Genomic DNA, 115,343 nt, shown 5'->3' on the forward strand with positions numbered 1-115,343 from the left:
ACAATAGATCCTGCACTTTTTAATACTACTGGTTATGCGCCTATGATACCAACAGCAAAAAATCTTTCTGCTAAACAGAATGGGACTAGTTACACAATTACGTTTTCTGCCAATAGTAATCTTATATATGATGGATGGGTTAATTTCTATGATAAAGATAAAGAGTATGTAGGTATGTATTACTATTTTAGAGATGATAATAACAATATAAGTAAAGAACTAAACAATGGTTCTCAATTCTATACAGATGGGCAGATAAATCAACTAATCATTAATAATGAAAACATTACCTATTTGGATAATACTTATTCCTTTAGTGATATTGAATACTTTGTTGTTTTTCTCATAGATGGTGCTCAATACAATAATAATTACTATGATGCCCAGTCAAATTCTGCTAGAACAAAAGTCACTCATTAATCTATTGGCATTCATCAATCTTTTGCTTATTGGGAACTTTTTTCAATAAGCAAAAGCAGAATCAATTAGAACGCTTAAAATCCTATTGTATCAAGACATTATAACAGAATATTGGAGGAACCAGAATTAAAGGTTATAATTGGTACTATGAGATATTTACTGTTAAGCCTAAGCATCCCCCTATTCTTATTATCTTGTCAAAGTACAAACACAGACAGTATACAGCCTCCAGAAGCCTCTGATTTGATAATAAAAGAGGTAGGTTGGGTTCTAGAAAGCTATGAAGCTGACTTCTTTGATCCCCCCCTAGACTCAGACACAATTTATATTAAGTGGAGCTTTCTCACCTCAGGATCCTACGAAGATTTGGAATCGGTTGAAGTAAGCGATGGGGTATCCCAATGGACAATGACAAAGGATGATATCATTTGGACAACAAAGAAAGACGGTTTTATTTTTAATAAACGTTTCATGTCAAAGAAAGAGGGAAATAAGCAAGGAGATACCCTAAGGGTAGGAGACTATATTCTCACCTTTTATTTTTCTAACGGCAGCTTCTATAGAAAAATATTCCACATGCCCATACCTGGTTCAACATCATCTAATCATTATCAATTTGTTACCACAGAGAAACAATTACTCAATAACCCAGATTATGCTCCCATGCTAGCTATGCCGGAAGAGGTTACGGTTAAAAAGGATACACAAGAACAGACTTTCAACCTAAGGTTCACCATAAACAGCCCTCTGGTGAGAAACGGATTTGTTATCATCTATGACAAGGATAAAAAAGAATTAGCCAGTATTGGACTTAAGGCTCCCTTCAACATAGAAGGAAAATTGAACTATTTTAAGTATCCCTATGCGCCGATCCTTGATAGGGCAGCTTACATAACCATAAATCTGGTAGATGGCTATCAATATGAACAACCTAATCACTATGATGCTAAAGCAACAAGCAGATATTATACGATACAAACATCACATTAATAACAATGATTACGATTTTATCACCATAGATCAGGATCAAAGGGATCCTGGTTATGCACCAATGATACCCCTGGCAGAAAATATTGATGCTGAGTATATAACGAACACGGGAGACCTTATAGTAAGTTTCTCCTGCGATAGTCCAATCATCAATAATGGATACATATGGGTCTATGATGAGAATAAAAAATACTTAGGAATATCGGATCATTTCAAAGATGATGAAGGAAATATTCCCTTTTCATTGAATGAGGGAACAGAGTTTTATACAGAAGGGACAAGCAATACCTTTGTTATAAAGGAAGGAGATCTCTCTAAAAATACTAAGAACTCTCAGGTAAAATTCATCTGTGTAGCCTTAACAGATGGTAAGCAGTATTTCGAGGACTCTTTTGACGCCAGATCTGAGTCAGCTCGTACTCCTGTAATAGGTATTGAATTAGTAACAAACTACTGACTCATTTAACCATTTTGCTTATTGGAAACATTTGATTTTCAATAAGCAGATGGTCTGTTTGCTCATTGAAAACCATTGGAAATCAATAAGCAAAAAAAGAAAACCTAGTAAGCCCTTTGATTTGATGAATCAATAAAAAGTGATATACTCTTGTGAAGTTTAATTTAAGGAAGGTTAATCAAATGAATAAAATCATAACATCAGTCACCACTGTACTACTATTAATGATTTTAAATAGCTGTGCTTCTACGGATACAGCCCAAATGAAAGCGCCTCTTGCATTAAAATATGTTGAACCAGCCCCTCTGGATAATCCCTTTACAGTAGAAAAAGTTGGTTGGGTCCTTAACCATTACGATAAAGATTTTTGGATAGATCCTGAGGAGTATAATTCCCTCGAAGTAATATGGAGTTTTGCCTATACAGGGGACTTTGAATCCCTAGCCAATATGGTAATCATAACAGGAGAGGACCGATGGGGACCTTTTTCCAAGGACATAATGCATACTGATGCTGGTGGAACTGTTCTATATTTGGATACTAAACTCATTAATAATTTTTTAGGGATGGGCACAGGAGACACACTTCGAACCAAGAATTATCAGTTTGTCTTTTCCAGAAATGATGGAAGCCTATCTATGATAAGCTTTAATATTCCCGCACCAGGTGAACATAATGCTGGGGACTACGAGTATATTACAATTGCCCCATCATTAGCGGCAGAACCCAGCTATGCCCCTATGCTTTCTACAGCAGAGAATATAAAAGCCCGTAGAGAAGAGGACAAAATTCTAATAGATTTTACTATTGATAGTGAAATAGTTTATAATGGATATGTAATCTGTTATGATGATATGAGAAATTATGTTGGCATAAGCTATGATTTTCGTAATAAGAACCAATCAATGTCCGAAGACTTAAACTCAAGTCAGGACTTCAGGAAAGACGGTTCTCTTAACAATCTGGAATTACATTCAGATGATATAATCCTTGAATCCGGGTATACCATGGATAATATTGAAAAAGTAGTCATCGTTCTTACCGATGGTAATCAGTATCAGAATTCCAGTAGTGATTGTAAATCCTTTTCAGCCGCTATAGCAGTAGAATAAAAGAATGAAGAAGATATTAGTATTCGCAACAATTCTATTAATACTTATCTTAACTAATTGTGCTAGTAATGAGCCCCCCCTTCAGGATGACCAATTCACTCCTACACAGGTAGGTTGGGTTCTTCATCATTATGATAAAAACTTTTGGAATGAACCTGATGACCATAATTCACTGAAGATAGAATGGGCTTTCACTTATACTGGGGATTATTATTCTACCCTATCAACTCTCGAAATAAGCGATGGGGAACGGGCTTGGAACTATACAAGGGATGATTTGGAATATAGTTCAACTCACATCATAGATTTGACAACAAAAGTAAGTAATACCTACTATGGTAAAGGAACGAAAGACACATTCAGAACCAAAACTTATCGTTTTACTTTCACAAGAAATAATGGAACTACCGCAACGATTGATTTTGATTTACCCGCTCCAGGATCATTAGAAACAGGGGGATATGATTTCATCACTATTGATCCTCAGTTAGCAGAGTTACCTAATTTTGCTCCCATGTTACAAACAGCATCGAAGATTACAGCCCATCAATCAGAGAAGGGAATACATGTAGATTTTACTATTGATAGTAATATAGCCTATAACGGTTATGTTGCTTTCTATAATAAGAAAGGAGAATATATCGGTTCATCTTATGATTTTAGAACAAATGACCAATTAGTTCGGGAAACACTCAACAGGGGCCGCACTTTTAATACAGATGGGACAGCGAACTCAGTAAGTCTCAGAAAAAAAGATATTGATTTCACCCCTGGTAAATCTTTTGAAGATATAGCCGAAGTAGTTGTTATTCTTATGGATGGAAAACAATATAGAGATTCCAGGTATGATTGCAAATCCTATTCCGCTACGGTACAAGTAGAATAATAGAAAATGATGGATAAGTGTATCCTGATGAAGCTAACTATGATACTGGTTCAGAAACATCCTTCATCCCTGTAATAAGGAAATAAAAATGAAAATATCTACTGTTTTAATAAACTCAGTCCTGCTAATAACAATACTTATTGGGTGCAAGACGGCCCAGCCTGATCAATTAGATAAGTCATTCACGGTTACAGATGTGGGATGGGTTATTAAACACTATGATAAGAACTTTTGGGATACTCCTAGAGAATATAATAGCCTTCAAGTTAATTGGTCATTTGGCTTCACTGGGGATTATGAATCCCTGGACTATTTAGATATTAGTGATGGAGACAGTCTCTGGGAGTTGTTCACTAAGGAAGATATGCACATCAGTGATAACGGGCTAGTGCTCATATTGGACCGGAACATGTCAAACTCCTTTTATGGAAAAAGGACTGGTGACACGATTCGAACAAAGACTTATCAGTTCACTTTCACAAGAAAAGATGGAAGTACTTCAAGTATTGACTTCGCTATTCCTGCACCTGGTTCAAAGAATGTAGGAGAATATAACTACATTACCATTGACTCGGAATTAGGAAAGTCTCCTCAATATGCGACCATGTTACCAACAGCATCCTCTATAGAAGCCTATAAAACAGATAATGATATTTCAGTAAGTTTTACGATTAACAGCAAAATAGCTCATGATGGATATTTAGTCTTCTATTCAGAAGAAGAAGACTATGTAGGATTAACTTTAGACTTTAGGAATGCTAATCAATTAATATTTGGCAAACTCAACTACGGACAGGATTTCTACACCGATGGAAGACTTAATCAAGTACTCTTAATGGAAAAGGATATCAAATTCGCTCAAGGATATTCCCTTGACGACATCAGTTCAGTCATCGTAGTCATCATGGACGGAGCTCAATATGGGAATGGTAAGTTTGACGTTACTTCCTATTCCGCCTCTAAACGAGTAGAATAGCTCCCTATATGCGCCTATTATTCATCAATCAGCATACAGGAAGTCGTACCTTCCCCCTAGCCTCGGCCTCTCTGGCCTCCACCATTGAACAGGAACTACCTGAAGTTCTTCTTGATATCGAGGAAATAGGTCCTGACTTTGGGCTAGAGGATTATCCTTCCCTCTTTGCCCAAGCCATTCCTGATGTCATTTGTCTGACCATTTATATCTGGAGTGTTCCCGGATTGAGCCAGTTAGGAGAATGGATCAAAGCCCAGTATCCTCAGGTCCTGATCTTGGCGGGAGGCCCAGAGATCACCGCCGATCCGATAGGATATGCTCAGAAGTCTTATATAGACCTCGCCCTACCTGGGGAGGGGGAAGCGATCATTGCCCAAGTCATCAAAGACTTGGACAATTCAGATGATAAGGCTCAAGTATTAAGTAAATACGCAGAACACAAGGGATCCTATCTGGTGGAAAATCTGGATACACTGCCTTCTCCCTTTACCCTATCAGCCTTATCAGAACATCCTTATGAAGATATGGTTTGGGAGTTGACCAGAGGCTGTCCCTTTAAATGCCATTTTTGTTTTGAATCTAAAGGGAATGGGAAGCTGCGAGGGAAGTCCCTGGATAAGATAAGAGAAGAATTAAGACAACTCCAAGAGAGGAATACTAGAGAACTATTTATCCTGGATCCTACCTTTAATTATAAACCACAAAGAGCAAAGGATATTCTGAAGCTCTTTATCGAAGAAGCTCCTGACATCCATTACAACATCGAAGTACGCTCTGAGTTCCTTGATGAGGAGCAAGCTTGGTTATTCAGCCAATTCAACTGTAGCCTTCAAATCGGGCTCCAGAGTGCCAATCCTAGCATCACAAAAAACATAGGGCGTCCCTTTGATCCAGATCAGTATCAGAATCAGCTGAGCTTACTCAATGAGGCTGGTGTTGTTTATGGAATCGACCTGATCTATGGCCTTCCGGGAGACACTCTGGAAGGATTCTGGAATAGTGTGGAATTTGTTCTGGATTGTAAACCGAATCACATAGATGTTTTTCCTCTCATGGTTCTCCCTGGGACCACTTTGTCTGATACAGCTAGTAAATTAGGCTTACGTTATCTTCAGGAAGCCCCCTATCTGATTCTGGACCGGGACGGATTTGACAAGGAAGATTTAACCAAGGCCGAGAGCATTATGCATAATGTGAATCAGCTCTATAATCAGGGCAAGGCCGTTATGTGGCTGGACTTTATCCTGGATGAATTTGATTTAGGCTATAGGGATGTTTTCTTCGATTATTCTCTCATCCCTGATGGTAGACCTCTTCAGGAAATCTTTCACTTACTGGACTATCTGGGAGAGAGGGCCCAACGTCAAGAGATACTCCCTATCATTAAAGACATGGTCAATGTTCTATATCATCTGGATGAGGAAGACCAAAGCCTACTCGAGGGATGTACCTATAATCCTCAAATTCTCTGGGAACAGATGGAACAGGGGATTGGGGATCCTGAGGAATTGATGTTCTTTGTTCCATTAAAATAGTTAAGTCTTGAGCTTTGAAAGTCTTTCTGCTAGCTTACATAGATGAAAGCGAATAGATATCCTACAATCGGAATAATCGGGGGAGGACAACTGGGTCGAATGACCATTCTTGAAGCAAGAAGAATGGATATTCCTGTTGTTGTCCTAACACCAGAACATCCTTCACCAGCCAGTGACATTGCCAATGACTATATTGTGGGAAGTCTCTATGATAAGACTAAAATCAAGGAACTAGCCCAAGCTTGTGATGTTATCACCTTCGAGATTGAGCACGTAGATGCGGATACTCTGGCGGAACTGGAAAAAGATGGAAAAAAGGTCATCCCCAGCTCGGGAGTTCTTCAAATCATTCAGGATAAATCCATACAGAAGAAAGTATTACGTGATCATGGGCTACCTGTATCCTCCTGGGATATGCTGGATGGGAATAATCGTGAAGAATTATTAAAGCACTATGGCTACCCTGTTGTTCAAAAGTCCTGTAGAGGGGGTTATGACGGAAAAGGGGTTATGGTTATCACATCACCGGAAGATATTCCTCAAATGTTGGAAGGAGAAAGTTTTCTCGAAGAATGGGTAGACTTCCAGAAAGAAATAGCCGTCATGGTAGCCCGTAATGAAAAAGGGGAAATCAAGGCTTATCCATTAGTCGAGATGGAATTCAATCCTGAAACAAATATCTGTGATACAACCATCGTCCCCTCAAAGCTGGATGAACAGCTCCAGAGGGAAGCCCGGGAACTTGCTATCCAATCAGTGGAAGCCTTAAATGGTGTCGGAATCTTCGGTGTGGAAATGTTCCTCACCAGGGACAACAAGATTCTTATCAACGAAATAGCGCCCCGCCCTCATAACTCAGGTCATTATACGATAGAAGGCTGTATTACCAGCCAGTATGAACAATATATCAGAACCTTACTAAACTTACCCTTAGGTTCTACAGAACTTATTCAGCCTAATGTGATGATTAATCTATTAGGAGCTGAAGGTTATGAAGGCCCTACAGCAATATCAGGATATGAGAAAGCCCTTGAGATTCCCGGTGTCTTCCTTCATATCTATGGAAAAAAACTAACCAAACCTCATCGGAAAATGGGACATTTGACAGCCTTGGGCAAAACGAGGGAAGAAGCTATGAATAAGGCTCAAACAGCAAAGCAATTAATCACCATCTTATCGGACAAAGGAGAATAACATGGTCCAAGTAGGAATTATTATGGGAAGTGACTCTGATCTTCCTGTGATGAAAGAAGCGGCTCTCATTCTGGAGTATTTTGGAATTGAATATGAATTAACCATCGTATCTGCCCATCGAACAGCTAAACGCATGTTTGACTACGCCCAGCAAGCGGCTTCCCGCGGGATTGACGTTCTTATTGCCGGAGCTGGGGGGGCAGCCCATCTACCAGGGATGGTAGCAGCCCTATCCTCACTGCCTGTTATCGGGGTTCCTGTGAAGAGCTCTAAATTATCAGGTCTGGATTCTCTGCTGTCTATAGTACAGATGCCCGGTGGTATTCCAGTGGCAACTGTAGCCATTGATGGAGCGAAAAATGCAGGCATTTTGGCAGCTTCCATATTAGGAATCAAAGATCATTCTCTCAGGGATAAGCTCCAGGCTTATAAAGATAGTCTGGAAGAAGAAGTGGAAACAAAAGCCCGCAAAGTGGAAGACCTGGGATTCAGGGAATATCTGGAAGGAATGAATAAATGATCTATGAAGCAACAGAGGCCAATATCAATAAGGCAGCGAATATCCTTAAGGAAGGAGGTCTGGTTGCCCTACCCACAGAGACTGTGTATGGACTAGGAGGTAATGCTTTAGATCCTCAGGCTGCCGCCAGAATATTCGAAGCCAAAAAACGTCCGCATTTTGATCCTCTCATTACCCATATTGCAGATATGGATATGCTTGATGAGATCTGTGTTGTCCCTGATAAATATAGAGATATCTTAAGCCGCATATGGCCAGCTTCTTTAACAGTTATCGTTCCTCGCAAGCAGATCATTCCCGATCTCATTACTTCGGGACTGGATACTATGGCAGTCAGGATGCCCGATCATCCTATTGCTCTGGAAGTGATTAGACGTTCTACAGGAGCGATTGCAGCCCCTAGTGCCAATCCCTTCGGCTACCTAAGTCCAACAACAGCAGAACATGTAGAATCCCAATTAGGCATGGCTATTGATATGATACTCCAGGGAGGTCCCTGCCGTGTAGGTGTTGAGTCTACAGTCCTTGATTTAACCCAGGAAACACCTGTGATTCTCAGACCTGGTGGATTCTCTATTGAGGAGTTATCTAAGCTTTTTGAAGGTGTTAAGCTCTTTGATAGGCAGGTTGTGACACCAAGTTCTCCAGGACAATTAAAGATGCATTATTCTCCTCGCACCCCCCTTTATATTGTTGATGGACCAGAAGATGTACCTCCTGAACTGGCTTCTGAATCAGCCTATCTGGGCTTTAGGAAAGATGAACTTAACTCTGTCATTAACTTCTGTCACACAAACTATTTATCTGATTCAGGAGACTTCATTCAAGCCGCTTCCCGTTTGTTCATACTCCTCCATGAATTAGATGAAAAGCAGATCAAAGCCATCTATGCCCAAAAGGTTCCAGAAGAAGGTCTAGGTCGAGCTGTTATGGACCGGCTTTACAAAGCTAGTGTGAAATAGCTTGACCAAATAAAGCTAAGATGTTTATCCTTTAATCGATATTTAAAGGACAATTGATTTTTCGGGGCAAGGTGAGCTGTTAAGCAACAGCAATTCCTGAATGGCGGTATAGCCCGCGACTCGAACCTGCAAAGGCAGGTAAGACTGAACTGGTGAGAATCCAGTGCCAACGGTACAGTCCGGATGGAAGAAAAATCCAACACACACATAGAATACCTGGGTCCATAGGGGTGGTCTCATCTCTATGATCCTGTATATGCCCACCGAAAACTCCTGTCCAAAGGAGTTCACTAAAATGTCACAGATATTTATGGAGAAGGCTCTGGCCTTAGCCCGTAAAGGTTATCCTGCGCCCAATCCCTATGTAGGAGCTGTCCTCGTCAAAAAGGGACAGATCATTGGTGAAGGGTATCATTCGCAAAGGGGCAAAGCCCATGCGGAAGTAGAAGCCTTAAACCATACCACTCAGGATCCTGGAGGAAGTAATCTCTATGTCACCCTTGAGCCCTGTAGTTATGAGGATGATAGCAAACTCACCCCTTCCTGTACAAAGCTGATTATCCAAAAAGGAATTCAAAAAGTGATCATTGCCTCCCTTGATCCGAATCCCAGGGTGGCAGGTCAGGGAGTGAAATCTCTTCGGGAACAGGGGATCGAAGTCGAAGTAGGGCTCATGTCAAAGGAAGAGTCTTTGCTGAATAGGGCCTATCATTATTATCGTCACAGGCAAACCCCTTGGGTCCATATTAAACAAGCGGTGACCTTGGAAGGCTACATTGCCACAAGTCCACCAGCCAGGACAGCCTTAAGCGGTGATCAGGCTTTAAGGAGGATACACAAACTCCGGGCCTCTCACCAGGCTATTCTTGTCGGAGGGAACACGGTCATTCTGGATAATCCCTGTCTCGATAATCGTTCAGGAGACGGGCCGTCTCCCTTAAAGATCATCCTGGAAGGGCACAAAGATCTCCCTCTTACCCTTAAAGTATTCCAAGAAGTCAGGCCCCACTCTCTACTGCTTATAGCCAGAGAACCAAGAGCTTATCATTCCCCTCTTGAGAAGCTCGGTATTGATATCCTTTATCACCAATCTGAAGATCTCTCTGGATTACTTAATGTCCTGGGAAAGAGAGGTATCATTAGTCTACTCGTGGAAGCGGGTACTAAGCTCGCTTCCAGCTTATGGAGGGAATCTTTAGTGAATGAACTGACCCTTATTCAATCACCTTTCACTTTAGGACAGGGGACTCCCTTTCTCAAAGAGGATGTTCCCCTAGATCTGCGATCCTCCTGGATGGTGAACCCTCCCGAGCTTTGGGGACAGGACTGTCTTATGAACTGGATACACAAGGATTCCCTATGTTTACAGGCATAATACAGGACTTGGGACGTGTTGAGGAGATACAGAGGAAAGGTAAATCCTTTAGCTACTGCATCCATACAAATCTGGAAGAGGATCTACCAGTAGGAAGTTCTCTGGCGGTTAACGGAGTATGCCAGACGGTCGTAAAAATGGTCAACCATAGTATCCATGTGGAGGTTTTAGCTTCAACCTTGGAGAAAACAAACCTGGGATGTTTAAAAACAGGTTCTCCTGTGAACTTGGAAAGAGCCTTGAAGATGTCTGATTATCTGGATGGACATCTGGTTCAGGGACATGTAGAGACAACAGTCGTACTCCAGGCCCTAACCTCTTCAGGACTCGGACATATCCTACGATTTACCAAACCACAGAAACTCTTTGGTCTGATACCAGAAGGGTCTATCTGCCTGGATGGAGTAAGTCTCACGATCAGTGCCTTAGGTTATGACTATCTGGAAGTACAGATCATCCCTGAGACATGGAAGAGGACCCTCTTCCATACCAGAAGGCCTGGTGATCATATCAATATAGAAACAGATATACTCCTTCGCCGGGAATCAAAAGAACACAGTGGTGTTACAAAAGAAAAATTACAGTTATGGGGGTATTAATCCTATGAAAATAACAACAGAGCAAGCTATAGACCTATTGAAGGATGGTCAAATGATCATTCTAACTGATGACAAGAACCGAGAAAATGAAGGAGATATTCTCTTTCTGGCTCATAAAGCACAGAAAGAACATGTGGATTTCTTAACACGGGAGGCCAGGGGCTTAATCTGTGTAGCCTTAAGTCCTGAAAGGGCAGATCAATTCCAACTTCTTCCCATGGTGACCCATAACGAAAGTGTACATAAGACAGCTTTCACCCTATCAGTTGATGCCAATAATGGAGGAACAGGAATAAGCGTTCATGACAGATGGGAAGCCATTAAGGCTTTAGGAGCCGACCAGCCTGACAGGAAAAGCCTTGTGTCACCGGGACATGTCTTTCCTCTAAGGGCTCAAAAGGGAGGATTATGGGTACGACAGGGACACACAGAAGGGGCTGTGGCCCTGGCGGAATTAGCACAGGAACAACCGGCAATGGTCATCTGTGAGATTCTGGGAAAGGGAGAAGACATGGCTAGAGGTCAGGAACTCATAGACTTCGCCAAGACTCATCACCTGGGAATCCTTTCGATGAATGAGCTCCAGGACTATCTCGTCAAAGGAACAGCCCGCACCTTGCTCCAGACAGAATGGGGAGAATTGGTGATGGAAACCTACCCTCCAGAACATCCTGAACAGGAACCACCTTTTCTCCTGTACTCTCCCCATATTGATTGGGAAGAAAGCTTTGACCTACGCATTCATTCAGAATGCTTAACGGGAGAAGTATTAGGCTCACGCCACTGTGACTGTAGAGAACAACTCCAACAATCAATAAAGCACATCAGCAGAACAAAGGGAGCGCTCCTGTATCTGCGACAGGAAGGTCGGGGAATCGGACTAGCAGAAAAGATAAAAGCTTATGCCCTCCAACAGGAGGGACAAGATACTTATGAGGCCAATGAAAGTCTCGGACATGCTCCGGATAGTCGTGACTATCATTATGCCGCACGCATACTAAGAAGCAAAAAGGTATCAACCTTTAAACTTTTGACAAATAATCCAGACAAAGTAGAGAACATGCGCGCTCAGGGATTTCAAATTGAAAGACTATCCTGGGAGATAGAAGCGAACGATATTAATCGTTCTTACCTAAAAACAAAGAAAATCAAATTCCATCATCACCTGCAAGGAGTATAAAGATGACAGAGATAATAGGACAATTAAACATAACAGAAGCAAAGGTTGCCATTGTCATTGGCAGATTCAATTCCCTTATCACAGAACAGCTATTAGAAGGAGCTATTGACGGCCTGACACGACATGGATTAGCTAAAGAAGATATTACCCTTGTCAGAGTACCAGGAGCTTTTGAGATTCCCCTTATGGCTCAAAAACTGGCCCGAACCTCCTCTTTTGATGCCATTCTTTGCTTAGGTGCAGTAATTAGAGGGAACACACCTCACTTTGATTATGTATCTGCAGAAGTATCCAAAGGAATTAGTCAGGTCAGTTTAAAGGAAAATCTACCAATCATATTTGGTGTTCTTACTACAGACAATATGGAACAGGCTTTGGAGAGGGCAGGAGTCAAATCAGGGAACAAAGGCTTCGATGCGGCCTTAACAACTATTGAAATGATTAATCTCGGAAGAAGTTTGTAATATCCCTGAAGAAATGTTCTTGTTGCATTGGAACCTTGCAGATTCCTTTGCAACAAGATTTTACCCCCTTCTATAGAAGAAGCTGTATTACCATTATCACTGCAAAAAGAATAATAGCCAGAGAAGGAACTAATTCAGCAAAGAAGAGAAGTCCACTGTATTTGCTATGAATATTTTCTACTAAAAAGTGTCTACCTTTTATGACTAACAAAGCCAGCAGGGACATGGTCAGGAATCCACCTAAAGAGACACCCAGCACCATAAGACTCATAAAGGGAATGATCTGATTTGCCAAACCATAGACTAAAAGAGCACTGCTTACAGGACAGGGAATCAAGCCCACAGCCAGAGCTAGTTTAAAGGGGGATTTAAATCGACGATGATCCACATGCTGACAATGGTCGTGGTCGTGGTCGTGGTCGTGGTCGTGGTCGTGGTCCGCATGATTGTGATGAGGTTTCAGGTGACTTAGCAAGTGGCCTATCCCTAATATCATGATTAATCCATAGGCAATCAATTGAAGATAATAAGAAGTATCCACCCCATTCGATCGCCCCACAAAGGCTTTAATCACTCCATAACTAAGAATAACAACAACAAAAGCAGACACACTATCAACAATATTAACAAAGAGGCTGTACCACAAACCTGTGGAAACCTTCGAATCTTCTGAAGAGAAATAAGCTATTGTGAATACTTTGCCATGACCAGGGCCAATAATGTGAACCATTCCAAAAAGGATGGCTAGACCAAAGGCTAACCAAAAGGACGCCCAGTTATGTTGATCTATCACTTGTCTGGATAAATGGGCTATCTCATTTTGAAGATAATAAGCAGCATTTCTAATAAAATCAGGAACACGGCTACCATATACTTCAGGGACAGGTTTAGAACTTCCTGTGAAAGGATTAGCAAAAAGTGCCCCTCCTAGTAAAAGCATAAAGATTGTAAAACCTGAGGCTTTTTTGTTCATTAGTTCTCCTTTAAAAAGACTCCCGGAACTTCAATAGTTCCCCAGCCTAATGTATCTCGTTTTAGTTTTTCTTGAATGACTGTCACATTAGTGCCAGGAATAGAATCAGGACAGGAAGTTAGTCGCATATCGGCAAAATAAGTTTTATCCCAGGGAATGATTTCCATGTCATTCCAGCTCTGTTTGAGGGGAACGTCAAAATCATAGATTAGTTTATGGTTTTTGATGGAGGCCTTGAAATTACTGGCAAGGGGAATATCAACTTTTTTACCATCTCTGACTATATCAAGAAAGTAGTCATAATTGATCATATTCCGGAAAACAATGCGGTTGATCTCATCTTGTTCATTCTGTTCTAGAATATCATTACGATTTACATCATAATTTAAAATCATATCGGAACTAAAATACTCATCAAAGGTCCAATGAACATGGAGTAAGCCTGATGAGGTGAAATTCAGATCAACATCTATCCACAGATGAGGATGGGCCCATAATGAGGGAGAAAGGAAAAGTAATAAGATATAAAAAAAATTCTTCATGATATAAACCTGATTTGCAAAGTAATTGCGTTTTATAAATAAAATACCATCTATCGGTGAAGGTTACAATAAAGGATGAATGATGAATCAACACGTACTATATTGGATGCAAGCCAGTCCCAGAACTAAGGACAATCAAGCTCTCATTCAAGCAATTGATATGGCTAATCAGAATAAAGTCTCTGTCAAAGTCCTTTTTGTCCTTACTCCTTTTCCAGAAGGAAACCTAAGGCATTATCAATTTATGCTGGAAGGGTTGAGAGATGTTAGTAAAAGTCTTCAGTCAATGGGAATTGGCTTTGAGATACTCAAAGGGGATCCCATCCATATCATATTAGAAGAATCCCGGAAAGCCCTATACCTGATTATGGATAAGGGATATTTACGGATTCAAAGGCATTGGAGACAACAAATTTATGGACAGTTGAAGATCCCCTATTGTGAAATCGAAGATAATGTCCTCTACCCTGTCGAGGAAATCAGTAACAAAAGAGAATGGAGTGCCTATACTCTTCGAAGGAAAATACAAAAGACAACAATCCCTCAAAGAAGTATGGACATTCCCTGTCTTCTTAATGAATACACTCAGGGCTCCTATTCTGTTATGACTGATGAAGAACTAGAACAATGGCTAAATCAAGAAGGAATGGATACCAGCCTTCGTCCTGTCAAATTTTATAAGGGCGGTGAACAGGAAGCTCTTAGAAGACTGGACCGCTTCCTTCAGTATAAGCTCGATAAATATGGGGAAGAGAGAAATCATCCAGAATGGGAAGGCCAAAGTGATTTAGCGCCTTATCTCCACTTTGGTCAGATAAGTCCTTACTATATTGTGAGCTGCCTTCCTCAACCTTACTCACAAGGAGCAGAAGATTTTTTTGAGGAATTGGTAGTTCGACGAGAACTGGCCATTAACTTTGTCTATTACACAGAAGCCTATGATAAATATGATTGTTTACCAGACTGGGCCCAAAAGACCCTTGAAAAGCACAAAGGAGATCCCAGACCCACTTTGTATACCCTTGAAGAATTAGATAAAGGCTCAACACACGATGTTTACTGGAATGCGGCTCAAAATGAGATGGTCATCACAGGTAAGATGCATGGCTATATGAGAATGTACTGGGGTAAAAAAGTACTAGAATGGGCGCCCACGCCAGAAGAAGCTTTTGAATGGCTCATCTATTTGAATAACAGATATAGTCTGGATGGTCGGGATCCCAATACCTATGCTGGTATAGGATGGTGTTTTGGCAACCATGACCGTCCCTGGACGGAAAGATCAGTCTTTGGCACCATTAGATATATGGCCGCATCTGGTCTAAAAAGGAAATTTGATATTGATACTTATGTCTTTAAAATTGGAAATCTTTCTGAAGAATAAGAATCTCAGGTCTATATTCGAAGTGCATGGAATCATAGAAAAACCATTTCCCCCCCCATATAAAACCTTCAGCTTCAAAAGCTTGTATAAAAGATTGGGGAGGGTTGAATCGTTTGTTATAAGGAAGATTATACCAATCCTTGCGAGCATAACCGACCCATTGCCAGTAGGAATTTTGGAAAACCTGTCCACTGGCAATTAAATCAAGGGCTAAACCATAAGCATGAAGGCTCCGACTGGTTGTACTTGCAATGTTGCGCCAATTATAGGCATCAACTCGATAAAAGGTCTTGAGGAAAGATCTTAATTCCCTATCCTTCTTTGCAGATTCATGAATGCGCTCTTCCACTCGCGAGAGATCCTCTAGAAGTTCTCGATGCAATGTTGTTTTATGGCCAAGAAAGTAAATGGTTTTTTGCTTTTCCCAGGCACTTTCTTGATCCTTAATCCCCCAGAGAGCTTCATAAAAAGATTCATTTCGATTGGGAGGGTTTAAGCGATTCTCATTTAATTGCCTTTCAATATCTTTCTTATGTTCTTCACTTAAAGCTTGGATAGGAGGAAGGACCTTCGGATAGGGATAAAAGGAATAAGGAGCAAAATCTTCCCAGTTATTTGTATCTGCTTGGGTTAATAAGCGCCCATGAGCCCAGTAGAATCGCTTGTCCTTTACAACAAAACTAAGGTCTCCATCAAAGTATTCCACCTCGGATATATCTTCATAGGCCATAGACAAGGATTGCATCTGAGGCCAACCATCAAACTGAGAAAGATCTTCGGCTCTTTGATTTATTTCTTTTTTGACTTCCACTGATTCATAGTTGTTCTCATGAGACGTACTTTGGCACCCTATGAGAACAACTAAGATTAATGAGGTAAGGAGTCTATAGAATACCATGCGAACCAGCTGGATATTCTTAGATCTTTTGACCAGTAATTTGTCAATTCCACATCTGATTTGTGATCACTGCCGAGAAGTGGTTCCGTTTCAACAATAAGTCTGTCAATTTTACGGCGCTTGTTCAAAGCAGGTAAATCATCTAAATAGTGTTTACCTGTGACTTTATCCAGTATACCTAAATACGTTCCGTTCATAACGACACTGGCATCAAAGACAACTTTGGGGCTGAATTGTTCAACTTCACCTGTAAGAGTTTTTCTAAAATCACCTAGTTGCTGTTCTAACATTAGTTGCTGTTGTTCGTGCAACTCAGGATAGTCCTGATATATCTGCTTTTGAATAATAATATCCATAGGCTGACTTACAACTTGATTAACCAGACTAAAAACCCATGATCTGACAATCTCATCCTGCTCTAAAGCTTCTGCTATCACGGGATTATATTGTCCCTCTCCCTGAATCTGCAAACGGGCATTATTGAGATGGGATCCCATGGAGACAGGTAACTTTCGCTCCTCAAAGGGAACCAATTCCATTCGTAATATTTGGAGAGCCTTACTGGCTAAGATATGGGATTGTTCGACACCGCATTTAGGACCAAAAGTTACAATAGGGGGAGCTTCTTTTTCTAAGGCATATTGGAGACCAACTTGATCACCAAGTTTTGAATCTAATACGAAATGGATATCTTTACCTATGGTCTCTTCCACCATGGCAATTGCCTTTTGAGCATCTGGTAATAATTCTTCGATTTTCATTGAGGGAAATTATCCTTTGATTTTAGCATTGTATTGCTACGGGCAGGATGATATAGGAAAATGAATAAAATATCAATTTATTCACATTTAATTATTAGTAATCCCTGGAAATTATAAAAAAGCCTCCTCCTAAGAGGAAGCCAGGGATAAGGGATAATAAAACAAATCGGCAACATGGACATTGCCGATATGCCAACAAACATTAACAATACTAAATGCTTGAATGATGAGTGTTTTATTAGATATTCATTAATCATTATAAAAAGAAAGGAGATTCTTCTCATGAAGAATCTCCCTGTGGATCATTATTTGGTAAATAGTTTTAGTAAATCTTCCACTAAATATTTTGGCATCACAAAAGAATCGGTAACATCCGAAGAAGAGGCTACATAACCTTCATCTGTCTCATTGTAAACAGTCAGTGACTTAGTACCATCACCTTCAAACTGTACTTCCAATGTTGGAGTTCCACTATTGGTGTCATCAAGGTAACTAGTGCAATTTAGTTGACCAAGCGTTCCTAATGAAGTCTCTAGTTTATCGGATTCCGCAAACTCTGTACCATCAGTATACCACTTGTCATCATTCTTATTAAGCATAATCCCCTCCTCACCCCTCATTAAGGATATAGAGCTAATCTTTGACTTGTCAAAGGTCAATACTCTTTTATCTCGTAAATCGGACGGATCTTTTGGAAATAGACTTTCGAAGTCTCCACTTACTGAGAATACACCTTTTTGGTTAGGAAATCTAACATAAGTACCTCCACCATTGGGTGTTCCCTTACCAAAAATTAATTCCTGCGATTTATCACCGGCAGTTACTTTGACAATTGTACCCTGTTCCTCATCAAGTTGGAACCTCTTATAGTTATCAGTATCTGATAATTTGTCTAAGATTTTCAGTGCGGTGACACTTTCGATGATTCGATTCATCTTTGTTGTTGTAATCTTCTTTTGTGTTGGTAATATCCAACTATCTCCATTTGTCGTTAGGACTGTTAAGCTGTCCTTTGGTCCGTAGGAGATTTCTGATACATCATCTTTTGAGTATTTGTCCCAATCAGGCATATCATAGGAAATACGACCTGAAGGTCTTAATACTAAGTATAAAACAGCAGCTAAAGCTATAACAGCAATAATGATTATTTCTTTTAACTTCATTTCTTCACAACTCCCATGAATTGTTGCTGTATCTTTTTCTTTCTTTTCATCCAATAAACCCAAACGATTAAGCCGGCTAGAATAACAAGTGCTGGTAGAATGGCAATGTTAAAGGTTTGAATGAATGTTTTTATCCCGCTGGACAAATCTCCTTTTTGGGGATTGAAAGCCATTCCTTTGGAACGCATGATGGCTAAATCTTCATTGCCAGCCATATAATCAACCACATTTTGAATAAATAAAGAATTAGGTGTTTGACCTTGAGCATCAAGAATATTGTCACCCAATACCTTAGAGCTACCTATAACGAATATTTTACCATCACCTTCTGTTACAGGATCTAGAACAGCGCTAGTATCCTTTAATACAATATCATCAGCACCTTCTTCTGCTTCTGCTTTAGGAGGTTCTGGGAGATCGTGACCACGAAAATAAGAATCAAAATGTCCATCAACAATAGCACTTAGGGGATATTGTTTTAGTTTATCTTCAGAGGGGGGGTAGATTGTTTGAGGGACTAAACTGATATTATCTGACATCTCCCAAGCTTCAGGACTCGACTGAAATAATATATGAGAATCAAGACCATCCTTATCCTGAATGTCTAAAGGTGCTATATCTAACATGACAAGCTTCTTTACAGTCCTCATGATACTAAATCCAGTATCAATATTGGCTTGATCTATTAAAGGAGCAAAGGGAAGTTCTATCTCTTCATAACCACCATTCCGGTTTTGACTTCGTTGGACATAACCTTCTTTGTCCATTAAATAGGACTGTTTGACATTGATGCCATGGAAAGCTAAGAGTTTTTCCAATCCTGTATCAATGGGTGTATAAGTTGGTTGTCCTCCAAAATAAGCCATTTGACCTTGAGGAGCCTCTTCCTTGAAAGGATCAAGGAAAATAAGCAGGGATCCTCCGTGTAAGAGAAATTGATCTAATTGATATAATTCCCAATCACTGAATTCCTCACTGACTCCAGCAATGATCAAGGTATCTAATCCTTTAGGAAGCTCATTCAGAGTTACTGGCTTGACGTCATAACCTTGAGATAGTAATTGATAGAAATTACCCAAAGCACCTGATTGCTGTTGTTGAGGTACATAAGGATTATTATAGAGAGCAGGAGCTCCATGGTCACTTAAGTATCCAATTGTTTTCTGGACTCCTAATAACTGGTCTGCTACGGATTTGATAGAATCAGGTAAAGTATCGGTCCCAATAATTCGATCCCCCAATATAGTTCTTTGAATAAGATCTATTGTGGAATAATTATCATCCTTTTCAACGATCAGAGCAGCATAAACTTTTTGTGTAGTTCCATCACGTTGACCAACATTGTAGGTTGTCAAATCATACTTTTGGATTTCACTATTACCGGATGTTGTGGGATCAATATACTCATAACTTAGGCGATCAAAATATTCAATATTGAGATCATCAACCACACTCTTTACTTGATCAGAATAATCACTGTAATCAGAACTTAATTGTGTTAACAATGAAGAAAATACCAACTTAACATTGATATTATTATCCATTGCAATAAGTGCATTTGTCTTAGCAGCCAGGTCATTGATAGTAGATGTAATCTGGTACTCCAAATTACTCTGAAAACCAAGGGTATTAATCGTTTGGGATAGATCTCCCTGCATTACTACAAGGCCCATATAGACACTGACTAAACTTACCTCATTATCGTCATAGCTTTGAATCTGAACAGGCTCGATGCCGTATTTTTGAGCTAATGTTGTTAACAGAGTCCCATTTTTGTCAGTCTTCTTACCATCTTTGTCTAATTCATATAGTTCATAGTTAAAATTACGATTAGACTCTAGAGAATACTCATCCATGAGATCTCGCATCTCCTGGGAGAGGTTATTATAAGGCTGGGGTAGACTCTCTGATAGAAAAACTCTAATGGTTAAGGGTTCTTCCAGAGAAGAAACGGAATCCTTAGACATCTTTGATAAGGAATATACTTGATTCTGAGTCAAATCCATTCTGAAGAAGAGAGTACTAGCTACCAGGTTGATTAACACAACAACGGCCACATAAGCCGCAAAACGTATCCATTCTTTATTTTTTATCTTCATAATCACTACCTCTTTTCCCTTTGAACCAGATAGGTTAGATGAAGGGCTACATAGGTTACACTCACAAAATAAATGAGATCTCGTGAATCAATAACCCCCTTAGCTATACTCTGGAAATGATAATCCGCTCCCAGATATTGAAGAAACCCTGTAAGAAAACCAGGAAGAAGGATTAACATCTTATCAACAAGAACCAAGAAGAAGTTGACCGCAACAGCTATGATGAACGCCACAATTTGATTGTGAGTCAACGAGGAAGCATATATACCGATGGCACAAAAAGCAGAGGCCAGAAAAACAGCGCCCACATACCCACCAATAACAGGCCCCCAGTCAAGGTCTCCAGTGACACCAACAAAAAAAGGATATATTAAGGTTGGTGCTATCATGATTAGTATCATAACTAGTGAAGATAAATATTTTCCGATTACTATCTCTAATCGTGTGATAGGTAAAGTAACAAGTATTTCATAGCTGCCACTACGGTATTCTTCAGAGAAAGATCTCATGGTCATGGCTGGGATGACAAAAGTTAATATCATAGGTAATAAGCTAAAATAATCACGTAAATCAACTCTTGCTGCAATAAAGAAGGTCGAAAAGAAAAACCATCCTGTTGTTACAAGAAATAATGTCATGATGATATAAGCAATGGGGCTGAAGAAGAGAGAGTGTAATTCTCTACGAAAGACTTTACTTGCTGAATTAAACTTCATCAGGAATGCCTCCTTGGGTCAATTCTTTAAAGACATTTTCAAGAGACTGTTGTTCCTGATTAAGTGTTAACAAAATCCAATCGGTTTTTTTTACACTTAGGTATATATCAGATCTCACATCTCTACTGGCAGTTAGTGATACAGAAAGAGAGTCTCGTTCCTCTTCTATTTCAACATTCTGTACACCTGTAATGGCTGACAGAACCTTTCTAACATCATCAGACTGAGCTTTCTGGAGAAGAAGCTGGACTTTACCAACCCCAGAGCCCTTTTCCCGAAGTTCAGCCATGGTACCATCGGCGGCAATTCGCCCTTTATTGATAATCACAACCCTATCACAGGTAGCTTCTGCTTCACTGAGAATATGAGTTGAGAATATGACAGTTTTTTCCTTACCAATCTCCTTGATAATGGAACGGATCTCCCTTATTTGGTTAGGGTCCAATCCACTTGTCGGTTCATCAAGAACCAGGATTTTGGGGTCACTCATCATAGCAAGTGCTAATCCGACTCTCTGTCTGTATCCTTTGGACAAGCTAGAGATTTCTTTATGCATTACATCTGTTATGCCACAAAGTTTGGATAGCTTTTTGACTCGTTCATTTTTGGCCTCTTTATCTAAACCTCTCATCCCTGCTATGTAATTAAGATAGTCAAAAACCAACATATCAGAATAAAGGGGTGAAGATTCAGGCAGATAGCCGATAACGGATTTAGCTTGCTCTGTTGCTGTGCGGACATCATGACCATCAACTAAAATAGTCCCGTCTGTAGGTTGAAGAAATCCTGTAAGAATTCGAAGAGTGGTTGATTTACCAGCACCATTTGGTCCTAATAAACCCATAATTTGTCCTTCGGGGATTTCTAAAGAGAGCTTGTCCACGGCCAGCACTTGGTCATAACTTTTCGAGAGATTCTCGATGCTGATCATAGATCCTCCTTTCTAGAATTGGAAAAATATTTTTGATAACTGTAGGTGTTTACCCACATTTTTGGCAACAATATACATGAGAGTTGGTTACAGTTTTTATTCTTTTTAACAGTTTTTAATAAAAAAGCCATCCTTATACTATAAGAATGGCGTTATATAATAGTTCTTAACCGACTCTTCGCTTCTGTCTGTCAAGTTCTTCTTGAACCTCAATGGTATACAATGCATAAGGAATAGCTTCTAACCGTTCCCTGGGAATAGGCTTTCCACTCTTCAAACAATATCCATATTGGTCATTTGCAATCCTAGCCAACGCTGCTTCAATGAGCCTTAGCCGTTTGACTTCTTGAGCTCCTAGGGCTTCCAAAGTTTTCATGTCGATGTCGTCACTGGCAACATCTACAAGATCTTTAGGGCCGTCGTTGTCAACAAGCTCTTGAAAATCTTCATCTTCATGAAGAAGCATTTCAAGGATACTTAATTTCATTTGCTCAAGCCTAGTTTTCATTTGGTCAATAAAGTCTTTATCAAAAGCCATGGCTTACTCCCCTTTCTTAAGCTACATTGAATTAATTTTTTTATAGCTCAAAATTGTGGTAAGTATCTATACTAACTTACCTAATTTGTCAATGTTTTCGTCTTGAGTTTACATAAAAAATCGTGAATACTACGAATTTAATCTGTATTTACCCAAAAAGCCCAATTTGGAGTCAAAAATGAACTCACTTCGATATACAAAATGGTCATCTTTGGTCAACACTATACCGTACAAATACTCTACTACTGTTGATCTCGAATATCTAGATAATTTGGCCATCAATTTACATCTGACCGAACAAGATCTTCGAAATCTCTTGGTAGTAGCAAGGGATCTACATCAATGGAATGAAGTCCCTCTATCCCAGGTACCTCTTAAGGAACCAGATACAGGTATTATCGGAAAAGCTAGAAAGAGCTTTATCCTCAAACAAATTTATAAACATTATAATCAACTTAGGGAAAAGGGCCAGAAGTATCTTCATTTTATACCCGAAAGAGATTTTAAAGCAGAACAGGTACATGTCATTACAGAAGATACAACCAACAGAAAACTATTGGGTAATTGTCCTGTAGCTTCCACAAAAACCAGATGTTGCAACCTGCATACTTTAGATGTTGTCCAAAGATGTGGCTTTGACTGTACCTACTGTTCAATACAATCCTTCTATACAAATGGAGAAGTTATTTTTGATTCAAAATTAGGGGAAAGGCTTAAAAAGCTTAATCTGGAACCAGAAAAAAAATATCACATAGGAACAGGTCAGTCTTCTGATTCTCTAATGTGGGGGAATAAAAATGGAATCCTAGATGACCTCCTAGAGTTTGCAGAACAACATGAAAATGTCATTTTGGAGATGAAAACAAAATCAGATCGTATGGCTCATCTCCTTACTAGGCCAGTACAAAAAAATGTCCTGTTAACATGGAGTTTGAATCCTCAATCCATTATAGATGGTGAAGAACATTTCACAGCTTCTCTCAAGGATCGAATAGAAGCCGCGAGAAAAGCAGCAGATCATGGGTATAAAGTGGGTTTTCATTTCCATCCTATGATACCTATAGAAGATTGGAAGGAAGAATATGGCCAGGTGATGGAACAGCTTCAGCACCTTTTTTCACCAGAAGAGGTTGTCACTATCAGTTTTGGGACTCTGACTTTTATTAAGCCCGTTTTAAAAATGATCAGATCCCGCAATATTACAACGAAGATTCTTCAAATGCCTTTAGAGGAAGCAGCTGGAAAATATTCTTATTCCTTGGATGTAAAGGAAGAATTATTCTCCTTCGCTTTTAATCAGTTCAGCAGATGGCATAGCCAGGTATTTTTCTATCTATGTATGGAGGATCCCGATTTATGGCAAAAATGTCTTAAGAGAGCCTATGCAGATAATGATGCATTTGAGAAAGATATGATCGATTCATACTTTACCAAAATGTACAGAAAAAAATGACGGACACTTTAAGCAATTGAGGCTATTCTTATAGGGAGGAGTTATTCATGCTAAGGAAATCTTTGCTTTTGGCCTTCTTAGTAATACCTTTGTTCTGGTTATTAGCAGAAGGGCAACAAGAAGCAAACATAGAAGCCAAAACATATACTCTCTATAGTGACTTATCACCAGAAGCTAACATTGTTCTACAAAATGTGATTGATAACTTTCATACTCATCGGCAAGACATCATTATAACAATTATAGATTCTTCAGAGGCTGATATATTGATCACCTCTTTTGAAAAAGGAAAAGATCTCTTTGATCAGGGTATTCTAACAACAGTGGAGGGATATGGTATAGATCAGAATTCCTACTTAGCCAATGCCTGGAAGGCTTTAAGTAAGGGAGATAAAGTCTTTGGACTGCCTTTATTTGTTGATTTTAACACTCTATATTATAGAGGACCTAATGATCTTCCCAAGCTGAATACGATTGATGATTTTATCCACTATAACCCCCAAGGACAAAAACTATTGCTCAATAAGAATTTTGACTATATCCAATGGAGTATGGGAATCTTTGGAGCCTCTGTGATTGATAAGAACAGAGACAAGCTGGAATCCTGGTTCACATGGCTAAAGGACATGAATCAAAGCTCAAACATTGAAATCCATTCAACTCAAGCAAATGTGGTCAATAAAGTTGTTCAAGGACAAAGGGTATACTTTGTAGATAGAACAGAGCATTTTATAGATTATAATCAGAGATTCAAAGTTAAAGTTACGTCCTTACCAAGTGGAACAGAGAATGCAGCCAAGCCTTTACTGTATGGGCAAGGATTATACATTAATAATAAGACTATAGAAGATACAAAGAACATTCTTATATTTGGGCAATACCTTAGTGCTCCCGAACAGGAAGCTTTGTTCATACCAGCCAGTAAAATACCTGCCAATGCGTTGGCAGACACTACGAAAGATTATCCACAAGTTCGGATACTACAACTTCAGACTGATAGTACCCTTCCCATTACAGAAGTAAAGAACGCTTCCAATGAAATGAAAGGTATGAACGATTTGGTTGATAGAATCTTGTCAGACGATATTACAATTAAAGAAGCTTTACAGTTGATTAGATAAAGAAAAAAACCCGAAGCCAAAAGGTTCGGGTTTTCATCTACATAAGCATTCGAGGCTTACGTGCGGTATTCTTTGTTTTTGAACATTCAGCAAAATGGCGAATTTTACCATTTTCGAATACTGATCTCATTATTATTTTACCGCCCCAGCGACTCATTAGTTCTTGAGCCCCTTCACGACGTGCGTTCTTTGATACAGGACCTGCCATAAGAATCAACTCCTTCCATTAGATACTGGCGTACATAATAGAGACTAGTATATTTTTGGTCAAGAATTCAAAGGAAGAATTTAGAGATATAAATTTTTATCTACCTTTTAAACACTTCCCAATCCCTATAAAGCAACATCAACAGAAGATTTATCCATCGTTCACGGAACAAAAGTACCAAAAGCTAGAGTGATATCTAAACTTCCTTACTGGGAACTCCTTTGACTATGTGAGAAAATTAAATCGATACATCTAGGGAATATCAAAATAAGATGGAGTGAAAATAATACACTAGATACTTTTAGAGAAGAGGAATCTTGCTATTTAGAAGACCTTGTTGATTACTAAGAAATATCTGCAGTATCTAACGACCTGGTAATTAGTGATCCTCAACAATAATGGAGAAAAGTATCACATAACTTTATGTAAACTTCGAATCACCAACTGCTTGTAAAGCTACATACACAGAAGATTTATCCTTAGTCCCAGGAGCAGAAGTACCAAAATCTGGAATGAGATCCAAACTTCCTTCATAGCTTACGTTTATAGATCCTGTAAAATGTCCTTCAAATAGGGGCTGAAACTTAGCGTATACTACCTGTCCCGTTTTGGGTATGGATAGAGTTAGCTCTTTTCCATACTCACCATTTTTCTCTAAGCTAATTTGAAAGAAGTCTGATAAACATTTAAGATGAATCACCCCATCTGTAATATTGAACTGAGTAATACGTATATTTATGATGCTTGAATCCCCTACTTTTGTAGGTTCAAATTCTCTCATTCCCCCATCTATCATTAGTCGTGAATCAGGTATCATAATGTACTCTTCTAAAATATTAGCTTCCACTAAACCTTTGATGGCCATTTCCGCTTGCCTTAGAGAACCTAATGTTCTCGTATGGGTACTGTCGTAGCTGTATATATTAAGAAGGCCCTCTTCTCCTTCTTCTTTATACACAGAACTTACATAATCCCGGCTCATACTTGTGATATCAATAACAGGAACATTGTGTTTACAAGCAATATCCTTCATGGCTTGAGGATAATTGCCTCTTGCTTTAGATTCTCCATTTTCAGGCGTAGTAAGATTGTGTTGCCCTTTCTGCAACAATTCCCCCTTTTCGAAATACTTTCTTACAAAGGGAGTAAAGAACACAGGAATAGCACCAAGTTCTCGAATTTCTAATATGTAACGTTCCAAATAATCTGTGTAAGTTCCTGCACGTGATCCATTTTGATTTGTCTTGGCAAAGCTTAGGTATTTTCTGCCATCACCAGCTGGAAGCTTTTGATCATTATGACCAAATTGCATAAAAACCATAGTACGAATATTAGTTTTTTTATTAGCAGCTAGAAGTTCTCTTACAACAGGCCACCGAACTGATTCCGTATAGAAGCTACGCGAACTCCTTCCTCCCATAGGGATATTGTTATTGACAATAATGCGATAATCAAAGAATAAAGACAGCAATTGTCCCCAACCACATTGATCATATCCATAAGAAGTATCATAGGTTCGCATCATAGAATCACCACACATGATTATTTCAATAGTATCATCATTAATGTGTTGGGGTTTCTTATAATCCGTGCTTGATGGTCTATTTACATCCGGAAGATCTACCAAACAAGAATCACAGATATCGGGCTGATTTTCAACATAAGCATAGATAGTTGCTCTTCCACCGGCCACAGAAGTTACAAGTCCTGTGGCACTTACTTGAGCCACATAAGGATCAGAACTTACCCATTTAATGGACTTAAAATGATGACTAGTTTTTATGTCTAATTGTAGTTCTTCATCAGGTAATTCAAAACTATGCTGGTGTTTAATGAGTGACAAGCTTTGGGGCATACAAAATCTCCTACCTTATAGAATCAAGTAAAGCTACTTTTATTCCAGCTATTGAACAAGGGACAATTATTCAACAGGAAGGCACATTTATGACTCTCTTTTCAATTACATATTTGTCGGCTATATTGGGATACATACATGAAGAGAGTCATATTATTAACATTACTAAGTATTTTATTATTTTCTTGTTCACCTCATATCGTTCTTGAAGGATCAGAGAGCAATCTTAATTTGCTCAACCTCCAGGAAGAGGAAGAATATCAACTAAATGATAAACAATATCAAAGTTTTATCCCTCTAGATGAACCAAATGATAAAAAGCTTCCCAATTTGATTATCACTGTTGAACAAAAAGGCTGGAACAATGAAACAAAGGAATTTGAAAATACACTATTCGATAAGGAAAATTATCGTTTAGTAGAATCTGTGCTCATTAAGCAATCTTGGTATAGTCCTGTTGCTAATCTATGGGAGTCAGACCCTTTTCAACCATTCCTAACAGCTCCTAAGGATATTAAAAAGGGAGAACTTAGTTCTGAGATAAACAAACAATATCCAACTATAATTAATGTGAAAGATATTAAAGCACCCTTAAAAGGAATCAGCTTATGGGGTAGTCACTTAGGTGATAAACATTATCCACTTGTACAGAATATTTATCTTAACCTTTATGAAGCAATTGCACATCCTTTAAAAGATAAAGACTTACAGGAATACATAAAAGTCCTTTCCTCCTATAAGACAAATCCACAGTCCTTTGATGTCTATTGGCTAGGCGCTAATGGCGATATGATATTTCAAAGGGGGGTTGATACCTTATTCAGGAGAAGCAACGGTTCAACAAAGCTCTTTAATGACACTTTGAAAATTATACCTCAAGTGGATTTAATGATAGGCAATCTGGAAGGGTCAGTTACTTTAAGGTCAAATAGGACAACAAAATCATATAATTTTAAATTTCCACCTTTTATTCTGGGTAAATTAAAGTCCCTTGGCTATGATTTTTTAAGCGTTAATAATAATCACAGCTATGATTATGGAGAGTTGGGGTTTAAGGATACTTTAAAATATTTTAAAGAGGCAAAGATGCCTACAGCAGGTGTCGGATTAACACCGGAAGAAGCCAGTAAACCTTGGACTTTTACAAAGAATGGTCAGAAAATAAATGTTATAACCTTGGGAGCCTTTCCTCAAGAAAGAAATGGTTTTAATGGGGAAAAACAGGCATCAGTCACAACATCAAGGGCTGGTATTCTTTGGAACAATGCCCTCGGGATAGAAGCTGTAAAAACGGCTTTTAGTGATCCAAAAGACATAAATATCCTTTATTTTCATGGTGGTAGAGAATACCAAGAGACTCCTTACAAAGAACAAATCAAGCTATACCAACAAATGATTGATTATAATGCAGACGTAGTATTGGGTAGCCATCCTCATGTTATTCAAGGCTTACAACAGTATAAAAATGGTCTCATAGCTTATTCACTGGGTAATTTTATCTTTCCGGGAATGGAAGAAATGAAGCATGGTGAAGAATCTATGATTCTCGTGGTAGGTTTTCTAAATGGATATCCTTTTTATATTGAACCATTAGGGGTCCAAATATCTGGAATACCAATAAAATTGGATAAAACTGGTTCTATTGTAAAAAGGTTAAATCAGCTAACCAAAGCTTTAAAATAAAATGTTTTAAGCTAAATAAGGTGTTATTCTTAAGAGAAAATAAAGGAGAAAATTTTGAAACGTTTTTATTTAATGACCATTGTGTTGGCTTTAAGTCTTATGGCTTGTCAACAACAGGCAAAAGTGTTGATTCCTGCCGATTCTAATGTCGTTCAAGCTCATACCTCTGGACTAATTGATAGACATAGTAGTGTCAAAGTACTTTTTGTGGATCCTGTTGTTGAGGATGACCTTATAGGTCAAGATATTGCAAGTCCCTTTGAATTTTCTCACAATATAAAAGGGGAAGCAAAATGGACCAATAATAATCTATTAGAGTTCATACCGAAAACAGAATTGCCTATAGATGAAACAATACAGGTTAAAGTAAGTTTAAATGATTTGCTACCTAATAAAAATATAGAAGATTTTTCCTTTAATTTTCATACTATCCTACCTACAGTTGAATTACTATCTAACAGACTTGAAACGGCGGAAGATAGTGATGATATTATGAATTATTATGGTGAGTATCAGTTCTCTGAAGCTCAAGATATAAACCTTTTAAAGAGGGTTACCTCATTATCCAATGGAATTAAAGATGAACAAATAATTTGGACAGAGGAAGGAAATAACAAATATCGACTCATGGTAAGTCAGCTTCCTAAAATAGAGTCAGATCAAAAAGTAAAATTGAAATTAGAGTTAAAGACCCTCGATATTAAAGAAAACTTACAATCTGAATTTACCATTCCTGCCCTTGGTAGTTTTCATGTAGCACAGGTATCACCAATCAGACAGGATAGTGAATATATACAGGTTGAATTTACTGATAGTCTTAATCTGGAGCAAAACCTGGAAGGGTTGATTAAAACAGGGAATGAGACTGACAATTTACGTTTTGAAATAGATAAGAATATTGTAAAGGTATATTCCACAACAAAGTTCAAAGGTAAAGTTGATTTATACCTAGATAAATCCATCAAAAATGTAAGCGACAATAAGTTAGGACACCCCCAAACACGAAAAGTATTCTTTCCCCGGGAAATTCCAGAAGTTAGATTTTTAGGTAAAGGAAACATTCTACCTACAACTCAAGGGGCAACATTGCCTATTGAAACAAGAAATCTTAATGGGGTAATGATAGAAGTTACTCATATCCCGGATCATAACATCCTTCAATTTCTCCAAATCAATGATTATAACGGTGACAAGGAGTTATATAGAGTTGGTAAAGTCGTTTGGCGAGACACAATACCTCTTGAGTGGGATTCCTCTAAAACTGATATATGGGTACGTCATGGTTTAAACCTAGAGCCTTTATTAAGAAAATACCCTGCTGGAATGTTTAGATTCAGACTTACATTTACCCATGATCAAGTAGAATACCACGATGGTAGTTATACAGAAAATCCTGACAGACAAGAAAATAATAATGTATTTGAGTCAGATTCAGGAGAAGCAGCTGAAACAAGTTACTGGGACAATTGGCAACCAAGTTATGGAAGCTGGCGATATAGAAAATATAGAAAAGATCCCTCCCACTTCGCTTATTACATGAAATGGGGTGATCACGATATCACACAGAGTAAGAATATACTAATATCTGATATAGGGGTGATGGCAAAACAGGATTTTAGCGGCCAATATTATATAAGTGCGACAGATGTTAAAACAGCTGGGCCATTACCTAATACTCAGCTATCATTTTATGACTTTCAGAAAAATCTATTAGATCAAGGGACAACAGATGGAAATGGATTTTACCTATACAAAAAAGATACATTACCAAGATTTCTAGTAGCTCAAAACAAGAATCAAAAAACTTACATGAAGCTGGATCAGAATAATAAACTATCCATTAGCCACTTCCCTGTTGAAGGGGTTAAAAACTTAGAAGGCTTCGATGGTTTTATATTTGGAGAAAGGGGAGTTTGGAGACCTGGAGACACTATCCATTTAAATTTTATTCTGGTGGATTACCAAAAGACCCTTCCTTCCAGTCATCCCGTATCCTTAATGGTATATAATGCCCAGGGGAAACTGGCATACAGAGAGACTCAGAACAAATCTACTGATGGATTTTACTATTTCCCTTTTGTTACAGAGTCTAATGCACCTACAGGTAACTGGACAGCTAAGATAAAAGTGGGAAATAGATCTTTTGAAAAAATACTCAAAGTAGAAACAGTTAAACCTAATCGTCTTAAAATAGACCTGAACCTGGAAGATTCTGAAAAAGGACTATCGGGAAATACCATTCGAGGACAGTTACACTCAGAATGGTTACATGGGGCTTCAGCTCCTAATTTTGAGGCAGAAGTTAAAGTTAGTTTTGTACCGACTGCTACCCGATTTACAGAATATCCAGAATACACCTTTGAAGACGCTTCCAGATCCTTCAAAGTGGAAGAACAAGAATTTTTTGAAGGGAATCTGGACAAGGAAGGAAACGCTGATATTTACAAGAGAATATATTTAAACGGTACAGCACCTGGTAAGTTAAAAGCATCCTTTCAGACTCAAGTTTTTGAGCCTTCAGGAGACTTTAGTACTTCATACACAAGTTATGATTACTGGCCTTATGATGAATATGTTGGAATAAAAACTCCAAAAGGTGACAAAGCTAGAGGAATGCTTTTGACTGATAAAGAACACCCTTTAGATATTGTGATGGTGGATAGCCAAGGAAAACCCATAAATCAGGGGCAAGTAAAAGCAGAATTATACAAGATAAACTGGCGATGGTGGTGGGAAACAGGTTCAGAAGATCTTGCCAATTATGTCAGTCGAAATAACCTCAAACCTATTAGCTCTGGATATGTGAAAATTAATAACGGAAAAGGGTCTTGGAACTTTGAAGTAAAATACCCGTCTTGGGGTCGTTATATGTTACGAGTTACTGATACAAAGGGAAATCATTCAGCTAGTAAAATTGTTTATATAGATTGGCCAGGATGGGCCGGTCGTGCACAAAAAGACGGGGGAAGTGGAGCTTCCATGTTGATGATGACAACAGACCAAGACAAGTATAATGTTGGTGATACTATTAACTTAAACATTCCAACATCTCACCAAGGTCGAGTATTGGTTACATTAGAAAGCAAAGGGGCCATCATATCCCAAGAGTGGATTAGACCTAAGAAAGAAAACACTATCTATAGCTTTAAAGCAAAATCGGAGATGGCACCTAATATTTATGCCCATGTAACCTATCTACAACCTCACCTTCAGACAGCTAATGATCTTCCTTTGCGGCTTTATGGAGTGGTGCCTATCTATGTAGATAACCCGGCCTCTCATCTCTATCCGGAAATCCTATCAACTGAAGTATTTAAACCGGAATCAGACGTGTCTATTACAATCAAAGAAAGAACTGGAAAAGGAATGACCTACTCCTTAGCTGTAGTTGATGAAGGATTATTAGGTTTGACAGCCTATAAAGCACCTAATCCTTGGGGACATTTTTATCAAAAGCAGTCTTCTAATTTGTCTACCTGGGACATATACGATTACATCTTGAATGCTTATTCAGGGAAATTAAATACATTACTCGCTATCGGTGGTTCAGATGGAATTAAGAAAGGTGGTGGATCAGAAGTCAATAGATTCAAACCTGTCGTCAAAGTCTTTGCTCCTGTAACCTTAGGTCCAGGAGAACAAAAAACTCAAACATTTAAAATGCCTCAATATGTAGGAGCTGTTCGAATAATGGTTATTGCAGCCAAAGAGCAATCTTTCGGTGTAGCTGAGAAATCTGTAAAGGTTAAAGACGACTTAATGGTGTTGGGGACCTTACCAAGAACGGTTGGTCCAGAAGAAGAGGTAGAGGTCCCAGTTACAGTGTTCAGAATGAATGATAACATTAAGGACGTTAGTGTGGCACTTCGCGTTCAAGGTCCTGCAGAAATCATTGGAGAGAATAGAAAATCCATTTCTTTTGATCATGAAAATGATAAATCTACTAGTTTTAAGATCAGAATACTTAATGAGTCAGGTCATATAACAACAACCCTATTAGCCTCTTCTGGAAGCAATACAGCTATCAATAAAACTGACGTTCCTATCAGAATACCCGCAGTTACTACAACTAGAACAGATACACAACTATTACAACCTAATGAAACATGGAGACGTGAAGTTAATTTCTTCGGGTACAAAGGGACTAACGGAATTAAACTTGAACTGTCACAAATGCCACCCATAGATATTGAAAGACGATTGGATTATCTCATTCGCTACCCCCACGGTTGTATAGAACAAACAACAAGTTCTGTATTCCCCCAAGTATATTTAGATAAATTTGTGGATTTAACTCCTGAGAAAATAAATCAAATACAAGACAACATAAAAGCAGGAATTGAGAGACTGGGAAGCTTTCAAACTCTTGAGGGAGGCTTTTCCTACTGGCCTGGCCAAAGTCATGTTAATAATTGGGGTAGCAATTATGCAGGCCATTTCTTGCTGGAGGCAAAAAGTCGTGGTTATGCTATCCCAACAGGATTGTTACAAGGATGGCAGGCCTACCAGAAAAAAACAGCTAATACATGGCAAGGTACTAGCAAAGGTTCCATAGCTGATCAAGCTTATAGACTTTACACATTGGCTCTAGCAGGGGAAGGTCAGATAGGTGCTATGAATCGCTTGAAAGAACAGGACAACTTACAAGGTGCTGCACTTTGGAGATTAGCATCAGCCTATGCGTTGATAGGACAAAAAAGGATTGCTAGTTCCATGATTAGTAATGCCGGAATATCAATTGATGATTACGTAGAGACTTCTGGTACTTTTGGATCAAAAACCAGAGATGAGGCGATGATACTCGAATCTGCCTTGTTGCTGGATAGAAACAAGGAATCCTTTAACTTGGCTAAAACATTGGCCAATAGCCTTAGTAGTCAAGACTATATGAGTACCCAAACAACATCCTATGCACTTATTGCTATGGCAAAGTATTCCCTTTCTCAATCGGAAAATAGTCCGATCAATGCATTTTATAGCTATAATAACCAATCAGATCAGATCACTACAGATAAGAATATTGTGATGAGAGACTTCTCAGTTAATGAGGATAGTAAGGTAGTAGAGATCAAGAACACTGGTAAAAACCCTCTTTATCTCAGACTATTCACAACAGGAATACCCCTCAAAAAAGAAGAAACTCCTATTAGTAAAGGTCTAACTATGGATGTTCGTTATCAGGATCTTAATGGAAGAAGTGTTAATCCTGGCGTGAGTTTTAAAGGCCAAGATATCAAAATAAAAGTGACCTTAAGAAATCGGACAAGAAACAAAGTAGAACATTTAGCCTTAACACAACTGATTCCCACTAGTTGGGAAATCTACAATGAACGAATGAGTCTTGGAGATGGTGTTAAAAATAGTGGATATGAGTATAGAGACATTAGAGACGATAGAGTATTAACATACTTTTCTTTAAATGCAAATGAATCAAAAACTTTTGAAGTACTAGTCAATAATGCCTACTCTGGAACCTATTACCTTCCTATGATCAAAGCAGAAGCTATGTATGATAATTCTATTGAAGCAGTGGTCCCAGGATACTGGCTAGGTCGTAAATAAATGATTGATTTTCGCAAAATAAAAGACCGGATAGTTCGCTATCCGGTTTTTTGGTTTCTATCATTTTCACTCCTGGTATTTTATTTTATTCTGCCTCGTCCTCTTTTTAAGGATGATTACTCGACAGTTCTCTTAGATAAGAATGATCAATTACTATCTGCTCAGCTGGCGAAGGATGGGCAATGGCGTTTTCCCCCAGTAAAAAAACTACCCTACAAATACAAAACGGCCTTATTAAATTTTGAAGATCATCATTTTTATTACCATCCTGGAATAGATCCAATGGCTGTGGTAAGAGCTACTATCCAGAACATACAAGAAGGTTCAGTCGTATCCGGAGCTAGTACGATAACCATGCAAGTAGCCCGTCTGAGCTACGGTAATCAAAAAAGAACTATTCTGCAAAAAATTAAAGAGATGTTCATTGCTCTTCGCATCGAATGTTCCTATTCAAAAGATGAAATACTCATACTTTTTGCCTCTCATGCTCCCTATGGTGGTAATATTGTAGGTCTTGATACAGCAGCCTGGCGTTATTTTAACAGATCAGCAGATAATTTAAGTTGGGCAGAAAGTGCCCTATTAGCTGTTCTACCCAATAGCCCATCCTTACTTCATCTTGGGAAAAATAGAAGTTTTCTAAAGGACAAAAGAGATCGGCTATTACAAAACTTATACAAAAACAGGTACATCAACGAAGAGACTTTAAACTTAAGTATCATTGAGCCCTTACCACAAAAACCCCATGAAATAGCCCAAGAGGGATATCATCTGATGATGACCCATAATAAACATCATCAAAACAGTAAAAGCCTAATTTCAACAACAATTGATCTTAACCTCCAAAGAAAAATCGGTGATGTTCTCATTAGGCATTACAACAAATGGGAAGGTAATGGTATTCACAACATGGCAGCATTGATAATCGATGTCCCTACAGGAAAAGTATTAGCTTATGAAGGAAACTTACCTATCAATTTTAATGGGGGCAGTGCTAAACATGTAGATATTATCCAAGCAAGACGAAGCACGGGAAGTCTGCTCAAGCCGTTCCTTTACGCAAGTATGTTAGATGATGGGATGATCTTACCTGATTCTCTTATAGCGGATATACCGACTTTCATGGGTGGGTATAGACCTGAAAACTACAACCAAGATTACATGGGTGCTGTTAAAGCAAGTGTAGCCCTCGCCAGCTCTCTTAATGTACCTACTGCAAGAATGCTTCGTGACTATGGGATTGATCGCTTTTATAACCAATTAAAACGCTTTGGGATGACAACTCTAGATCGTCCTGTTGATAGCTATGGCATTACTCTCATATTGGGAGGAGCAGAATCCACTCTATGGAACTTAACAAGTCTTTATGCTTCTCTGGGACGAAGTGTCCTCAGAGAGAATAGGGATACAGAATATACTTTTTTTTCACCACATTATATTAAGGGAGAACAGTCAACTAATGTTCATAAAGCACCTGTCTCCAAAGGTGTTATCAGTTTAACTCTCGATACCTTACTTTCTGTGAATAGACCGAATGAAGAAGGAGCCTGGCAGGAGTTTTCTTCAGGAAGAGCCGTATCATGGAAAACAGGAACAAGCTATGGTTATAGAGATGCATGGGCTATTGGAATCACACCTCAATATGCAGTAGGTGTATGGGTAGGGAATGCAAATGGAGAAGGTCGACCTAAATTAACAGGAAGTTTAGCGGCAGCTCCCTTATTATTCGATATTTTCTCTTATTTACCTGTAACAAACTCTTTCGAACCCAACCACACAGGTTTAGTTCAATCGGAAGTATGTGTTCAAAGTGGCTACCTTCCAGGTCCTTACTGTGATGATACAATAATGAGATGGATACCCGAAAAAGGATTAAGTTCTCAAGTATGTCCTTTTCACAAAGAGTTGCATTTAGACAGTAATGAAGAATATCAAGTGACAACAGAGATTATGGATGTAGATGACATTGTTACAAAACATTGGTTTGTTCTACCTCCCACTATGGCCTGGTATTACCAAAAAAGGAATTTTGACTATATTCCACCGCCCCCTTTCAAAGAAGGCATATCCCAAAATCAATCCTTGTCCATTTTGAGTCCCAGTACTAATTCCCAAATATATCTGCCTATTGATTTCAATGGACAGAGTCAAAGTATGATTATGGAAGCTCATACGGCTATTCCCCATAGCACTTTATATTGGCATCTAGATGATCAACTTATTGGTATAACAACTGATTCTCATAAATTAGAATACAAACCTAATACAGGGCAGCATAAGCTAACTGTCCTAGACAAATGGGGAAATGAAAACTCAATCAGGTTTGAAGTTCTATCAAAATAATGTTGGTATAATAACTTTTAGTCTGATAAAATACTGTCAAAGTTATCAGGAGTAAAATAATGAAAAGAATAGGATTAGTCCTTTTATTACCATTGATTTTTCTAAGTTGTAATAAAAGTGAACAGCAAAGTGGAGAGACAGGAACTACAGTTACCGTGGCCGATACAAATCAAGGTAGTTCTTGGGAATCATATAATAGCATTTGGAACTTAAAAACTTACAAGTTAACAGACAAAGCGACAAATACCTTCAAAAAATCCAGTGTCAGTTTAGGGTATGGTGAAGCTATTACTGTTTACTCAGAAATAATCAGTAATGCAAGTATAGCTGGAGGAACATCCAATGATATGGAATTTCAGAGGATAGATACAACTACTGATACAGATATTTGGGTTCCAACAAATAACATATTTCCACAGGCAAAATTAGGTATGATTTCAAGTGACGATACTGTTTTATATACAAAACCTGCAATGAGTGAACCATCTTCTAGAATTATTCCCTTTGGAACCTTAGTATCTATAGATAGTTCTACTGCCCCCATCAAAGATGGAACGAAGACTTTCATCAAAGTATTAGGTTGGGATGAAGTCTCTGCAACAAAAGGCTTCTTCAGTGGTTATCTTGATGAAAAGACAGTATCAACTGAAAAAAATGATATTGAAAGTTTGAAGATGTTATTCAAGGCCAACCATACTACCAATGAAACTGTTAAAACAGAATTGCTAGAAGGAGCTTTGACATTCAATTCCTCAGTGCTAAAAGGACAAATCCAAACAGCTCTGAACGAATTGAAAAACAAAACTGATGATACCGCACCAGTTTCTGGAAATGATAGATCTTCAGAACCTTTTGCAGCATTTGGATCGATAAATGATGATAATGTTAATGTAAGATCTACTCCAGACGAAACATTGGATAACGTTATCTCTGTAACATCCAATGGAACAAGTATCACTATTACTGAAAGAACAAAGAGCCAATTCACCATTGGTGGTGATACAGACTATTGGTATAAAGCCGATGAATTAAACGGTTGGGTCTTTGGTACGTTTGTAACGATCGAATAGAATTCTCTTTTTTTAATAGTAAGGGCTGTTGCAAATTTTATTTTGTGATAGCTCTTTTTTTTATCCCTTTTATTACTTCTCTTTTTGAAGCTTGCATAAAGACAGGATATTAGGTAATTTTTTATTGAAAACTATACAAAAGGAAATAAATCATGGTTGAACCTTTAGGTAAGAAGAGTCAAGTCAAAACTCGAAAAGGACCTGTTGTCCTTGTTATCATGGATGGAGTTGGCTACGGTAAAGTCCCCGAAGGTGACGCTGTTGCTAGAGCCTATACACCCAATTTAGATCGCTACACTGCTGAACATCCCCATACGAAGTTAAAAGCACATGGGACAGCAGTTGGTTTACCTTCAGATGGAGATATGGGCAATAGTGAAGTTGGTCACAATGCAATCGGATGTGGAAGGGTCTTTGCTCAAGGAGCGAAACTAGTCTCAAGTAGTATTGAGACAGGTGCCATGTTCGAAGGGGCAACTTGGAACAAGTTGATGAACAATGCCAAAACAACAAAAGGGGCTGTTCATTTTATTGGATTATTCTCAGATGGTAATGTACATAGTCACATAGACCATCTCAAAGCAATGATTACAAAAGCAAAAGAAGCAGGCGTTAGCCAGGTTCGTGTTCATGCCCTATTAGACGGACGTGATGTAGGGGAAACAACAGCTCTTGAATATGTCCTACCCTTTGAGGAGTTTTTAGCGTCCCTCACTGATTCTACCTTTGATGCTCAGATAGCTTCTGGTGGTGGACGAATGAACATCACTATGGACAGATATAATGCCAATTGGCCTATGGTGGAGAAAGGATGGGAGACCCATGTCTTAGGTGAGGGAAGAACTTTTGCTACTACCAAGGAAGCAATAGAGACTTTGCGTAAAGAAACAGAAGCTATTGATCAAGACTTACCACCTTTTGTTATTGCAAAAGACGGAAAACCAGTCGGAACCATCGAAGATGGAGATTCTGTTATCTATTTTAATTTCCGAGGGGATAGAGCCCTGGAAATCACTGCAGCTTTTGAAGAAGATGAGTTCTCTCATTTTGATCGAAAAAGACGTCCTAAAGTGGAATATGCGGGAATGATGGAATACGATGGAGATTTACATATACCTGCACAATATCTGGTATCCCCCCCAAGTATAGATAGAACTATGGGTGAATATTTGGCCTCCACTGGGGTTAAGCAATTTGCTATCAGCGAAACGCAGAAATATGGTCATGTGACTTATTTCTTTAACGGAAACCGTTCTGGAAAATTCAAGGAAGATATTGAGACTTATGAAGAGATTCCTTCCGATATTATTCCTTTTGAACAAAGACCCTGGATGAAGGCTGCAGAAATCACAGATCGATTGATTGACGTTGTCGATGAAGGTAAATATGATTTTATCAGAGTGAATTTTCCTAACGGAGATATGGTTGGTCACACAGGAAGTATGGCAGCAGTTATCTGTAGTATGGAAGCTTTGGACATTAGCCTTGGAAGACTAGAGAAAGCGGTTAAAAAAGCTGGGGGAGTTATGATATTAACAGCAGATCATGGAAATGCTGATGATATGTATGAAGTCAATAAAAAGACAAAAGCCGTTACCATAAAGGAAGATGGAAATCCCAAAGCCAAAACCAGCCATTCTCTCAATCCAGTACCTTGCCTTATTGTTGATCATGGTTACCAAGGTGATTATAAGAAGGAACTCAAATCTGACTTGGGTATCGCTAGTTTGGCAGCTACTTGTATTGAACTTCTAGGTTATGAAGCACCAGCTGATTATGAACCTAGTGTATTGGTATGGTAATTAATTACAAAATGAAATAAATCCAAAAGCTATTGTTTTACTCAATTAAGAGTAATCAATAGCTTTCTCTTTACTAAAGAGTCCTTCCCCATACAGTAAGACTAGCATTTTTAACTTGCTCTTTCATTCTTTGGAGGAGGATGTCTTTCTCCCTTTTCTTGAGAAAGGTTGCCTTAAGATTGTTTTCAATCAAAATAGCGATGTCTTTTACACTCAAGTTAAGATGTTTATACAAATTGTAGTATTCATCATTCAATTGGACATCAAACAACAAGGGATCATCTGTATTTATTGTCACCATCAACTCTGATCGAAAGAACTTTTTAATAGGATGAGAGCCCATTTCTTTCACATATTTGCCAGTGATAACATTACTTGTTGGGCAGATCTCTAAGGGAATTTGTTTCTTTTTGAGATACTCCATTAATTTCTCATCTTTAATGGCACTGGTACCATGACCAATTCTTTCTGATTTTAGATCTTTAATAGCTTCCCAAATAGATTCAGACTCTACTTCTTCACCTGCATGTGACACAACATGTAAACCGGCTCTTCGTGCCTTCTGAAATACTTTCTTATAGTCCCGCGCGGGGTTTCCTTCTTCAGCGCCACCTAAGCCAATTCCAATACAACGATGACAAGAAGATATCTTCTTGTTATATCCAATGAGAAGCTCCAGGTTATTATTGGCATTTTCAGGACCAAAGGAACGACTCACATCAAGAAGCATCAGTATCCGAACACCCGCTTCTTGTTCAATTATTTCAAATTCAGTTTCCAAGGCTTGCATCATCTGATTAAAGTCTATGCCATTTTGCAAAGCCTTAGAGGGACTGACAAAAACTTCCATATAGAATATTTGATTACTCTTGGCATAATGAAGGACATCCCTAGCCATAAGTTTAAAATCTTCTGGTTCTTTAAAAAAAGTCTGAAGATGAAAGAAGTGTTGAATCATCTCAGAAAGACTTGATATCTTTAAGTATTGCGCAAAGTCATCCACCGTATTCATAGCAGATTCCAATTGGTATTTCTTATTCAACTCAAGATATGTTTCGGGACGAACTGTCATCTCTGCGTGAATATGGATTTCTGTCTTGGATACACGAGATAGGAAGTCCATTAGTCTTTCTTTATCCCGTTCTTCAACCCTATTATCTATCATACTATTTAAGCCTTTTGAGTGTAAGTAATAGGCTCGGTAAAGCACCAAGCCCTTCTTCTATTATATCGTTATCGGCCTTATCTAACAAAAAAAATTGCATATTTTATAACTTATATCGGTAAAGAAGCTATTGTCCATGTCTTTTGATCGTTAAGCCCATCTTTTGCTATGATTTCACTACCACTGATAACACAACTATAGCTCTTTTCCATCGCTAATAAAAGGTGTTTTGCGGTTTCAATTAATGAGTGTCGATTCAAACTGAGGATTTGATCACGTTTCTCCTGCCGAAGACTGTTTTTTATTTTAAGAAGTCTTCTCCGGTAACCAATGGACAACTTATCATTTGGACTTAGAGGATGCTCTTCCCTTCCTACAACACCTATTATAGCCAATTCCAGATCTTTTTCAGAGAATTCACCATTAGCTATACTCTCTAATCCATTCTTAAACGTTTCCAGAGAACCTGTTATTCTAGGATCACGATAGGTTGCAAAAGCAAATATTCCTTCCAAGGCAGAAGCATTAGCAGAAGCACCGTAGGCTCCCCCTCTCATTCTGATATTTTCCCATAAATAACCAGTCCGTAAAAGATGAGATATGACAACAGAAGCAGCAAAATTGGACTGGCCTAAACGAGGACCGTTAAAAGCAGTGGCTACATAACCAACAGTTGCAGGAACAGACCATGCCTCATGAGATTTCTTAGATTGCTCAAATGGGGGAATATTCACAGTATCAACGTGGGGAACTTCAGTTAATGTTGTAATTAACTTATTAGCTTCCTTAGCCACATCATTATAGGTGTTCGCCTCTTGAACCATGATGTTAACAACGACGTTATTTTGATTAAAGATATGACCTCGTATTGATTTAAATACATTACTCATCATGCTCAACAGCTTGTCTTCATCTTTCTGATAATCACTATATAATTCATCTAGGAAGAAAATTTGACTGATTCCATTTATAAGTTCTTCCTGATGGGAAGCTTCACTTAAATGTGAAGCGGCTCTATTGGAGGCATAACTATTGCCAGAAGGAATTACATGGGATTTGCTATCATTACGTAGTTCGAACAAAAGATCCTTTAAACGTTTTTTGTTATCCAAATCGGCATTCACAATGATCTCTTTAACAAGATCAAAAGCCTCACTCCTATATTCTGATAAATATTTTACCCGTAAATAAAATGAACCATATGTGTTCTCATCTATGGAAGAAGAAATGGAAGGGTAAATACTTAATCCCCCAAGTTTTAATCTTATTGTTTCTTCCAGATCACCATAACTTAGCTGGGAAGTACCCGTTCCAGTTAGAGCTTTTCGGAATAGTTGTAGCCAGGGCAAATACTTTTTATCTAAACCTTCCAGGGAAAACACAAAATCAACATACTCAATACCATTGGTAAAATCATTCTGAGCTGTTATAAGATGAGGAGATTCTGATAACACATCAAAATCTACAGTACGTACTGTTTTGGGAAGATCATCCAATGATAAAAATGGTATCTTATCCAGGTCTTTCTGAGCATCCGGTTTGTTTTGGAATTCTTCAAATTTCTTTCTTTGTGTATAAAGAGCTTGTATTCCTTCGTCTCCAAGAACTTCTTTGTGCTTACTTAATTTGGCTTGTAGTTCCTTGTCTTCCCTTGTTTGGAGCTCTTTATCTGGATAAAGGGTGACTAAGGTTCTATGAGGGTTTGAGATTAACCATTTGTCCATTATTTTAACGAAATAGTCTGAGTCCTCCTGGTAAGCTTTTTTAACTAAATCCATCCATTTTGTGAATCTGGTTGAATCAAAAGGATCCTGGCCATGTAACCATCCTCGAAGAGCTCTTCTCATCAAACGCAACCCCGCTGGGCCACCTTTGATTTCTCTTTGGTGGAATTCAAAAACCCGGATTGTACCATCCACTGCTTCCGCAGAAAAACCATCCTGTTTTATCTCATTCAGGGTAGCAAAAACCAATTCATTGAATTTATCCTGATCTTCGTTAGACATCCCCCTTAAACCTACTGTAAACACAGATTCGCGGACTTCTGTTTCGTATCCTGATACAGGTGATAAATCTTCACCAATACCTGAATCGACTAAAGCTTTTAGTAAGGGAGATCCAGAATGCCCGATTAGCAACTCACTTAAAATATCGAGGGACAGTAGCTCAACAGGATCCATGACATCAGCCGTTTTCCAACTGAGAAGTACAGAACTTTCCCTTTGGGAATCTGCATTCTCCGAACCAGGAAAAGGAATAGCTACTTGTTTTGGATTTGACCAGGTAGAACTACGGGGCAATTCTCTTGGGGGCAGGCTCTGGGTATATTCCTTTAGATAGTTTTCTTCAAGAAAGGCTAATTGTTCTTCTAATGGAATATCTCCATACAAGAATAACTGACAGTTGGATGGATGATACAAGGTTTTATGAAATTCAACAAATTGATCATATGTTAAATCAGGGATGTATTTAGGATCACCACCAGAATCATAACTATAAGGACCGTTATCAAATACAGCTCGCAGGCTCCACTCAGAAGCAATGGAATCCTGATTTGAATAATTCCCTTTCATTTCATTGTAAACAACACCGGATATGGATAAATTACCCTGATCGTCTATCACAAGGCGATGTCCTTCCTGCTGGAATATTTCTTCCTTCAGTAGAGGATTGAATACAGCATCACTATAGACATTTAACAGATTAAAATAATCTTTCTTGTTGGTTGAAGCACCCGGGTATACAGTTTTATCAGGGAATGTAAAGGCATTAAGAAAAGTATTGATACTTCCTTTGAGTAAATTAAGAAAGGGATCCTTTACAGGAAATTTCTTAGATCCGGATAAAACTGAGTGTTCCAATATATGAGCGACACCAGTTGAATCCTCAGGAAAAGTTTTGAAGGCAAAGGCGAATAAGTTTTCAGGATCATCATTCTGAAGAGCCAGTACCTCCATATTGGTTTTATTATGTTTTAGGTATATTCCAGTACTTCTGAATTCAGGAAGCTCTTCAACCTTATAAACAGTAAATCCTGCAATGGAACCACCGACTTTATGCATAGAATGTATCCTTTTGTTTATTTTTCTAAGGGATCCTGCCAGTTATATAAACCACCAAAATCATAGACATTTGTGTATCCTAAACTCTCCAGTGTTCTTTTGGCAAGAGCTGAGCGATTACCAGATCGACAATAAACAACTAGTTGCTGATCCTTTGAGGCTTTAGGATAATTATTTCTTAATTGATCCACAGGATAGAGCTTAGCACCTGGAATATGGCCTCTGTTGTACTCTTCCTTAGTGCGAACATCCAGTATTATGAGTTTCTTATTTGTTTCAATCTGATTCTTTAACCATTCATATTTAGCTGGATCTGCTTTTGGGGCAGCAAAAATAGGAAAGGCAATGGCAATAACCAAAACAATAACAATAATAAATATGATTTTTTGCATATAGATCTCCTTTGATATCAAAAGATCTATCTAAAACATTATATCGTCAACTAATAATATCAAAAAAAAGAGCCCCATAAGGGGCTCGGGATTCCTAGTGTTTGTTGGATTGTTGCAACTTTCGAAGTTTTTTAGCCTGCTTTCGCTCTAAGGCTTTTCTCTTCTTATTCTTGATGGTTGAAGGTTTTTCAAAATACTCACGCTTCTTCCATTCTCGAATGATGCCTTCCTTTTCAACCATACGCTTAAAACGTTTGATTGCTTTTTCTAAAACTTCGTTATCATCTACTCGAATAACGGCGATAGGAATCACCTCCCTTATTGTTTAGTGCTTCTCATCATATGGATTAATTGAGTCTTGTCAAGAAGAGGATTGTCAAATAGAAGCAATGGATCAACAGGAATGGTTTGTATGCGTACTTCAAAGTGTAAATGAGGCCCTGTGACCAATCCAGTAGAACCTACTTTACCGATAAGAGAATCCCGTTCAACAATATCACCTACCTTACAGAGTAACTCATCCAGATGATAATATAAGGAATACACTCCCGGGAGATGCTCAATGATAATAGTATTACCTGTGATAATTCGAGATTGAGCCATAACAACCTGCCCCTTACTACAAGCTTTAACCGGTGTACCAACAGGAGCCGCAAAATCCAATCCGTTATGAATACTAGTGGCTTTCTTACCATCACTATAGATGTAGACTCTTCTGTCTCCATAAAAGGCACTGTGTCTTTTATAGGAAGAGAGAGGAATCGCAAAATTACCTATACTATAAAATCCAGATTCCTCATTGGCACTGATGACAGACCATAATTCTGCTGATTCCTCAGCACGTTTTTTAGAGTCATCTGTTCTAAGATTAGACATTTTTTGATTTAAAGGAATATCTTCACTAAGAAAATTCTTTTGCTTTATTGTCATGGTCTGTTCGAAGATCTCAAAACTATCTTCATCCTCAATGACAACCTTATATTCCCCCGCAGGCCACCAGCTATCAACACCTAAGACTCCATAATAAAGAGAACGATCATTAGGCAATGGATACAATTTGTCATAAGAACGTTCTATTCCTTTAGTGTCATAGAGAGTGACCTGATATGGAGGAGTTTCTTCCATTCTGACAAAAACAGAAAAGTATCCTCCCTGGGTAGCTTCAGAAGGAATAAAGTATGATACATCAGCAAAAGCTGAGAGAACTACAAAGAGAAGAACAAAAATCAATAGCGATGATTTATACATTATTATTTTACATCCAATAGGGTAAGTTGAAGCGATTCCTGGTTGTAAAAATTATTACGACCCAAGTGAAAAGCTAAACTTACAGATTTACCTTGAACAATATCAGAACCAACTCTGTCTGCAGAGTTCCAGAATATAGCAGGCCATTTATACTTACCATAAGCAAGAAGGAGTTTGACATGTTTCTTTTCCCCCTTACCTATGAGATCAATATTCTCAATTAAGGCATCTTTTAAAGCAAAAACAAGAGGACGATGACCTTCTCCATAGGGTTCCAATTTATCAACCACTTTTATTAAGTCAGGAGTCATATAATCCGGTGGCAGCTCTGCATCAATATCAAGGGTATCCTCAGTGGATTCCTCCATATGGAATTGGTCAATAGTAGTCTCTACCTGAAGAAAAAACTCATTCCTCTTTGCCTGATCCAAACTAAAACCAGCTGCAGCATCATGACCACCATAATCCCTAAAGAAACTCTCAAGACTTTTGAGAAAGTTCATGGCATTGAAGTTACGATTGGCTCTTACAGAACCAACAATATAATCATCCTGTAGAGTACAGACCATCGCTGGAGCATCAAAACGCTGAACCAATCTTGCGGCAAGTATACCAGTAATACCACGAGGAATATCGGGATGATAGATGACACATAATCTCTTATTATGCCTTTCAAAACTTTCCTGCCCCATGGGATATATGGTATTCCACGCATCTTCACCCAGTTGACGCCTCTCTTTGTTTAAACCTAGGATCTGATCAACAAGCTTATTGATTTCGTCTTGATTTTTGGAAGTTAATAATCTGACAGCTTTATCAGGTTGCCCCATACGACCAGTAGAATTAATAACAGGGGATAATTGCCAAGACACGTCTGAGGCAGATATTTTTTTGCCAAAAAGTTTTAAACGCCTCAGTAATTCACGAAGTCCCGGATTCTCAGTCTCACTTAAAAATTCCAAACCTTTGCGAACAAGAATTCGATTCTCATCTTTAAGATCCATAAGATCAGCTAATGTTCCCATAGCAACAAGATCTAAGGTGTTGCGGTATACATCATTAAGCTGCCCTTGAGTTTTGAGCATGTATGTCACGAAAATGCTATAAAAGATATCTACTTCTTCTGCTGGTTTGGCAGTGTAACGGGATATCCGGCTTTTACTTTTCATTCGTAACAAACTTTGATCCGCTAGAGGGGGAAATGACTCAGCAATTTTCGGAGCTATATCAAGATAATGGATTTCATAAGCCTTTCCGAAGATTTTACGGAACATAGCTTCCTGAGTATTACCTTGATAGACAAATATAGGCTGTCCCTGTAGAAAATCAATGATTCCCATAGTCTTGGGATCGCCAACACCGGGAACTATTACCTCATGAAGACGGGATTGAATGTTCAGATTCAATACTTTTATGGCTTCTATGAGATAACTGTCATTTAAAGGACGAATATTTAACAAACAAAAAGACTGGTTATAGAGCTCAGTTTGACCAAAAGCTAAGGCAAAGGCCACTTTGGAAGCTACACCACATCCTGCCAAATCCCTATGAGGATAACCACAGGCATCCATTTTGGGATTAATAATAACTAATGCATCAGGAAGGTCTTCTCCAGGATTATGATGATCCAATATCATGACATCAACACCTAATTCATTAGCTCTTTTAACTTCTTCTGTATTACTAATACCACAATCAACGGTGATGATAAGTGTACCTGAGTTTTTGGCGAACTCTTCCACAACATTAATGGTTAAACCATAAGGATCATTGCCTAATGGTAAACCCCATTCAACCTCTAGCCCCAGGCCTATCAGGGCATTATATAAGATGACAGTACTGGTAATACCATCAACATCACGGTCCCCAAAGACAAGAACCCTTTCGCCCTCATCTTGAGCCAGTTTTATCCGATCAACAAGATCATCCATACGATCAAATTCAAAAGGGTTATGGAGGAATCGAAAATCCTCCTCTATAAAGAAACGGATATCCTCAGGGCGTAGCACCCCCCTTCTGGCAAGAATGGAAGATGTTAATAAGTCTAGTTCATAATTCTGTGCTATATCCCTTACAAGGGACGAATTGATTTCTTTTTTATTCCATATCATATTGAAGCAATCTCAGCGAGAATCATACCCTCTTGCTGGATTTCATTATCTGAGAAAGAATAAGCTGACAATATCCGTTCTGCGCCATGTTTTAATTTCTCTTGATCTTCGGCGTAGACAACACATAAAGGCTCTCCTGTTTTCACAAGATCTCCTGTCTTTCTTACAAATTCATATCCCACATTAAACAGAACAGGATCGGTTGTTTTATTCCGGCCTGCTCCTAAACCAGAAGCCCCTAAACCGGCCTCGAGGGCATTTATACCACTAATATAACCGGAAACGGGAGATTCCACAACCAGACTATAAGAGCTCCTTCTTTGCTCATAATCTTTCTTTAGTTGTTCCACATCCCCACCCTGGAACGCCACATTTTCATAAAACTTATCGAGAGCCTTACCATTACTAATATTTTGACGACAGAGGGCTTCAGCCTCTTTCACATTTTCACAGACAGCTCCTGCCACTAACATCCAGGCTGTTAATCGATAGGTAACATCCATTAAATCCTTTGGGCCTTCCCCTTTCAAACACTTAATTGATTCTTCAACTTCGAGAAAATTTCCAGTCATCACACCAAGAGGTTCTTCCATTCTTGTCAGAACAGCTACGACATTTCGTCCTAGACTCTTTCCTGTATTTACCAGGCTTTCAGCAAGAGCTTTTGCAGAATCAAAATCTTTCATGAAAGCTCCTTGTCCACATTTCACATCAAAAATAAGACTCTGGGCACCCTCTGCAAATTTCTTACTCATAATACTAGCTGTTATTAAAGGTATGGATTCAACAGTTCCTGTTACATCCCTTAAGGCATACATCAATCTATCTGCAGGTACTACTTTTTTGCTTTGTCCTGTCATGATCATACCAGTCTCAGTTAAACCTTTACGAATCTGATCTTCACTTAGAGCAGTAGAATACCCTTCAATACTATCCAGCTTATCCAGGGTTCCTCCCGTATGCCCTAAGGCACGACCAGACATCATGGGAACCTTTAATCCACAAGAAGCGGCAAGAGGGGCTAATATCAAACTAACCTTGTCTCCAACACCACCAGTAGAATGTTTATCCACAAAGGGACCTTCTATACCAGAGAGATCAAAAACATCTCCTGACTCAATCATAAGCTTTGTTAAGTATCCCGTTTCTTCTGGTGTCATACCTTTAAAATAAACAGCCATTAACCAAGCTGATACCTGATATTCAGGAATATCTCCTGACACATAACCTTCTATTAAAAAACGGAGCTCTTCTTCGGATAAAGCTTTTCCGTCACGTTTTTTCATTATAATTTCAACAGCTCTCATGGGGCCTCCTTTTATATATACATTATTATAGATAGAGTTCAAAAAAGTACATGATATTGTTGTGAATAAAAAGAACTCCTTTTTCATTTTTCATAATACCATACACCAACCTGGAGGACTTTTTATATTCCCCCTTTTCACTCTCACTTAAATCCCCAAAGCCTCATTGCATTGAACAGGCATTTAAGGAATAATATAAGCTCCAAGTTAACACCTTATTATTTGAGAGAGGATACCATGAAAGACCCTAAGATCATCTATACCTTAACAGATGAAGCACCCGCCTTGGCAACCTATTCCTTATTACCCATCATCAGGAAATTTGCCCAATCAGCTGAGGTTGATTTTGAACTGGCAGATATATCATTGGCAGGAAGAATATTGGCATCTTTTCCCGAACACTTACAACCAGAACAACGCATTCCTGATGACCTAGCCCGATTAGGTCAACTCGTTCAAGAACCAGAAGCAAATGTTATCAAACTTCCGAACATATCCGCTTCTATTCCCCAGTTGAAAGCAGCCATAAAAGAGCTACAGGATAAAGGCTATGCCCTCCCCAATTATCCTGAATCCCCTCATTCGGATGAGGATAGAAAAGTCAAAAAAATCTACGACAAAATCAAAGGAAGTGCTGTTAATCCTGTACTTAGAGAAGGAAACTCTGATAGAAGAGCTCCTAAAGCCGTTAAACAATATGCCAAGAATCATCCCCATAGGATGGGAGCATGGTCCAGCCAATCCAAGAGCCATGTTTATACCATGACAAAGGGTGACTTCTTTGATACAGAACAATCCATCACTATAGATAAAGAGGATAGCTTTACAATAGAATTTGTAACGGAGAAGGGAGATACACAGATTCTCAAAGAATCAGCGCCTTTACTCAAAGGCGAGATTCTTGATGCGGCAGTACTAAAACAATCCGACCTTCGCCAAACCATCAAAGCGGCCATGTCAGAAGCATTAGAGGAAGATATTCTTTTCTCAGTTCATTTAAAAGCCACCATGATGAAGGTATCTGACCCAGTTCTTTTTGGACAGGTTGTCGCCCTTTATTTTGAATCCCTCTTCACTAAACATAAGGATGAGTTTGCCAAGCTATCAGTTGACCCTAACTTGGGAATGACAGATATTCTTAACAAAATCAAAGAATTGCCAAAGGATGTTCAAGATCAAGTCCTTGCAGACCTAGATAAATGTTATAAAGAACAACCAGACTTGGCCATGGTCAATTCTGATAAAGGAATCACGAACCTCCATGTTCCCAGTGATGTCATTATTGATGCCTCCATGCCTGCAGCGATACGTAACTCTGGACAAATGTGGGGACCGGATGGCAACTCGAAGGATACACTCTACCTGATTCCTGACCGATCCTATGCAGGTATCTATCAAAAAACAATAGAAAACTGTAAAAAGGAAGGAGCCTTTGATCCTACCACAATGGGGTCTGTAGCCAATATTGGTCTCATGGCACAGCAAGCCGAAGAATATGGTTCCCACGATAAAACTTTTATTGCACCATCAAAGGGTGTTATGCAGGCAATAAACAGTGAAGGAAAAGTACTTCTCTCACAGGAAGTAGAACAGGGTGATATCTTCCGTATGTGCCAGGTAAAGGATGCCCCCATTCAAGATTGGATTGGTTTAGCTGTAAAGAGAGCTAAAGCCACTCAAGATCCAGCTATCTTCTGGTTAAATCCTAAACGAGCTCATGACAATCAGATCATTAATAAGATTAATACCTACCTTCCCCAATATGAGACAACAGGTTTAGACATTCAGATCCTGTCTCCAGAAGAAGCAACGGAGTATACCCTCCAACGCATTCGAAAAGGATTGAATACCATATCTGTAACAGGAAATGTATTAAGAGATTATCTAACAGACCTCTTCCCCATCCTGGAAGTAGGAACATCAGCCAAGATGTTATCCATTGTTCCTCTCATGGAAGGAGGTGGATTATTTGAAACAGGAGCTGGTGGATCGGCCCCTAAACATGTACAGCAATTCCAGGAAGAGAACCACCTGAGATGGGATTCTTTAGGAGAATTTCTTGCTATTGCCGTATCACTGGAACACCTTAGCCAATCCTATGGCAATACGAAAGCAGGTATCTTAGGAGAAACCTTAGAGGAAGCAACAGCCAATCTATTAGAGGCCAATAAATCACCCAGCCGTAAAGCAGGACAAATAGACAATAGAGGAAGTCATTTCTTTCTATGTCTTTACTGGGCCAAGGCCCTATCAGAACAGACAAAGGATGCTGTCTTAAAAGAGCAATTTACACCTTTCTACAAAGCACTTGCGGACAAGGAAAGCACCATTGAGAAAGAGCTGATCAACTGTCAAAACACAGCGGTTGATATGAAAGGCTACTACAAACCGGATGTAAAGAGGGTAAGTCAACTCATGCGGCCCTCTGCGACCTTTAATACCATACTGGACAGTAATCTATAAATCAAAGAATCCCTGAGGACATTTTAATCGTCTTCAGGGAATAGTTTATTTCATTCTGTATATGAGCAATAAGTATTGATTTAAGGGTACTAATGTCTTGATCAGACAAAGTGACCTTCAAGGATTTCTCCAGACTCAAATCATAAGTGTACTTCAAATACTTAATGACACCACGATGAATCATCAGATGCCGACTATCACTGAGTTCCGCACTTGTGAAACCATTATAGGATTTTTGATAATAGATAGAAGTTTCTCCATCAAGAGGAACTCCAGTCTTACAACAATGCTCAAAATCAGGGGCAAAACCAAGAACCACAAGAAGACGCCATAGATATTGTATAAGAATATAATCCACATCCTTTTCACTACAATCATTCAGGCAATACAGACTTTGTTTCATTAGGTCAAAAAAATAAGGCCCATCTGTTTCATTCCAGAAAAGATGGGGATAGATCTCTGCCATAACGCAACCGGCGAAGTAGGCTTTGAGATTTGTTCCAATATTAACAAAAGTTTCGCCACCATCAACAGAACTCAACTTCCAGAACCCCTTAACGGGATCATGATAAAGGTCTCCAGACCCATAGGCCAGATGACTGGTATAGCCATGGAGTTTCCCTTTGCTTTTGAGAGCGCCAAAAGCTGTAGCCCTTAAAATGCCCAATTCAGGTGTCAATAAACTCAATAATCTATTAGATTCACCCATTTTATCTGATTTAATAACGATATATTCCGATTTAAAATGCCTATTACTATCCAATACTTGCCCTGAAGAAAATTCTTTCCTAAATTATAGTTCTAAATGATACAAAAGGAGAATCCCATTGGAAAAACAAATTATACCAGCTGACTCGGTATTACCCAATAAGCTATTATTGATTCCTTTACTCGGAAAGCCGATTTTCCCAGGTATATTCACCCCTTTAATGATTTCCTCCAAAGAGGATGTTGCTGTTATTGATCAAGCTATGGAAGGGGATAAGGTCATTGGGTTAGTATTACTTAAGAACGAAGAAGAGGATGATATCCCCAACAATCTATACCAAATTGGAACAGTGGCCAAGATTGTCAAAAGAATAAACCTTCCCGACGGAGGGCTCAATGTCTTTATATCAACCTTAAAAAGATTCAAAATAAAGAAAAACCTCACACAGGAAAGCCCTCTCATAGCAGCCGTGGATTATCTCGATGATGAAAACAATGCTGATGAGGTAGAACTTAAAGCCCTAACCCGTTCTCTCATCTCAGAGATGAAACAAATATCAGAAGGCAATCCCCTCTTCTCAGAAGAAATGCGTCTTAATATGGTCAACATTGATCAACCAGGTAAAATAGCTGATTTCATAGCCAGTATCCTTAATATCGGTCGTCAGGACCAGCAGACCATACTGGAAACCCTGGAAATCAAGGCTCGTATGGAGATGGTTCTCGTTCATATCAAAAAAGAGCAAGAACTCATCCGTATCCAGAAAAAAATCAGTAAGCAAATCAATGAAAAGATCGAAAAAAGCCAGAGAGAGTATTTTTTAAGAGAAGAACTAAAAGCTATTAAGCAAGAATTAGGCATTGCGACAGATGCGAAAACATCAGAGTACCAAAAGTTCAAAGAAGCCATTGATAAACTACCCCTAGAAGGTGAAGTACTCAAACAAGTAACATCTGAACTCGACAAGTTCAGCCTCATGGAACCTTCCAGTTCTGAATACATTGTCACTCGTAACTATATTGAAACCATAGCCAATCTTCCCTGGGGAGAACCGGAATTAAAAGATATTGACCTTAGTGAAGGACAAAAAATCCTTGATAGGGATCATTATGGATTAGAGGATGTCAAAGAACGTATCCTGGAATTCTTGGCAGTAAAACAACTAAAGAAGGATTCCAAAGGATCTATCCTCTGCTTAGTAGGACCTCCCGGAGTGGGGAAAACCAGTATTGGTAAGTCTGTAGCAACAGCTTTAGGTCGCCCTTTCTTCCGTTTTAGTGTAGGAGGCATGCGGGATGAAGCAGAAATCAAAGGACATCGCCGTACTTATGTAGGAGCCATGCCTGGTAAGATCATCCAGGGAATGAAAATAGTGGGCGACAAAGCTCCTGTATTCATGATTGATGAAATAGACAAACTGGGACAGAGCTATCAAGGGGATCCTTCCAGTGCCTTACTAGAAGTACTGGACCCTGAACAGAATATCAACTTCAGAGATCATTACCTGGATCTCCCCTTTGACATAAGTCATGTTATGTTTGTGGCAACAGCTAATACTCTGGATACCATTCCTAGACCCTTACTGGACAGAATGGAAATCATACGCCTCTCCGGCTATATTGCAGAAGAAAAGATAGCCATTGCCAAGAAATACATCATTCCCAAGTCCCTTGAAAAGAATGGTCTCAAAAAGAAGGACGTTAAATATCTCAAAAGCGGACTTGATGGGATTGCCACCAACTACGCACGTGAAGCAGGTATGCGTAACTTTGAAAAGATGATCGAAAAGGTTCATCGTAAGATCGCAAAGAAAATCGTACTAAAAGAAGAAGAAGGCCCCTTCTCTATTGGAGAAGATAATCTCAAGGATTTTCTGGGTCAGCCCATCTTCCGTGAAGATGAAATCAAAGCAGTTACAGCTCCCGGTATGACCATAGGTTTAGCCTGGACAAACTTCGGCGGAGATACTCTGATCATAGAAGCGCTGGCGACAAAAGGAAAAGGTGGTTTAAAACTCACAGGCCAAATGGGTGAAGTAATGCAGGAATCAGCCAGTATAGCCTATACCTATGTTAAATCCATTGCAGAAAAATGGGGTGTTGAACCTAAATGGTTTGATGAACATGCTATTCACCTGCATATTCCTGAAGGAGCTACCCCAAAAGATGGACCCAGTGCAGGTATCACCATGGCCTCTGCCCTGTTAAGTTTAGTAACAGGTAAGGTGATTAAAAAGCATCTAGGAATGACAGGAGAACTATCTCTTGCGGGTAAAGTCATGCCCATAGGAGGTCTCAAAGAGAAGACCATTGCTGCTCGAAGGAATAAATTGAAGCATATTATCATCCCCTATCACAACTCCAGGGACTTGGAAGAAATCCCTGAACATGTTAAAAAGGGTATAAAATTTTATCCAGTAGAGCATATAAATGAAGTATTTGACATCATATTTTAAGACAGGAGGCTTAGTCCTCCTTCTTCTATTAGCAAGCTGTAGTAAGCCAGAACAGGCAGAAGCTGATCCTACAGAGGACACAAAAACGATCAATATTATCAATCCAGATTATACGTACACAGCGGATGAGTTCGAAGCACTCCTTGTTAATTTACCAGAAGACATGGCACAAAAGATCAGACAAAATCCTAGTGAGTTCTTATCAGATCTCGAAAGGATTTGGAAATACCCAGCGGATTACTTTGTGATTGCGGACAAAACCCACGCCTTAGGACCAGATTATAAACCTAAAGATTTACGTAAGCTAACAGACTTTCCACATTTAACATTAAGCCGTAATGATTTATCACTTAGACAAATTGTTTTAGATGATTTGTTTGAAATGGTAGAGGATGCTCGCCTAGAAGGCTTAACCATTATGGTGTCCTCTACTTATCGTTCTTATGATTACCAAAAAGCTCTCTTTGAGAGGTATGTAGGAGAGATCGGTTATGAGCAAGCATCTAGGGAAAGTGCTATTGCTGGAACCAGTCAGCACCAGTTAGGAACAGTTATTGATTTTGGAAGCATCACCGATGCCTATGCCAATACAGCGCCAGGAAAATGGTTGATGGCCAATTCATGGAAGTATGGTTTTTCCCTCAGTTATCCTGATGGTTATGAAGAGGTCACAGGTTATCGTTATGAGAACTGGCACTATCGATGGATTACAAAAGAAGGTTGTGAGTTACAAAGAAAGTGGTTTGGAGATATTCAACACTATCTGATCAACTTCCTTAATGATAATAGGGAAGACTTACTGGCCCATTACAAAAAGGATGTTAATCCTGCAGAATAAGACAAGAGGCTGAATAAATCAGCCTCTTTTTTATACTCTAAAAGAAAACTCTTCAATTTTCATTCTAGCTCTAGCCTCTGTTTCTTTTCCTTGCAGATTAGACATTAACCTTTCTGGCGGACCATTGTATCCAATAGCTATAGCTGTAATAGGTTTGATATCACTAGGAATATTAAGAAGTTCCACAGCTTTATCCGGATAAAACCCAGCCATTTGGTGAACTTTGATACCCATACTTTCTGCTTGAATAGTCATGGAAAACACAGATTGACCTAAATCATACACAGCATGATTATTATCCTTACCTGAATGACCAAACATAGTGTGAGCGCTAGCAATCATTAAGACACTAGCCCGTCTGGCCCAATCCTGATTTGGTTTCTTAAGACATTCCCATATCTTATCAAAACCTTCCGTATCCCTATGGGCATAATAAAAACGCCAAGGCTGTTCATTAAATGAACTTGGGGCCCATCTGGCGGCCTCTAATAGTCTATCAAAGTCCTCAGGAGCCAGAGGTTTTTCCCAGAATGATCGAGGGCTCCACCTCTCCTGTAGTAAACTAGTGATATGATGATCCGTTCGTGCTGTCTTTATTCCCATACAGTTAATATACCCAGAATTAAGAATAAAGTAAATTTAGGAAGATTTCTCACGCAGATCTTTTAGCCATTGAGGCATCTCTTCTCCATCAGGAACAAAGACTAAAGCATCTGAGTTAATACAGTAACGAAGTCCTGTTGGCTGAGGGCCATCAGGAAAAATATGCCCTAAATGGCTGCCACTTAGGGAATCAACTACCTCCACACGAGACATACCAAGACTATTATCTTCTATAAATACCATATTATCCTTGTAAGGAGAGTTATAAAAACTAGGCCATCCACAATGGGATTCATACTTTTGATCTGTACGAAACAATTCTTGTCCAGTCGCTTTTGAATAGAAAGTGCCCTGCTTATCAACATGATTATATTCCCCAGTGTGAGGATATTCCGTGTCTTTTTGTCTAAGAATTCCATAAGCCTTTGGGGACAACTGCTTCTTCCACTCTTCTTCGCTTTGCTTAAAGGTATATTCAGGTTCTTCCCCTGCTTTATAAATCTTCAACTCATCATCTGATTTGTCTGTCATTTCCTACCCCCATAAGAATTTAAGCATAATTTCGAAAAAGGCAAGGCCCTCAAAAAGTGCAAACAAACTGATCCCATACTTTAATAAAAGTTTGAACTCTCATATCTATTTAACCAATCTATGCTACTAAAAGCAGTTCGAGACTGCATTGCATCAAACGCAATATTAAATAAACAAAATAGCACGAATAAGAACACTAAAAGGAATAGACTTAAGCAGAAGCTAGTTGTATGGTGATAAAAACCAATACCAATAAGAGGTCGCATATGAATTATTTCAATTCCATACCTTTCCGTTCCCAGATGCAACAACTAGGAACATGTCGTTTTATGGATAAAGCTGAATTTTCCAATGGAGTAGATATACTCAAGGGCAAGAAGATTGTCATTGTCGGATGTGGGTCTCAAGGACTCAACCAGGGTCTTAACCTAAGAGATTCCGGTTTAGATGTAAGTTATGCTCTTCGAGCTGCTTCTATTGAAGCCAAGCGTCCTAGTTATATCAATGCCACTGAGAACAACTTTAAGGTTGGAACTTACGAAGAAATGATTCCTCAGGCAGATGTAGTTATTAACTTAACTCCCGACAAACAGCACTCAGGTGTTATCGATGCCGTTATGCCTCTTATGAAGAAAGACACTGTGCTCTCCTACAGCCATGGTTTTAACATCGTAGAAGAAGGAAAACAGATACGTAAAGATATTACTGTTATTATGATGGCACCCAAATCACCGGGATCCGAGGTTCGTGAAGAATACAAAAGAGGATTTGGAGTTCCTACCCTTATCGCTGTACACCCTGAAAACGACCCTAATGGTGACGGATTGGAATATGCCAAAGCTTATGCAGTAGGAACAGGGGGAGATAAAGCTGGAGTTCTTCAATCAAGCTTTGTTGCTGAAGTTAAATCAGATCTTATGGGTGAACAAACCATCCTTTGTGGTATGCTTCAAGCAGGATCTATCCTTTGTTTTGATAAAATGGTAGCCGAAGGTATAGAGCCTTCCTATGCCTCCAAGTTAGTACAATTTGGCTGGGAGACCATCACAGAAGCCCTTAAACACGGGGGTATCACCAACATGATGGACAGACTAAGCAATCCTGATAAAATCACAGCTTTTGCTTTAGCAGAAGAACTCAAAGACCTAATGACAGACCTATACTTCAAACATCAGGATGATATTATCTCCGGTAAGTTCTCTGAAACGATGATGGCCGACTGGGCTAAAGATGATATAGACCTTCTCACCTGGCGGGAAGAAACAAACAAGACCGCTTTTGAAACAACAGGAATCACAAAAGAAGAAATCACAGAACAAGAATACTTTGATAAGGGTATCCTTATGGTAGCCATGGTAAAAGCTGGTGTTGAGCTGGCCTTTGAAGTTATGGTGGAATCCGGCATAAAGGAAGAATCAGCATATTATGAATCTCTTCACGAGCTTCCCCTTATTGCCAATACAATCGCCCGTAAGAAACTCTATGAAATGAATAAAATCATATCTGATACAGCAGAATACGGTACTTACCTATTCGCAAATGCAGCCATTCCTTTATTACGTGACTGGGTTAACGAACAAGCTCAGGATGTTATTGGTCGCATCAGTGAAAAGGAAGACAACAGCGTGAATAACATTGACCTCGTGACCATTAATGATGAGATCCGAAATCACCCCATTGAAGAAGTGGGTCGCACACTTCGATCTTATATGACTGCTATGAAGTCAATCTATTAAGATATTTTAACAAAACCTACTCTTGATAAACCCGCCTCCCTGGCGGGTTCTTTACTCTTAACAATACTCTTACCATCTGCAAGAACAGCCGTTAATTAAAACAATGTTTTCACTAGGATCCTCTAAAATTGGAAAAACTGGCCAATATTGACCACTCCTATAAATCTGTAAGAATAACTGGAATACCTGGATAAAACATAATGTACGAATAAACAAACAGTTCTTAAATATAGCCTTTCAATTTGTAAACAAATGTCCCTAACCACTCTTTAAAGACAAAGGCAGTATTGAGAACGCTCCGCTCATTAGGAAGGAATTTGTATAACCCTCTTTGCTGTTGGGACCTGAAATCCACAGGGTAAGGATCGCATTGGTATCCCAGTTTATTAAAGCAACCTAGCGCCCGTTTCATGTGAAAGGCACTGGTTACTAATAAGACCTTGCTGTTCTCAATAGATAGAAGATCCTTCGTATAAAGGGCATTTTCATAGGTATTACGACTTTTTGATTCTATGAGAATTTGAGATTCATCCAATTGATATTCTAACCACGGTAATAGCATATCTGCTTCTGAATCGTCCTGATTCATAATGTCACCACTACCACCTGTAAAGATGAGCTTCGACGCTATCCCTTTTTTGACTAGATGTACCCCTTGGAGAATACGATCCACACTGGCATTGAACTCAGGAAGTTCTGTCTTACTATGGGCGATATCTACAAATCCTCCTAAGACAATGACATAATCATAGTGAGGGGTACCAAGTCTTTGAGGTTTCAACTCTACAGATTTAACCAACCAATCACTAATTAGGGGAGTACTGACCAGATAAAGGAAAAGTACACAATACTTATACCCCTTAGGTTTCTTTAGAATTTTCAGGAGGATCAATATCAATAAAAAGAGAAAAACCGGATGTGTTATATATCCTATGGTCTTGGATAAGAAAAAAAACACACGCTACTCCTGATCTATCATTTTCTTTTTTGTATCTATATGAATTGTATCAATATTGTTCAGAGATGATAAGAAGTATTAATACATAAAAAAACCGGGCTTTCACCCGGTCTTTTATAGATAAGTTCTATCTTACCTAGATATGAATAGCCCAACCTTCTGCAGCTCTTGCAGCTTCCATTACACCTTCACTTAATGTGGGGTGAGCATGGACAAGGGTGGCAATATCTTCAGGTAATAACTCTGCTTTCTTAGCCAATAGCAGTTCATGAATCAACTCTGTGGCCTGTGGTCCGACAACATGACATCCAAGGATCTCTTTTGTCTTAGGATCAAAGAGGATCTTTACTAAACCATCCTGCTGACCGATAGCTACGGCTTTACCAATAGCGACAAAGGGGAAAAGAGCTTTTTCATAAGCAATACCGGCCTCTTTAGCGCGAGCTTCATTGTATCCAAAGCTGGCAATCTGGGGTTCACAGTAGGTTGCTCCAGGGATTAATTGAGGATCAAGCTTCTTCTCATGTCCTACACCAGCCATGTGTTCTACCGCGATTTCCCCTTCTTTGCTAGCGACATGAGCTAACAAAGGACTAGGAACGATATCACCAATGGCATAAATACTAGGGACTCCTGTCTGATAGTAGTCCCCTACTTTTACAAATCCCCGTTCAATTCTAATTCCAAGCTCTTCTAATCCTAAGTTAGCTGTATTAGGTACACGACCTACTGCCACAAGGATCTTATCAGCTTTGATAGTATCTTCTTTACCATCTTTTTCAACAGTTACAGTTACGGAGGACTTTGTCTTCTTAAGGGACTTCGCTGTTGTTCCTGTCAGGAACTTAACACCTCTGTTTTTGAAGGCCTTTTCCACAACCTTGGCTGTGTCTCTGTCTTCTACAGGGAGAATATTAGGAAGCATTTCTATAACAGTTACATCTACTCCAAAGGCATTCATTACATATGCGAATTCCATTCCTATTGCCCCGGAACCTAATATCACAAGGCTTGAGGGGAGTTTTTCCAACATGAGGATACCTGTGGAACTGAGAACGACCTCTTCATCAAACTCAAATCCGGGAATCTGTCGTGGAGAAGACCCTGTTGCCAAAAGGATAAACTTGGCAGAGTAGGCTTTGCCATCCACATCGATATTGTTTTCACCAGTTACTTTGGCAGTACCTTTGATGTATTCCACTTTATTTTTTTTGAAAAGTCCGCTCACTCCTTTCGTCATCTGACTTACAACAGCACGGGATTTATCAAAAACAGCTTTGTAATTTAAACCGCTTGTATCTGCTTTAACACCAATTTCTTCAAGCTCTTTTATAGCATGATAGTTTTCTGCCTGGTGGATGAGAGCCTTAGAAGGAATACAACCTATGTTAAGGCAGACTCCTCCTGGACTATCTTTTTCTATAACAGCCGTTTTTAGGCCTAATTGGCTGGCCCGTATGGCAGCAACATATCCGCCAGGACCAGCACCGATTACTATTAAATCAAAATCAAAACTCAAGATATTCTCCTTACATTAATAACTGGAAAGGATCTTCCATCATCTTTTTCATGTCACTCATGAAAGCGGCTCCAATGGCTCCGTCTATCGTTCTGTGGTCACAGCTCAAGGTCATTTTCATGATATTCTTGATTTCTAGTTCATCATTATCATTGACAACAGGAGTCTTAACTGTAGCGCCCAAGGCTAATATGGCTGAGCCGGGAGGATTGATAATGGCTGTAAACTCCTCAATACCAAATGATCCTAGATTACTAATAGTAAATGTAGCACCATTATATTCATCAGGAGCTAAGCCGCCATTCTTGGCTTTATCAATGAGAACCTTTAGTTCTGCATCTATCTGGGCAATCCCTTTGTTTCCACAGTCTCGTACAACAGGAGTTATAAGACCGGTAGGTAAGGCTACTGCCAAGCCGATATCAATTGAACCATGGAATTGAATACTGTCACCTAACCAGGAGGAGTTCAACTCTCTGTGTCGTTTAATAGCTTCTGCTGCGAATTTCATGAAGAAGGGATTTAATCCTAACTTTTCTTTTGCCCGGGCATTGGCTTTCTTACGGAAATCAACCATGCCATCCATAGCAACAGATAAGGTTAGATAAAAGTGGGGAGCCCCGAACTTACTTTCGGCTAATCGTTTAGCGATGGTTTGTCGCATTCGACTAACAGGTACGGTTTCATCCACTAGAGGACTTCCGAAGGAATTTCCTGAACTACCACCAACTGCTACACCCTCTACAGGAGCGAGAGGTGCTTTGAAGTTTTCTACATCTTCCTTAACGATTCGTCCTGCAGGACCAGTTCCTTTCACCATACCAAGATTAATGCCTCTGGAGGCGGCAATTTTTCGTGCTAATGGACTGGCTTTAATCCGATCATCACTGCTGGGAGAGACACTGGGTGCGGGTGTAGAAGCCTTAGGAGCTGCTGGTTTTGGTGCAGCTTCTTTGGCCGCTTCAGAAGCAGGAGCGGTTTCCTTTTTGGGTTCTTCTGCTTTTGGTTCAGGAGCCGCTGCTGGAGCAGCCTCAGCTTCAGCCACCAGATCAGAAACATCCTCGCCTTCTTCACCAATTATGGCAATAACATCTCCCACTCTTGCTGGTGATCCTTCACCTTTGATTATTTTAAGTAGAGTCCCCTCTTGGGCTGACTCGTATTCCATACTGGCTTTATCAGTCTCAACCTCACACAGAACATCTCCTGTACTGATGGTATCGCCCTCTTTAGCACTCCAGTTAAGTATGGTTCCTTCCTCCATAGTGGGAGAAAGGGCTATCATTAATACATTTTCTGCCATGTTCTATCCTTCTCTGTATAGGGTTTTCTTCGCTGCCGCCACAATCTTGGCCACAGTGGGTTGAACCTCAAGCTCTAATGTGTGGTTATAAGGCATAGGAACATCTTCTGATGAGACAAACTCAACAGGTGCATCCAGGTCATCAAAACATTTAGCAGAAATTAATCCGCTTATATGGGATCCCACACTTGCCTGGGGCCATGCTTCATCGACGACGACAACATGATTGGTTTTTCTAACAGATCCAAAAATTGTTTCTTCATCTAAGGGTCTGATAGATCGTATATCTATTACTTCTGCACTAATGCCTTCTTTTGCCAACTCTTCAGCGGCCTCTTCCAACATTTTCATAGGCTTTGAGAAACTCACGAGGGTAACATGCTCACCTTCTCGTCGTATAGCAGCCTTTCCAAAAGGTATTGTGTATTCCTCTTCAGGAACTTCTCCTGTCCAGCCATAGTACATTTCAGCTTCTAAGAAGATAACAGGGTTATCATCTCTAATAGCGGTCTTTAACAGACCCTTGGCATCATAAGGTGTAGATGGTGCAACCACTTTGATACCAGGTATATGCATAAAATAAGAAGCAAAACTTTGACTATGCTGGCTGGATAGGAACTCAGCCGGTCCATTAGGTCCACGCACTACCATGGGAACTTTTAACTGACCACCTGACATGTGTCTTAACTTAGCAGCATTGTTAATAATCTGATCAATAGCTAACAATCCGAATTGGAAAGTCATCCATTCTACTACTGGGCGTAATCCTACAGAGGCGGCACCAACGGCAACACCTGTAAAACCTAATTCGGTGATTGGTGTGTCAATGACTCTCTTATCTCCGTATTTTTCCCATAACCCTTTGGATACTTTATAAGCTCCATTATATTGAGCCACTTCTTCACCCATTAAGAGGACGTTCTCGTCACGAGTCATTTCCTCATCCAAGGCCTGACGAAGGGCTTCTCTCATTGCTATTATTGCCATACTCTTCTTCCTCCCTAGGCCAAAATATCTTCGTACATATCACTTAATGGTGGTTCTGGTGATTTATCTGCAAACTCTATAGCATCCTGAACCCTTTTCTTATCTTCTTTGTCCCATTCTTTGAATTGTTCATCTGTGATCAATCCAGCATCCAGCATTCGAGCTTTTAGTCCTAAAATAGGATCCTTTTGTTTGTATGCTTCTAAGTCTTCTTTAGAACGATATTTGGCCGGATCACTCATAGAGTGTCCTTTATATCTATATGTTTGAATCTCAATGAAAGCAGGAAGAGCTTGTTCTTTCGCTTGTTTTACTGCTTTACCTAGTTCTTCATACACAGCGATAACATCCATACCATCTACCTGCCAACTGGGAATTCCATAGCTATTACCCATTATAGAGTAATCAGTTACAGATGATACACGATCATAGGAAGTACCCATTCCGTACTGGTTATTTTCACATATAAAAACTACGGGCAGATTCCATATTTTCGCCAGGTTAAGAGTCTCATGGAATGACCCTTGGTGAATCGCTCCATCACCAAAAAAGACCAGAGTAGCACCTCCTGTGCCTTTATAGGCCTGCATAAGGGCGACCCCACCTGCAACGGGGATCTGGCCTCCGACGATACCATTTCCACCTAGCATATGTTTTTCAACATCAAACATATGCATGGATCCACCTTTACCTCGGCTAACACCAGTTGATTTACCATAAAGTTCGGCCATAATAGCATTGGGATCCATTCCCACAGCTAAGGCATGTCCGTGATCTCTATATCCTGTCAGAATATAATCCGTCTTCATATCCAGAGCTTTGACTGCACCAATAGCGACGGCTTCCTGACCATTGTACAAGTGGCAGAACCCTCCGATCTTTTTAAGACCATACATTTGTCCTGCTTTTTCTTCGAATCTTCTAATAAAGTTCATTTCCCTCAAAATACTTATTAGAAAATCCTTGTCATAAGAATCTATTTTTCGCATCCGCCTCTCCTAGCCTAAAAATCAACCTTGGCTCTCACACCACCAAGGGGTTCAAAATATTCAGCTTCCTCTATAACTGTTTCCAAAACGACCATTTCATCGGCGTTCTGGTTTAACTTCCAAAACATACCTAATCGACTACCTATTTCTGTAAGAACTTCAGCCTTATAGGAAGGATTATCTATTAGGTTTACCGTACCTTTAATGCTGACAACTTTGTCTAAGGCCTTGGTTTGTATTAACCAATGAACCTTTGGGTTAGCCTCTATCTGGGTTGCCTTCTTGAACTTTGGACTAGTAACGGCATATAAAAAACCTTCTCGATTACGTAACAGACTAGGAGTCATCCAACGTGCTTTGGGATTTCCGTCCGCATCTACAGTTGTGAGGACACCTACATTTGAGTCATCAATAACAAAATCTAACTTGTCCAAAATTTCACTAACATTCATTCTTTTTCCTCCTGTTTACTTAAAAACGCTCCCAAGCTAACCAGGCAGCGATCCTTTTTCTTATAGGGTTTGGAGCATTGGCCTTCACTAAGACCTGCCTTTTCCACTCCTTTCCTATGATTTCTGTCCAATCCTTTTCAGATTGATTGTCCTTTACGATGAAGCTCTTAATTATACCATGATCAATTTCAGCACTTAGAGAATCTTCTTCATTGACATAAAGATAGGAAAATGGTGGTGTTTTTTTGTATACACGATCAGGATCTGTAGCCGAACCATATTCATTAGGTTCCACTGTAATGATATTTGTTTGCCATTGTTTTGCGAATAAATCAGCCCACTCTTCACAGAGGCTCATTGCCGTTTGACCTGAAAGTAGCTTGGATAAATTCTTTATGGGAGAAGGACAGGACTGCACTGCATGAGTTGATATACGGCCTTTAAGCCCCTTAAGGGTTTTTGACGCACGATCCAAATCAGCATTTATAAGTAAAGTCCCATGATGTGCCTGCTTGTTTCTCTTATATGCATGAGCACTACCGGAAACTTTTTTACCATCATGGAGGAAATCACCCCTTTCAGTTCTAGTTAAATGTACACCTTTGTCCTTGAGCAACTTGTCCACTTCTTGAAATATCCAATTAGGATCCCAGTCTTTGGGACCGAGAAAACTAAAGTTCAGATTCCCTATATCATGATAAACAGTCCCTCCACCCGAGAATCTACGAAACACAGGAATACCTTCTGCTTCACAATAGGATAGATTACATTCTCTCCAGGGATTCTGAAACTTACCCATAACCACAGCGTCTTTGTTGATATAAAAGACAACTCTCACTGTATTCTCAGGAAGATCATCAAAAAGGCTTTCTTCCCAGTTCAGGTTAGCTCCAGGATCATGACTAAGAGAACGATATACTTCAAAGTCCATATGTTTAGCTTTATTCCTCCTGTATTTAATTTCAAGTAATTAGATCAAGTTTCGTTTCCTGATTAATTTAGTCACAATCAATTGCATCTGTCTAGTTTTTTTTAAAATTGAGATTAGTAGTAATTTTTATCGATAATACTTTACAAATTAAGACTAATTTCTTATTGTTGACACTAGAGATTAGGTATGGCTTTTTCCTTGCTTTACTTTAGAAACTCTTTTACTCTTAACCAAAGGATATTCCAAAATTTGAGGTGAAATTGTGATCCAATATCAGAAACAACCTATGATGATGAAAGTGGTCTACAGTCTTATCCCTATCTTTCTTTATTCAATCTACTTATACGGGTGGAGAAGTTTTGCTCTTGTAGCAATGTCTGTCGTTCTGGCTGTTACAGTAGAATGGATAATGGAGAAGAATAAGAAAAAGAAGACCACGAAAGTTAGTCAAGCGGCCTTTGTGACGGCCTTACTCTTTGCTCTTTCGTTACCTCCTAAAACGCCTTTCTGGATAGCAGCGATCGGTATTCTATTCGCTTTGCTTTTCGGTAAGATGGCCTACGGTGGTTTTGGAAGAAATATTTTTAATCCAGCCATAACGGGAAGGCTTTTCATCTATATAACCTTTCCTACAATTATGACAAATGGTAGTTGGATGGCTTTTGGAAACTTCGGACTAAATGCCGATGCTGTAACATCAGCAACTCCTTTAAACCTGCTACGGGCAGGTGAGGCAGCCCCCAATATACTGAATTTACTTTTTGGTTTACGTACAGGATCCCTTGGTGAAGGGCCTATTTTCCTTATTATTCTAGCCGGTATCTACTTAATAGTTACAAAAACGGCAAGCTGGCGAATTATTCTCTCTATGTTATTAACAGGGGGAATCCTTCACTCAGCATTGTATTTTACCGGAGTTACCGGAGCACCACACCCCTTATACGCCCTTATGTCAGGGAGTTATTTATTTGTAACAGTCTTTATGGCTACAGACCCTGTCAGTGGTCCTAAAAAGAACTCTAGTCAATGGGTATACGGGGCCCTTATTGGTGCTGTTACGGTGCTTGTCAGAACGTTTAGTCTGTTCCCGGAAGGAACAAGTTTTGGTGTATTAATGGGTAATACCTTTGCCTCATTAATTGATGAGCTAATGCCTAAACCTCAAAAGAAGAAAAAAGCGGAGGCAGCTTAATGAACAAGGAAGGAACAATATACACAATAATTTTTACCTTCATTACAGCTTTTTTGTTTGTTTTTCTTCTTGCCTTGGCAAACGAACAAACAAAGGACATTATTGAGATTAATCAGGAGGTTACAGAAAAAGGATCTATCCTGTCTGCTCTTGGAATCTCAACTAATGATGATAATGTTTTATCAACCTATGAGACTGAAGTAACTGAAATTGAGAATGACCCCATTCTTTACGAGGCTAAAGTTAACAATAAAGATGTGTATGCCTCGAAATTTTCGGGTCCCGGCTTGTGGGGAACCATAACAGGTGTCCTGGCAGTTGATAAATCTATGGACAGAATACAAGGTCTTGAAATCATAAGTCACAGTGAAACTCCCGGTTTAGGAGGAAGAATCTCCGAAGATTGGTTTAAGAAACAATTTATTAACCAAGAGATACCAAGTGATTTAAAATTGATTATCAATCAAGGCTCTGGTAAGGGTGATAGTAATAAAGATGATGACAGAGTCGATGCTATCACTGGTGCAACAAGAACAAGTGACTCTCTTGAAGCTTTAATAAATCAAGAGCTTATGAAACTCAAGAAAACATTGGAGGTGCTTAAATGAGTTCTAGCCCTTCTCAATTATTAAAAGATAACTTGTGGTACAACAATCCCATATTTGTACAAATATTAGGGATATGTTCAACACTGGCTGTAACAAACAACCTATCCAATACGATGGTAATGACAGTAAGTTTAGTATTCGTTACTGCCTTCACGAATTTGACTGTATCACTCATTAAGAACTTGATTCCAAGAAAGGTACGTATGATAGTGCAAACATTGATCATAGCCTTCTTTGTTATCATTGTTGATATACTTTTACGAGCGTATCTACCAGCTATAAGTAAATCCTTAGGACCTTATGTTGGGCTTATCATTACAAACTGTATCATTATGGGTCGGGCAGAAGCCTTTGCCCAAGCCAATCCCCCTCTCATATCATTTTGGGATGGTATAACAAGTGGTTTAGGATACATGGTAGTCCTTCTAGTTATTGCGTTCTTTAGGGAGCTACTTGGTTTTGGGACATTATTTAATATTCCTGTTTTACCTTCCAGCTTCACTCCTTGGACAATCATGGTAATGGCTCCTAGTGCTTTCTTCTTATTGGGAAGCTTTATTTGGATAGCTAAGACGATCATGCTGAAACAAGAAGGAGGTAAGAAATGAGTCCAGATATAAATCCTTTAGTCTTATTATTTGCTTCTATATTCACTAGTAATATTCTACTAGCTAACTTCTTGGGAATGTGTTCCTTTATATCCATCAGTAAGGATATAAAGTCAGCCAATGGACTAGGAATGGCCGTAACTGTTGTACTAACCATAACAGCAGCAATTAACTGGGCCGTTCTTAGGTTTATCCTTCTTCCCTTAGATTTACTGTACCTAAGATACATTGTTTTTATCATAGTCATCGCAGCAACAGTACAAATGCTCGAAATGGTCATTGATAGATTAAGTCCAGCCTTGTATATGAACTTAGGTATATTTCTACCCCTCATTACAGTAAACTGTGCCATATTGGGTGTCGCTCTATTCATAGAGATACGAAGTTATAGCTTTGTTCAATCCGTCGTCTACGGTCTTGGTTCTGGATTAGGTTGGTGGTTAGCCATTATGGCACTAGCGGCCATTCAGAAAAAATTAGAAAAGGCCCCTGTACCAACAGGATTGAAAGGACCGGGAATTACCTTAATAACTATTGGATTCATGGCTATGGCTTTTATGGGCTTTAGCGGAATGCTAAGTGTACAGTAGGAGATGCTAAGAAAATGAATGTAACTTTTTTTATTGCCCCCGCTGTTATAGGTGTCATCTCTGCTATTCTGGCAGCAATGATTTCCATTACAGATAAAATTGTTAATAATTATGGTGATGTAACCATTATTATTAATTCCGGGAAAAAAGAACTGAAAGTAAAAGGGGGAAGTCCTCTTCTTCATACTCTCTCCAGTGAGGGAATTTTTGTTCCCTCCGCTTGTGGAGGTCGGGGAAGTTGTGGAGCTTGTAAATGTCAGATAACCTCTGATGTAGGCCCAATACTTCCAACAGAAGCACCATACCTTACTAAAGATGAGATGGATGATAATGTTAGATTATCTTGTCAGGTAAAAGTGAAACAGGATCTTAGTATTCACATCCCAGAAGAATTATTTAGTGTTAAACAATACAAGGCAACAGTGGAAACCATAAAAGACCTGACTCATGATATAAAAGAAGTCTATGTTAGATTGGATAATCCTAATGAGGTTGATTTCAAAGCAGGCCAATATGCCCAATTTGTCGTTCCTCCTTATGACAAGGTTAAAGAATCTACTCAAAGAGCCTATTCTCTCTCTTCTCGCCCTTCAGACAAAAACCATATGGAATTCTTGATTAGACTGGTTCCAGGGGGAATCGTAACCACCTATGTACATGAACATTTAAAGGAAGGCCAGAAAATTGACTTGGTAGGTCCTTTTGGAGATTTCTATGTACAAGATACCAATGCAACCATGATTTGTGTTGCAGGGGGGTCTGGAATGGCACCTTTTAAATCTATCCTTTATGATTTATTAGAGAAAGGTATTACCGATCGGGAGATATGGTACTTCTTTGGTGCTCGTACTGTGAAAGATATATACTATCTTGAAGAATTGAAGGAACTTGAGAAAAAACTTACCAATTTCCATTTTGTTGCTGCTTTGAGTGAACCTCAAGAAGGTGATGGATGGGAAGGGGAAACAGGCCTCATTACTGACGTTCTTGATAAGTATCTAAAGACTAAGGTCTCTGATAATACTAAAGAGGGCTATTTATGTGGTAGTCCAGGTATGATTAATGCTTGTAATGCTGTTATGTCAGCTAATGGAATAGAGAAAGAAAAAATCTATTATGACAGTTTTGCTTAAGGGGGATGATAATGAAGTTAACTCCAGAAGAAAGAAAAGCATGGGAAAACATGAAACCAGGAGCTATCACAAGTCAGGGTTTTCTAGGAGATCAAGAAAACATATCACTTCATGATCTTATAGAAGCAGATGAAGAGTTGATGCAAGCTCATAACCTTGATTTTGATGAGGTGGGAGAAAAGTTACTATACCTACTGGAAGAAGGCAAGAAAGGCCTGGGCGAGCCTATAACTGTCGAAAAGAAATGGATTGTTCGTACTGATGATACAAGAGGTTTTTTACCTTGTCCTTTTGAGGATGGTATTTACCATAAAACAAACCTTGAACTATCTAATATAGATGAATCTATTAAACTGATATGTTCAGAGTTATCCATTCACCTATTAACTAAACACCATTTTCTACAAGGGAAAGGGTCTCCTTTCCGTTTGGAACCAAAAACATTAAAATCACTTCTTGAGTTGTAATAGAACCTGAAATATTGTTTAGCTGGACTTAAAGTCCAGCTTTTTTTTTATCCTGATTTGCATTTAAACCTCGAGGGAATTATTCTTTGAAACACAAGGAATTGGGGTACAAATATAATGTCAGAACAGATCTTAATTGTTGAAGATGAAAAAATAATTGCTTTAGATCTACGACGTAGATTAGAAAAATTTGGTTACACCGTTTGTAGTACCACATCAAGAGGTGATGAATCTATCCAACTAGCAGGTCAATACAAACCAGACCTTATTCTTATGGATATTATGTTGGAAGGAGAGATGGATGGAATCACTGCAGCCATTCAAATCAAGAAGCTATACCATTTGCCAGTTATGTTCCTAACAGCTTTTGCAGATCAAACGACCTTGGAGCGAGCTAAGGAAGCCACGCCTCTTGGTTATATATTAAAGCCATTTAAGGAAAGAGAGCTATCCACAACCATTGAGATGGGATTATATAAAAACAAAATAGACCAAAAGCTCAAACAACAGGAAGAGTTGTTTTCTACCATACTTCGTTCCGTAGGGGACTCGATCATTGCCACAGATGAACATTGGAACATACAATTCATAAATCAAGAAGCAGAAAAACTCCTTGGAATAAACAGTGCGACAGCAGTGGGACAACCAATAGTACAGATTGTAAAAATCCTGGATGCCAAAAGTCTTGTTCCAATAGAACTAACAAAACTATTGGAAGAAGTTAACAAAGATAGCTATCTGATCGAATATGCCCTTATAGAGACTCCTCAGGGAAGACATATCCATATTGAAGGACTAGTTAATTTCCTCAAAGATACAAAAGGAGAGCATATAGGACTTGTTTGCAGTATCAAAGATATGACTGAGATCAAGAAACTTTCTGAGAATCTCATTTTTCAATCAACCCATGATAAATTAACAGGTTTAATCAATAGAGATTCTTTTGCTGATAAATTAAGCCAATGCTGGGAACTGGCTCATCGTCTCCACCAAGAATTTTCTTTAATGTATGTTGATGTTGATCAATTCAAAGTGGTAAATGACAGCTGTGGTCATCACGCAGGTGATGCTTTATTAAAAGATATTACCCAAAAGATTTCAAATATGCTCAACCATGGAGATATTCTGGCTCGCTTAGGTGGTGACGAGTTTGGTCTCATTTTATATAACGCCAACATAGAAGCGGCTCATCAACGAGCCCGTAAAATCAAGAAAGTTCTTAACTCTAATATATTTATTTGGAATGAATATAAGTTTCCCATACGAGTGAGTATGGGAGTTATTCCCTTGGACCCTCAAACAGGTGGTGTCCATGATCTATTATCAGCTGTGGATGATGCCTGCCAGCTGGCCAAGGAGGAAGGCGGTAATAAAATACGTACTTACAATATCAGTGATGATAGCTTTTATCGACGCAGAGGACAGATGCAATGGGTAAGTCAGCTCCAAAAATCCCTGGAAGAAGATAGATTTGCCTTATATTTTCAATATATTAAGCCTTTAGATGAGGCAGCAAATCTCCCGCCAAAAGCTGAAATATTAATTCGCTTAAAAGGATTAGAAGGACAAATAATCCAACCTTTTGATTTTATTCCTGCTGCTGAAAGATATAATTTTATGAGCCACATTGATATCTGGGTTATCCAAAATGCCTTTCGTTTTGTGCAACGCTATTTGACCAGTCATGATGAACCACTAGTATTCTGTATAAATCTTTCTGGTGGCTCCTTAACGAATGAAAACCTTTTCCAGGTCATATTAGATTGTTTTAAAATATATGAAGTACCACCGGAACGTATTTGTTTTGAAGTAACAGAGACAACGGCCATTAATAATCTTACAGCTGCTAACAACTTTATAGATATGCTGGGAGAAGTAGGTTGTACCTTTGCCCTTGATGATTTTGGTACAGGTTTTGCCAGCTTTTCCTATCTACGCTCCTTACATGTGGATTTTATTAAAATTGATGGTTCCTTTGTAAAAGAGTTAGATAATAACGAAGTTGATTTTGCAACTGTATCGGCAATTAACCAGATAGCCCATGCTATGGGTAAAAAAACGATAGCCGAATATGTAGCAACACAGAGAGTCTTTGACATACTTAAAGCAGTACATGTTGATTATGCTCAGGGATATTATCTAAATGAACCCTTACCCATAGAGGAGTTGATCAATCACAACTTTAAACCATCCCTTTTGGATCAAAGATGATCGAGGCCTCTTCTTCTGTTATCAAACCTTCATCCAGAACGATATCCTGGATGGTTCTTTTCTCTTTGTATGCTCTATAGGCTAATCGAGAAGCTTCATCATAGCCTATCTTTGTGGCTAAAGGGGTTACTAAAGCAAGACTCCATTCTACTTGCTGTTGACATTGAATGGAATCAACTTCTATCCCTTTTATGCAACTTTCACTGAAAACAGTAACGGCATTTGTTAATATTCTTATAGCCTCTAAGGTTTCAAATGCAAGAAGAGGCATCATTATATTCAATTGTAAAGGACTATTTTGACAGGCAATGGTTACTGCTTGGTATTTACCCATTATGTGGGCTGCCACTTGAATAACCATCTCTGGAATGACAGGATTAACCTTGCCAGGCATAATGGAACTACCAGGTTGAAGACTAGGTAAAATAAGTTCTCCCAGGCCTGTTCTAGGACCAGAAGACAATATTCTTAAATCCTGGGCTATTTTCATTAAAGATACAGCAAGTCCATTAAGAGCCCCCATGAGAGCCATCTGAGGCTCACGAGCGGATATGCCTTCAAAAAGATTGTCGCTGGAACGAAAAGAGATCTTAGTATAATCATTTAAAGCTTTAATTGCCCCCTCTTTAAAACCATCAGGAGCATTCAGTCCTGTTCCTATAGCAGTACCACCAAAAGGAATCTCTTCCAAAATAGAATAACAATCTTTAAGACGTTTTAAGGATTTGCTTATAAGAGCTTCAAAAGCACTGAACTCCTGCCCTACAGTCATAGGCACGGCGTCCTGGAGATGTGTTCTGCCTATCTTTATTATATCCTTAAAGGCTAAGGTCTTTGATTTGAGACTTGTTTGGAGGGATTCAAGTGCCAGTGATAATTCTCCTAAAGCTAAACGATTGGACACATTGAGTGCAGAAGGAATAATACAGTTGGATGATTGGCTATGGTTCACATGATCATTAGGATGAACAGGACTACGTCCTCCCCTCACATGATTGATTTCTTCATTACAAAGTGAAGCAATAACTTCATTAATGTTCATATTCCAACTAGTTCCTGAACCAGTCTGAAAGACATCGATAGGAAATTGATCAATGTACTTTCCTTGGGCAATTTGGAGAGCTTTCTGCTCAATAAGAGAAGCTATATTCTGAGGCAGAGTTCCTAGTGAACGATTAGCACTAGCAGCAGAAGCTTTTAAAAAACCAAGAGCTTGTAGAAATACATCAGGAATCCTATATCCACTTATGGGAAAATTGTTAACAGCTCTCACTGTTTGGGCCCCAAAATGAGCTTCTATAGGAACATGGACATCACCCATACTATCTTTTTCAATTCTATAATCTTCTGCCATAATAAAACTCCTGCACTTATCATTTTATTAAAGCTAAGGTAAACTGGCTCTCTATTTTAATCAAGATTATACTTGTAAGAACTTAAGCTATGATACTTAATGTTAATATTGACTTAAAGACACAAGAGAAACTAAGGTATGACCAATGAATAACCTTATTATAATGGGAATGAAACACACAGGGAAATCAACACAAGGACGTCGACTAGCATTGTTCTATAACATGTCGTTTATAGACCTTGATGAGGTGATTTTTAACCAATACCCCACCACAAATACAACCATTAGAGAGATATACAGAACTGAGGGAAAAGAAGGTTTCCTGCGTTTAGAACAAGAAGCGGCAAAATCCTGTGCCAAAGAACTTTCAGAAAAAGGCAACAGGATTCTGTCTTTAGGTGGAGGGACAATAGATAACCCTATTGCTATGGATTCACTAAAAAATAAAGCCCTATCCATTCATCTTCTTGATTCTGCAGAGGTTCTCTACGAACGAATATCCTTACACGGAATCCCTCCTTTCTTAGACAGTGAAGATCCGTATCATTCTTTTCTGGATATTTATACGAGAAGAACGAAGCTCTACACAGATTGGGCAAATATCACAGTTGACATAAAAAATAAAAATCAAGATCAAGCTTTTGATTGTATAAACAACAGGGTACAGGAGTATAAAAATGCCAGGTAGCACATTTGGACATAATTTTCGTATTAGCACTTTTGGGGAATCACATGGAGGTGCAGTAGGGGTGATAGTTGATGGCGCTACACCTGGACTGGAGATATCAGAAGAGGATATCCAGAAACAACTAGATCGAAGAAAGCCAGGACAATCTTCCGTTACCACACCCAGACAGGAACCAGATATTGTTCATATCTTAAGTGGTGTATTTGAAGGTAAAACGACAGGAACACCTATTTTATTAATCCTTTATAATAAAGATGCCATGCCCTCAGCCTATGATGATATAAAGGAAAAGTTCCGTCCCGGTCATGCGGATTTTACCTATCTCAATAAATACGGAATCCGTGATTATAGAGGATCAGGTAGAGCCTCAGGAAGGGAAACAGCGGGAAGAGTTGCCGCAGGTGCTATAGCACAAAAATTACTGCAACAAAAAGGTGTTTCAATAACAGCATACACAAAAAGAGCAGCGGGAATATCCTGTGAAACCATAGACTATTCAGTTATTGAACAAAATCCTATGAGAGCGGCCGATATGAAGGCAGCTGCCAAAATGATCCCCATCATTGAACAGTTGGCACAAGAAGGTGATAGTGTGGGAGGCATTGTTGAATGCCGCATAACTGGAGTGAAACCCGGTCTAGGCGAACCTGTATTTGATAAAATGGATGCGGACCTGGGTAAAGCCATGCTAAGCCTTGGTGCTGTAAAAGGATTTGAAATTGGTTCTGGTTTTGACTGTGTAGATATGAAAGGTTCCGAACACAACGATGGAATGGATAGCAAAGGTTTTATAACCAACAATGCAGGTGGAACGTTAGGAGGAATCACAACGGGAGAGGAAATTGTTTTCCGAATTGCCGTAAAGCCAACATCCAGTATCAGCAAAGAACAAGATACAGTAAATAAATCAGGAGATGAGGTAAAAATACAGACAGAGGGACGACATGATCCTTGTATCTGTCCTCGTATAGTTCCCGTAGTCGAAGCTATGGCCGCTTTAGTCTTAATAGATCACTATAAGAGACAAGAAGCACTTCATAGCTAATAAGACAAGACTTCTTCCTCTCCATTCACGTTATGAGTTATGGTAAAGTGGTAGTTCATCAAATCGGCGTTTAGCTGAGCATATGAGCTACCCTTTTCTCTTCTAATGATCAGTTTATCATCCTTACTGTCTATTATGTCGCACTTGCCATCAAAGGCTTCAGAGCGATTCCGGAATTTCATCAGTTCATTTAGTGTTATTATTACAGAGCGATTTTGACTCTCTTCAATTTCTTTAATATTATAATAATGTCTGTTGATATCTCTCCCCTGTTTTGTTTTCTCTAACAACTCAAGATCGTTCTCTCCAGCCAATAAACCAACATAATACACTTGTGGGATGCCGGGTGAAAAAAACTGTATAGCTCTTGCTAATAAATACTTCTGATCATCATTTCCTAAAGCAGAATAGTAAGTACAATTGATTTGATAAATATCCAGATTATTATATTCAGCAGAGCTGTACTTTCTTTTTACATTAGCCCCTTCAGAATATAAAGTCTCCATGGTGTGCTCGACTTCTTCCTCTGTCAGCAGATCTTTAACATCGACAACACCAATTCCATCATGAGTGTCTAAGGTAGTGAATTGTTTGGAGGGACAAATTTTAAGCCATTTCTTAAGTTTGTCTCCATTACTCGTGTAGATAGTATGAAGAACTAACATAGGTAAAGCAAAGTCATAAACCCAGAAATCTTCCTTAGCAATGTCTAATTGAATGGAATAGTGCTCATGAATTTCCGGTAATATTAGAACGTGTTGTTTAGCTACCTCCGCTTCAATCTTATGAAGTAAATTCCAAATATCCGGTTTGACAAAAAAACAATCTGTCCCCTTTTTCTTAATACAATAAGCAAAGGCATCCAGTCTTATAATTTTAGCTCCATGCTTTATCAAATCCTTTAAGGTAGTAGTAAAAAATCTTTGTGTTACCTCACTGTTAACATCCAAATCTAATTGTTCTTCACTAAAGGTACACCATAGCTGTTCCGTACTACCATCTTCAAAGAGGATCTCTTCAAAAGGAGCTTTGTCTTTTCGTTTGTATATTTTATCAATCTCCGAATCACTAGGGTTGGTACCTCCCCAGGCCTTCTTTACTGTAAGAAATAAGTCCTTCCATTCAGAAGCTTCATTGTTCTGTAAATAATCCTGAAAATAGGGAGATTTTCTGGAAATATGGTTCACCATAAAATCAAACATCAAGAAATACTGAGAACCAAGATTCTCTATATCACTCCAATCACCAAATTGAGGATCTACTTTGTCATATCGGAGAGGGGCAAATCCCCTGTCACCAGAGGAAGGAAAAAAAGGTAGAATATGTATCCCGCCGATACAATCTTTGTACCACCTCTTTAAAACAGTATTTAGATCTTTTAGATTGTTACCTAGAGAATCTGCATAAGTGATAAGCATTATTTTATTCATTGACAGAACTACCTTCCTTCCTACTTTGTACCAATCAAATTCTAAATAAACGGTAATCCAAAATCAATGATGTTCTATAAATAAAAGAAGCTGACTAAGATCAGTCAGCTTCTTATCGATTAAAAGTTTAGTATTAACCCTTAACAGCTCCAGCAACAACACCTTTGGTGATGCTTTGATTGAAAGCAAAATAAACAGCCATTGCAGGTATAGTAGCAATAACCAATGCGGCTATTTGCCAACCCAACTGTGTACTGGTAAGACTTGAGAAGGAGAAAACCCCAACTGGTAACGATTTGGTAAAATCGGAACTGGCTAAAACCAATACCAATAGGAACTCATTCCAAATTCCCAGGGCCGTCATAATACTAATAGTAATGATTACAGGAACACACATAGGAAGAATAATATAAGTGAATGCCTGAAATGTGGTAGCACCATCTATGTTAGCAGATTCAACAAGACTATTAGGTAATCCTTGCATAAATTGTGTAGCCAGTAACACGGCTAAAGGTAATCCGAAAGCAACATATACTAGAATAATCCCGAGATGAGTATCAGTCAGTCCAATCTTGGATAACATTAGAAAGAGAGGTATCAATACAGAGTTAGTACTGATGAGATACCCCAAACCTACTAATCCCATTGCCACAGCCGATAGTTTTTTAAACGCCAGTTTACTAATAGCGAAAGCCATCATCAAACCAAAGATTACAACCAGGAATGTTGATACCCCCGAGTACAATATGGAGTTAATAAACTTACCACCCAGTTTTCCTCTTTGAAAGGCAGAAGTATAATTAAACCACACAGTCTTCCAATTTATGGCTTGCCTCATGGACCAGGGTAACTCTCTTACAATAACCGTATCCCCTATCTTTCGATTAGCGATCTCAGGGGGCAACTTTTCTTTTAGAAGAAAATGAACAAAGAGTCTACGACCTGGTGAGATGGTTTTTGATTCAATTATCAAACGTTCTCTTGTATCTATATCAGGATCATAAGGAGGAATAACACTTACAGACATAGGAATAACCGTATATTCATCATCCATATTAGTGAATAATTCCTTTGGTGGCGCAAATATATTTCGGGTTAATTCTTCATTTGATTTAAAAGAAGAATAAAACATCCAAACTAATGGTAAAATAGTAATGGCTGTCCATAAAATAAAAATAACATAGGATATGGTACGTCCACCAATACCTGTCATAAAGTCATTAGAGGTTTTTATATTATCAGTCGCCATTAGTTTTCCTCCCCGCCACCAACTTTGGCGCTCACCCAGTTGCTAAACATAATTAAACTCACCGATATAATTACTATCGCATTAGATATGGCTGAACCATATGCGAACCTCATTTCATTAGAATAATTCTGAAATGCTGTCCTATACATAAAGATGGGTAATACTTCAGCATTCTGTCGTTGAAGCCCCTGAGTAGTAATTGAAAATATTAAATCGAACCCTCTTAAAGAGCCCGCGATTGCCAAAATTGTTGAAACAAGAATGGTTCCGGATAGTACAGGGACGATAATCTTAGAAAATATCTGAAATTCTGTAGCACCATCGATCTTTGCAGCTTCAATAACACTGGAATTAACCTTCTGAAGGTTAGCCAAGAAGATGATCATATAAAACCCTGTATAAATCCAAATCAAAGCAAAACCAATAGGAAACATTACTGTCTCTGGTTTTAACATTGCGTCAAATTGTGCATTGGGATTCCCTGTAAAAAGTTGAATAATTACTGAGGCAGGACCATCAGCAGAAAATAATTTCTTCCATAAAGTACCAATTACAATTGTTGATAGAAAGTTAGGCAAAAAGACCATAGTCTGAAAGAAACTGGTGCTTTTTACTAAACGGCGATACAAAATATAGGCTAACATAAAGCCAATAGGAATCTGACCGAACACAGAAATTCCAACAACAATCATATTATTTTTCAGGGCATGCCAAAACGCTGGATCTTTAAACATTGTTGAATATTGCAACAAACCGACAAAGTTCCAACCCCCTCCTCTATTGGGGTTAAAATCAGAAAAACTTAAAAGTACAGAATAAATAATAGGATAGGCTACGATTAACAAGTACACCAATAAACCTGGTCCTATAAACCCCAAATAGACCAGCAAGGCCTTTTTATCTAGTTTTTTCACCTCAAACTCCTCACCTATAAAAAGGGGCGATAGACGCCCCTATAATGAAGGTAAATTATCTTAAACCTTCTACTTGTGCAGCAACTTCTTCTGCAGTTGCACCACCAGAAACAATTTTCTGCATACCTGCATTAAGTGCATCATTTGGAGCACCAGACAAGAATGCATCAATAACATCTGAAGTAGTTACACTAGTTGCAAAACGAACTTTTTCCTTAACGATATAAGGCATATCATCAGGAACGACATAGCCCTTAAGAATAGGAGCAACGATAGAACCAGTTCTTAATCTTTCAGTTACTTCAACTTCAGAATTGAAATAATTGATAAATTTCATGGCTGCTGCTCTAACTTTAGGATCTTCAGCACCTGATTTTGTTAAACCGTAACCAACCTGAATAGCCGCAGCAACAGAACCAGCTGCACCTTTTTCACCAGGTAATTTAGGCCATGGCATCATTTTAGTATTATTAGCAACTTCAGGATTTTCGATAGAACCAGCTACCCACTGTCCTTGTACCATGAAAAGAGCCTTTCCATTAGAGAAGTTAGATACGTTTGTACCATAATCAACTAAAACTGATTTTTCAGTGATAACACCGTCATCAACCATTTTTCTCAAAAGAGCTAATGAATCTACAAATGGTTTTTCAGTAAACTTGTGTTGTCCTGCAGCAGCCTTAGACATCCATGCTGGATCTCCTGACATTCTAGCAATAAAAGTAGACATTACACATGAGTTCCATGCCCATCCATCAGCACCATCAATAGTGATGACATCTAATCCTCTTTCTCTTGCAGCAGGAACCATAGCTACTAAATCTTCATAAGTTTTAGGAGCACTGAATCCTAATTCTTTGACTAGTTTTTCATTCATGAATAAAACAGTACAAAGATTAGAAGTTCCTAATGGTACTTCATAGATTTCTCCATTAGGACCCATTTTAGGAATCAAGTTCATATCATACATTTCTTTATCAATGTATGGTGTCATATCTATTTGCTGACTTGCTTCTTTCCAGGGAGCTCCCCATCTGGCATCTGCACCCATATAAGCAAGATCAGGAACATCACCAGAAGCAAGACGTGCTGTTACTTTTTGGTGATATGCTTCATCATAAAGTAATTCATAATCAATTTTGATTCCGGGATTCGCCTTTTCAAACGCATTTACAATTCTTACCCAGCTAACACCTTCAGAGTTAGAGTTGTCACCGTAAGCAAGAGCTTTAACAACAACTTGTCCACCTTTGCCTTCTGACTGACCTTCAGCAAATACCATATTTGCTGCTAGGATTAAAGCCAAAATACCTAGTAGTTTTCTCATATTGAGATCCTCCTTTTTATTATAACCTTTCAACGAAAGGTACTTTCTACCTTTATACAAAACAGGAATAAAAGGGATATTCCTGAATCTTTTCCATTTCTCGCCCTTTATGACTACTTTGAAAAAACAAATTATCCACTACCATTCCAGCCGCACCATAGGCCACAGCCTGATTGCCTAAACTTGAGAAAGTAATCTCACAATTAACAGCATTGGAATAAGACCAGTTCGTCTTCAGTTCTTCGATGAATGTTTGATGAACAGACCCATTCCAATCAAAAAGGTCGCCCCCTAATACAACACGGCTGAGGTTCAATGTATTAACTAAAAAAGCTATATTCTTTGCTAACTCTCTAACGAATCGATCAAATATTTCCTTGTCATTTTGAACTTTTTTCATCTCATCCTTCGTTAATGTTAACTGTCCACTGGGATTGTTTTCCCAAAATACAGAACGGAATTCTCCAGCCATACTATTTGGACCACGATACAATTGTCCATTTAATACAATTCCTAACCCAACTGAGATACCAACAAGTCCTTTACGGATTTTAGGATCATGGAACTCAACCAGACAAAATGTAAAATCCTGTGGACAAGAGTCTTTATGGAAAACGCTTTCACCCCAGGCACCTGCATTGGAATCATTATCTATAAAAATGGGAACTCGATGATTGGTACTAATCGTCTCTACTAAAGGAAAATCTTCCATGTTAAAAGGAATCGAAGCTATAACTGTTCCCGTTTCAGGATTTACCAAACCTGATATTCCAATACCAATTCCCAATAATGGAGCACCCAGACTTTCCATCAAATCAAATATCTTTGTTTGATTTGAATTAAAAATGTCTAAAAAATTATCTCTTTGTATCGCAATATTATCTTGCCAAGTATCTATAATCTGACCATATAGATTGGTTACAACCACACGACAACAGTCCGGTTGGAACTCCATCCCAGCTACATAACCATAATCTTTGTTCAACTCAAGATATATTGGTTTACGTCCACCTTGAGGACCAGTTTCTCCTTCTTCACGTTCTTGCAATATACCTTGACCAATCAAGGCAGAAACTATTTTTGTCACAGTTGATTTGTTCAAATCCACTTGTCGTGATATCTCTATCCTACTGCTCATTCTGTTCATCCAAACGGTTCTGAGTATCGATGCTGCATTCTGTAATTGGATATCTTTTATCTTTGCCATAATTCGTTTAGTTAGTTTTTAAAACAACTAACTAAACCATCGTAAGACCAACCTACCGAGCTGTCAAGAAAAACTTTTTAACTTTTTAAACTAATTTATCTATACCAGTATCAATAAAAAAAGCCTGAATCATAAGACTCAGGCTTTTCGTAAGGATAAAAAAAAAGAAGAGCACAGTGCCGTACGCGCTCCTCTTTACTCCTTTGTTATCCGACCCTAAACGGATAAGAATATTCTCTCATCACTTCTTTAGGGTGTCAACTTATTTTTCTGTACCCTCTTCATTTTCTGTACCATCCTTGGGTAAGGGCTTTGCATTACGGCATTTAGGATAATTGCTGCACCCAAGAAAAGGACCACGTCTCGACATACGAACAACCATAGGGGAACCACATTTTTCACAGGTCTGTTCCTCAACCTTTGGCAACTCTATAACATTACCATTCTTATCCATTGGTAGGGTAAAGCTACATTCAGGATAACCAGTACATGCCAGGAACATCCCTCTTCGCCCAGTTTTAACAGCCATGGGCTTACCGCATTTATCACAAGTACGTTCTATGTGAGGCAATTCGACAATATTACCATCTTTGTCCAAACTCAAAGTCGTCTTACACTCAGGATACCCGGAACAAGCCAGAAAGGATCCATACCGAGAACTTTTTTTAAGCATAGGCTTACCACAAGTAGGACAATCGACTTTAAGTTCTTCTTCCTGACCATCTTCATCACCTTCACCAGGCATGGGAAGAAGACCTTTACATTCAGGATAATTACTACAACCTAAAAAGGCACCTTTCTTACTATAGCGAACAACTAAGGAAGAACCACAGAGAGGACATTTCTCATCACCGTCCCACTCTCTTCCTTTTAGGGATTCTACTTTATCCATCGCGACATCAAGCTCTTCGAGGAATTCCTCATAGAATTCTTTTATAACATTGACCCATTCTGTATTTCCCGATTCAATGTTATCGAGTTTTCCTTCCATATCTGCGGTAAAGCTTTTATTCATAATGTCACTGAAACCAGCCTCTAACATGTCCGTAACAGCCATACCAAGTTCGGAAGCATGGAAAGCCCGTTTTTCAAGCCAAACATAGCCCCTATCCTTTATGGTTGCAATAATAGGAGCATAGGTGGAAGGACGTCCAATGCCTTCTTTCTCTAATGCCCTAACAAGACTAGCCTCTGAATATCTAGCAGGTGGTTTTGTAAAATGTTGCGTAGTGCTTAATTCATCCAGATCTACTTTGTCATTTTGACCTAAAGGAGGAAGAATTTGATCTTTAATATCATCTTCTTTTTTTGGTTCTTCAGGCTGCAATACGGTATGCCCCCGGAAAACAACCCGTCGTCCTTTGGCCTCCAAAATACCATCAGCTGCTTCAATCTTAGCTGTTGTAATCATGGAACGGGAAGGGGCCATCTGACTGGCCAAAAATCGTTTCCAGATTAAATCATATAATTTGAATTGATCTGCACTTAGAAAGGGCTTCACCTTTTCCGGAGTTTGATCAATATAAGTGGGCCGTATAGCTTCGTGAGCATCCTGGGCATTTTTCTTAGTTGTATACTGGGGGGCCTTTTCCGGAAGATACTCTTTATCATAATTCTGAGTAATAAAATCTCTTGCTTGATCAATGGCTTCAGGATCAATTCGTGTTGAGTCAGTTCGCATATAGGTTATTAATCCCACAGGACCCCCATCTAACTCAATTCCTTCATATAAAGTCTGGGCAACACGCATAGTCTTGGAAGTCCCAAATCTTAATTGACTGGAAGCAGCCTGCTGTAGAGTAGACGTTATAAAAGGAGGACTAGGTCTTCCAGAATTCTCTTTCTCCTCTACAGAGATAACAACATAATCGGCTTTCTTTAGAGCTTCTTCAACGGCACGAGCCATTTCTTCAGTCTTAGCATATTCTCCACCAAGAACAAACTTAGTGTCTTTCCAATTTACCAATTGGGCCTTGAAGCTCTGCCCCTCTTTATTGAGATCTGCAATAATTTTCCAATATTCTTCTGGAACAAAGGCCTGAATCTCACGTTCTTTCTCGACAACCATCTTCACAGCGACCGATTGAACACGTCCAGCACTTAAACCAGTACATACTTTTTTCCAAAGAAAAGGAGACAATTGAAACCCAACCAATCTATCCAGAACCCGTCGGCCTTGTTGAGCATCCACTAAGTTTTGATCGATTTTCCGTGGGTTCTCAATAGCTGTCTGAACGGCTTTCTTTGTTACAGCCTGGTAAGTTATACGAGATACATTTTCATCAGAAGCACCTATGACTTCTTTCAAATGCCAGGCAATAGCTTCTCCCTCACGGTCAGGGTCAGGAGCCAGATAAATATGTGAAGCCTTAGAAGCGGCTGTCTTTAATTCCTCAATAACTTTCTCTTTTCCAGAGATAACAATGTAGTCAGGATCAAAATTACCTTTAACATTGATCCCAAATTTATATCCTCCACGGCCCTTTTTGGACAGATCTCTGATGTGACCGACGGAAGCTTTTACATCAAATCCTGAGCCTAAAAACTTCTTGATTGTTTTAGCTTTTGCCGGACTTTCAACTATGAGCAGGTTTTTTCCTGTACTCTTTTTGGCCATAGAAGTTCTCCTAATTCTTTGTCTTTGTTCCTATGTTATATATTCAAGGAGTATATCAAAAGCTCCTGAAAGGCAAATTTTTTCTTAATCTATAGGGGTTTTTATATTTTTTTCAAGACCCTAGCGTCATAACAACCTATAAACAAACTATATTCCTAATAATTGTTCCTTTAATCCACTTTGTCGGTGCATTTTCTTTGATATCACCTTTTCTAGCAGTTCATCATCTGCGATAAGGTATAATTTGTTTCTTGCCCTCGTCACACCTGTATAGAACAATTCTTTTGTCATTAAGCGTTCAGATCTACTTGTCATGATCATTAATACTTCATCCGCCTCAGAGCCTTGACTCTTATGAATCGTCGTAGCAAAAGCCGGCTCCCAGGAAGGAAGACGTCCGGGGCTGTAAAAATTATACCCATGAGCTTGAGGAAAAAAGGCAAAGATCGATCCACCAAAGGACAGTAAAGCCCCCCTATCCCCGTTATATAATCCAAGACTATAATCATTCTTGTTGATCATAATAGGTAACCCTGCAGATAAGACAGAATCCAGACCACAACGAAGTCTAACCCTATCATTGACTTGATCAACGCCCCAATAAGATCCATATTCAGGAGACAGTATCCAACCATGGTTCAATAAAGAGAAGAAGTCATCAATGTTCTGTTGCTCCCTTTTCCAATCACGAATGTCACAAGAGAATGTTCCCTTATATTTCAGTTGATTCCAGGACCACCTGTGTAACACTTCTTCAAAGAAGGGATTCTCCTGATTATCCTTTGATTGCTGTACTTCCTCATGATCTTTTATCGTTTGTTTTAGGGCATCAAAATCATCCCGAACAATACAGCTGGCCACCTTCGACAAAGCAGAGTTAGCTCTCAAGGACTTGTCTAGTGTGACCATACAGGAACTATGGTGTTCCCTTAGATATTCCAGAATATCACCATAAAAATCTCCTCCTTCAACAGAGGGTAATTGGTCTCTGTCCCCCACAAGTAACAATTGGGACTTCTCTGGCATAGCCTCTAATATCCTACGCATCATCACAAAATCGAGCATAGATGCTTCATCAATAATAAGGAGATCTAATTTGAAGGGATTCTTCTTATTGCGGGTGGGCCTTCCTTTCTGGGAAAACCCCAACAACTTATGAACAGTAGAAGCTGTGTCCATAATAACATCCAGCCAAGGCGTCTTATCTAATTGATGAGAGATACTCTCTACCATTCTTTTGGCGCCACGTCCGGTTGGAGCCGCTAACTGAATAACCGCCTTAGGAAAAGCTTTATTATAATTAAGCAGCACAGAAGAAAGGACAGTGGTTTTTCCCGTTCCAGGGCCACCAGTGATGATGGACAAACCATGTTCTAAAGGAAGAGTAGCCGCTTTTAACTGATTTTCTGTTAAACGAATACCATGGGGAGATAAAAGAGCATGATCAAGACTAATATAGCTTTGGGACAAATAGTTCCCAATATACTGGGCTAACTCCTGTTCTATCACAAACTGATTATAAAAATAGATACAGTTGTTTTTATAAATGAATGGGCTGCGAGCTTTGGGGTCTGAACTGAAGTTCCTGTCATCAGCAATTAATTCCAACACATCATCTTTATCTAATGTGATGGTGTCATTAATTCCTATTGTCTTTAGATCCTCAAGAAAACTATCCAGGTTCATACATATGTGACCAGCTAACACCAGTTCCATCACTATACACACTAACAATGATTTATCTTTGTCTTCTGGATACCACTGATGGCCCATGGCTAAGCTTAGATACTCCCAATCCCTATCCATGACTCTTAACTCCTAGTACTGATTTGGGATCAAAGGCCTGAAGCTCAGTGAGACTAAGCTCATGATGATAGATTCCATACCCCTGTTTTTCCATTCCCCTTAAAAAGAGATAGTACACACCACCAAAGGTTACATCAGGATGCCACTCAAGATATTGGGCTATCGCTGAATAATACAAATAGTACTGAAGATTGTAATGATGATGAAGCATACCATCCTCGACATGAGCATCATCATAATAACTCACATCATTACCAAGATAATTCGTTTTCCAATCCAATATATATAGTTGATTTTTATAGATAAAGAGAACATCGATAAAACCTTTGATATAACCTTTATGAACTTCCCACCTATCATCCAGGATAAGGCTACCCTGTTGTTCCACTTTAAATAAAAACTCGATTTCACATTTTATATCTTGTGTATCTAAATGGGATAAAAAGATATCCCCCTGCTTATTCGGCAGAGGAAAATTCAATGTGTTATAAATCATCTGACCAAATATAACGAATAAATCATCATCCATATCATGAAAAACCTTACACCATTGCTGGCACCACTCCTGACCTGTAGGGGAAGACCAGAATTCTTCAAAAGAAGAATAACCGGAAAAGGATGAAAAATCGGTATTTTCTAATACGTGGTGAACAAAATCTCCAAACTCAGGACCTTTGGGCAATACCCCAAACCCCTGGGGTTCATCAGGAACCTCTGTAATAACTTCTAAATAATTATCTGATACATCACTAACATTATGATAGTCACTAACCAGTCCGGAAAAACTTGATATCCAAGTCCTGCTTCTCTGTATAGATTCAGAAGCCGTAAAGATTCGAGGCCCCTTCCTCTTCTCAGATTTCTGATGCCCCCTATACTCAGCAGGTCCCAGGTCATCCAATGTAATGACTTCAAAAACTTCAGAATGGGTTATGAAAAGTTCTCTTATTGATTCTGTAATAATCGAGTTAAGCCCCTTCATGTATTGCTTCTTGGTCTTATACTCATTAGTAGTAAAGATTCTATTATTTGTATTAAGAGTTGTTGTTAAAGGCATCGCACTGGGGAATCCTATCTGCTTTAAAAAGACACGAACATCGGACCAACATTGAGAAGCCCATAGATTGGTTAGGTAGTTTAAGGATCCGTTATCTACAAAGGGAATATACAAACGAGACACAGGTCGTGTAAAAGCTACATAATAAAGACGTTTCCGTTCTTCCCAATCTTCATTATTAAAGAAGGTTTTTTGTTCATGGTCATAACAAAAATCACAAACCTTTCCCTGTTCGCCATTATAGATAATATAATCATGAGAATCACCTGAAGCAGGCCCTGTCTTATATCCTCCATGGAAGAAAACAATGGGATATTCCAATCCCTTACTAGCATGCATAGTAACGATTTGGGTAGCATGCTGATCCTGATCAAGACGTACTGAGTTCTCAGATTTTTCTTTTTGTATCTGGCCTAGCAAATAACGATGTAAATCCTCTATCGGAGCTAGGGATTTATTCTGCCTTTCCATAAGAATCTCTATAATATGTTGAGAATCTGTAATGTGTCGTTCCCCTCCCACGACTGCCAATTGCCTTTTTAAATAATCGAAGTGGCTACAGATAAGGTTAAAAATAGAAAACAATCCCTTAGTCTGCACATTCTGTTGATGGTCATAGAATAGACTGACTATTTTTTCCATTCCTCCAGAATCAAGTCCCTCCTGAATATCCCCCATATTGTATCCACAAAAAGGTGTTAACAGGGCCTTCTTAATAGAACCCATATGACTGGGCTGACATATCCCTTCCAATAGATCAAGTAAGTCTAAAGCCGCCTGACTTTGAAATAAATCCTGGCCGCCCCCAACGACCGAAGGAACTCCTAATTGGGTTAATTGATTTTGCACCAATACACCTTCAGAATGGGTCTCTACCAGAATAGCAATGTCTCCAGGTGAGATCCTCCTGGGAACGTCTCCCTGTATCAACTTATGATGATTAAGTAGACTAATCACTTCCTGACAGATGGCTAAACGTATTTGTTTTGTTAGCTGCTCCTTTGTTAGAGGATTATCTTCTTCGTTTGATATATGAAGAATACCTACTCCCTGTGATTTGCCTTCAATATAAGCATGACCTGAGTTAGCTTTTTTGACAGGTAAAAAAGGAATAGGGTCTCCCGAACCAGTATGAATATCAAATATATTCTGGAATAATAAATTCACCCCATCGATCACTCGAGAGTAGGAGCGATAATTCGTATCAAGGATAAAGCGCTTTTGTACAGATTTTGTGGCCCTAAAATAAACATCTAAATCTGCGCCACGAAATCCATAAATGGATTGTTTAGGATCACCAATGATAATCTTATTATGTCCCTGATGAGAAAAAATAGAATCAAATATAGCCCATTGTCTTTGATCCGTATCCTGGAACTCATCAATTAAGCAAACCTTGTATTTCTTCCTTAACTTATTAACAAGAGGAGCTGACTCCTGGCCTAAAAGCACTTGAAAAACTTTCTCAATCAAATCGTCATAATCGTAGATTCCTTGCAAAGCTTTTTTATCTCTTAATATCTTGAGAAGTTTCTGATTATGACGGGAGTAGAACTTCACAGCTCTATAATATTTACTTAGCACTTTGCCCCTATAGAGACTATACAAAAGAGTGAGCCCATCTTCTAATTTATCTATAAGAAGAAAAACAGCTTCCACATCAGAAGTGATATCCCCTAAGGCGATACTCCAGTTCGATAAAGTGTCCTCCCTCTGTTGAGAGCATAACAACAATAAGTATTTGGCGAGGTTTTCCTTATCATCTGATGTTCGCTTCTGTAATAAAAGAGTCTCTAAAGTTTCGAAGGATTCCAATGCTTTCATTTCTTTGGCAATAAACTGAAGAGTCTTAAAAGGAACCCCATTCTTTTTTAACTTTATATCCTGAGCCCATTCGACAAGAATACTTGATTTCTTACACACTTCATTCCAAGTCTGAAAAAACGAACCTTGATTTTGATCGATCTGTTCTACAAGAGAATCAAAGGTTTCTATATCCCTAAGAGTAGGACGTAAGCTGATTCCCTTTTCAAATCCCACTTTTAATTGAAGGAAGCGGGTCAAACCATCAACCATACCATCGAAATCAGAAAAGAGTTCGCGAAAAGCTTTATAATCCTGGAGATCCTCATCTAACCGACTAAGGTAATCAAGGATCACTTCCCTATAGATGTCATCAGAATTATCAACTTCAAACTCAAAGGGAGAAGAGGTTTCAAGGGTAAAAGTCTTGAGGATATAACTGCAAAATCCATGAATTGTATAAATCGAGCTCTTATCGAAAGCCTTTACACTTTCTGATAAACGGAGCTTTTTTCTGTCATCCTCTTCTGATAGAGACCAATCTTTCAACAGACTCCTAATTCTCGTTTTCATCTCTTTAGCCGCTTTATCTGTGAATGTTACAACAAGAATGCTTTCTATACTTATACCTTCATCCCGTATAAGACGACCTACAATTCTTTCCAGACTATAGGTCTTCCCCGTTCCTGCAGAAGCTTCCAATGATAGATCACTTAATAAAGGAATATTGCCATTAATATCGAGGGCTTCCATCATTTTACCTTCTCCAACTTGATCATATCCATAATTTGCATGTACTCATCAATGCGAGAATCTTCTCCAGCTTTTGATAATTCAAAGACATTACTGAATAATGTTCGATCCACCTCTCCTTCATTCAGAACTCTCTGTAATTGTTCTCTGTAGGGAATGTCCGTATTTTTTGTTAAGCACAATGTTTTTGATAGTTCATAATTCAAAGGAATAGGAACCTTTAAATTGGATTCATAAAGCCGAAGAATGGCCAATAGAACTTCATGACTATTATCTACACCTTGAACACTATAACAGTCCTTCTTTGTTCCTCCCCATATAGAACTAATAGGATGTTTAAGATCGCTTGAGGAGTTAAGGACTAACTGAGTCATAAAACCTTCCAACAAATGATACTGCCAAACCTGGCTAGTCATTAGGGTGCGCCAGAAACACAGACCATCTCCCTGGGAGTACAAGAACCTGAGCGATCCTTTTAGAACAATGTCTTTTCTGCCCATATTTATAGTAAGGGCCTGATAATCATAAGAGTCTCTGGGGTGATCCGTTAAGACAACGGGAACAGGAGCCCCTAATTGGCTTAATCCTGTTTTGGAAAGCTGTTGTTTGTATTTATCAAAAACATCTCTTAAGAGCTTCTCTTCTTCTAAACCAATTTTATCAAGAGGTAAAAAGCCTCCCATCCTTAATAAATCTATCCGTTCCTCTATGGCTCCATCACTCAAACTATCTTGAATCAAGGAAATCATTTTATGCCTATCCAGATAGCGCAGGTCTTCTATTTGTTCTTCCAGAAGAATCATTTGTCCCCAATCCAGGCCTTGAACTTTTTTCATATGATAACTAAGAGGATCCCTCATAAACTGGAATAGGTCATACATAGATATTTCAACGATAGGATCAGGCTCTGTTATATATTTGATCTCCCTATGGGGAACTTCCTGGAGTTCTACATAAGCATTCTGGTTATAAGTAAAAAAGCTGGAGGCTTCCTCATAATACAAAGGGTTAAAACTCTGTAGGGGATGCTCTATGATCTGTGCACTATTACGATACTCCATAAGCTGTTCCAGCATGAGACTGGGAGGAATATTCTCCCCATTTACAGGATTAACGCCATTAAAAAAGACAAACAACTTATCCCTGGTAGATAGTAATGTTTCTATGATCCCATACAGGTCGGTTGACCTCTTGTCCATTCGCATAATCTGGTCAATATGTTCTGATAAATCAAAGCTCAAGACTCTCTCTTCTGTAGGATACTCCCCCTCATTCATACCTAAGAGAAAAATCACTTTGAAAGGGATAGCCCTTAAAGGTTTTAAATTAGAACAAGTAACTCCAGCAGTTAAATACTGGCCTTTAGAACCGATAGTGGAGCTCAGGATTTCACGTAATATATATTGAAAGAGATTAAAATCCATTTCACTATCAAAAGAATCATTACCATCAAGGTTATCTGTTAGAGCATTCAAGTTACGCAATACATCTCTAAAACTTTTTCTATCTATCTGATCCTCTGGATGTTCTGATCTGACACCGGACAAGGAGAGAAATAATTCTTCAAACTCAAGGACCCATGCCTGGAGGTTTTGCTTCTTACTATTCCAGTTTTTACTTACTTGGAATAGTCTTCTATGGGCTTTCATGAGCTTAGCTAATTCCCGACTCATTGATATACTTTTAGGATCGTAGGGAATACGCCCTTCATAGGGATCTCTTGATATAACTATTCCAGTGAGAAATCTCTGAAACCCCGAATCATAGGTACCTGTTGGAGCATAGGAAGCCCCTTTTGAGTAGCGAAACTCTTTGTCTGCTCCCCACCTGACATTAGTATCTTCCAGGAATTCCATCCATTCCTTGAGAAGACTATCATCAATGGCTATTTTTTTCTGAATACAAGGATTATGAAATAACCCATATAAGTCCTGCCGTGTAAATCGAGAACTCAGAAGATCTATTAAGTCTATAGCGGCTTGAATAAAAGGAGATTCCGAACCATAACTCAAATCAATCATATTATAAGGTAAGGAAGGACCATTAAGGTCACTACCAAAAACCCCTTCTATGTACGTACCATAATTACGAATATCAGGGGCCAGGACACCTATATCTTCCGGTTTATACCCAGACTCAATCAAATCCAATATTTGGTCTTTTAAGCCTTCTACCTCCCGTAAAGGACTAGAAAAACTGTGAATTCTAATCCGTTCCTCTATATTAGATAGGGGGGCATTATCTCGCAGATTATTATGAACCACTTCCATAGGATAGGATTCAGTATTCTCTATTGGGGAAGCTTGAATGACATTTATGTCCTTTTCCTCTATTAATGTAAAAAAATCATGAATCAAGACAGCCCATTCCCTAAGGAGGGGATGATTTTCCCCGAAGGAAGGATCATAGTAAGGGCAGAGAAGATATTGTGTCACATTCATCCTGTGAGACAAATAATAAAAAAATTCCAAACTCCGATGACTCAAGAAGACAGAACCAAAAAGGACAATATCCGCCACAGGGCCATCATACATTTGTCCCGAATGAATGACTAACTTGATTAGTTCCCCTAAATGGATGTATTTATCTTCAAAAACAATATTCCACAATTCCCTTTGCCATAATTCATCCTCATGATTATTATGACCTTCAGGAAACAAGTAAGAATCCTTCCCCCAGGCATCCAATAAGGGAGAAGCATTCATAGCGTATTGATGGAAAAGACCAGCAATCTGATTGGCCATTTTATAAATCAATACAGAAGAAATCTCACTTTGTTGATACTGAAAATATTGAATAATAGGCGTAAAGATAGCTTCTTTATTTTCCATTATTTTTTCTAAATGCTTATAGATAAGCAGCTTTAGATCATCCATGTAGAGGATGGCCCTATTCTGTTGAATCTCTTTAACCAAATCTGAGTGTTCCAGAAAATAACGAATTCTATTATCAGGGAAATCAAACTCAAGTCCCGCCGTAATCGACCAGGCATCAGTCAATTTAAGACGCATCCATTGTTCCATGCTTTTATTTTGTAAAACATAAAAGCGTGATTGTCCCCACAAAGAAGGAGGAATAAAACTCTGAGCATGCTGTTCTATTAAATCCTCTAACTGATTGCTAATAACCAACTGATACAATCAAGATCCTCCTTCTAATACGTCGATCATATATTGATCTTCCTTCATTAGAGCATAATCAAGAGCGGTTTTACCATCCTTGTCAGTGATCGATTTGTCCGCTTCCTTAGCTAATAATATCTCTACATAATCAGGATACCCTAGATAACTGGCCACCATTAAGGGAGTCATTCCAAATTTATCCTGATGGTTCAAATCGGAATCAGCATTCATAAGCAATTCGAACAAGACTTTATTATCATCATATATACTAATCATCAGAGGAGATATACCATCCTCATCACCAAGATTCGCCGTAAAACCATAACTGAGTAATAAGCGTACAATATCCACACGCTGATCCTTAGTGGCAATCAAGACTCCCTTATTAGCTTGATTATCAATATCATAATTAGACAGTAGATAGTCGATCATAGGGTATTGGCCATAATCTATGGCTATATTGAGGTACTTAATCAGTGTTTGCTGATCAAGAGACAGGATCTCTTCCTTTGGGTTTAATTGCTTATTCACATAGAAGATATCACCATTAGCCACTGGAATGGATAAATCAGGGATTTCACTCGCTTGACTAAACAGAATCCCTCTTAAGCCTATAAATAGAATAGAGAAAAACATTCTTTTACACATATACTGTTATACTAGAGAGTGTTTGATGTGCTGACAAGGTAAATATTTTATCCCAAAGGTAGGCATTTTGGTACTTTTTTCATCGTCGAGCTTGCTTTATAAGTCAATCCATAGGTAGACTCATGTCTGTGAAATGGACTTATACATTATTAATACTACTAATGATCTCATGTTCTCCCAAGCCTCAACTATCAGAGGAAAGAGAAGTAAATAATAAGGTAGAAACGAGTCAAACAGTCCCTACGAGCGCTCCCTCAGATAGTAGAGTTCCCACAGAAGAAACGAATTATAATCCTTCCTTAGTTATTGAGGAAAACTTCAAACAACAACAGCCTGAATGGGAAAAAATATCAGGAAGTTGGGAAAAAACAAAAAACGGCTTCATCGCTATGGTAGAAGACAGCAACAGCCAGTTAGCTATCAATCTAAAAAAGGGTCGAATCATTCTGGCCATCTCTCCTGGACAGCCATCAAAATGGGGCTTCACCCTTATAAGTACCATTCCCTATCAGTTCACCATAGACAACAAAGGAAATCTTCAAATAGATTATCAGGGAATCACCCATAATATCCCCTTAGACCTACGACCTAGTTATTTAATCACTGTAGAATACAGCCAAGGTCAGATACGCCTTTACCAGCAGGATCAATTAAGATTCATACTTGGTGCCATAAAAACAGAGCCTCTGAAAGGATTAGCCATACAAGGGGGGAAAGGGAGTCTGGTCTCATCTGTGAATGTGTATGATGACAGCCTGGCAGAACCTAACTTTTTCTTTTCCCTTCCTCCTAATAAAGTCGGAGATATTGAGGTCAACTGTTATCAGATACTCCCCAATGGTAACACCCTTTTCTACACATCAGCAAAAGCACAAGGCACAGTAAGCTTTAGACTCTTTGATAAAAATAGTTATTTGTTTCAGATCGAACAGGGAAATGACATACTCTGGACACCAGATATAAAGAGCAAAGATTTTGTTATCGAAAACACCTTTGGTGATAAAGCATTAGACACAGTTCTGAAGAATTACAGCCAAAAACTATCGGATTTGGATTTAAAATTAATGGCCAATAGTAACTTTAGCACTGATGATCCCAAGGATCCTTACTATATCGATTACTTACATATATTAAGAGACAAAGAGCAATTACTACGACAATACAGATTCTTAAAGTCAGCCAATCTGGAATCCCCTCCTTTATCAAAGGAAGGAGACTTTTTCTGGCCTCAACAGATACAGGAAATTCCAGAAGAACAGATGTCACAATGGATAGAAATGAGCAAAAGCAATTTCTTTAATGAGACATTAAGACAATTAACAAAGCCCTATGTTCTGAACCGATTCAAAGAACGATTAAGCACCTCTGAGAATCTTGATCCTTTAGTAGCTGAAGTCTTCAAAGAGATTAATGGGGATAGACAGGAATTAGATACTTACTGGGATCAGTGGACAAGTAAACTTAAAGATGGTCTCAGAGATTATTTGAGTTACACTTCCACAATGCCCTACTATGGTTTGGTTATTGACAGGTATTCACAAATGATAAGTCTTAACGAGGTCCTACTCAAAGATACAGCACTCGTTACCCAAGTGGATTCTATGGCTATACAACTCATTAATATAGCCAGTGCCTATGCGCCAGCCCTCTCTATAATAGATGCCTATGGGATCTGGAAGGAACAGCAAAATCCAGAATCAACAGATAGCTTATCCCCCCAGTCCTTGAATTATCTCAAGCGATTTGACGCAGCTATTGATAGACAATATGAATTAATGTCCATGACCAAAGAAGACAATCCCAATCTTCAAAAAGATTTGCAAAGTCAGAATGATCTTCTTGATAATTTGTCCTTCGAAGGACAAAATCTTTTGGACTATAAAAGAAACAATTCACCTGCAGAATTCTATATTCTTGAAAAGAGGATTACAGACCTTAATACAAAATGGGACCGTAACCTTAGTCAGATGAAACCCATAATATCTGACACACAGCAAACGGAGACCTTTTATGGGAACTTAGCCCTTCTAACAGATCAACAAGCTATTGACTTTCTAATTAGATACTATAACTTCTTAGAAGAGTATCTTCTATACAGTTATCAAGCTAGCCAAAATGATCCCAAGGCGATCGAAATGGCGAGAGCCAAAGAGGAAGAGTTTTCCACATTGGTAGCACAGGAAAATAAAATCCGCCTCCAATTAGTGGAAAGTAATCATCCTGACTCACAACTCTTTGACAAGATGACAAGTTCTATCAAAGATAGATTTTTAGAAGCCGCTTCACAACTACAATAAGGATTTAACATGACACTTATCGACTATATAAATGATAGTCCAACCTCCTTTCATGCCGTTGCCAATAGTCTGCAAAAGCTTAAGGAGTCCGGGTATAAAGAAATCACAGAAAAGGAAATCTGGAATCTGGAATGGAATCAAAAATACGTCCTCACCAGAGGAGATGCCGCATTAGTAGCCTTTTATACAGGAGGGGAATCCCCTACTTCAGGTTTTCACATGGCAGCTGCCCATACCGAAAGTCCTTCCCTAAGAATTAAGACATCATCCTTTAAATATCAGGATAATCAATTAACAGCCACAACAGATATCTACGGAGGCCCTATTATTTCTTCCTGGTTAGATAGAGATCTATCTGTTGCAGGAAAAATCACGGCTCTCATGAATGGGGAAATCCTGGAAGGATTTATCAACTGGGCTGAACCTGTGGGCAGAGTCTCTAATGCTCCTATTCACTTCAATAGAAACATAAATAAAGGGAAGGAATACAATCCCCAGACAGAGTTATTGGTAAGTTTTGGAGACGCAACAGAAGAAGAATTCTGGAATCATATCTATCAGGAATTATCCTGGTCCAAAGAGGCAAAAATCATTGGAACAGAGTTATATCTCTATCCTAGTGAAAAAGCTCAAACCATAGGTGTTAAGGCAGATCAGATTGCCGCAGCTCGACTTGATAATTTAGCCATGTGCTATAGTCTCACTGAGAGTATGCTAAACCTTAAATCAGCCTCTCAGATTTCAATCATATTCTTATACGATAATGAAGAAGTAGGTAGTCGCACTCGCCGAGGGGCAGACAGCGCCTTTACAGAACAAATCCTCCGACGTATTCATAACGCCTTAAAAGGTTCACAAGAAGAATATAATGTGCGTATAGCCAATAGCTTTAACTTAAGTGCTGATGCAGCCCATGGATCCAATCCAAACTATTCCCAGGATTTTGATCCAGATTATAAACCTCTGCTCAATAAAGGTCCTGTCATTAAGGTTAATACAAAACAAATGTATGCCACAACATCCTACGGATTCGCCCGTTATGTCCAACTATGTGACCAGGAGAATGTACCTTATCAACAATTCATAATACGCTCTGATAAGCCCTGCGGCTCAACCATAGGACCTGCCGCTTCTTCTCTTACAGGTATCGAAACAGTGGATATTGGTTTACCCCTGATGTCTATGCATTCTATTAGGGAAGTGATATCCAAACTGGATCTGGAATACTTCCAAAAAGTGCTGAACAGCTTCTTGCACAAATAATTCTGATAGTTATTGTCATTTTTTTTATCGAAAAGGGACAATAACTATTGCTTTTATTACTAACTAGTAATATATTTCCGGCTATGAGACAGACCGACTATGGTGAGGAAAACGAAGAGAACTTAAAACTTGTCATTGCTTTACTTCGTACCGTTCAAGATCTTCGTAAGAATGAACTTATTTACATAAAAGACTCAGGTCTAACCATAGCCCAATTTGGCGTACTAGAGACCCTGTACCACAAGGGAGATATGAGAGTATGTGAGATCATTGATAAGACACTCTCAACTGGTGGTAATATGACTGTTATCATTAATAATCTCATTAGGGATGGGCTTATTACTAGATATCAGGATCCAGAAGACAAAAGGGCCTTTATCTGTCAACTAACAGAAAAGGGTGAGGAAATCATCATGTCCATTTGGCCTAAACACCTTAAGGAATTAGGGAAAACCTTCAAGAATCTCAGCCTTGAAGAAAAGCGCCAATTAAGACAATTGATGAAGAAGTTAAATGGTCTATCTTGATTTGACCATTTATTACTAATTAGTATTAGTTAAGGAATAACAATGATTACGGTAAGAAAAGCAGATAAAATGGGAAGCTCTCATCTAGGATGGCTCACTAGCCGGTTCCATTTCTCTTTTGCCGAATACTATAACCCATCGAATATCAACTATGGGGTATTAAGGGTCCTCAATGATGACAGAGTACAGCCCGGAACCGGATTCGATACTCATCCTCATAAGGATATGGAAATCATCTCCTATATTATTCAGGGCGAATTAACCCATCAGGATAATATGGGACATAAACGCAGCTTAACGAGAGGAATGATTCAGTACATGAGTGCAGGAACGGGAGTCTTGCATAGTGAACATAACCAGGGGAAGGATCTATTAAGATTCTTGCAAATATGGATATTCCCTACACACAAAAGCCTGGAACCTAATTATGGTGATTATGAATTCCCCTTAAATGATCGGGAAGGGAAATGGCTTCATATGGTTTCAGGACAAACCAAGGAAGCGCCAGTAAACATACATCAAGACGCAAACATTCATTCCCTTATTCTCCAGGAAGAAGAAAACAATACCTTCACCATAAGTCAGGATAGAATGGGCTATCTCGTTCAAATCGAAGGACAATCCCAGATAAATAACAACCTTCTGGAAGAAGGTGATGCCGCTGAATTATCAGAAGGCGAATATAAATTAAACACACAAACAATGAGTCACTACTTACTCATTGAAATGGCACAACAATGAATATAAAAGAGCCGATAGGAGGAATACAATGGCTTTAGTTTTTGATAGACGATCTGTAAATTTTTTTGATGGTAAGAAAGAAATCAGTAATGACAAACTTAAGGAAATTATTGATTTAGCGAATACAGCACCATCAGCATTCAATCTTCAACCATGGAAGATCATTGCTGTAAAATCTGAAGAAGCAAAAAAGAAGCTTCATCCTTTAGCTTTTAACCAGGATAAGGTATTAGAAGCTCCTGTAACTCTCATCATCGTAAGTGACAGAGAAGGTTACAAATCGGATAAACCAATCTGGACAGAACTCGCTAAAATGATGGGTGAAGGAACAGAAGGAGCACAGCAAATGTCTGCGAACCTTTATGGTACTACTGAAGAAAGAAAGATTAAGTTTGCAGAAAGCAACGCAGGTCTTCTTGCTATGTCTATTATGTATGCAGCTAAACACCATGGAATCGATTCTCACCCCATGAGTGGTGTAGATTTTGACGGACTTAAGAAAGCTTACAACCTTGCAGAGAATGAAGATGTTGTTATGCTTATCTCCTTAGGTTACCATGATTCTTCCAAAGAAGTATGGCCTAAAGGATTCAGAAAACCATTCGAAGAATTGGTTGAAATCCTTTAAGCCCCTCCCCCCTAACCGGCTCCCTAAGAGCCGGTTTCTTTTTGCCCTACCCTTTTCTCTATAATTACAATAAAATATTTAAAGATATACTTTAGGAAAGATTGAAAAAAATAGTTCCTAGGAATAAAGTAGTTTCCATTAGTTTTTAATACAGAGGAGACAATCACTATGAATAAGAAAAACTTAGACTGGAATAACTTAGGATTCTCCTATATTAAAACGGATCACAGATTCGTATCTAACTTCAAAGACGGTGCGTGGGATAAGGGACAACTCGTATCAGATGAAACCATTGTCATCCATGAAAGCGCTGGAGTACTGCAATATTCACAATCCTGTTTTGAAGGAATGAAGGCATACACAACGGAGAAGGGACAAACCGTCATATTTAGACCAGATCTAAACGCTCAAAGAATGGCTGATACCTGTACCAGATTAGAAATGGCCGTTTACCCAACAGAATCTTTTATTGATGCTGTGAAAGCAACAGTTAAAGCCAATATCGAATGGGTTCCCCCCTATGGAAGTGGAGCAACCTTATATATTAGACCGTACATCTTTGGATCAGGGCCTGTTATTGGCGTAAAACCATCTAGTGAATATCAGTTCCGAGTGTTTACCACACCAGTGGGTCCTTACTTCAAAGGAGGTGTTCACCCCTTAACCTTATGTGTAAGTGATTTTGACAGAGCCGCTCCCAGAGGAACAGGGAACATCAAAGCAGGATTAAATTATGCTATGAGTTTACATCCTAGCGTATTGGCCCATCAAAATGGTTATGATGAAAATATTTACTTAGATCCAGAGACGCGAACAAAGGTTGAAGAAACAGGAGGAGCAAACTTTATCTTTGTCACTAAGGACAACAAAGTAGTGACTCCCAAGTCTCCCAGTATCTTACCCTCAATCACAAGAAGATCTCTCATGTATGTGGCCAAAGAATACTTAGGACTAGAAGTAGAAGAAAGGGAAGTTCTCCTGGAAGAGGTAAAGGATTTTGCCGAATGTGGTCTCTGTGGAACAGCTGCCGTTATCTCGCCTGTGGGAAGGATTGTAGATCATGGTAAGGTTATTGATTTACCAAGTGGTATGGATAAAATGGGAACCATCACACAGAAACTCTATAACACACTTAATGATATTCAACTTGGCCGTATAGAAGCACCAAAGGGATGGCTTCAGGTTATCGAATAATATGTCAAAGGATACTCACCCGCAACTATGTTAAGTTGCGGGTTCGTTACACCATACTAGTTTATCGTCTCATCAAGGGGGGACGATTCTTTTCTTGTGGTGAATAAGTAGAAACCAATATTAAAATAAAGTAGAGCGATGATAAGGGAACTCACATCTATATAAGATTTTGTGCTCCACTGAACAATAAAGGCTATCACTTGCCCCACACTAGCTAAAACGTAAATAACACTAAAGCCAATAACGGCCCACCTGTAGTTTTTGGTAGTGAGGACAATAGAAATCAAAACAAAAACCGAGCGTCCGATTTCATAAGGGAGCTTGTCATAACGCATTTGAACAACAAGAAATATTGACCACATTACTGTTAACAAATAAACGATAATACCTATGAGCATATAATCTTTACGTATACCTGATTTCATATTAAACCCTTATTATTTATCTAAGGCATATTTGATCATCTGTTCTGAAGGACGATCAAATAAACTACTGACAGACTCATGGGAATGAATATGCCGCAATGTTTCAGCAAATAACGGGGCGACAGATAAAATCTTTATCTTGTTACTTTTCCAGACAGCAGGATTATAGACCGAATCGGTAGATACCAAAACTTCAATAGGACTATCTTCTATGCGCTTCAAATTATCAGAATTAAGGAGAATATGGCTCAGACAAGCGATAACTCTCGTGGCCCCTTTCTCTATTAAACCTCTGGCAAGATCAATTAAGGTACCACCAGATATGGAAAAATCATCAACAATAACGGCTTCTTTACCAGCCACATCACCAATGATATCCAAAACGATAGCATCATCGTCATAGCCCTTACGAGTTTTATCACCAATGGCCACAGGAAAACCTAAAGCTAATGCAAACTTCCGGGCATCTTTGGCAAACCCTGCATCAGGAGAAACGATAACTGGATTCTTCAATTTCAATCGTTTAATGTACTCTACCAGAATGGGTCTTGCCCTAATATGATCAACCGTTTTGCGAAAAAAACCTTGTATCTGAGGTGAATGGAGATCCATGGTCACAACACGATCAGCACCGGCCATTTCTATGGCATCTGCACAAACACGTGCACGAATCGAAACGCGAGGCTCATCCTTTTTATCCCCTTTAGCATAACCATAATAAGGGATGATAGCTGTAACGGTATGGGCACTGGCACGCTTAAAAGCATCCATCCAGAAGAGTATCTCCGTAAACTGCTCATTAGGATTGAGGCCAATAGATTGAACCAGATAAACATCTTTGCCTCTCACCGTCTCATTAGCCTTAACAAAGATGTTCCCATCAGCAAACTTATGAACAACACCATCTGCGATATCCATATTTAAATAGCGAGCTATCTTAGTGGCAAAGTCTTTGCCCGTGCTTCCTGCGAATATCTTCATATCTTTATAGTCGTTCATTACCTAATCCTTTTATGGAGAAAAGTGTATAGAAAACACCAATATATGCCAAGGAGTCCGCCGATCTATTCGATTTTTTTCAATTTTTCATTAGAATATCCTTATTACTATGTACGAGGCTGCTTATGAAGACATCAGATCTACACTTAGGATCACATTACTTTCCAGATCATACAAGTTTTAGACTATATGCCCCCACCAGTCAAAAAGTAATACTTCATATCTATGAATCAGACAGAGAATTAATGCCCTTCCGAACTCTTAATCTGGAACAAACAGAAAAGGGAATATGGGAAGGGGTGCTTCAAGGGGACTGGCATAACCATTATTATACCTTTCAAACCCTGATTGATGGAGAATTACAACAGGAAGCAGTCGACCCCTATGCAAAGGCCGTAGATAGTATGGGACAAAAAGGTCTCATTGTCGATCTAACACAGACGAATCCCCTGGGCTGGGAACAGGATAACAAACCAGAATTACCCCATCCTACAGATGCCATCATTTATGAAATCCATGTGACAGACTTTTCTATATCAGAATCATCTGGTATACAAAATAAAGGGAGCTTCCTCGGTTTTACCGAGCATGGAACCGTAAGTCCGGATAATGAAGTCACAGGAATCGATCACCTGCAGGATTTGGGAATCACCCATGTTCATCTCCTGCCTATCTTTGACTATTGCGGATCTGAAGAAGGGGTAAGCAATAAAGGCTATTATAACTGGGGATACAATCCTCGTAATTACAATGCCTTAGCCAACTGCTACTCCACCCATCCCTATGATCCCCTGGAAACAATAAAAGAATTTAAGACATTAGTACTGGAACTACATAAAACAGGAATCAGAGTGATTATGGATGTGGTCTATAATCATACAGGCCAGACTCAAAACTCGAACTTTCATCAAATCGTTCCCAACTTTTATCACCGTCAATGGGACAACGGAGAATTCGCTAACGGGTCAGGATGCGGGAACGAAATAGCCTCAGAAAAAGAAATCGTCCGTCAGTACATCCTTGATTCTGTGCTTCATTGGGTAAGGGAATATCATATAGATGGATTTCGTTTTGACCTCATGGGATTACATGATATTGATACGATGAACTTAATAGAGAAGAGTTTGCATGAGATAGATCCCAGTCTATTGATCTATGGGGAAGGATGGCGAGGAGGGGATTCCCCCTTAAATCAGGAGATCGCCGCTGTTAAATTCAATGGTCCCAGACTCCCTGGAATAGGCCTCTTTTCTGATGATATGCGGGACGGGATCAAAGGTCATATCTTCCATCAAGAATCGAGAGGATTCATTTCAGGAGCTACCGATAAGGATGAGACAATCAAATTCGGTATTGCCGGGGCGACCTTACATCACCAGATCAATTACAACCAAGTTCCTTACTCTCAGGCGCCCTGGGCCCTAAGCCCGCAACAAGCGATCAATTATGCTTCCTGCCATGACAACCATACCCTATGGGATAGACTCCTCTTATCCATGGAGGAAGAAGATAGGACCGAGAGAGTTAAAATGCAAAAATTAGCCAATGCCATTGTCCTTACCAGCCAGGGGATACCCTTTCTGCATGGTGGTGTAGAACTATGCCGGACCAAGCAGGGTGTGGAGAACTCTTATAACTCAGGGGAATATATCAACCAAATAGATTGGTCCCGAAAGGCCTTCTACAAGGATGTGTACCTCTATCATAAGGGGCTGATTGCCATAAGGAAGGCCCATCCCGCCTTTCGCTTGACAACGACAGAACAGATTCAAAAGCATCTTATCTTTCTCTCACCACCTCATGCGGGAGTGATCGGCTACCTTCTGAAGAACCATGCAGGAGGAGATAGTGCTAATACCATTCTGGTCTATTTCAATGGACAACCAGAGAGCAAACAAGTCTACATACCAGAGGGCAATTGGACGATTGTCGTTGATCAGGACAGGGCAGAAAACACCGGCTTAGGAACATTGTCAGAAGGTAAGCATGTAATACCCGGAAGATCAGCTTTGGTATGCATTAGCTCATGACAAGTCCTGTATTTTGGTTCATAATATGACTATGAAAGATATTGTACTACTTAATATGTCCGGTGAAGACAAACCGGGAATCATGAGTTCTTTTTTGAATATTCTCAGTCAACACCAAGCTGATATTCTGGATATAGGACAAGCGGTTATTCATAATACCCTTAGTCTGGGAATCCTGGTTCGTATATCAGAAGCCAAAGACTCCCCCCTCCTTAAGGATCTTCTCTATAAAGCTCATGAAGTAGGAGTCAATATTAAATTCACTCCCATCATAGAAGATAATTACTCCTCCTGGGTTAAACAACAAAGACTTCCCCGTTATATTATTACCTTATTAAGTCGTCGTATAACCAGTGATCATTTGGCTCAGGTAACAAAAGCCATCTATGAACAGGAACTCAATATCGATACCATAGACAGACTATCAGGCCGTCTGCCCCTGGAAGAAAACAATGCTCCCAACCGGGCCAGTATTGAGATTGCCGTAAAAGGAGAACCTCGCAATATAAATCAGCTAAGGGAAAGCTTCATGGAGATAAGCCGTAATCAAGGTTTGGATGTAGCTTTTCAGGAAGATACAGTCTACAGACGGAACAGACGTCTTGTATGCTTTGATATGGATTCCACCTTAATACAAACAGAAGTTATTGTAGAACTAGCCAAAGCCGCCGGGGCTGGACAAAAGGTAGCTGATATAACAGAAAGGGCCATGCGAGGGGAGATAGACTTTAAAGAAAGCTTTAAACAAAGGATCAAAACCCTAAAAGGACTTCCTGAGACTGTCCTTCAAGAAATAGCCCAAAATCTACCTATCACGGAAGGAGCAGAAAGGCTCATATCCACCTTAAAACACCATGGCTACAAGACAGCTATCCTTTCAGGAGGATTTACCTACTTCGGTCATTACCTTCAAGAAAAACTGGGTTTGGACTATGTGTATGCTAACCAGCTTGAGATCCTGGAAGGAGAACTAACAGGGAACTATCTGGGAGAAATCGTTGATGGCCAACGGAAAGCAGAACTGCTCCAGCAGATCGCAACAGAAGAAGGCATCACTCTGGATCAGGTTATCGCCGTTGGAGACGGAGCCAATGACCTTCCTATGCTCGCCAAAGCGGGACTGGGAATCGCCTTCCATGCCAAACCCATAGTGCAGGAATCAGCAAAGCAAGCCATAAGCCATCTAGGTCTGGATGGCGTTTTGTATTTGTTAGGATTCCGAGACCGTGATATCATATGACCTATAAAGATTTATATAATAAGTTCAAGTATGCCTTTCGAGGTATCATCACCGCCTTCACAACGGATAATAGCTTTAAATTCCATTTGATAGCTGCCCTAGTCGTCATGATTATGGCGATCTTATTGCATTTTACTATCATCGAATGGATTATAGCCTTATTCAGCATAGCTTTTGTAATCGTGGCGGAGATGTTCAACACAGCTATTGAATATCTAGTCCGTCTCATTACGGATACCTATCATGAAGAAGCGGAAAAGCTTCTGGACATCAGTGCAGGAGCTGTTCTCCTCGCCTCAATCACAAGTATTGTCGGAGGAGTCCTTATACTATTAAGAAGGATTATTTAACATGCCGACCCGCCCAATCGTTGTAGTCACCGGAATTTTAGAAAAAGAGGGTAAATACCTCATCACCAGAAGGAAAATGGAACAAAACACAGGGGATCAATGGGAATTCCCAGGTGGTAAAGTCCAGAGCAAGGAAAGTGACCAGAAAGCTCTCATGAGGGAATTCAAAGAGGAATTAGGATTAACTGTAGAAGTGAGCCAATTCCTTTGTGAAATCAACTTCACCTTTGCCAATGGAAAACCAGGAATCTTACGGGCTTATACTGTCGAATACCAAAAGGGCAATATGACACTCTATGTACATGAAGAGGCCCGTTATATATTTCCCCATGAATTAGGGAAATACGACTTCACCCCAGCCTACCTCGAGATTTTAGACAAATTACAGCAGATGAGTTATTCCAAAGTCATTAATAGAGCAGAACAGCTTCGTAATGAAGGAGAACACCAGAAAGCCCTGGAGCTTTTACAGGATTTAAGTAATAGCCAACCGAAGAATCCCATAATCCACTATCATCTAGCCTGGACATTACAAAGCATGGGAGAAGAAGACTCTGCCCTCACCCACTATGTAAAAGCTCTGGAATATGGACTGGAAGGGGACAAAAGACGGGAAACCATCTTTGGTTTAGCCATTCAGGATCTATTCCATAACCGTCTGAGCGCTTGTCAGGACAAACTCAATCAAGCGGCAGAAGAATGTGGATTTGATTATGACATTCAAGTATTTCATAGTATATTGGACTTCAAGAAGGACAATATAAAGTCCGGACTGGAGCAATTAGTAAATGTCATTATAGAGACAACGAGTTCAGAATCTGTCAAAAAATATAAACAGGTTCTTCAATATCTTATTCAAAATTGGTAGGAAATTATGGACAATAGGATCAAAGACATAGACAAACAACAAAAAGTACTAGAAAAAGAAAAACAACAAATCATCCTGGATATAGCTAGAGAAGCGGAAAAGCTTAACCCAAAAGATACACAGGAAGGGCATATTCCGCTCTTGCTGAATAAATCAAAGGAAATCCTCGAAAAGCTGGATGAAAAGCAAAAAGATATAGAGCACATACACAGTCTGGAAGAGGAAAAGACAGAATTAACCTCCCGGATCCAGGAAAATCAAAAGCAGATAGCCAATATTGAAAGGAAGATCAGCCCCCATTATGAGACAATTGGGAAATTAGCCTATACGAAAAGCCAGGAAGAAGCAGATCTCATTCCTTCAAGTCAAATAAAAGAAATCGAAGAAATCCTCGCTGATATTGATGAAGAAAAGTCTGAAGGACGGGACGGTAAAGAAAACAACCTCATCTCCTTTGGGAGGGAACTATTTAAAAAAGGAAAAGTCTCCCTCAAGGAAAGCCAACTAACAGCAAAGTATAAGAAACTCGGTCAATCCATCTTATCCATGAAAGCCTGGGAACAACTGGATATGGAACCAGAGCTCAAGGACAGCATAACCGAGTTGATACGCAATAGGTCAGAACTGGATACGGCAAATAAGGAAGCCCAATCCACATTGGATAACCACAAACAAGAACTTAAGGATCTTAAAGAGGCACAAATCCTCAAAGACATAGACAGCCTGAAAAAGGTGCTCTTCAATCATCGCATACTACTTGGTCGAGAGTTTCTCGATACGATAGCAGGAATGACCAATGATGAGGGCCTTCAAGAGTTACTGTCAAAGCTCAACAAGAATGAAGAGAACTCAAATCTGTTAAAATTAGAAGCAGAAGAGATTGAAAGAAATGAAAAAATTAGTGATCTATCTGAAGAAATCCAAAAGCTAAGCAGCGACATTAAGTCCCTGGAAGATAATATTCAGAAGAAAAAAGCCAAACAGCAAGCTCTGGAAGAAGAAAAGCAAAACCTGGAAAAAGAAGGGGAAGGCAAATAGCCTCCCCTTTTCTATCTATATATTACTTTCTATTACGAGCCTGTTTACGTTGTTGGGCACCTAAGATTGTTTTACGTAATCGAATAGATTGAGGTGTGATTTCTACCATCTCATCTGCCCGAATAAAGTTAAGAGCCTGTTCCAAAGTAAGGGGAACGACAGGAGTAAGAACAACGTTTTCATCCCGACCGGAAGCTCTCATGTTTGATAACTTCTTTTCCTTAGTAGGATTAACGTCAAGGTCATTATCTCGGTTATGCTCACCTACAACCATTCCTTCATAGACTACATCACCAGCCTGGATAAACATTTTACCCCTTGGTTCAAGGTTGTATATTGCATAAGGAACCGCTTTTCCCTGTCTATCAGCGACAAGGGAACCGGTACTTCTGGAAGGGAATTCTCCTCTAAAAGGTTCATAACCATCTACATAGGAGTGAAGCATTCCTGTACCTTTTGTATCTGTTAAGAACTCATCCCGATAACCAATAAGAGATCGACTAGGAGCTGTGAATTCCATTCTAACTCGGCCAGTACCGTTATTGACCATGTTAGTCATTAGACACTTACGAATCGATAGTTTTTCCATAACCACACCCATGTAAGGTTCGTCACAGTCAACACCTAAGTATTCGATAGGTTCTAAAAGCTTACCATCTTCATCTCTTTTGTAGATTACTTCAGGTCGCCCTACACATAACTCATAACCTTCCCGTCTCATGGTTTCAATAAGGATAGCCATTTGAAATTCTCCACGGCCTTTTACAATGAAACCTTCCCCTTCTGAATTCTGTTCTATCTTAATAGCAACGTTTGTCAAAACTTCTTTTTCTAGTCTCTCCCAGATTCTGGAACCTTGTACAAACTTACCTTCCTGTCCAGCAATAGGTCCTGTATTAGCGGTAAACTTCATAGATACTGTTGGTTCATCAACTTGAATACGAGGAAGAGCAACAGGTCTTTCTTTGGTACAGATAGTATCTCCGATGGTTACTTCTTCAATACCAGCAAGGGCAATAATGTCCCCTGTTTGTACCACATCAACATCTTCATAATCCATACCTTTATAGGCTTGAAGCTTACTAACACGGAGGGCCTTAGCCTTACCATCAGCGCCGATACACACTAAGGGGGCATTAGCTTTTACGGAACCAGAAGCGACTTTACCAACACATATTCTTCCTAAAAAGTCAGAATAATCCAAGTCGGCTACAAGCATCTGGAAGGGATCTGCTGGATCATATTGAGGGCCAGGGATTTCCTCTACTATGGTGTCGAATAAATCAATAAGATTATCCGCATCACCATCAATATCTTTCTTAGCAATACCATCACGACCGATAGCATAAAGTAAGGGAAACTCTAACTGATCTTCTGTAGCATCCAAATCAATAAGGAGGTCATATACCTCGTTAAGAACTTCCTGTGGTCTGGCATCTGCTCTATCAATCTTGTTGATGATACAGATCATGGGAAGACGATTCTTAAGGGCCTTCTGTAATACAAATCGTGTCTGAGGTAATGGTCCTTCAGAAGCATCAACCAACAGGATAACACCATCAGCCATTGAGAGAGATCGTTCCACCTCTCCGCCGAAGTCAGCGTGCCCCGGAGTATCAATGATATTGATTTTAACCCCTTTCCAATTAACGGAACAGTTCTTAGCGGAGATAGTAATTCCCCGTTCTCGTTCCAAATCCATACTATCCATTAGCCGGTCATCGACCTGCTGACCTTCGCGAAATATTCCACTCTGCTTGAACATGGCATCAACTAATGTTGTTTTTCCATGGTCAACGTGAGCTATAATGGCCACATTCCGAATGGCTTTGTTTTGTTCTAAACTACTCATGAACAGGAGAATATCTTAAATGGCCTTGCAGGTCTAGCCAGAGATTGATTGGTTGTGTATTTTGAAGCTATGAATTTGACAATAACGACACCAGCTTTGTTATTTCCGGCCATTAGTTTGCTATTATTGGCCTATACTAACAGATATCTCACGTTAGCATCGTTAGTTAGGGATCTCCATGATCGTTATAAAAAGTTCTCCGAAGACCATTTGACCGGTCAAATCAAGAACTTGAGAGTTCGTATCAAAATCATTAAAAACATGCAGATCCTGGGTGTGGCCAGCTTTTTTCTCTGTGTGGCGACAATGCTTGTTCTATTCGTAGAATGGGAACTAGCAGGTACCATATTATTCGCTATTAGCCTGATTCTTCTTCTAGCTTCTTTGGCCCTTTCCATTGCGGAACTTCGCATATCGGCAGATGCCCTGGATATTCAGCTTCAGGATTGTGAATAGGGACAGAAGGATCCGTAACAAAAAGAGAATCCCAAAAAGATAAACTAGCACATCAGCGAAGTTAAAGATTCCCATGCCTATGCGCCTGGTTAAATATTCTGAACTAATAAAATCCACAGCCCCATAGGGGGGAATGAGATAATTAACGGCGTTGCCCAAGGCTGCCGCCAGTAGCATTCCCCATAGATAGGCATAGGACTTGATCTTTGTGTAATGGAAAAAGAGAAACACCATCCAAATGATACCACTGAACTTAATAAGGGCGATACTTCGAGGGCTCCAGGAGTGGAGGAAGCCAATTGATGGCAGCTGTATGTTAATGTAGGAAAGGCCATATATGAGAGCTATAAAAATTACGATCCGTAGCTTGTCGCCTCTAATAATCTTATTAACTAGCAGAAAGAGAGAACCATAAAGAAAGCCCAATAATGCTGAGTAGATAGCAGCATCCACATTATCCATTCCCAGGTAGAATGTTCCTGCACCGAAGGGTGTCTTATTATAAGTCAGGTAAAAGGATAGATCATCATTAATGGGGACGTACTCGTTGAAAGGTAAGAGGAGCACCGCTAGTAGCTTGGTTACTGCGTCTATGAGGAACAGGAAGATGGGGAATTTGAGTTTATTCATGTATGTTTTAAAACTCCCTTAAATAGGGCCTTCCCTTCTAATATAATCATCACTTCGTTAAAAAACCTGTTCCTCATGGTGTATGCAATATTTCTTATATTTAACAATTTCTTAACACTCTTATCCTATATTCAGGAAGGGAGTTAGTCATGAAAAAAAAGAAAGTCTTATTTGTCTGTGTTCATAATAGTGCAAGAAGCCAACTAGCGGAAGAGTCTCTACGAATAATATGGAAGTGAATGGTTTGAAGTCGAAAGTGCTGGTTTGGAACCGGGGAATATCAACCCTTATGTTATTGAAGCATTAAAGCTTGAAGGAATCGATGTCACTCAGAAACAAACGAAAAGCGTTATGGATTTGTTTAAGGCTGAAAGACAATATGATTATGTCATTACTGTTTGTAGCAGAGATGTGGAAGAGAAATGCCCAGTATTCCCAGGAACAATGAAAAGAATGAACTGGCCGTTCCCTGATCCTGAAAAATTTCAAGGGAGCAAGGAAGAAATACTCCAACAGGTCATTGAACTTAAAGATGTCATAGGTGAAATGATTAAACAATTTATCGAAGCGAAAACAAAATAAGAATCTTATAGGGGGATAGGATGATCCCCTTTGTTTGAAAGGAAACAAAGATATCAGGTACTACTTAGGAACCTCTGTGATTTCAGTATTTACAAGCCAAACACAAATTGTTAAGTACTTTTGTTAAGCTAAATAAGAAAAAAAGCACAAAAAACTTCAAAATTCGCAAAAAAAGTTTCAAAAAACTTCTCGATATTCCAGAAACAGCTGAGAAGAAGCCTATGTAAGGGGAAGAACCAAAGCCCACAAGCCAAGGACCCAAGCATACCGGCTTTCACCCCCTCTCCTTACCCCCGAGCGTTGCTCAGGGAAATAAACAACAAAAGAAAAGGAACACGACAACAAAGCAACCCAACGCCAAAGGCCACGGCAAAGGGAAACAAGGTTACAGAGTTCCAGGCTTACGAAAAAAATCAGTAAGCCGCAAGGGCAGGCAAGAGCAAAGTTCAAAAAAGTGAACTTGCCAGAAAGCCGAAAGTCGAAAGATTTGTCCCAAGGACAAGGAAGAGATCTGAAGCCAAAGCGCAGTGTACTCCCTGTACATGAGCATTTGTCTTCAGATCGATGACGCCGTAGTTGGGACAAAGATGAGACGCCCCAGGAGAGTTATATTTATGATTAATTACTATTTACACCAAAACAAACTAGGAACAGCAAAAGAAGACAGCCTCTTCATCGCCCGAGTCAAACCCAATCTTCATGTTAACCATGATGATATGATTGGCTTGATGGCGAACAAGAACACCACCGTATCCCGACAGGACATTGTGGTTGTTATGGATCTACTAAAGGAAGTGTTAGAAGAACAACTGGTATTAGGAAATACGGTTAGTACGAACATTGGACGCTTTTATGTATCCCTGGGAGGAGGCTTTGCTTCGACTTCCGATGAATATGATAATACTAAGCATAGCCTTAGGATAAAAGCTAAACCTAACACCCAATTAGTGAGTACCGTGCAAGGTAAGAGTAGCGTTTCCAGAGTTCGCTATAATCCTGTGACTCCTGTTATCGATACGATCTATGATATGACAAGCCAAAGTTTTAGTTCTGATTTAGTAGCAGGTGCTCTTATTGAACTTAGGGGTAACTTATTTAAGGGTGAAGATTCTGATAAGGCAGGAGTGTTCTTTGTTAATTCTGATACGGATGTTGTGACTAAGATCAGCTCTGTTTATAGGACTTTGCCTTCTAGTATTTTGCTCTCTATACCCGAGGATTTGGAAGCAGGGAATTACACGGTTGAGGTTCGGACTATGTCGGGATCTGTGTTGAGAACTGGATCTTATTATGATGAAGTGACTGTTATGTAGATCTCCCGTAGAACTTGTTTAAGTGATAATTTAAGCCCTCTTGGTTACGGCCAAGGGGGCTTTTTTATTTGTCCAGTGGAGAATTCTGTAGGTGACAAGTGTGGGTGAGGGAATTTGTCAATTGAGGAATTCTGTCATTGTCAATTGTCAGGTTGTCTGGGTGACAGGCTAAAATTGTCTGGGTGACAGGCTAAAATTCTGTCAGTGGCAATTGGGAGGGGGGAGATATGGGTAACAGTTGAGGTTCAGGATGGGATGGCAAACCCAATTATGTCACTTTTTACGAACATATATTCATATTGATCTAATCTGTCTTTCATATGGCCCTCTGAACAGTTGTTAATATTGTTCATAACTATTGATTTTTTTTTACATTGATTGAGGATTTGCGTTTATAATGGGGATTATTTTGTATTTTTTAGGATTTTATTTGATCACGGGAAAAGTTGGGATGTAGTATGTTACATTCACAAAGGACAAAATTGAGGAGTAATATGAAAATTGATATCCATGCACATACAAAAAAAGTAAAAAGCGGTGATGCTCCTCAAAGAAATATAGATGTTGAAAGATTTTATCAAATAATTAGAGAAACAGACGTACAAATTTTAGCAATTACGAACCATAATCATTTTGATTTAGATCAATATTCAAGTTTTAGGGAAAAAGTAGAAGAATATTGTCAAATTTGGCCAGGTGTAGAATTAGATGTTCAAATAAAAGACGGTAGAGGTCATTTATTAATAATTGTTAATCCTACAAATTCTGAACAATTATCAGAAGAGATGGAAATATTACTTTCTCACTCGAGTGAAGAAAACTTATCGTTATCAATACAACAGGTAACTAAAATTTTTGACAAATTAGATCCAGTATATATATCTCATTATAATGTAAAGAAACCAGCATTTTCAGATGACGATATAGAACTTCTTTTAAGCTTAGTTCAAAATAAAAATAGAGTTATAAAAGAAGCTATTGATTCGATTTCATGTGGAATCTTTTTAAGTCATGGTCACAGATCAATTTATGGATCTGATGTTACCAATTGGGATGACTACATTAGCAAATCAGAAGATCTACCGAATTTAAGATTACCCGTGGACAGCTTTGAACAATTTTGTTTTTTGTTACAAAAAGATGATTCCACAATAAATAGCATTTTAGAAAAGAAAAATTATGAAACAATAGTCCTTAATCCTTTTGGAGAAGATGAGCCTATTTCACTAAAGATTTACAATGATATAAATATTCTATTTGGATCTAAAGGAACAGGAAAAACTGAAATCTTAAAATCATTGAAAGAGTATTACAACAATCGTGGTATGAAAACAACCGTATATGAATCAAATAATGTTAATCTTTATGATCATTATGATATAAAAAGAAATAGTTTTAGATTTAATTTTGAACAAAACGGTATTGATTCTTGTGAGGAAGAAATTACATTTTTAAGAGATTCTACAGAATCAGGAATAACAAGTATTTCACAATACAAAAATTATTACACGAATGAGATTCGAAATAAGATAGCTAAAAAATTAAAAATTGATAAATTAAAACTTATTGACGATTCTGAATATCATAGAAAATTCTCAAAAATTGATGAATTATCACGAACTATAGATGATTTCTATAAATACTACTCAGATAACAAATTGTTTAAGGAAATCATTGGAGAGGTAATCCTTCAAAAATTTGATGTATTATTTAATGAAATTTACGATCTTATTGATAATGATCTTGAAGAAAAATATATAAATTATCAATCAACCAAATTTTTTAATACAATTGTTAATGTATTCAATAAACAGGTGAGTCGAAAAACTGGACAACCCAGAAAACCTACAAGTTGTGGTTTTAAATCTTACGCGAGTAATAGAATTAATGTTGAAAAATCAATAAATAAAATTACAGATACACTAGAAATAAATATAAAACCAGCGAAAGAGCTCGTTGGTAATTTAGGAAAAAAAGGTAACCTATATTGCCAAACAAATGTTAAATTCCAAAATGGAAAAATTTCTAAAAGTGAATATAAACCGATTATCGGCCGACAAAAAAATCCACAAAAATACTTTGCACGAAAATTATATAAAGTGAAAAGTAATGTATATGAAAGCCAGCTTTTTGAGCATATTTCAGAGTTAATATCTGATGAGTATGAAGAAATCACGAGTCTTGAAGATTTAATACTATTTTACAGACATTTCTCAATTGAAGATGAATTATATAATCCTTCAAATGGTGAATCCTCAATGCTACTATTATACAATGAGTTAAAACAAGAAAAAGATGTCTACATGATAGATGAACCAGAAAAAAGCTTAGGAAATGATTATATAAGTGATGTTATCGTTCCTTTATTAAATGAACATGCAAAACAAGATAAAAGAGTCATTATAGCAACTCATGATGCTAATATCGCAGTGCGTACTTTACCATACAATTCAATATATAGAGAGCATGATATAAAACAATATAATACGTATGAAGGAAATCCATTTTCTAATAACCTTATTTGTTCTAGTGATATAACAAAAAAAATTGACTGGAAGGAAATCAGTATGAGAACACTAGAAGGTGGAAAAAATGCATTTGGGGAAAGAGGTAAAATTTATGGAAATGTATAATGCTGAAATAACAGAGGACGGAGAAAATAAATTTCTTACTTTAGAATTACCAGACAATGAATTACATATACCTCTAACTGAAGATGAAGAACAAAAGATAAAAGAAATATTTAATATACTTATTAAGGAATTAAAAAAAGGTGAATTTAACTTTCAATTTGAACAAACAAGAAATAACCTCTATCAAAACATATCAGCAGAATATATAAGTCACCTCAATATAGAATTATCAGCAGTATATAATGAACTTAATGATTTTGGATTATTAGATTAAAAGTAACACATGGGATATAACAAAAAAATGAACCTGTCAATATCCGTTGTCATGCAAATTGCTTGCGCAATTTACACGCCAATCCCTTTGGGACGATCTTTCAGGTTATTTTGGCGTTATATTGATATAGGGTAAAAGTTAAAATATGATTTAATGGGATAACCATCAAATATTTAACAATATGAGATAATCGACTAAGAGGTATGTGAAAATGAAATCTATTACAAGTTTTGCTGATATTGATTCTCTAAGTCCAAATGATTTTGAGTCTTTTGTAAAAGATGTTTTTGAAAAATCTGGTTGGAGTGACGCATATATTACGAAAGTTGGAGTAGATTTTTCACATGGTGATGGTGGTGTAGACATTATTGCATATAAAAGAAAAAGGAAATTTGGAATAGAAGTTAAGCAGAGATCCATAAAAAATATTGTAGGAGTAAAAGCTCTTAATCAGGCCGTAACTGGAGCAAAATTATATAATGCAGAACAAGTTGTTTTAGTAACAAACTCATATTTTTCTTCGGAAGTAGTTCAAAGAGCTTTAACCTTAGGCGTTGAATTAGTTGATAGAGATAATCTACAAGATATGTGGATAAAAAAATCATCTGAAATTGGGCGAAGTGATATCAAACCTAGATTATAT

Annotated in this window: 95 protein-coding genes and 1 riboswitch (1 of these 96 running past the window's edge); of the genes, 52 read left to right on the forward strand and 43 right to left on the reverse strand. The window is 38.8% G+C overall.

Annotated elements, in window-relative coordinates; translation table 11 throughout:
• The 14 genes from K345_RS23270 to ribH form a co-directional block, all read left to right on the forward strand.
• Positions 1-420 (forward strand): hypothetical protein (locus K345_RS23270; RefSeq protein ID WP_037570658.1); only part of this gene is annotated, 420 nt, incomplete at its 5' end.
• Between the two features lie 147 nt (positions 421-567).
• Positions 568-1,410, forward strand: coding sequence for a hypothetical protein (locus tag K345_RS0100010; protein WP_028972422.1), 843 nt, complete (start codon positions 568-570; stop codon positions 1,408-1,410).
• Complete coding sequence (locus K345_RS0100015) at positions 1,343-1,867, forward strand: hypothetical protein (protein WP_211227803.1); 525 nt, start codon at positions 1,343-1,345, stop codon at positions 1,865-1,867. The genes K345_RS0100010 and K345_RS0100015 overlap by 68 nt, the downstream gene beginning before the upstream one ends.
• A 182-nt stretch (positions 1,868-2,049) precedes the next feature.
• Complete coding sequence (locus K345_RS0100020) at positions 2,050-2,979, forward strand: hypothetical protein (RefSeq protein ID WP_028972424.1); 930 nt, start codon at positions 2,050-2,052, stop codon at positions 2,977-2,979.
• Between the two features lie 4 nt (positions 2,980-2,983).
• The gene (locus K345_RS0100025) at positions 2,984-3,865 is read left to right on the forward strand and encodes a hypothetical protein (RefSeq protein ID WP_028972425.1); all 882 of its coding nucleotides are present in this window, start codon (positions 2,984-2,986) and stop codon (positions 3,863-3,865) included.
• Between the two features lie 88 nt (positions 3,866-3,953).
• Entirely contained in the window at positions 3,954-4,841 is an 888-nt protein-coding gene (locus tag K345_RS0100030) for a hypothetical protein (RefSeq protein WP_028972426.1), read from the forward strand.
• An 8-nt stretch (positions 4,842-4,849) separates the two neighbouring features.
• Positions 4,850-6,376 (forward strand): B12-binding domain-containing radical SAM protein, encoded by a 1,527-nt coding sequence (locus tag K345_RS19025; protein WP_053227922.1) that lies wholly within the window; start codon positions 4,850-4,852, stop codon positions 6,374-6,376.
• Between the two features lie 42 nt (positions 6,377-6,418).
• A complete protein-coding gene (locus tag K345_RS0100040; protein WP_028972427.1) occupies positions 6,419-7,570 on the forward strand; it encodes a 5-(carboxyamino)imidazole ribonucleotide synthase in 1,152 nt (383 codons plus the stop codon).
• A 1-nt stretch (position 7,571) separates the two neighbouring features.
• Positions 7,572-8,090 (forward strand): 5-(carboxyamino)imidazole ribonucleotide mutase, encoded by a 519-nt coding sequence (gene purE / locus K345_RS0100045; protein WP_028972428.1) that lies wholly within the window; start codon positions 7,572-7,574, stop codon positions 8,088-8,090.
• The gene (locus tag K345_RS0100050; RefSeq protein WP_028972429.1) at positions 8,087-9,052 is read left to right on the forward strand and encodes an L-threonylcarbamoyladenylate synthase; all 966 of its coding nucleotides are present in this window, start codon (positions 8,087-8,089) and stop codon (positions 9,050-9,052) included. The genes purE and K345_RS0100050 overlap by 4 nt, the downstream gene beginning before the upstream one ends.
• A 53-nt stretch (positions 9,053-9,105) precedes the next feature.
• Positions 9,106-9,251: riboswitch (FMN riboswitch) on the forward strand.
• Between the two features lie 96 nt (positions 9,252-9,347).
• The gene (ribD, locus tag K345_RS19030) at positions 9,348-10,427 is read left to right on the forward strand and encodes a bifunctional diaminohydroxyphosphoribosylaminopyrimidine deaminase/5-amino-6-(5-phosphoribosylamino)uracil reductase RibD (RefSeq protein WP_053227923.1); all 1,080 of its coding nucleotides are present in this window, start codon (positions 9,348-9,350) and stop codon (positions 10,425-10,427) included.
• A complete protein-coding gene (locus K345_RS0100060) occupies positions 10,412-11,026 on the forward strand; it encodes a riboflavin synthase (protein ID WP_028972430.1) in 615 nt (204 codons plus the stop codon). The genes ribD and K345_RS0100060 overlap by 16 nt, the downstream gene beginning before the upstream one ends.
• 4 nt (positions 11,027-11,030) lie before the next feature.
• The gene (gene ribB, locus K345_RS0100065) at positions 11,031-12,206 is read left to right on the forward strand and encodes a 3,4-dihydroxy-2-butanone-4-phosphate synthase (protein ID WP_028972431.1); all 1,176 of its coding nucleotides are present in this window, start codon (positions 11,031-11,033) and stop codon (positions 12,204-12,206) included.
• A 2-nt stretch (positions 12,207-12,208) separates the two neighbouring features.
• A complete protein-coding gene (gene ribH / locus K345_RS0100070; protein WP_028972432.1) occupies positions 12,209-12,670 on the forward strand; it encodes a 6,7-dimethyl-8-ribityllumazine synthase in 462 nt (153 codons plus the stop codon).
• A 70-nt stretch (positions 12,671-12,740) separates the two neighbouring features.
• Here the strand turns inward: ribH and K345_RS0100075 are convergent, their stop codons facing one another.
• Together K345_RS0100075 and K345_RS0100080 are read right to left on the reverse strand one after the other, a co-directional pair.
• Complete coding sequence (locus K345_RS0100075; protein WP_028972433.1) at positions 12,741-13,643, reverse strand: HoxN/HupN/NixA family nickel/cobalt transporter; 903 nt, start codon at positions 13,641-13,643, stop codon at positions 12,741-12,743.
• On the reverse strand, positions 13,643-14,185 hold the full coding sequence (locus K345_RS0100080; RefSeq protein ID WP_028972434.1) for a DUF1007 family protein: 543 nt from the start codon (positions 14,183-14,185) through the stop codon (positions 13,643-13,645). Before K345_RS0100080 ends, K345_RS0100075 begins: the two co-directional genes overlap by 1 nt.
• A gap of 82 nt (positions 14,186-14,267) precedes the next feature.
• Here K345_RS0100080 and K345_RS19035 point away from each other — a divergent pair, with 82 nt between their 5' ends.
• Positions 14,268-15,569 (forward strand): deoxyribodipyrimidine photo-lyase, encoded by a 1,302-nt coding sequence (locus K345_RS19035; protein ID WP_211227804.1) that lies wholly within the window; start codon positions 14,268-14,270, stop codon positions 15,567-15,569.
• Here the strand turns inward: K345_RS19035 and K345_RS19040 are convergent.
• The 7 genes from K345_RS19040 to K345_RS0100120 form a co-directional block, all read right to left on the reverse strand.
• Positions 15,541-16,467: a M15 family metallopeptidase gene (locus K345_RS19040; protein ID WP_083963554.1), complete on the reverse strand. Its 927-nt coding sequence runs from the start codon at positions 16,465-16,467 to the stop codon at positions 15,541-15,543. The genes K345_RS19035 and K345_RS19040 overlap by 29 nt on opposite strands.
• Complete coding sequence (locus K345_RS0100095; RefSeq protein WP_028972435.1) at positions 16,437-17,228, reverse strand: hypothetical protein; 792 nt, start codon at positions 17,226-17,228, stop codon at positions 16,437-16,439. The genes K345_RS19040 and K345_RS0100095 overlap by 31 nt, the downstream gene beginning before the upstream one ends.
• A gap of 305 nt (positions 17,229-17,533) precedes the next feature.
• Entirely contained in the window at positions 17,534-18,391 is an 858-nt protein-coding gene (locus K345_RS0100100; RefSeq protein WP_028972436.1) for a DUF4340 domain-containing protein, read from the reverse strand.
• A complete protein-coding gene (locus K345_RS0100105) occupies positions 18,388-20,490 on the reverse strand; it encodes a Gldg family protein (protein WP_028972437.1) in 2,103 nt (700 codons plus the stop codon). The genes K345_RS0100100 and K345_RS0100105 overlap by 4 nt, the downstream gene beginning before the upstream one ends.
• Positions 20,491-20,495: 5 nt before the next feature.
• Positions 20,496-21,206, reverse strand: coding sequence for an ABC transporter permease subunit (locus K345_RS0100110; protein WP_037570666.1), 711 nt, complete (start codon positions 21,204-21,206; stop codon positions 20,496-20,498).
• Positions 21,196-22,137 carry an ABC transporter ATP-binding protein gene (locus K345_RS0100115; RefSeq protein ID WP_028972439.1) on the reverse strand — a complete coding sequence of 314 codons (942 nt, stop codon included), beginning with the start codon at positions 22,135-22,137 and terminating at the stop codon, positions 21,196-21,198. The genes K345_RS0100110 and K345_RS0100115 overlap by 11 nt, the downstream gene beginning before the upstream one ends.
• 166 nt (positions 22,138-22,303) lie before the next feature.
• The gene (locus K345_RS0100120; RefSeq protein ID WP_037570668.1) at positions 22,304-22,675 is read right to left on the reverse strand and encodes a TraR/DksA family transcriptional regulator; all 372 of its coding nucleotides are present in this window, start codon (positions 22,673-22,675) and stop codon (positions 22,304-22,306) included.
• Between the two features lie 178 nt (positions 22,676-22,853).
• Between K345_RS0100120 and K345_RS0100125 the strand changes: the two genes are divergently transcribed.
• A complete protein-coding gene (locus K345_RS0100125; protein WP_028972441.1) occupies positions 22,854-24,128 on the forward strand; it encodes an SPL family radical SAM protein in 1,275 nt (424 codons plus the stop codon).
• A gap of 47 nt (positions 24,129-24,175) precedes the next feature.
• The gene (locus tag K345_RS0100130) at positions 24,176-25,249 is read left to right on the forward strand and encodes an extracellular solute-binding protein (protein ID WP_028972442.1); all 1,074 of its coding nucleotides are present in this window, start codon (positions 24,176-24,178) and stop codon (positions 25,247-25,249) included.
• A gap of 37 nt (positions 25,250-25,286) precedes the next feature.
• Here the strand turns inward: K345_RS0100130 and K345_RS23275 are convergent, their stop codons facing one another.
• Together K345_RS23275 and K345_RS0100140 are read right to left on the reverse strand one after the other, a co-directional pair.
• Positions 25,287-25,457 carry a hypothetical protein gene (locus tag K345_RS23275; RefSeq protein ID WP_169714737.1) on the reverse strand — a complete coding sequence of 57 codons (171 nt, stop codon included), beginning with the start codon at positions 25,455-25,457 and terminating at the stop codon, positions 25,287-25,289.
• A 421-nt stretch (positions 25,458-25,878) separates the two neighbouring features.
• Positions 25,879-27,312 carry an Ig-like domain-containing protein gene (locus tag K345_RS0100140; RefSeq protein ID WP_028972443.1) on the reverse strand — a complete coding sequence of 478 codons (1,434 nt, stop codon included), beginning with the start codon at positions 27,310-27,312 and terminating at the stop codon, positions 25,879-25,881.
• Positions 27,313-27,450: 138 nt separating this feature from the next.
• Between K345_RS0100140 and K345_RS21970 the strand changes: the two genes are divergently transcribed.
• The 5 genes from K345_RS21970 to gpmI all read left to right on the forward strand — a co-directional run bounded on the left by K345_RS21970 (position 27,451) and on the right by gpmI (position 39,772).
• Positions 27,451-28,995 carry a CapA family protein gene (locus tag K345_RS21970; RefSeq protein WP_053227925.1) on the forward strand — a complete coding sequence of 515 codons (1,545 nt, stop codon included), beginning with the start codon at positions 27,451-27,453 and terminating at the stop codon, positions 28,993-28,995.
• Between the two features lie 54 nt (positions 28,996-29,049).
• Entirely contained in the window at positions 29,050-34,557 is a 5,508-nt protein-coding gene (locus K345_RS0100150) for an alpha-2-macroglobulin family protein (RefSeq protein ID WP_053227926.1), read from the forward strand.
• Positions 34,558-36,900 (forward strand): penicillin-binding protein 1C, encoded by a 2,343-nt coding sequence (pbpC, locus tag K345_RS0100155; RefSeq protein WP_028972445.1) that lies wholly within the window; start codon positions 34,558-34,560, stop codon positions 36,898-36,900.
• Positions 36,901-36,959: 59 nt separating this feature from the next.
• Positions 36,960-37,970, forward strand: a complete 1,011-nt coding sequence (locus K345_RS0100160; protein WP_028972446.1) for an SH3 domain-containing protein — start codon at positions 36,960-36,962, stop codon at positions 37,968-37,970.
• A 152-nt stretch (positions 37,971-38,122) separates the two neighbouring features.
• Positions 38,123-39,772: a 2,3-bisphosphoglycerate-independent phosphoglycerate mutase gene (gene gpmI / locus K345_RS0100165; RefSeq protein ID WP_028972447.1), complete on the forward strand. Its 1,650-nt coding sequence runs from the start codon at positions 38,123-38,125 to the stop codon at positions 39,770-39,772.
• Between the two features lie 73 nt (positions 39,773-39,845).
• Here the strand turns inward: gpmI and add are convergent, their stop codons facing one another.
• The 7 genes from add to K345_RS0100200 all read right to left on the reverse strand — a co-directional run bounded on the left by add (position 39,846) and on the right by K345_RS0100200 (position 49,057).
• Entirely contained in the window at positions 39,846-40,937 is a 1,092-nt protein-coding gene (gene add / locus K345_RS19050) for an adenosine deaminase (RefSeq protein ID WP_156888245.1), read from the reverse strand.
• Between the two features lie 110 nt (positions 40,938-41,047).
• Positions 41,048-43,999, reverse strand: coding sequence for an insulinase family protein (locus K345_RS19055; protein ID WP_053227928.1), 2,952 nt, complete (start codon positions 43,997-43,999; stop codon positions 41,048-41,050).
• A 17-nt stretch (positions 44,000-44,016) separates the two neighbouring features.
• On the reverse strand, positions 44,017-44,391 hold the full coding sequence (locus tag K345_RS19060) for a rhodanese-like domain-containing protein (RefSeq protein WP_053227929.1): 375 nt from the start codon (positions 44,389-44,391) through the stop codon (positions 44,017-44,019).
• A 94-nt stretch (positions 44,392-44,485) separates the two neighbouring features.
• Complete coding sequence (rpsU, locus tag K345_RS0100185; RefSeq protein ID WP_169714742.1) at positions 44,486-44,695, reverse strand: 30S ribosomal protein S21; 210 nt, start codon at positions 44,693-44,695, stop codon at positions 44,486-44,488.
• A 14-nt stretch (positions 44,696-44,709) separates the two neighbouring features.
• On the reverse strand, positions 44,710-45,639 hold the full coding sequence (locus K345_RS19065; RefSeq protein WP_053227930.1) for a M23 family metallopeptidase: 930 nt from the start codon (positions 45,637-45,639) through the stop codon (positions 44,710-44,712).
• Between the two features lie 2 nt (positions 45,640-45,641).
• The gene (gene recJ, locus K345_RS0100195; RefSeq protein ID WP_028972449.1) at positions 45,642-47,750 is read right to left on the reverse strand and encodes a single-stranded-DNA-specific exonuclease RecJ; all 2,109 of its coding nucleotides are present in this window, start codon (positions 47,748-47,750) and stop codon (positions 45,642-45,644) included.
• The gene (locus K345_RS0100200; protein WP_028972450.1) at positions 47,747-49,057 is read right to left on the reverse strand and encodes a thymidine phosphorylase; all 1,311 of its coding nucleotides are present in this window, start codon (positions 49,055-49,057) and stop codon (positions 47,747-47,749) included. The genes recJ and K345_RS0100200 overlap by 4 nt, the downstream gene beginning before the upstream one ends.
• A 237-nt stretch (positions 49,058-49,294) precedes the next feature.
• Between K345_RS0100200 and K345_RS0100205 the strand changes: the two genes are divergently transcribed.
• Positions 49,295-51,520, forward strand: a complete 2,226-nt coding sequence (locus tag K345_RS0100205) for an NADP-dependent isocitrate dehydrogenase (RefSeq protein WP_028972451.1) — start codon at positions 49,295-49,297, stop codon at positions 51,518-51,520.
• 1 nt (position 51,521) lies between these two features.
• On the opposite strand, the gene recO is transcribed toward K345_RS0100205, so the two are convergent.
• On the reverse strand, positions 51,522-52,283 hold the full coding sequence (recO, locus tag K345_RS0100210; protein ID WP_028972452.1) for a DNA repair protein RecO: 762 nt from the start codon (positions 52,281-52,283) through the stop codon (positions 51,522-51,524).
• A 58-nt stretch (positions 52,284-52,341) separates the two neighbouring features.
• Between recO and lon the strand changes: the two genes are divergently transcribed.
• On the forward strand, positions 52,342-54,684 hold the full coding sequence (lon, locus tag K345_RS0100215; RefSeq protein ID WP_156888246.1) for an endopeptidase La: 2,343 nt from the start codon (positions 52,342-52,344) through the stop codon (positions 54,682-54,684).
• Positions 54,659-55,522, forward strand: a complete 864-nt coding sequence (locus K345_RS0100220) for a M15 family metallopeptidase (RefSeq protein WP_053227931.1) — start codon at positions 54,659-54,661, stop codon at positions 55,520-55,522. Before lon ends, K345_RS0100220 begins: the two co-directional genes overlap by 26 nt.
• Positions 55,523-55,552: 30 nt before the next feature.
• Here the strand turns inward: K345_RS0100220 and K345_RS0100225 are convergent, their stop codons facing one another.
• Positions 55,553-56,125 carry a nitroreductase family protein gene (locus K345_RS0100225; protein ID WP_028972455.1) on the reverse strand — a complete coding sequence of 191 codons (573 nt, stop codon included), beginning with the start codon at positions 56,123-56,125 and terminating at the stop codon, positions 55,553-55,555.
• Between the two features lie 36 nt (positions 56,126-56,161).
• Positions 56,162-56,656 carry a peptide-methionine (R)-S-oxide reductase MsrB gene (gene msrB / locus K345_RS19070; protein WP_083963555.1) on the reverse strand — a complete coding sequence of 165 codons (495 nt, stop codon included), beginning with the start codon at positions 56,654-56,656 and terminating at the stop codon, positions 56,162-56,164.
• A gap of 266 nt (positions 56,657-56,922) precedes the next feature.
• Here msrB and ilvC point away from each other — a divergent pair, with 266 nt between their 5' ends.
• Positions 56,923-58,392, forward strand: coding sequence for a ketol-acid reductoisomerase (gene ilvC, locus K345_RS0100235; protein WP_037570670.1), 1,470 nt, complete (start codon positions 56,923-56,925; stop codon positions 58,390-58,392).
• Positions 58,393-58,615: 223 nt separating this feature from the next.
• Here ilvC and K345_RS0100240 read toward each other — a convergent pair whose 3' ends face one another.
• From K345_RS0100240 to K345_RS0100270, 7 genes are all read right to left on the reverse strand, one after another.
• Complete coding sequence (locus K345_RS0100240) at positions 58,616-59,350, reverse strand: YdcF family protein (RefSeq protein WP_028972457.1); 735 nt, start codon at positions 59,348-59,350, stop codon at positions 58,616-58,618.
• A gap of 136 nt (positions 59,351-59,486) precedes the next feature.
• Positions 59,487-60,869, reverse strand: coding sequence for a dihydrolipoyl dehydrogenase (gene lpdA / locus K345_RS0100245; protein ID WP_028972458.1), 1,383 nt, complete (start codon positions 60,867-60,869; stop codon positions 59,487-59,489).
• 10 nt (positions 60,870-60,879) lie between these two features.
• Complete coding sequence (locus K345_RS0100250; protein WP_028972459.1) at positions 60,880-62,172, reverse strand: pyruvate dehydrogenase complex dihydrolipoamide acetyltransferase; 1,293 nt, start codon at positions 62,170-62,172, stop codon at positions 60,880-60,882.
• A gap of 3 nt (positions 62,173-62,175) precedes the next feature.
• Complete coding sequence (locus K345_RS0100255; RefSeq protein ID WP_028972460.1) at positions 62,176-63,159, reverse strand: pyruvate dehydrogenase complex E1 component subunit beta; 984 nt, start codon at positions 63,157-63,159, stop codon at positions 62,176-62,178.
• A 14-nt stretch (positions 63,160-63,173) separates the two neighbouring features.
• A complete protein-coding gene (gene pdhA, locus K345_RS0100260) occupies positions 63,174-64,148 on the reverse strand; it encodes a pyruvate dehydrogenase (acetyl-transferring) E1 component subunit alpha (protein WP_053227932.1) in 975 nt (324 codons plus the stop codon).
• A 14-nt stretch (positions 64,149-64,162) separates the two neighbouring features.
• Positions 64,163-64,600 (reverse strand): pyridoxamine 5'-phosphate oxidase family protein, encoded by a 438-nt coding sequence (locus tag K345_RS0100265; protein ID WP_028972462.1) that lies wholly within the window; start codon positions 64,598-64,600, stop codon positions 64,163-64,165.
• Between the two features lie 19 nt (positions 64,601-64,619).
• Entirely contained in the window at positions 64,620-65,531 is a 912-nt protein-coding gene (locus K345_RS0100270) for a lipoyl protein ligase domain-containing protein (RefSeq protein WP_028972463.1), read from the reverse strand.
• Positions 65,532-65,793: 262 nt separating this feature from the next.
• Between K345_RS0100270 and K345_RS0100275 the strand changes: the two genes are divergently transcribed.
• The 7 genes from K345_RS0100275 to K345_RS19075 all read left to right on the forward strand — a co-directional run bounded on the left by K345_RS0100275 (position 65,794) and on the right by K345_RS19075 (position 72,340).
• The gene (locus K345_RS0100275; protein WP_245584587.1) at positions 65,794-66,723 is read left to right on the forward strand and encodes an RnfABCDGE type electron transport complex subunit D; all 930 of its coding nucleotides are present in this window, start codon (positions 65,794-65,796) and stop codon (positions 66,721-66,723) included.
• Positions 66,723-67,331 (forward strand): FMN-binding protein, encoded by a 609-nt coding sequence (locus tag K345_RS0100280; RefSeq protein ID WP_028972465.1) that lies wholly within the window; start codon positions 66,723-66,725, stop codon positions 67,329-67,331. The genes K345_RS0100275 and K345_RS0100280 overlap by 1 nt, the downstream gene beginning before the upstream one ends.
• Positions 67,328-67,939 (forward strand): NADH:ubiquinone reductase (Na(+)-transporting) subunit D, encoded by a 612-nt coding sequence (locus K345_RS0100285; RefSeq protein WP_028972466.1) that lies wholly within the window; start codon positions 67,328-67,330, stop codon positions 67,937-67,939. The genes K345_RS0100280 and K345_RS0100285 overlap by 4 nt, the downstream gene beginning before the upstream one ends.
• On the forward strand, positions 67,936-68,529 hold the full coding sequence (locus K345_RS0100290) for an NADH:ubiquinone reductase (Na(+)-transporting) subunit E (protein ID WP_028972467.1): 594 nt from the start codon (positions 67,936-67,938) through the stop codon (positions 68,527-68,529). Before K345_RS0100285 ends, K345_RS0100290 begins: the two co-directional genes overlap by 4 nt.
• A 14-nt stretch (positions 68,530-68,543) precedes the next feature.
• Positions 68,544-69,662, forward strand: a complete 1,119-nt coding sequence (locus tag K345_RS0100295) for an NADH:ubiquinone reductase (Na(+)-transporting) subunit F (RefSeq protein ID WP_028972468.1) — start codon at positions 68,544-68,546, stop codon at positions 69,660-69,662.
• An 11-nt stretch (positions 69,663-69,673) separates the two neighbouring features.
• Complete coding sequence (locus K345_RS0100300; protein WP_028972469.1) at positions 69,674-70,129, forward strand: hypothetical protein; 456 nt, start codon at positions 69,674-69,676, stop codon at positions 70,127-70,129.
• A gap of 117 nt (positions 70,130-70,246) precedes the next feature.
• On the forward strand, positions 70,247-72,340 hold the full coding sequence (locus tag K345_RS19075; protein ID WP_053227933.1) for an EAL domain-containing protein: 2,094 nt from the start codon (positions 70,247-70,249) through the stop codon (positions 72,338-72,340).
• Here K345_RS19075 and K345_RS0100310 read toward each other — a convergent pair.
• Positions 72,312-73,694 carry a class II fumarate hydratase gene (locus K345_RS0100310; protein WP_028972470.1) on the reverse strand — a complete coding sequence of 461 codons (1,383 nt, stop codon included), beginning with the start codon at positions 73,692-73,694 and terminating at the stop codon, positions 72,312-72,314. The two genes, K345_RS19075 and K345_RS0100310, sit on opposite strands and share 29 nt — an antisense overlap.
• A 145-nt stretch (positions 73,695-73,839) precedes the next feature.
• Here K345_RS0100310 and K345_RS0100315 point away from each other — a divergent pair, with 145 nt between their 5' ends.
• Together K345_RS0100315 and aroC are read left to right on the forward strand one after the other, a co-directional pair.
• On the forward strand, positions 73,840-74,382 hold the full coding sequence (locus K345_RS0100315; RefSeq protein ID WP_028972471.1) for a shikimate kinase: 543 nt from the start codon (positions 73,840-73,842) through the stop codon (positions 74,380-74,382).
• Positions 74,372-75,427, forward strand: a complete 1,056-nt coding sequence (gene aroC, locus K345_RS0100320) for a chorismate synthase (protein ID WP_028972472.1) — start codon at positions 74,372-74,374, stop codon at positions 75,425-75,427. Before K345_RS0100315 ends, aroC begins: the two co-directional genes overlap by 11 nt.
• On the opposite strand, the gene gtfA is transcribed toward aroC, so the two are convergent.
• The 10 genes from gtfA to K345_RS0100370 form a co-directional block, all read right to left on the reverse strand.
• On the reverse strand, positions 75,424-76,857 hold the full coding sequence (gene gtfA / locus K345_RS0100325) for a sucrose phosphorylase (protein ID WP_037570675.1): 1,434 nt from the start codon (positions 76,855-76,857) through the stop codon (positions 75,424-75,426). The genes aroC and gtfA overlap by 4 nt on opposite strands.
• Before the next feature lie 133 nt (positions 76,858-76,990).
• Entirely contained in the window at positions 76,991-78,106 is a 1,116-nt protein-coding gene (locus K345_RS0100330; protein ID WP_083963556.1) for a carbohydrate ABC transporter permease, read from the reverse strand.
• A complete protein-coding gene (locus K345_RS0100335) occupies positions 78,106-79,020 on the reverse strand; it encodes a carbohydrate ABC transporter permease (RefSeq protein WP_028972475.1) in 915 nt (304 codons plus the stop codon). The genes K345_RS0100330 and K345_RS0100335 overlap by 1 nt, the downstream gene beginning before the upstream one ends.
• Before the next feature lie 55 nt (positions 79,021-79,075).
• The gene (locus K345_RS0100340; protein WP_028972476.1) at positions 79,076-80,347 is read right to left on the reverse strand and encodes an ABC transporter substrate-binding protein; all 1,272 of its coding nucleotides are present in this window, start codon (positions 80,345-80,347) and stop codon (positions 79,076-79,078) included.
• A 52-nt stretch (positions 80,348-80,399) separates the two neighbouring features.
• Positions 80,400-81,554 carry an ROK family transcriptional regulator gene (locus tag K345_RS19080; RefSeq protein WP_083963557.1) on the reverse strand — a complete coding sequence of 385 codons (1,155 nt, stop codon included), beginning with the start codon at positions 81,552-81,554 and terminating at the stop codon, positions 80,400-80,402.
• 262 nt (positions 81,555-81,816) lie between these two features.
• Positions 81,817-84,171 (reverse strand): type I DNA topoisomerase, encoded by a 2,355-nt coding sequence (topA, locus tag K345_RS0100350; RefSeq protein WP_028972477.1) that lies wholly within the window; start codon positions 84,169-84,171, stop codon positions 81,817-81,819.
• A 147-nt stretch (positions 84,172-84,318) separates the two neighbouring features.
• Complete coding sequence (gene recD / locus K345_RS0100355) at positions 84,319-85,977, reverse strand: exodeoxyribonuclease V subunit alpha (protein WP_028972478.1); 1,659 nt, start codon at positions 85,975-85,977, stop codon at positions 84,319-84,321.
• A complete protein-coding gene (locus tag K345_RS19085; protein WP_037570677.1) occupies positions 85,970-89,593 on the reverse strand; it encodes a UvrD-helicase domain-containing protein in 3,624 nt (1,207 codons plus the stop codon). The genes recD and K345_RS19085 overlap by 8 nt, the downstream gene beginning before the upstream one ends.
• Positions 89,590-92,730: an exodeoxyribonuclease V subunit gamma gene (locus tag K345_RS0100365; protein ID WP_028972479.1), complete on the reverse strand. Its 3,141-nt coding sequence runs from the start codon at positions 92,728-92,730 to the stop codon at positions 89,590-89,592. The genes K345_RS19085 and K345_RS0100365 overlap by 4 nt, the downstream gene beginning before the upstream one ends.
• A complete protein-coding gene (locus K345_RS0100370) occupies positions 92,731-93,360 on the reverse strand; it encodes an ankyrin repeat domain-containing protein (RefSeq protein ID WP_083963558.1) in 630 nt (209 codons plus the stop codon).
• 128 nt (positions 93,361-93,488) lie between these two features.
• On the opposite strand from K345_RS0100370, the gene K345_RS0100375 reads away from it, so the two are divergent.
• From K345_RS0100375 to K345_RS0100400, 6 genes are all read left to right on the forward strand, one after another.
• Positions 93,489-95,657 (forward strand): hypothetical protein, encoded by a 2,169-nt coding sequence (locus tag K345_RS0100375; protein WP_156888247.1) that lies wholly within the window; start codon positions 93,489-93,491, stop codon positions 95,655-95,657.
• Positions 95,658-95,666: 9 nt separating this feature from the next.
• Positions 95,667-96,920: a M18 family aminopeptidase gene (locus K345_RS0100380; RefSeq protein ID WP_028972482.1), complete on the forward strand. Its 1,254-nt coding sequence runs from the start codon at positions 95,667-95,669 to the stop codon at positions 96,918-96,920.
• An 83-nt stretch (positions 96,921-97,003) separates the two neighbouring features.
• Positions 97,004-97,447 carry a MarR family winged helix-turn-helix transcriptional regulator gene (locus K345_RS0100385; protein ID WP_037570799.1) on the forward strand — a complete coding sequence of 148 codons (444 nt, stop codon included), beginning with the start codon at positions 97,004-97,006 and terminating at the stop codon, positions 97,445-97,447.
• A gap of 42 nt (positions 97,448-97,489) precedes the next feature.
• The gene (locus K345_RS0100390) at positions 97,490-98,188 is read left to right on the forward strand and encodes a pirin family protein (RefSeq protein WP_028972484.1); all 699 of its coding nucleotides are present in this window, start codon (positions 97,490-97,492) and stop codon (positions 98,186-98,188) included.
• A 28-nt stretch (positions 98,189-98,216) separates the two neighbouring features.
• Positions 98,217-98,816, forward strand: a complete 600-nt coding sequence (locus K345_RS0100395; RefSeq protein ID WP_028972485.1) for a nitroreductase family protein — start codon at positions 98,217-98,219, stop codon at positions 98,814-98,816.
• Between the two features lie 162 nt (positions 98,817-98,978).
• On the forward strand, positions 98,979-100,010 hold the full coding sequence (locus tag K345_RS0100400) for a branched-chain amino acid aminotransferase (protein WP_281169294.1): 1,032 nt from the start codon (positions 98,979-98,981) through the stop codon (positions 100,008-100,010).
• A gap of 56 nt (positions 100,011-100,066) precedes the next feature.
• Here the strand turns inward: K345_RS0100400 and K345_RS0100405 are convergent, their stop codons facing one another.
• On the reverse strand, positions 100,067-100,435 hold the full coding sequence (locus tag K345_RS0100405) for a hypothetical protein (RefSeq protein ID WP_028972487.1): 369 nt from the start codon (positions 100,433-100,435) through the stop codon (positions 100,067-100,069).
• 12 nt (positions 100,436-100,447) lie between these two features.
• Positions 100,448-101,434, reverse strand: a complete 987-nt coding sequence (locus K345_RS0100410) for a ribose-phosphate diphosphokinase (protein ID WP_028972488.1) — start codon at positions 101,432-101,434, stop codon at positions 100,448-100,450.
• 125 nt (positions 101,435-101,559) lie between these two features.
• On the opposite strand from K345_RS0100410, the gene pulA reads away from it, so the two are divergent.
• The 5 genes from pulA to K345_RS0100435 are packed head-to-tail and all read left to right on the forward strand — an operon-like array spanning position 101,560 to position 106,960.
• Positions 101,560-103,464, forward strand: coding sequence for a type I pullulanase (gene pulA / locus K345_RS0100415; RefSeq protein WP_037570680.1), 1,905 nt, complete (start codon positions 101,560-101,562; stop codon positions 103,462-103,464).
• A gap of 31 nt (positions 103,465-103,495) precedes the next feature.
• Positions 103,496-104,704: a phosphoserine phosphatase SerB gene (serB, locus tag K345_RS0100420; RefSeq protein WP_245584588.1), complete on the forward strand. Its 1,209-nt coding sequence runs from the start codon at positions 103,496-103,498 to the stop codon at positions 104,702-104,704.
• Entirely contained in the window at positions 104,701-105,054 is a 354-nt protein-coding gene (locus tag K345_RS0100425) for a diacylglycerol kinase family protein (RefSeq protein ID WP_028972491.1), read from the forward strand. The genes serB and K345_RS0100425 overlap by 4 nt, the downstream gene beginning before the upstream one ends.
• 1 nt (position 105,055) lies before the next feature.
• On the forward strand, positions 105,056-105,922 hold the full coding sequence (locus K345_RS21975; RefSeq protein ID WP_053227935.1) for a (deoxy)nucleoside triphosphate pyrophosphohydrolase: 867 nt from the start codon (positions 105,056-105,058) through the stop codon (positions 105,920-105,922).
• Positions 105,923-105,928: 6 nt separating this feature from the next.
• Positions 105,929-106,960 (forward strand): hypothetical protein, encoded by a 1,032-nt coding sequence (locus tag K345_RS0100435; RefSeq protein ID WP_028972492.1) that lies wholly within the window; start codon positions 105,929-105,931, stop codon positions 106,958-106,960.
• 22 nt (positions 106,961-106,982) lie between these two features.
• Here K345_RS0100435 and typA read toward each other — a convergent pair whose 3' ends face one another.
• On the reverse strand, positions 106,983-108,812 hold the full coding sequence (gene typA, locus K345_RS0100440) for a translational GTPase TypA (protein ID WP_028972493.1): 1,830 nt from the start codon (positions 108,810-108,812) through the stop codon (positions 106,983-106,985).
• 69 nt (positions 108,813-108,881) lie between these two features.
• On the opposite strand from typA, the gene K345_RS22695 reads away from it, so the two are divergent.
• Complete coding sequence (locus tag K345_RS22695) at positions 108,882-109,268, forward strand: DUF2721 domain-containing protein (protein ID WP_083963576.1); 387 nt, start codon at positions 108,882-108,884, stop codon at positions 109,266-109,268.
• Here K345_RS22695 and K345_RS23000 read toward each other — a convergent pair.
• Positions 109,188-109,898: a signal peptidase II gene (locus K345_RS23000; RefSeq protein ID WP_028972494.1), complete on the reverse strand. Its 711-nt coding sequence runs from the start codon at positions 109,896-109,898 to the stop codon at positions 109,188-109,190. The genes K345_RS22695 and K345_RS23000 overlap by 81 nt on opposite strands.
• Positions 109,899-110,162: 264 nt before the next feature.
• Here K345_RS23000 and K345_RS19095 point away from each other — a divergent pair, with 264 nt between their 5' ends.
• The 5 genes from K345_RS19095 to K345_RS19100 all read left to right on the forward strand — a co-directional run.
• A complete protein-coding gene (locus K345_RS19095; protein ID WP_245584589.1) occupies positions 110,163-110,480 on the forward strand; it encodes a low molecular weight phosphatase family protein in 318 nt (105 codons plus the stop codon).
• Positions 110,481-111,094: 614 nt separating this feature from the next.
• Positions 111,095-111,793, forward strand: a complete 699-nt coding sequence (locus K345_RS0100460; protein ID WP_028972495.1) for an HU family DNA-binding protein — start codon at positions 111,095-111,097, stop codon at positions 111,791-111,793.
• Between the two features lie 494 nt (positions 111,794-112,287).
• The gene (locus K345_RS0100465) at positions 112,288-114,426 is read left to right on the forward strand and encodes an ATP-binding protein (RefSeq protein WP_028972496.1); all 2,139 of its coding nucleotides are present in this window, start codon (positions 112,288-112,290) and stop codon (positions 114,424-114,426) included.
• On the forward strand, positions 114,413-114,700 hold the full coding sequence (locus K345_RS0100470; protein WP_037570683.1) for a hypothetical protein: 288 nt from the start codon (positions 114,413-114,415) through the stop codon (positions 114,698-114,700). Before K345_RS0100465 ends, K345_RS0100470 begins: the two co-directional genes overlap by 14 nt.
• Before the next feature lie 211 nt (positions 114,701-114,911).
• On the forward strand, positions 114,912-115,343 hold the 5' portion of the coding sequence (locus tag K345_RS19100; protein ID WP_053227936.1) for a DEAD/DEAH box helicase family protein. 1,773 nt of this gene lie beyond the right edge of the window; only the first 432 of its 2,205 coding nucleotides appear in the window; it begins with the start codon at positions 114,912-114,914; its stop codon lies off the right edge, out of view.

This window comes from Spirochaeta cellobiosiphila DSM 17781 (assembly GCF_000426705.1).
Taxonomy (GTDB): Bacteria; Spirochaetota; Spirochaetia; order DSM-17781; family DSM-17781; genus Spirochaeta_E; species Spirochaeta_E cellobiosiphila.

What these genes read in the sequence shown, in the direction of transcription:
- K345_RS0100010 (WP_028972422.1), top strand. Translation starts at nt 568, where the DNA reads ATGAGATATTTACTGTTAAGCCTAAGCATCCCCCTATTCTTATTATCT.
- K345_RS0100015 (WP_211227803.1), top strand. Translation starts at nt 1,343, where the DNA reads ATGAACAACCTAATCACTATGATGCTAAAGCAACAAGCAGATATTATA.
- K345_RS0100020 (WP_028972424.1), top strand. Translation starts at nt 2,050, where the DNA reads ATGAATAAAATCATAACATCAGTCACCACTGTACTACTATTAATGATT.
- K345_RS0100025 (WP_028972425.1), top strand. Translation starts at nt 2,984, where the DNA reads ATGAAGAAGATATTAGTATTCGCAACAATTCTATTAATACTTATCTTA.
- K345_RS0100030 (WP_028972426.1), top strand. Translation starts at nt 3,954, where the DNA reads ATGAAAATATCTACTGTTTTAATAAACTCAGTCCTGCTAATAACAATA.
- K345_RS19025 (WP_053227922.1), top strand. Translation starts at nt 4,850, where the DNA reads ATGCGCCTATTATTCATCAATCAGCATACAGGAAGTCGTACCTTCCCC.
- K345_RS0100040 (WP_028972427.1), top strand. Translation starts at nt 6,419, where the DNA reads ATGAAAGCGAATAGATATCCTACAATCGGAATAATCGGGGGAGGACAA.
- purE (WP_028972428.1), top strand. Translation starts at nt 7,572, where the DNA reads ATGGTCCAAGTAGGAATTATTATGGGAAGTGACTCTGATCTTCCTGTG.
- K345_RS0100050 (WP_028972429.1), top strand. Translation starts at nt 8,087, where the DNA reads ATGATCTATGAAGCAACAGAGGCCAATATCAATAAGGCAGCGAATATC.
- ribD (WP_053227923.1), top strand. Translation starts at nt 9,348, where the DNA reads ATGTCACAGATATTTATGGAGAAGGCTCTGGCCTTAGCCCGTAAAGGT.
- K345_RS0100060 (WP_028972430.1), top strand. Translation starts at nt 10,412, where the DNA reads ATGTTTACAGGCATAATACAGGACTTGGGACGTGTTGAGGAGATACAG.
- ribB (WP_028972431.1), top strand. Translation starts at nt 11,031, where the DNA reads ATGAAAATAACAACAGAGCAAGCTATAGACCTATTGAAGGATGGTCAA.
- ribH (WP_028972432.1), top strand. Translation starts at nt 12,209, where the DNA reads ATGACAGAGATAATAGGACAATTAAACATAACAGAAGCAAAGGTTGCC.
- K345_RS0100075 (WP_028972433.1), bottom strand. Translation starts at nt 13,643, where the DNA reads ATGAACAAAAAAGCCTCAGGTTTTACAATCTTTATGCTTTTACTAGGA.
- K345_RS0100080 (WP_028972434.1), bottom strand. Translation starts at nt 14,185, where the DNA reads ATGAAGAATTTTTTTTATATCTTATTACTTTTCCTTTCTCCCTCATTA.
- K345_RS19035 (WP_211227804.1), top strand. Translation starts at nt 14,268, where the DNA reads ATGAATCAACACGTACTATATTGGATGCAAGCCAGTCCCAGAACTAAG.
- K345_RS19040 (WP_083963554.1), bottom strand. Translation starts at nt 16,467, where the DNA reads ATGGTATTCTATAGACTCCTTACCTCATTAATCTTAGTTGTTCTCATA.
- K345_RS0100095 (WP_028972435.1), bottom strand. Translation starts at nt 17,228, where the DNA reads ATGAAAATCGAAGAATTATTACCAGATGCTCAAAAGGCAATTGCCATG.
- K345_RS0100100 (WP_028972436.1), bottom strand. Translation starts at nt 18,391, where the DNA reads ATGAAGTTAAAAGAAATAATCATTATTGCTGTTATAGCTTTAGCTGCT.
- K345_RS0100105 (WP_028972437.1), bottom strand. Translation starts at nt 20,490, where the DNA reads ATGAAGATAAAAAATAAAGAATGGATACGTTTTGCGGCTTATGTGGCC.
- K345_RS0100110 (WP_037570666.1), bottom strand. Translation starts at nt 21,206, where the DNA reads ATGAAGTTTAATTCAGCAAGTAAAGTCTTTCGTAGAGAATTACACTCT.
- K345_RS0100115 (WP_028972439.1), bottom strand. Translation starts at nt 22,137, where the DNA reads ATGATCAGCATCGAGAATCTCTCGAAAAGTTATGACCAAGTGCTGGCC.
- K345_RS0100120 (WP_037570668.1), bottom strand. Translation starts at nt 22,675, where the DNA reads ATGGCTTTTGATAAAGACTTTATTGACCAAATGAAAACTAGGCTTGAG.
- K345_RS0100125 (WP_028972441.1), top strand. Translation starts at nt 22,854, where the DNA reads ATGAACTCACTTCGATATACAAAATGGTCATCTTTGGTCAACACTATA.
- K345_RS0100130 (WP_028972442.1), top strand. Translation starts at nt 24,176, where the DNA reads ATGCTAAGGAAATCTTTGCTTTTGGCCTTCTTAGTAATACCTTTGTTC.
- K345_RS23275 (WP_169714737.1), bottom strand. Translation starts at nt 25,457, where the DNA reads ATGGCAGGTCCTGTATCAAAGAACGCACGTCGTGAAGGGGCTCAAGAA.
- K345_RS0100140 (WP_028972443.1), bottom strand. Translation starts at nt 27,312, where the DNA reads ATGCCCCAAAGCTTGTCACTCATTAAACACCAGCATAGTTTTGAATTA.
- K345_RS21970 (WP_053227925.1), top strand. Translation starts at nt 27,451, where the DNA reads ATGAAGAGAGTCATATTATTAACATTACTAAGTATTTTATTATTTTCT.
- pbpC (WP_028972445.1), top strand. Translation starts at nt 34,558, where the DNA reads ATGATTGATTTTCGCAAAATAAAAGACCGGATAGTTCGCTATCCGGTT.
- K345_RS0100160 (WP_028972446.1), top strand. Translation starts at nt 36,960, where the DNA reads ATGAAAAGAATAGGATTAGTCCTTTTATTACCATTGATTTTTCTAAGT.
- gpmI (WP_028972447.1), top strand. Translation starts at nt 38,123, where the DNA reads ATGGTTGAACCTTTAGGTAAGAAGAGTCAAGTCAAAACTCGAAAAGGA.
- add (WP_156888245.1), bottom strand. Translation starts at nt 40,937, where the DNA reads ATGATAGATAATAGGGTTGAAGAACGGGATAAAGAAAGACTAATGGAC.
- K345_RS19055 (WP_053227928.1), bottom strand. Translation starts at nt 43,999, where the DNA reads ATGCATAAAGTCGGTGGTTCCATTGCAGGATTTACTGTTTATAAGGTT.
- K345_RS19060 (WP_053227929.1), bottom strand. Translation starts at nt 44,391, where the DNA reads ATGCAAAAAATCATATTTATTATTGTTATTGTTTTGGTTATTGCCATT.
- K345_RS19065 (WP_053227930.1), bottom strand. Translation starts at nt 45,639, where the DNA reads ATGTATAAATCATCGCTATTGATTTTTGTTCTTCTCTTTGTAGTTCTC.
- recJ (WP_028972449.1), bottom strand. Translation starts at nt 47,750, where the DNA reads ATGATATGGAATAAAAAAGAAATCAATTCGTCCCTTGTAAGGGATATA.
- K345_RS0100200 (WP_028972450.1), bottom strand. Translation starts at nt 49,057, where the DNA reads ATGAGAGCTGTTGAAATTATAATGAAAAAACGTGACGGAAAAGCTTTA.
- K345_RS0100205 (WP_028972451.1), top strand. Translation starts at nt 49,295, where the DNA reads ATGAAAGACCCTAAGATCATCTATACCTTAACAGATGAAGCACCCGCC.
- K345_RS0100220 (WP_053227931.1), top strand. Translation starts at nt 54,659, where the DNA reads ATGAAGTATTTGACATCATATTTTAAGACAGGAGGCTTAGTCCTCCTT.
- K345_RS0100225 (WP_028972455.1), bottom strand. Translation starts at nt 56,125, where the DNA reads ATGGGAATAAAGACAGCACGAACGGATCATCATATCACTAGTTTACTA.
- msrB (WP_083963555.1), bottom strand. Translation starts at nt 56,656, where the DNA reads ATGACAGACAAATCAGATGATGAGTTGAAGATTTATAAAGCAGGGGAA.
- ilvC (WP_037570670.1), top strand. Translation starts at nt 56,923, where the DNA reads ATGAATTATTTCAATTCCATACCTTTCCGTTCCCAGATGCAACAACTA.
- K345_RS0100250 (WP_028972459.1), bottom strand. Translation starts at nt 62,172, where the DNA reads ATGGCAGAAAATGTATTAATGATAGCCCTTTCTCCCACTATGGAGGAA.
- K345_RS0100255 (WP_028972460.1), bottom strand. Translation starts at nt 63,159, where the DNA reads ATGGCAATAATAGCAATGAGAGAAGCCCTTCGTCAGGCCTTGGATGAG.
- pdhA (WP_053227932.1), bottom strand. Translation starts at nt 64,148, where the DNA reads ATGCGAAAAATAGATTCTTATGACAAGGATTTTCTAATAAGTATTTTG.
- K345_RS0100265 (WP_028972462.1), bottom strand. Translation starts at nt 64,600, where the DNA reads ATGAATGTTAGTGAAATTTTGGACAAGTTAGATTTTGTTATTGATGAC.
- K345_RS0100270 (WP_028972463.1), bottom strand. Translation starts at nt 65,531, where the DNA reads ATGGACTTTGAAGTATATCGTTCTCTTAGTCATGATCCTGGAGCTAAC.
- K345_RS0100280 (WP_028972465.1), top strand. Translation starts at nt 66,723, where the DNA reads ATGAACAAGGAAGGAACAATATACACAATAATTTTTACCTTCATTACA.
- K345_RS0100285 (WP_028972466.1), top strand. Translation starts at nt 67,328, where the DNA reads ATGAGTTCTAGCCCTTCTCAATTATTAAAAGATAACTTGTGGTACAAC.
- K345_RS0100290 (WP_028972467.1), top strand. Translation starts at nt 67,936, where the DNA reads ATGAGTCCAGATATAAATCCTTTAGTCTTATTATTTGCTTCTATATTC.
- K345_RS0100295 (WP_028972468.1), top strand. Translation starts at nt 68,544, where the DNA reads ATGAATGTAACTTTTTTTATTGCCCCCGCTGTTATAGGTGTCATCTCT.
- K345_RS0100300 (WP_028972469.1), top strand. Translation starts at nt 69,674, where the DNA reads ATGAAGTTAACTCCAGAAGAAAGAAAAGCATGGGAAAACATGAAACCA.
- K345_RS19075 (WP_053227933.1), top strand. Translation starts at nt 70,247, where the DNA reads ATGTCAGAACAGATCTTAATTGTTGAAGATGAAAAAATAATTGCTTTA.
- K345_RS0100310 (WP_028972470.1), bottom strand. Translation starts at nt 73,694, where the DNA reads ATGGCAGAAGATTATAGAATTGAAAAAGATAGTATGGGTGATGTCCAT.
- K345_RS0100315 (WP_028972471.1), top strand. Translation starts at nt 73,840, where the DNA reads ATGAATAACCTTATTATAATGGGAATGAAACACACAGGGAAATCAACA.
- aroC (WP_028972472.1), top strand. Translation starts at nt 74,372, where the DNA reads ATGCCAGGTAGCACATTTGGACATAATTTTCGTATTAGCACTTTTGGG.
- gtfA (WP_037570675.1), bottom strand. Translation starts at nt 76,857, where the DNA reads ATGAATAAAATAATGCTTATCACTTATGCAGATTCTCTAGGTAACAAT.
- K345_RS0100330 (WP_083963556.1), bottom strand. Translation starts at nt 78,106, where the DNA reads ATGGCGACTGATAATATAAAAACCTCTAATGACTTTATGACAGGTATT.
- K345_RS0100340 (WP_028972476.1), bottom strand. Translation starts at nt 80,347, where the DNA reads ATGAGAAAACTACTAGGTATTTTGGCTTTAATCCTAGCAGCAAATATG.
- K345_RS19080 (WP_083963557.1), bottom strand. Translation starts at nt 81,554, where the DNA reads ATGGCAAAGATAAAAGATATCCAATTACAGAATGCAGCATCGATACTC.
- topA (WP_028972477.1), bottom strand. Translation starts at nt 84,171, where the DNA reads ATGGCCAAAAAGAGTACAGGAAAAAACCTGCTCATAGTTGAAAGTCCG.
- recD (WP_028972478.1), bottom strand. Translation starts at nt 85,977, where the DNA reads ATGGATAGGGATTGGGAGTATCTAAGCTTAGCCATGGGCCATCAGTGG.
- K345_RS19085 (WP_037570677.1), bottom strand. Translation starts at nt 89,593, where the DNA reads ATGATGGAAGCCCTCGATATTAATGGCAATATTCCTTTATTAAGTGAT.
- K345_RS0100370 (WP_083963558.1), bottom strand. Translation starts at nt 93,360, where the DNA reads ATGTGTAAAAGAATGTTTTTCTCTATTCTATTTATAGGCTTAAGAGGG.
- K345_RS0100380 (WP_028972482.1), top strand. Translation starts at nt 95,667, where the DNA reads ATGACACTTATCGACTATATAAATGATAGTCCAACCTCCTTTCATGCC.
- K345_RS0100385 (WP_037570799.1), top strand. Translation starts at nt 97,004, where the DNA reads ATGAGACAGACCGACTATGGTGAGGAAAACGAAGAGAACTTAAAACTT.
- K345_RS0100390 (WP_028972484.1), top strand. Translation starts at nt 97,490, where the DNA reads ATGATTACGGTAAGAAAAGCAGATAAAATGGGAAGCTCTCATCTAGGA.
- K345_RS0100395 (WP_028972485.1), top strand. Translation starts at nt 98,217, where the DNA reads ATGGCTTTAGTTTTTGATAGACGATCTGTAAATTTTTTTGATGGTAAG.
- K345_RS0100405 (WP_028972487.1), bottom strand. Translation starts at nt 100,435, where the DNA reads ATGAAATCAGGTATACGTAAAGATTATATGCTCATAGGTATTATCGTT.
- K345_RS0100410 (WP_028972488.1), bottom strand. Translation starts at nt 101,434, where the DNA reads ATGAACGACTATAAAGATATGAAGATATTCGCAGGAAGCACGGGCAAA.
- pulA (WP_037570680.1), top strand. Translation starts at nt 101,560, where the DNA reads ATGAAGACATCAGATCTACACTTAGGATCACATTACTTTCCAGATCAT.
- serB (WP_245584588.1), top strand. Translation starts at nt 103,496, where the DNA reads ATGAAAGATATTGTACTACTTAATATGTCCGGTGAAGACAAACCGGGA.
- K345_RS0100425 (WP_028972491.1), top strand. Translation starts at nt 104,701, where the DNA reads ATGACCTATAAAGATTTATATAATAAGTTCAAGTATGCCTTTCGAGGT.
- K345_RS21975 (WP_053227935.1), top strand. Translation starts at nt 105,056, where the DNA reads ATGCCGACCCGCCCAATCGTTGTAGTCACCGGAATTTTAGAAAAAGAG.
- K345_RS0100435 (WP_028972492.1), top strand. Translation starts at nt 105,929, where the DNA reads ATGGACAATAGGATCAAAGACATAGACAAACAACAAAAAGTACTAGAA.
- typA (WP_028972493.1), bottom strand. Translation starts at nt 108,812, where the DNA reads ATGAGTAGTTTAGAACAAAACAAAGCCATTCGGAATGTGGCCATTATA.
- K345_RS22695 (WP_083963576.1), top strand. Translation starts at nt 108,882, where the DNA reads ATGAATTTGACAATAACGACACCAGCTTTGTTATTTCCGGCCATTAGT.
- K345_RS23000 (WP_028972494.1), bottom strand. Translation starts at nt 109,898, where the DNA reads ATGAATAAACTCAAATTCCCCATCTTCCTGTTCCTCATAGACGCAGTA.
- K345_RS0100460 (WP_028972495.1), top strand. Translation starts at nt 111,095, where the DNA reads ATGATTAATTACTATTTACACCAAAACAAACTAGGAACAGCAAAAGAA.
- K345_RS0100465 (WP_028972496.1), top strand. Translation starts at nt 112,288, where the DNA reads ATGAAAATTGATATCCATGCACATACAAAAAAAGTAAAAAGCGGTGAT.
- K345_RS0100470 (WP_037570683.1), top strand. Translation starts at nt 114,413, where the DNA reads ATGGAAATGTATAATGCTGAAATAACAGAGGACGGAGAAAATAAATTT.